The 115,343-nt window shown below is 45.9% G+C and carries 103 protein-coding genes (1 of these 103 running past the window's edge); 50 read left to right on the top strand and 53 right to left on the bottom strand.

Annotation, left to right across the window (positions count from 1 at the left end; translation table 11 throughout):
- Positions 1–167 precede the first annotated feature (167 nt).
- The 8 genes from fusA to fkpA all read right to left on the bottom strand — a co-directional run bounded on the left by fusA (position 168) and on the right by fkpA (position 6,293).
- Positions 168–2,264 carry an elongation factor G gene (gene fusA / locus AB4323_RS00845; RefSeq protein ID WP_017061101.1) on the bottom strand — a complete coding sequence of 699 codons (2,097 nt, stop codon included), beginning with the start codon at positions 2,262–2,264 and terminating at the stop codon, positions 168–170.
- Between the two features lie 166 nt (positions 2,265–2,430).
- Positions 2,431–2,901 carry a 30S ribosomal protein S7 gene (gene rpsG, locus AB4323_RS00850; RefSeq protein WP_010435163.1) on the bottom strand — a complete coding sequence of 157 codons (471 nt, stop codon included), beginning with the start codon at positions 2,899–2,901 and terminating at the stop codon, positions 2,431–2,433.
- Positions 2,902–3,008: 107 nt separating this feature from the next.
- Complete coding sequence (rpsL, locus tag AB4323_RS00855; protein WP_004737194.1) at positions 3,009–3,383, bottom strand: 30S ribosomal protein S12; 375 nt, start codon at positions 3,381–3,383, stop codon at positions 3,009–3,011.
- 182 nt (positions 3,384–3,565) lie between these two features.
- Entirely contained in the window at positions 3,566–3,841 is a 276-nt protein-coding gene (gene tusB / locus AB4323_RS00860; RefSeq protein ID WP_017063711.1) for a sulfurtransferase complex subunit TusB, read from the bottom strand.
- Positions 3,842–3,849: 8 nt separating this feature from the next.
- Positions 3,850–4,206, bottom strand: coding sequence for a sulfurtransferase complex subunit TusC (gene tusC / locus AB4323_RS00865; RefSeq protein ID WP_017063710.1), 357 nt, complete (start codon positions 4,204–4,206; stop codon positions 3,850–3,852).
- A complete protein-coding gene (tusD, locus tag AB4323_RS00870; protein ID WP_017063709.1) occupies positions 4,203–4,592 on the bottom strand; it encodes a sulfurtransferase complex subunit TusD in 390 nt (129 codons plus the stop codon). The genes tusC and tusD overlap by 4 nt, the downstream gene beginning before the upstream one ends.
- Entirely contained in the window at positions 4,586–5,311 is a 726-nt protein-coding gene (locus AB4323_RS00875) for a transcriptional regulator (protein ID WP_004729851.1), read from the bottom strand. The genes tusD and AB4323_RS00875 overlap by 7 nt, the downstream gene beginning before the upstream one ends.
- A gap of 205 nt (positions 5,312–5,516) precedes the next feature.
- A complete protein-coding gene (gene fkpA / locus AB4323_RS00880) occupies positions 5,517–6,293 on the bottom strand; it encodes an FKBP-type peptidyl-prolyl cis-trans isomerase (RefSeq protein WP_061023554.1) in 777 nt (258 codons plus the stop codon).
- A gap of 131 nt (positions 6,294–6,424) precedes the next feature.
- Between fkpA and AB4323_RS00885 the strand changes: the two genes are divergently transcribed.
- Together AB4323_RS00885 and AB4323_RS00890 are read left to right on the top strand one after the other, a co-directional pair.
- On the top strand, positions 6,425–7,402 hold the full coding sequence (locus tag AB4323_RS00885; RefSeq protein WP_017063707.1) for a WD40 repeat domain-containing protein: 978 nt from the start codon (positions 6,425–6,427) through the stop codon (positions 7,400–7,402).
- A 5-nt stretch (positions 7,403–7,407) separates the two neighbouring features.
- Positions 7,408–7,635: a SlyX family protein gene (locus AB4323_RS00890; protein WP_009848930.1), complete on the top strand. Its 228-nt coding sequence runs from the start codon at positions 7,408–7,410 to the stop codon at positions 7,633–7,635.
- A 180-nt stretch (positions 7,636–7,815) separates the two neighbouring features.
- Here AB4323_RS00890 and AB4323_RS00895 read toward each other — a convergent pair whose 3' ends face one another.
- The 5 genes from AB4323_RS00895 to kefG all read right to left on the bottom strand — a co-directional run bounded on the left by AB4323_RS00895 (position 7,816) and on the right by kefG (position 12,408).
- A complete protein-coding gene (locus tag AB4323_RS00895; protein WP_017061107.1) occupies positions 7,816–8,781 on the bottom strand; it encodes an isoaspartyl peptidase/L-asparaginase family protein in 966 nt (321 codons plus the stop codon).
- A gap of 217 nt (positions 8,782–8,998) precedes the next feature.
- A complete protein-coding gene (gene slyD, locus AB4323_RS00900; protein WP_017061108.1) occupies positions 8,999–9,589 on the bottom strand; it encodes a peptidylprolyl isomerase in 591 nt (196 codons plus the stop codon).
- Positions 9,590–9,683: 94 nt separating this feature from the next.
- Positions 9,684–9,884: a YheV family putative zinc ribbon protein gene (locus AB4323_RS00905; protein ID WP_029235422.1), complete on the bottom strand. Its 201-nt coding sequence runs from the start codon at positions 9,882–9,884 to the stop codon at positions 9,684–9,686.
- Between the two features lie 156 nt (positions 9,885–10,040).
- On the bottom strand, positions 10,041–11,837 hold the full coding sequence (kefB, locus tag AB4323_RS00910) for a glutathione-regulated potassium-efflux system protein KefB (RefSeq protein ID WP_372151413.1): 1,797 nt from the start codon (positions 11,835–11,837) through the stop codon (positions 10,041–10,043).
- The gene (kefG, locus tag AB4323_RS00915) at positions 11,824–12,408 is read right to left on the bottom strand and encodes a glutathione-regulated potassium-efflux system ancillary protein KefG (protein ID WP_050711690.1); all 585 of its coding nucleotides are present in this window, start codon (positions 12,406–12,408) and stop codon (positions 11,824–11,826) included. The genes kefB and kefG overlap by 14 nt, the downstream gene beginning before the upstream one ends.
- 174 nt (positions 12,409–12,582) lie before the next feature.
- On the opposite strand from kefG, the gene AB4323_RS00920 reads away from it, so the two are divergent.
- The 6 genes from AB4323_RS00920 (at position 12,583) to crp (ending at position 18,299) form a co-directional block, all read left to right on the top strand.
- On the top strand, positions 12,583–14,505 hold the full coding sequence (locus tag AB4323_RS00920) for an ABC transporter ATP-binding protein (RefSeq protein ID WP_372129664.1): 1,923 nt from the start codon (positions 12,583–12,585) through the stop codon (positions 14,503–14,505).
- Positions 14,502–14,972, top strand: a complete 471-nt coding sequence (locus AB4323_RS00925) for a TIGR02444 family protein (protein ID WP_372100745.1) — start codon at positions 14,502–14,504, stop codon at positions 14,970–14,972. The genes AB4323_RS00920 and AB4323_RS00925 overlap by 4 nt, the downstream gene beginning before the upstream one ends.
- A gap of 207 nt (positions 14,973–15,179) precedes the next feature.
- The gene (locus AB4323_RS00930; RefSeq protein WP_019825349.1) at positions 15,180–16,172 is read left to right on the top strand and encodes a hydrolase; all 993 of its coding nucleotides are present in this window, start codon (positions 15,180–15,182) and stop codon (positions 16,170–16,172) included.
- Between the two features lie 95 nt (positions 16,173–16,267).
- Positions 16,268–16,480 carry a YheU family protein gene (locus tag AB4323_RS00935; RefSeq protein WP_010435208.1) on the top strand — a complete coding sequence of 71 codons (213 nt, stop codon included), beginning with the start codon at positions 16,268–16,270 and terminating at the stop codon, positions 16,478–16,480.
- Between the two features lie 77 nt (positions 16,481–16,557).
- Positions 16,558–17,427: a phosphoribulokinase gene (locus AB4323_RS00940; RefSeq protein WP_004729650.1), complete on the top strand. Its 870-nt coding sequence runs from the start codon at positions 16,558–16,560 to the stop codon at positions 17,425–17,427.
- Between the two features lie 239 nt (positions 17,428–17,666).
- Positions 17,667–18,299 (top strand): cAMP-activated global transcriptional regulator CRP, encoded by a 633-nt coding sequence (gene crp / locus AB4323_RS00945; RefSeq protein WP_004729651.1) that lies wholly within the window; start codon positions 17,667–17,669, stop codon positions 18,297–18,299.
- A 177-nt stretch (positions 18,300–18,476) separates the two neighbouring features.
- On the opposite strand, the gene AB4323_RS00950 is transcribed toward crp, so the two are convergent.
- The 18 genes from AB4323_RS00950 to pilM all read right to left on the bottom strand — a co-directional run bounded on the left by AB4323_RS00950 (position 18,477) and on the right by pilM (position 39,269).
- Positions 18,477–19,268, bottom strand: a complete 792-nt coding sequence (locus tag AB4323_RS00950; RefSeq protein ID WP_372151415.1) for a DUF1338 domain-containing protein — start codon at positions 19,266–19,268, stop codon at positions 18,477–18,479.
- Positions 19,269–19,565: 297 nt separating this feature from the next.
- A complete protein-coding gene (gene astD, locus AB4323_RS00955; protein WP_372151417.1) occupies positions 19,566–21,023 on the bottom strand; it encodes a succinylglutamate-semialdehyde dehydrogenase in 1,458 nt (485 codons plus the stop codon).
- A gap of 39 nt (positions 21,024–21,062) precedes the next feature.
- Positions 21,063–22,082: an arginine N-succinyltransferase gene (gene astA, locus AB4323_RS00960; protein WP_017061116.1), complete on the bottom strand. Its 1,020-nt coding sequence runs from the start codon at positions 22,080–22,082 to the stop codon at positions 21,063–21,065.
- 107 nt (positions 22,083–22,189) lie between these two features.
- Complete coding sequence (locus AB4323_RS00965; protein WP_017066202.1) at positions 22,190–23,401, bottom strand: aspartate aminotransferase family protein; 1,212 nt, start codon at positions 23,399–23,401, stop codon at positions 22,190–22,192.
- Between the two features lie 464 nt (positions 23,402–23,865).
- Entirely contained in the window at positions 23,866–24,444 is a 579-nt protein-coding gene (locus tag AB4323_RS00970; RefSeq protein WP_009848915.1) for an aminodeoxychorismate/anthranilate synthase component II, read from the bottom strand.
- Positions 24,445–24,644: 200 nt separating this feature from the next.
- Positions 24,645–27,239 carry an ExeM/NucH family extracellular endonuclease gene (locus AB4323_RS00975; RefSeq protein WP_102319997.1) on the bottom strand — a complete coding sequence of 865 codons (2,595 nt, stop codon included), beginning with the start codon at positions 27,237–27,239 and terminating at the stop codon, positions 24,645–24,647.
- A 385-nt stretch (positions 27,240–27,624) separates the two neighbouring features.
- Positions 27,625–28,641: a tryptophan--tRNA ligase gene (gene trpS / locus AB4323_RS00980; protein WP_016796005.1), complete on the bottom strand. Its 1,017-nt coding sequence runs from the start codon at positions 28,639–28,641 to the stop codon at positions 27,625–27,627.
- A 150-nt stretch (positions 28,642–28,791) separates the two neighbouring features.
- Positions 28,792–29,478 (bottom strand): phosphoglycolate phosphatase, encoded by a 687-nt coding sequence (locus AB4323_RS00985; RefSeq protein ID WP_017061120.1) that lies wholly within the window; start codon positions 29,476–29,478, stop codon positions 28,792–28,794.
- Between the two features lie 102 nt (positions 29,479–29,580).
- Positions 29,581–30,255, bottom strand: coding sequence for a ribulose-phosphate 3-epimerase (gene rpe / locus AB4323_RS00990; protein ID WP_010435263.1), 675 nt, complete (start codon positions 30,253–30,255; stop codon positions 29,581–29,583).
- Between the two features lie 200 nt (positions 30,256–30,455).
- Positions 30,456–31,304: a Dam family site-specific DNA-(adenine-N6)-methyltransferase gene (locus AB4323_RS00995; protein ID WP_017061122.1), complete on the bottom strand. Its 849-nt coding sequence runs from the start codon at positions 31,302–31,304 to the stop codon at positions 30,456–30,458.
- Between the two features lie 69 nt (positions 31,305–31,373).
- Complete coding sequence (locus AB4323_RS01000) at positions 31,374–32,891, bottom strand: AAA family ATPase (protein WP_017068836.1); 1,518 nt, start codon at positions 32,889–32,891, stop codon at positions 31,374–31,376.
- A gap of 79 nt (positions 32,892–32,970) precedes the next feature.
- Positions 32,971–34,059, bottom strand: coding sequence for a 3-dehydroquinate synthase (aroB, locus tag AB4323_RS01005; protein WP_017061124.1), 1,089 nt, complete (start codon positions 34,057–34,059; stop codon positions 32,971–32,973).
- 25 nt (positions 34,060–34,084) lie between these two features.
- Positions 34,085–34,603 carry a shikimate kinase AroK gene (gene aroK, locus AB4323_RS01010; protein WP_017061125.1) on the bottom strand — a complete coding sequence of 173 codons (519 nt, stop codon included), beginning with the start codon at positions 34,601–34,603 and terminating at the stop codon, positions 34,085–34,087.
- Positions 34,604–34,779: 176 nt separating this feature from the next.
- Entirely contained in the window at positions 34,780–36,498 is a 1,719-nt protein-coding gene (locus tag AB4323_RS01015; RefSeq protein ID WP_032545762.1) for a type IV pilus secretin PilQ, read from the bottom strand.
- Positions 36,499–36,533: 35 nt separating this feature from the next.
- On the bottom strand, positions 36,534–37,052 hold the full coding sequence (locus tag AB4323_RS01020) for a pilus assembly protein PilP (protein WP_017063694.1): 519 nt from the start codon (positions 37,050–37,052) through the stop codon (positions 36,534–36,536).
- Positions 37,039–37,668, bottom strand: a complete 630-nt coding sequence (locus tag AB4323_RS01025) for a type 4a pilus biogenesis protein PilO (protein WP_017061128.1) — start codon at positions 37,666–37,668, stop codon at positions 37,039–37,041. The genes AB4323_RS01020 and AB4323_RS01025 overlap by 14 nt, the downstream gene beginning before the upstream one ends.
- The gene (locus AB4323_RS01030; RefSeq protein ID WP_017061129.1) at positions 37,661–38,260 is read right to left on the bottom strand and encodes a PilN domain-containing protein; all 600 of its coding nucleotides are present in this window, start codon (positions 38,258–38,260) and stop codon (positions 37,661–37,663) included. The genes AB4323_RS01025 and AB4323_RS01030 overlap by 8 nt, the downstream gene beginning before the upstream one ends.
- Positions 38,244–39,269: a type IV pilus assembly protein PilM gene (gene pilM, locus AB4323_RS01035; protein WP_017061130.1), complete on the bottom strand. Its 1,026-nt coding sequence runs from the start codon at positions 39,267–39,269 to the stop codon at positions 38,244–38,246. Before pilM ends, AB4323_RS01030 begins: the two co-directional genes overlap by 17 nt.
- Before the next feature lie 151 nt (positions 39,270–39,420).
- On the opposite strand from pilM, the gene AB4323_RS01040 reads away from it, so the two are divergent.
- Positions 39,421–41,982 (top strand): penicillin-binding protein 1A, encoded by a 2,562-nt coding sequence (locus AB4323_RS01040; protein ID WP_032546261.1) that lies wholly within the window; start codon positions 39,421–39,423, stop codon positions 41,980–41,982.
- A gap of 111 nt (positions 41,983–42,093) precedes the next feature.
- Here the strand turns inward: AB4323_RS01040 and oxyR are convergent, their stop codons facing one another.
- Positions 42,094–42,987: a DNA-binding transcriptional regulator OxyR gene (oxyR, locus tag AB4323_RS01045; RefSeq protein ID WP_017061132.1), complete on the bottom strand. Its 894-nt coding sequence runs from the start codon at positions 42,985–42,987 to the stop codon at positions 42,094–42,096.
- On the opposite strand from oxyR, the gene AB4323_RS01050 reads away from it, so the two are divergent.
- The 3 genes from AB4323_RS01050 to AB4323_RS01060 all read left to right on the top strand — a co-directional run bounded on the left by AB4323_RS01050 (position 42,986) and on the right by AB4323_RS01060 (position 45,680).
- Positions 42,986–43,165 carry a hypothetical protein gene (locus tag AB4323_RS01050; protein ID WP_229647423.1) on the top strand — a complete coding sequence of 60 codons (180 nt, stop codon included), beginning with the start codon at positions 42,986–42,988 and terminating at the stop codon, positions 43,163–43,165. The two genes, oxyR and AB4323_RS01050, sit on opposite strands and share 2 nt — an antisense overlap.
- A gap of 44 nt (positions 43,166–43,209) precedes the next feature.
- Positions 43,210–43,938 (top strand): glutathione peroxidase, encoded by a 729-nt coding sequence (locus tag AB4323_RS01055; RefSeq protein WP_017061133.1) that lies wholly within the window; start codon positions 43,210–43,212, stop codon positions 43,936–43,938.
- A gap of 275 nt (positions 43,939–44,213) precedes the next feature.
- Positions 44,214–45,680: a dihydrolipoyl dehydrogenase gene (locus AB4323_RS01060; protein WP_229647422.1), complete on the top strand. Its 1,467-nt coding sequence runs from the start codon at positions 44,214–44,216 to the stop codon at positions 45,678–45,680.
- A 323-nt stretch (positions 45,681–46,003) separates the two neighbouring features.
- Here the strand turns inward: AB4323_RS01060 and AB4323_RS01065 are convergent, their stop codons facing one another.
- Positions 46,004–46,351 (bottom strand): RidA family protein, encoded by a 348-nt coding sequence (locus tag AB4323_RS01065; protein ID WP_004729674.1) that lies wholly within the window; start codon positions 46,349–46,351, stop codon positions 46,004–46,006.
- 92 nt (positions 46,352–46,443) lie between these two features.
- Here AB4323_RS01065 and AB4323_RS01070 point away from each other — a divergent pair, with 92 nt between their 5' ends.
- Positions 46,444–46,692: a DUF3624 domain-containing protein gene (locus tag AB4323_RS01070; protein WP_372151419.1), complete on the top strand. Its 249-nt coding sequence runs from the start codon at positions 46,444–46,446 to the stop codon at positions 46,690–46,692.
- Positions 46,693–46,947: 255 nt separating this feature from the next.
- On the opposite strand, the gene argH is transcribed toward AB4323_RS01070, so the two are convergent.
- The 4 genes from argH to argC form a co-directional block, all read right to left on the bottom strand.
- The gene (gene argH / locus AB4323_RS01075) at positions 46,948–48,822 is read right to left on the bottom strand and encodes an argininosuccinate lyase (RefSeq protein ID WP_017061136.1); all 1,875 of its coding nucleotides are present in this window, start codon (positions 48,820–48,822) and stop codon (positions 46,948–46,950) included.
- A gap of 347 nt (positions 48,823–49,169) precedes the next feature.
- Positions 49,170–50,381, bottom strand: coding sequence for an argininosuccinate synthase (locus AB4323_RS01080; protein ID WP_017061137.1), 1,212 nt, complete (start codon positions 50,379–50,381; stop codon positions 49,170–49,172).
- A gap of 113 nt (positions 50,382–50,494) precedes the next feature.
- Complete coding sequence (argB, locus tag AB4323_RS01085; protein ID WP_017061138.1) at positions 50,495–51,283, bottom strand: acetylglutamate kinase; 789 nt, start codon at positions 51,281–51,283, stop codon at positions 50,495–50,497.
- Between the two features lie 12 nt (positions 51,284–51,295).
- Positions 51,296–52,300: an N-acetyl-gamma-glutamyl-phosphate reductase gene (argC, locus tag AB4323_RS01090; protein ID WP_017061139.1), complete on the bottom strand. Its 1,005-nt coding sequence runs from the start codon at positions 52,298–52,300 to the stop codon at positions 51,296–51,298.
- A gap of 153 nt (positions 52,301–52,453) precedes the next feature.
- On the opposite strand from argC, the gene argE reads away from it, so the two are divergent.
- From argE to AB4323_RS01105, 3 genes are all read left to right on the top strand, one after another.
- A complete protein-coding gene (gene argE / locus AB4323_RS01095) occupies positions 52,454–53,590 on the top strand; it encodes an acetylornithine deacetylase (RefSeq protein WP_009848891.1) in 1,137 nt (378 codons plus the stop codon).
- 251 nt (positions 53,591–53,841) lie between these two features.
- A complete protein-coding gene (gene ppc, locus AB4323_RS01100) occupies positions 53,842–56,478 on the top strand; it encodes a phosphoenolpyruvate carboxylase (protein WP_170791819.1) in 2,637 nt (878 codons plus the stop codon).
- 348 nt (positions 56,479–56,826) lie between these two features.
- Complete coding sequence (locus AB4323_RS01105) at positions 56,827–57,366, top strand: PadR family transcriptional regulator (protein WP_017061141.1); 540 nt, start codon at positions 56,827–56,829, stop codon at positions 57,364–57,366.
- A gap of 124 nt (positions 57,367–57,490) precedes the next feature.
- Here AB4323_RS01105 and metF read toward each other — a convergent pair whose 3' ends face one another.
- The 3 genes from metF to AB4323_RS01120 all read right to left on the bottom strand — a co-directional run bounded on the left by metF (position 57,491) and on the right by AB4323_RS01120 (position 62,262).
- A complete protein-coding gene (gene metF / locus AB4323_RS01110) occupies positions 57,491–58,390 on the bottom strand; it encodes a methylenetetrahydrofolate reductase (RefSeq protein ID WP_372151421.1) in 900 nt (299 codons plus the stop codon).
- A 276-nt stretch (positions 58,391–58,666) separates the two neighbouring features.
- Positions 58,667–61,078, bottom strand: coding sequence for a bifunctional aspartate kinase/homoserine dehydrogenase II (locus AB4323_RS01115; RefSeq protein WP_372151423.1), 2,412 nt, complete (start codon positions 61,076–61,078; stop codon positions 58,667–58,669).
- Positions 61,079–61,080: 2 nt separating this feature from the next.
- A complete protein-coding gene (locus AB4323_RS01120) occupies positions 61,081–62,262 on the bottom strand; it encodes an O-succinylhomoserine (thiol)-lyase (protein ID WP_372151425.1) in 1,182 nt (393 codons plus the stop codon).
- Positions 62,263–62,470: 208 nt separating this feature from the next.
- Here AB4323_RS01120 and metJ point away from each other — a divergent pair, with 208 nt between their 5' ends.
- Entirely contained in the window at positions 62,471–62,791 is a 321-nt protein-coding gene (gene metJ, locus AB4323_RS01125; RefSeq protein WP_004415993.1) for a met regulon transcriptional regulator MetJ, read from the top strand.
- A 166-nt stretch (positions 62,792–62,957) separates the two neighbouring features.
- Here metJ and AB4323_RS01130 read toward each other — a convergent pair whose 3' ends face one another.
- Together AB4323_RS01130 and rpmE are read right to left on the bottom strand one after the other, a co-directional pair.
- Positions 62,958–64,265, bottom strand: coding sequence for a malic enzyme-like NAD(P)-binding protein (locus AB4323_RS01130; protein ID WP_017063680.1), 1,308 nt, complete (start codon positions 64,263–64,265; stop codon positions 62,958–62,960).
- 334 nt (positions 64,266–64,599) lie between these two features.
- Positions 64,600–64,818, bottom strand: a complete 219-nt coding sequence (rpmE, locus tag AB4323_RS01135) for a 50S ribosomal protein L31 (protein WP_004737142.1) — start codon at positions 64,816–64,818, stop codon at positions 64,600–64,602.
- A 332-nt stretch (positions 64,819–65,150) separates the two neighbouring features.
- On the opposite strand from rpmE, the gene priA reads away from it, so the two are divergent.
- From priA to AB4323_RS01150, 3 genes are all read left to right on the top strand, one after another.
- Complete coding sequence (priA, locus tag AB4323_RS01140; protein ID WP_102429021.1) at positions 65,151–67,352, top strand: primosomal protein N'; 2,202 nt, start codon at positions 65,151–65,153, stop codon at positions 67,350–67,352.
- Positions 67,353–67,592: 240 nt separating this feature from the next.
- Positions 67,593–68,597: a DNA-binding transcriptional regulator CytR gene (gene cytR, locus AB4323_RS01145; protein ID WP_372151427.1), complete on the top strand. Its 1,005-nt coding sequence runs from the start codon at positions 67,593–67,595 to the stop codon at positions 68,595–68,597.
- 122 nt (positions 68,598–68,719) lie between these two features.
- Positions 68,720–69,259 carry an SPOR domain-containing protein gene (locus tag AB4323_RS01150; RefSeq protein ID WP_017061148.1) on the top strand — a complete coding sequence of 180 codons (540 nt, stop codon included), beginning with the start codon at positions 68,720–68,722 and terminating at the stop codon, positions 69,257–69,259.
- Between the two features lie 108 nt (positions 69,260–69,367).
- On the opposite strand, the gene AB4323_RS01155 is transcribed toward AB4323_RS01150, so the two are convergent.
- A complete protein-coding gene (locus tag AB4323_RS01155) occupies positions 69,368–69,628 on the bottom strand; it encodes a hypothetical protein (protein ID WP_017061149.1) in 261 nt (86 codons plus the stop codon).
- 298 nt (positions 69,629–69,926) lie between these two features.
- Between AB4323_RS01155 and hslV the strand changes: the two genes are divergently transcribed.
- The 4 genes from hslV (at position 69,927) to rraA (ending at position 73,539) form a co-directional block, all read left to right on the top strand.
- Positions 69,927–70,475: an ATP-dependent protease subunit HslV gene (gene hslV, locus AB4323_RS01160; RefSeq protein WP_004729692.1), complete on the top strand. Its 549-nt coding sequence runs from the start codon at positions 69,927–69,929 to the stop codon at positions 70,473–70,475.
- A 58-nt stretch (positions 70,476–70,533) separates the two neighbouring features.
- Positions 70,534–71,874, top strand: a complete 1,341-nt coding sequence (gene hslU / locus AB4323_RS01165; RefSeq protein ID WP_017061150.1) for an HslU--HslV peptidase ATPase subunit — start codon at positions 70,534–70,536, stop codon at positions 71,872–71,874.
- A 155-nt stretch (positions 71,875–72,029) separates the two neighbouring features.
- The gene (locus AB4323_RS01170) at positions 72,030–72,947 is read left to right on the top strand and encodes a 1,4-dihydroxy-2-naphthoate polyprenyltransferase (RefSeq protein WP_372151429.1); all 918 of its coding nucleotides are present in this window, start codon (positions 72,030–72,032) and stop codon (positions 72,945–72,947) included.
- Positions 72,948–73,020: 73 nt separating this feature from the next.
- A complete protein-coding gene (rraA, locus tag AB4323_RS01175; RefSeq protein ID WP_102333889.1) occupies positions 73,021–73,539 on the top strand; it encodes a ribonuclease E activity regulator RraA in 519 nt (172 codons plus the stop codon).
- Between the two features lie 97 nt (positions 73,540–73,636).
- On the opposite strand, the gene zapB is transcribed toward rraA, so the two are convergent.
- On the bottom strand, positions 73,637–73,879 hold the full coding sequence (gene zapB, locus AB4323_RS01180) for a cell division protein ZapB (RefSeq protein ID WP_008219652.1): 243 nt from the start codon (positions 73,877–73,879) through the stop codon (positions 73,637–73,639).
- Between the two features lie 324 nt (positions 73,880–74,203).
- On the opposite strand from zapB, the gene glpX reads away from it, so the two are divergent.
- The 3 genes from glpX to AB4323_RS01195 all read left to right on the top strand — a co-directional run bounded on the left by glpX (position 74,204) and on the right by AB4323_RS01195 (position 76,500).
- Positions 74,204–75,211 (top strand): class II fructose-bisphosphatase, encoded by a 1,008-nt coding sequence (gene glpX, locus AB4323_RS01185; RefSeq protein WP_017061153.1) that lies wholly within the window; start codon positions 74,204–74,206, stop codon positions 75,209–75,211.
- 198 nt (positions 75,212–75,409) lie between these two features.
- Positions 75,410–76,030, top strand: coding sequence for a metalloregulator ArsR/SmtB family transcription factor (locus AB4323_RS01190; RefSeq protein WP_017063674.1), 621 nt, complete (start codon positions 75,410–75,412; stop codon positions 76,028–76,030).
- A gap of 122 nt (positions 76,031–76,152) precedes the next feature.
- Positions 76,153–76,500, top strand: a complete 348-nt coding sequence (locus tag AB4323_RS01195) for a DUF3135 domain-containing protein (RefSeq protein ID WP_017061155.1) — start codon at positions 76,153–76,155, stop codon at positions 76,498–76,500.
- Positions 76,501–76,561: 61 nt separating this feature from the next.
- Here AB4323_RS01195 and AB4323_RS01200 read toward each other — a convergent pair whose 3' ends face one another.
- Positions 76,562–76,990: a DUF805 domain-containing protein gene (locus AB4323_RS01200; RefSeq protein WP_017063673.1), complete on the bottom strand. Its 429-nt coding sequence runs from the start codon at positions 76,988–76,990 to the stop codon at positions 76,562–76,564.
- A 45-nt stretch (positions 76,991–77,035) separates the two neighbouring features.
- On the bottom strand, positions 77,036–77,383 hold the full coding sequence (locus AB4323_RS01205) for a 5-carboxymethyl-2-hydroxymuconate Delta-isomerase (RefSeq protein WP_017061157.1): 348 nt from the start codon (positions 77,381–77,383) through the stop codon (positions 77,036–77,038).
- A 249-nt stretch (positions 77,384–77,632) separates the two neighbouring features.
- On the opposite strand from AB4323_RS01205, the gene tpiA reads away from it, so the two are divergent.
- Complete coding sequence (gene tpiA, locus AB4323_RS01210; protein ID WP_017061158.1) at positions 77,633–78,403, top strand: triose-phosphate isomerase; 771 nt, start codon at positions 77,633–77,635, stop codon at positions 78,401–78,403.
- 149 nt (positions 78,404–78,552) lie between these two features.
- Here tpiA and pfkA read toward each other — a convergent pair whose 3' ends face one another.
- The 3 genes from pfkA to AB4323_RS01225 form a co-directional block, all read right to left on the bottom strand.
- Positions 78,553–79,515, bottom strand: a complete 963-nt coding sequence (gene pfkA, locus AB4323_RS01215; RefSeq protein WP_017061160.1) for a 6-phosphofructokinase — start codon at positions 79,513–79,515, stop codon at positions 78,553–78,555.
- Positions 79,516–79,832: 317 nt separating this feature from the next.
- Positions 79,833–80,741, bottom strand: coding sequence for a CDF family cation-efflux transporter FieF (gene fieF, locus AB4323_RS01220; RefSeq protein WP_017066567.1), 909 nt, complete (start codon positions 80,739–80,741; stop codon positions 79,833–79,835).
- Between the two features lie 164 nt (positions 80,742–80,905).
- Positions 80,906–81,415 (bottom strand): CpxP family protein, encoded by a 510-nt coding sequence (locus AB4323_RS01225; RefSeq protein WP_017063671.1) that lies wholly within the window; start codon positions 81,413–81,415, stop codon positions 80,906–80,908.
- A 178-nt stretch (positions 81,416–81,593) separates the two neighbouring features.
- Here AB4323_RS01225 and AB4323_RS01230 point away from each other — a divergent pair, with 178 nt between their 5' ends.
- The 4 genes from AB4323_RS01230 (at position 81,594) to trmL (ending at position 84,919) form a co-directional block, all read left to right on the top strand.
- Entirely contained in the window at positions 81,594–82,283 is a 690-nt protein-coding gene (locus AB4323_RS01230) for a response regulator (protein WP_017061163.1), read from the top strand.
- Positions 82,283–83,662, top strand: a complete 1,380-nt coding sequence (cpxA, locus tag AB4323_RS01235) for an envelope stress sensor histidine kinase CpxA (RefSeq protein ID WP_372130147.1) — start codon at positions 82,283–82,285, stop codon at positions 83,660–83,662. The genes AB4323_RS01230 and cpxA overlap by 1 nt, the downstream gene beginning before the upstream one ends.
- Before the next feature lie 76 nt (positions 83,663–83,738).
- Entirely contained in the window at positions 83,739–84,356 is a 618-nt protein-coding gene (locus AB4323_RS01240; RefSeq protein WP_102320305.1) for a superoxide dismutase, read from the top strand.
- A gap of 83 nt (positions 84,357–84,439) precedes the next feature.
- Entirely contained in the window at positions 84,440–84,919 is a 480-nt protein-coding gene (gene trmL, locus AB4323_RS01245) for a tRNA (uridine(34)/cytosine(34)/5-carboxymethylaminomethyluridine(34)-2'-O)-methyltransferase TrmL (protein WP_009844716.1), read from the top strand.
- 175 nt (positions 84,920–85,094) lie between these two features.
- On the opposite strand, the gene AB4323_RS01250 is transcribed toward trmL, so the two are convergent.
- Positions 85,095–85,619: an FxsA family protein gene (locus AB4323_RS01250; protein WP_012604974.1), complete on the bottom strand. Its 525-nt coding sequence runs from the start codon at positions 85,617–85,619 to the stop codon at positions 85,095–85,097.
- Positions 85,620–85,903: 284 nt separating this feature from the next.
- Between AB4323_RS01250 and aspA the strand changes: the two genes are divergently transcribed.
- The 11 genes from aspA (at position 85,904) to AB4323_RS01305 (ending at position 100,560) form a co-directional block, all read left to right on the top strand.
- Positions 85,904–87,355 carry an aspartate ammonia-lyase gene (gene aspA, locus AB4323_RS01255; protein WP_372151430.1) on the top strand — a complete coding sequence of 484 codons (1,452 nt, stop codon included), beginning with the start codon at positions 85,904–85,906 and terminating at the stop codon, positions 87,353–87,355.
- 181 nt (positions 87,356–87,536) lie between these two features.
- On the top strand, positions 87,537–88,844 hold the full coding sequence (locus tag AB4323_RS01260) for an anaerobic C4-dicarboxylate transporter (RefSeq protein ID WP_004729714.1): 1,308 nt from the start codon (positions 87,537–87,539) through the stop codon (positions 88,842–88,844).
- A gap of 542 nt (positions 88,845–89,386) precedes the next feature.
- Positions 89,387–90,835: a YfcC family protein gene (locus AB4323_RS01265; RefSeq protein WP_017062726.1), complete on the top strand. Its 1,449-nt coding sequence runs from the start codon at positions 89,387–89,389 to the stop codon at positions 90,833–90,835.
- Between the two features lie 805 nt (positions 90,836–91,640).
- On the top strand, positions 91,641–92,864 hold the full coding sequence (arcA, locus tag AB4323_RS01270) for an arginine deiminase (protein WP_017062724.1): 1,224 nt from the start codon (positions 91,641–91,643) through the stop codon (positions 92,862–92,864).
- A gap of 73 nt (positions 92,865–92,937) precedes the next feature.
- Positions 92,938–93,849 carry a carbamate kinase gene (gene arcC / locus AB4323_RS01275; protein ID WP_017062723.1) on the top strand — a complete coding sequence of 304 codons (912 nt, stop codon included), beginning with the start codon at positions 92,938–92,940 and terminating at the stop codon, positions 93,847–93,849.
- Positions 93,850–93,990: 141 nt separating this feature from the next.
- Positions 93,991–95,001: an ornithine carbamoyltransferase gene (locus AB4323_RS01280; RefSeq protein ID WP_017062722.1), complete on the top strand. Its 1,011-nt coding sequence runs from the start codon at positions 93,991–93,993 to the stop codon at positions 94,999–95,001.
- 468 nt (positions 95,002–95,469) lie between these two features.
- Complete coding sequence (pyrB, locus tag AB4323_RS01285; protein ID WP_017063665.1) at positions 95,470–96,399, top strand: aspartate carbamoyltransferase; 930 nt, start codon at positions 95,470–95,472, stop codon at positions 96,397–96,399.
- A gap of 15 nt (positions 96,400–96,414) precedes the next feature.
- A complete protein-coding gene (gene pyrI, locus AB4323_RS01290; protein ID WP_017062720.1) occupies positions 96,415–96,879 on the top strand; it encodes an aspartate carbamoyltransferase regulatory subunit in 465 nt (154 codons plus the stop codon).
- Between the two features lie 327 nt (positions 96,880–97,206).
- Positions 97,207–97,695 carry an arginine repressor gene (locus tag AB4323_RS01295; RefSeq protein WP_017063664.1) on the top strand — a complete coding sequence of 163 codons (489 nt, stop codon included), beginning with the start codon at positions 97,207–97,209 and terminating at the stop codon, positions 97,693–97,695.
- A gap of 175 nt (positions 97,696–97,870) precedes the next feature.
- A complete protein-coding gene (locus AB4323_RS01300; RefSeq protein ID WP_102333892.1) occupies positions 97,871–99,718 on the top strand; it encodes a protein-disulfide reductase DsbD in 1,848 nt (615 codons plus the stop codon).
- 212 nt (positions 99,719–99,930) lie between these two features.
- Positions 99,931–100,560 (top strand): response regulator transcription factor, encoded by a 630-nt coding sequence (locus AB4323_RS01305; RefSeq protein ID WP_102333893.1) that lies wholly within the window; start codon positions 99,931–99,933, stop codon positions 100,558–100,560.
- On the opposite strand, the gene AB4323_RS01310 is transcribed toward AB4323_RS01305, so the two are convergent.
- Positions 100,557–102,308, bottom strand: coding sequence for a potassium/proton antiporter (locus AB4323_RS01310; RefSeq protein WP_102333894.1), 1,752 nt, complete (start codon positions 102,306–102,308; stop codon positions 100,557–100,559). The genes AB4323_RS01305 and AB4323_RS01310 overlap by 4 nt on opposite strands.
- Positions 102,309–102,756: 448 nt before the next feature.
- Here AB4323_RS01310 and AB4323_RS01315 point away from each other — a divergent pair, with 448 nt between their 5' ends.
- The 4 genes from AB4323_RS01315 (at position 102,757) to AB4323_RS01330 (ending at position 106,722) form a co-directional block, all read left to right on the top strand.
- Positions 102,757–103,023, top strand: a complete 267-nt coding sequence (locus AB4323_RS01315; RefSeq protein ID WP_010435433.1) for a DUF4212 domain-containing protein — start codon at positions 102,757–102,759, stop codon at positions 103,021–103,023.
- A 10-nt stretch (positions 103,024–103,033) separates the two neighbouring features.
- Positions 103,034–104,737 (top strand): sodium:solute symporter family protein, encoded by a 1,704-nt coding sequence (locus tag AB4323_RS01320; RefSeq protein WP_017062715.1) that lies wholly within the window; start codon positions 103,034–103,036, stop codon positions 104,735–104,737.
- Positions 104,738–104,937: 200 nt separating this feature from the next.
- Positions 104,938–105,324 carry a hypothetical protein gene (locus AB4323_RS01325; protein WP_017068852.1) on the top strand — a complete coding sequence of 129 codons (387 nt, stop codon included), beginning with the start codon at positions 104,938–104,940 and terminating at the stop codon, positions 105,322–105,324.
- 12 nt (positions 105,325–105,336) lie between these two features.
- A complete protein-coding gene (locus AB4323_RS01330; protein WP_372151432.1) occupies positions 105,337–106,722 on the top strand; it encodes a class II fumarate hydratase in 1,386 nt (461 codons plus the stop codon).
- Between the two features lie 117 nt (positions 106,723–106,839).
- Here AB4323_RS01330 and AB4323_RS01335 read toward each other — a convergent pair whose 3' ends face one another.
- Both AB4323_RS01335 and AB4323_RS01340 read right to left on the bottom strand, forming a co-directional pair.
- Entirely contained in the window at positions 106,840–110,271 is a 3,432-nt protein-coding gene (locus AB4323_RS01335) for a PAS-domain containing protein (protein ID WP_372132782.1), read from the bottom strand.
- A gap of 118 nt (positions 110,272–110,389) precedes the next feature.
- A complete protein-coding gene (locus AB4323_RS01340) occupies positions 110,390–111,586 on the bottom strand; it encodes a 3-phenylpropionate MFS transporter (RefSeq protein WP_017062710.1) in 1,197 nt (398 codons plus the stop codon).
- A 232-nt stretch (positions 111,587–111,818) separates the two neighbouring features.
- Between AB4323_RS01340 and AB4323_RS01345 the strand changes: the two genes are divergently transcribed.
- From AB4323_RS01345 to acs, 3 genes are all read left to right on the top strand, one after another.
- Positions 111,819–113,651, top strand: a complete 1,833-nt coding sequence (locus AB4323_RS01345) for a DUF294 nucleotidyltransferase-like domain-containing protein (protein ID WP_372151440.1) — start codon at positions 111,819–111,821, stop codon at positions 113,649–113,651.
- A gap of 10 nt (positions 113,652–113,661) precedes the next feature.
- The gene (locus AB4323_RS01350; RefSeq protein ID WP_108086621.1) at positions 113,662–114,294 is read left to right on the top strand and encodes a 3'-5' exonuclease; all 633 of its coding nucleotides are present in this window, start codon (positions 113,662–113,664) and stop codon (positions 114,292–114,294) included.
- 218 nt (positions 114,295–114,512) lie between these two features.
- Positions 114,513–115,343, top strand: partial view of an acetate--CoA ligase gene (gene acs / locus AB4323_RS01355; protein ID WP_009844693.1) — the start only. It continues 1,119 nt past the right edge of the window; only the first 831 of its 1,950 coding nucleotides appear in the window; the start codon lies at positions 114,513–114,515; its stop codon lies beyond the right edge, outside the window.

Below are 115,343 nucleotides of genomic sequence, written 5' to 3' on the forward strand. Positions count from 1 at the left end.
TCAAATTTTTCTTTAGACACAATCGTGTTCCTTCCTAGTTATGATTCGCCACGTTCATTATTGAGCGAGACGCGCCAGAAATTGCTATTTTATGCGCCAACTCTCGTTAGCGCAATATTTGGACGCATTGTTCTTTCAAAAAATGAAAAAAAATGCCTTCCTTTTGTTTAACCACGCTCTGCAATGATTGCTTTTGCAACATTGTTAGGCACTTCAGCGTACTCACTAAACTCCATAGAGTAAGAAGCACGACCTTGTGTCGCAGAACGTAAATCAGTTGCGTAACCGAACATGACAGACAACGGAACTTGTGCACGAATTATCTTCAGGCCAGCTGTCCCCTCGTCCATACCTTCGATGATGCCGCGACGACGGTTAATATCGCCAACAACGTCACCCATCCAGTCTTCTGGAGTAGTTACTTCAACTTTCATCATAGGCTCAAGCAGAACCGGTTGCGCTTCAAGTGCACCCGTTCTGAAAGCCATAGAGGCAGCGATTGTAAACGCCATCTCACTTGAATCTGTTTCATGGTAAGAACCATCATATAGTGTAGCTTTGATATCCAAAACTGGATAGCCAGCAAGCACACCATTGTTCATCTGCTCTTCAACGCCTTTAGCAACTGAAGCGATAAACTCTTTCGGTACGATACCATTGGCAATTTCATCCACAAAGACAAAGCCTTCGCCAGCTTCTGATGGTTCTAGTTTCAGCCATACGTGACCGTACTGACCTTTACCACCATGTTCACGGATAAATTTACCTTCCGCTTTCGCTGTACCACGAATAGTCTCACGGTAAGCCACTTGCGGGTTACCAACGTTGCAGTTCACGCTAAATTCGCGCTTCATACGGTCAACGATGATATCTAAGTGTAGTTCACCCATACCAGAAATCAGAGTCTGGCCAGTTTCCGCATCCATATCAACGCGGAACGATGGGTCTTCCGCTGCTAGTTTACCTAGAGCGATAGTCATTTTATCTTGATCAGCTTGAGAGCTTGGCTCTACAACGATCTGAATAACTGGGTCTGGGAACTCCATGCGCTCAAGAACAATCTTATGGTTCTGGTCACAAAGGGTTTCACCAGTAGTCACATCTTTCAGGCCAATGATGGCTGCGATGTCACCTGCTCGTACTTCTTTTACTTCTTCTCGCTTGTTTGAGTGCATTTGAACAATGCGACCTAAGCGTTCACGTTGTTTCTTCACAGAGTTATAAGCTGTTTTACCGCTTTCAACAACACCAGAGTAAACACGGATGAAAGTTAAAGTACCAACGAATGGGTCTGTTGCAATCTTAAATGCTAGCGCTGAGAACGGTTCTTTGTCGTCTGCGTGACGCTCTGCTTCGTTCTCATCTTCATCGATACCTTTAATTGCAGGTACATCGACTGGAGAAGGAAGGAAATCAACAACTGCATCTAGAACAGCTTGTACACCTTTGTTTTTGAATGCACTACCACAAGTAGCAAGTACGATTTCATTATTAAGGGTACGAGTACGAAGACCTTGTTTGATTTCAGCTTCTGTTAGTTCACCTTCTTCAAGGTACTTATCCATCAGCTCTTCATTTGCTTCTGCAGCAGCTTCAACAAGTTCTGTACGATATTCTTCAGCCATTTCTTGCATGTCTGCAGGAATATCTTCGTACGTGAAAGTCATGCCTTGGTCAGCTTCATTCCAGTTAATTGCCTTCATCTTGATAAGATCGACAACGCCTTGGAAGTTTTCTTCAGCACCAATGTTCAGTTGAATTGGAACAGGAGTTGCGCCTAAGCGGTCCTTGATCTGTTCAACTACGCGCAAGAAGTCAGCGCCGGTACGGTCCATTTTATTAACGAAAACCATACGTGGAACTTGGTACTTATCAGCTTGACGCCATACTGTCTCTGACTGAGGTTCAACACCAGATGAGCCACAGAACACAACAACTGCACCATCAAGCACACGCAGAGAACGTTCTACTTCGATTGTGAAGTCAACGTGTCCAGGAGTGTCGATGATGTTAATACGGTGGTCCGAGAACTGAGCTTCCATACCACGCCAAAACGTAGTGGTTGCTGCTGAAGTGATCGTAATACCGCGCTCTTGCTCTTGCTCCATCCAGTCCATGGTTGCTGCACCATCGTGAACTTCGCCGATTTTGTGAGAAAGACCGGTATAGAACAGAATACGTTCACTTGTGGTTGTTTTACCTGCATCTACGTGAGCAACGATACCGATATTACGGTATTGCTCTATAGGAGTTTTACGAGCCACGGTTGAATCCTCTTATTAGAGACTTAGGGACTATTGCTATGTCTAGATTAGGCGTTAAAAGCGATGCTTCGCTAAAAATTGCTTGCCCTAGAAATAGCAATAGTTCCTAGCATAAGCATAGGAACTAAAGAATTGCTGCAAGGAACCTTGCAGCACTAAAAAGGTATTACCAACGGTAATGTGCGAACGCTTTGTTTGCGTCAGCCATGCGGTGAACGTCTTCACGTTTCTTAACCGCAGTACCTTTGTTCTCAGACGCGTCTAGCATTTCAGCAGCTAGGCGTTGAGCCATAGATTTTTCACCACGCTTACGCGCAGCTTCAACTACCCAACGCATAGCAAGAGCGTTACGGCGAACCGGACGAACTTCTACAGGTACTTGGTAAGTTGAACCACCTACACGGCGAGATTTAACTTCTACCGCTGGGCGAACATTTTCAAGAGCTTCTTCAAATACAGCTAAGTGGTCTTTACCAGACTTCTCAGCCATTGAATCTAGTGCAGTGTAAACGATTTTTTCTGCAGTAGATTTCTTTCCGTCAACCATAAGGATGTTAACGAATTTTGCCAGCAATTCAGATTTGAACTTAGGATCTGGAAGGATCTTACGCTGACCTATTACGCGACGACGTGGCATGGATATTCTCCGTTGTCTTCTTCAGGTTTTTTCCAAAACTTTTCAGAATAATAAATAAAATAGTGTTTGGCCTTACTTAACGATTTCTTTTTAAAAAAGAGAATCAATTAAGACTTAGGACGTTTCACACCGTACTTAGAACGACCTTGTTTACGGTCGTTAACGCCAGCACAGTCAAGTGCGCCGCGAACAGTGTGGTAACGAACACCCGGAAGGTCTTTTACACGACCGCCACGGATTAGTACAACACTGTGCTCTTGTAGGTTGTGGCCTTCACCGCCGATGTACGAAGTTACTTCGAAACCGTTAGTTAGACGTACACGACATACTTTACGTAGTGCCGAGTTAGGTTTTTTAGGTGTAGTAGTGTAAACACGAGTACATACACCACGTTTTTGTGGGCACGCTTCTAGTGCAGGCACGTTGCTTTTAACAACTTGCTTTACACGAGGTTTGCGAACCAACTGGTTAATAGTTGCCATTAACTAGCTCCTGAAATTTACTTGAAAGTAAGCTTTGTGAAAAATCTATCCCTAATCACAAGTCGTAATTAGGGACGCAAAATTCTATTCAGCAGTGGGAGGTGTGTCAAGAAATATACAGATCTTTTTTAGCCGTCTAGAGCTCAGGATGGTCTACTTTTAACCAAACTGATAAAACACAGCTACCAAGTGACTGATTTGTCGTTCAAAACCGTCAGTTTAACGAAGCCATCGAAGTCAACTTGATCAATGGTACTTGAGACAAGTAGTTGTAAACCTCGGCTATCGAGATCTGGTTTTAACACCGACACCTGCTCTACTGCGCAGATTTGAGTGAATAACTCATGATTGGGAAGGCAAACATACACCGCATCTTCCACCAAAAGATACTGATCTTGTGGCTGAGAATAGGTCAATGCGAGTTTAAGTTTGTCGACTGATTTTACAATATGAAGCATAGCGTCCCCTAGAAAGTCAGTATCTGTTGGCACTGAGCTAACTTCTGCGTTAACTCGTCGGCTTCAACGGTGGTCACATCGATCAGCAGGTTGTCTGCTGAAAGACCAAACTGACTCAGACTACGCTGACACACATACACCTGTTCGATGTCGTACAGGTCCATAAGTTTGAATGCAGAGATGTAGTCACGCGATAGTGTTTCGTCGGGCTGCTGCGCTTTGAGAAGCTGTGTCACGCCATCGCCAACAAAGAACACGGCAATGTCTTCACTATATGCGGACGCAGCAAGCAAGGCGTCTAACCCTTCTCTACCCGCAGCGGTCGTATGAGGGAAACTGTTAAATATAAAGGCTAACTTTCTCAAAACTGCACAACCCTATCTTGCGTTAGTAGCGCTTCCGATAAGCTCCCTAATCCGGCTTGAGTAAATCCAGTGGCTAGGTTAGAGGCACTTAGTTGATGTTGCTCTGCTTCTTCAGAGCTAATCACTCCGCGTCTTAGCGCAGCTGCCACACAGGTTTCAAGGCTAACATCGTGTTCATCAGCCAGCTTTTGCCAAGCAGAAGCTAAATCAAATTCATCGTTAGCCGGTACGGTAAGGTCTGAGCCGTTACTGACGCCATCTTGATAGAAGAACACACTGTGAAGTTTGTGGCCCTGTTTAATCAGAGCCACGGCAAACTGGTAGGCACTTCTTGCTGACTGTGAGCCATAGACTGGCCCATTCACTAGGAGTGTATAGCTTAGCAACCCTCTTCATCCTCTGTTTTACGTTGGCGGATGTATAGGTACACGGTGTGCTTAGAGATGTTCAGTCGCTCAGCAACGCGGTTGATCGCGTCTTTAATATCGAAAATACCTTTGTCGTACAACTCCATCACGATCTGACGGTTCTTAGTATTGTTCGATACCGATTTGTCAGCGTTAATTTCTTCAATGGTGCGTTCAACCGTTTGGTCGACAAGTTCTTCAACGTCACTAGCGAAGTTAACCGATGATGCGGCTTCGTCTGCGTCTTGTGTAGGCATGAACGATTGCAGCACTTGTGAGAATGGCGCGTCTAGATTCACGTTAATACACAGTAGGCCAATCACTCGGTCTTCACCGTTGCGGATAGCAACCGTGATCGACTTCATCAACACTCCGCCTTTAGCGCGAGTGAAGTATGAACGTGAGAAGTTACGCTTAGAACCTTCAATATCTTTTAGCATCTTCAATGCAAGATCGGTGATCGGCGAGCCAACCTGACGACCTGTATTTTCGCCGTTGGCAATTTTAATCGCAGAAGTATTGAGGTCTTCTAAAGAGTGCAAAACGATTTCACAAAACGGACCAATAAGGCTCGCAATACCGTCAACAACGGCCTCATAAGATCTTAGAATGATTTTATCGTGTTCACTGAATGGCATAACGTGGACTGATTCCATTTCAAGTAACACATCTGCATTGACTGTTTCTGTAGTAGTCACTTATTCCTTACCTTCGTGTGAAAAATCAACAAATTTATGTAAGTTTATCAGAAAATTTTAATTGCACACCTAGCTAACATTGCAACTAGTGATTTAGAACAAGTTTAAAAATCAAATACTCATCTTCAAATCATAAAAAAAGCCTAACTCAAAGTTAGGCTTTTTATTCAATCAACGTATTTTAGTACGAGGCTTTTAACCGATATTACTGTGCAGGAGCTGCTTCAGCGTTATCGATGTTTAGTAGTTCTACTTCGAATACTAGCGTTGAGTTAGCAGGGATAGTCGGTGTGTCTTGCTCACCGTATGCTAGCTCTGGCGGGATAACGAACTTGTACTTAGAACCAACTTGCATCAGTTGTACGCCTTCAGTCCAGCCTGGGATTACGCGGTTTAGTGGGAATGTTGCTGGTTCGCCACGATCGTAAGAGCTGTCGAACTGAGTACCGTCTGTTAGCGTACCTTTGTAGTGTACTTGAACGGTATCAGTGTCTTTTGGAGAAGCGCCTTCACCAGCAGTCATTACTTGGTAAAGTAGACCAGATTCAGTTTGCTTAACGCCTTCAGTTTTAGCGAACTCAGCGCGGAAGTCATCACCGGCTTTCTTCACTTCTGCAGATTTTTCTGCCGCTTGTGCTTGCATCGTTTCAGCAACACGCTTGTCTAGAGCTTCAAGAGCTGCGCGAGTTTCTTCTTCGTTAAGTGCTGTTTTCTCTGCGAATACGTCTTCGATACCTTGAAGAACCATATCTTTGTCTAGGTTGATACCTAGCTCGCTTGGCTTATCAATGCTTGTGCTTAGGTAGTTAGCGAAAGATACACCGATTGCGTATGCCGCTTTGTCGTCTTCTGTTTTAAAGTTTACTGCTGCAACTTTAGCTTCTTCTACCTGTGGAGCTTCTGCCTTTGGTTCTTCTTTCTGACAACCAACTGCTAGCATAACCGTTGCGGCAAGCAGTGATACTTTTAAAACTGATTTCATTGAATTCTCCAATTAATGGCCAAGCCATTGGTTATTGTGCACAAATCTAATGATTAGATTGGTGTGAATACGTTAGTTATAACAATATACTAGTCATATGTCTTTCGACACAAACCGGATTATTAGATGTGATGCGAATATTTTTCCACTCATTGCTATGTACAATTGTCATCACCTTGTTAAATGGTTGCTTTTTCTTCCAAGATGATGAGCAGCGTTGGGAAATTGAGCCCAATGGTGCCACCAGCTTTGCACTCAGCAGAGATGGACGCTTCGCCCTGCTCTACTCTCAGCAAAAGCAACTGCTCCTTTGGGACCTCGCCGAAGACCAAGAGTTGGCTCAGCTTGGTCCACAAGACCAGTTAGAAAACCAAGTATCGCGTATCCGTATCTCGGACAATGGCCGTTTTGCCATTACCGCTAGCCAGATGAACTTCGCCGTTTGGGACTTATCTTGGACTCAAGCACAAGGGCTCTGGTCTATCTCCGACGGCTTGATTCGCGATGTCGATATCTCTAGCAATGGTGAAAAAGTACTGCTTGGCCTTTCTAATGGAAAAGCCATCTATGTGGACTTAGTCACCGGACGCCGTCTGGAGTTCCTTGCTCACCGAGAAAAAGTGAATTCAGTCTCCCTCTCTTCTAATGGCCGCTACGCATTATCAGGCGGCAACGACTACAAAGCTTACCTTTGGGATACCGAGTCGGGCTTGGTGTTGCGCACCTTTGAGCATGAACAAAGAGTAGTACGAGTCGCGCTACAACGCGATGGTGAACTGGCTTTTACCTCTGATGGCGGCAATCAAGCGATGATTTGGGATCTTGAAACGGGCGAACCTCAAGCGCAATTGCAAAGCTGGTCTCGACAGTTGATTTTTTCGAGTGCTCGTTTTTCTGATGACGGCAGCATGTTGGTGACGGGCACGCCATCCAGCCAAGTGAGTGTGTGGAATACTCAGGATGGCAAACGAATTTCTCGCCACGATGCTGAGCCACTAAAAGATGCTCGCCCTCCTCGTGCGGTAGTGTATGATGCAGCCTTTGATGATAAGAACCGTGTGATATCGGGCACCTCTGCGGGCATTGCCCAAGCTTGGAATGTGGATTAAGAACGATGACAGAAAAGCGAGTTGAACAACTAGAAAGCCGCGTAAATGACCTAGAGTGTCAGCTAGCTTTCCAAGAACAGACCATTGAAGAACTCAATGAAGCGCTTAGCCAACAACAAATGTTAATCACGAGAATGCAAGATCAGATGAAGTTCGTGGTTGGCAAAGTAAAAAATATGGATGGCTCTAATCTAGCTGACGCATCAGAAGAGACGCCACCTCCACACTATTAAGTGCGGTTCAAAATAACCAATTAAATCTAACGACGCATATCGTTAGTTTCTCGTCCTCAATGTGTAAACACATTTCAGGACGGGACATAGAAAACTAAAAGGGCGACAGATACTTATCTGTCGCCCTTTTGTTTATTTCATCTCAGTGAATAAGCTAAAGCCAATTAAGCCGATACCAACTTAGTCGTCGGCATAAATCTTCACTTCAACACGACCTTGAGTATCAACGCTTGCACGATACATTCCTGAGCTGTTCATACCAAAATGTATATCGCCTTGGCCATCGATAGCGATCAAGCCACCTTCTCCACCCATGGTTTTCAATTCACCTTGAATGATCGTTTCACAAGCGGTGTGCACATCTTCTTTCAGATAACGCATTCGTGCTGCGACATCACTGGCGACCATTTTACGTAGGAAGAACTCACCCATCCCGGTTGTTGAGACGGCAACATTGCCATTTTCAGCGATGGTTCCTGCACCAATGATCGGAGAGTCACCCACACGACCGTATTTCTTATTGGTCACGCCACCGGTACTGGTTGCTGCCGCTAAGTTACCCGCTTGGTCTAATGCGACCGCACCAACCGTGCCGTACTTTTTATCGTCAGGGTATTTCTCAGCTTGCTGTTCATCATATTTCGCTTCAGACAGAGCAAAGATGCCTTTCTCTTTCATCGACTGAAGTTGGTCATAGCGGCGCTCAGTAAAGAAGTAGTCTTGCTCGGTAAAGGTGTAGTCATGCTCAAACGCAAACTTCTCGGCACCTTCACCAATCAGCAACACATGGTCGCTTTTCCGCATCACATCACGTGCAAGCTCAATTGGGTTTTTGATATGGCGAACGCCTGCAATAGCACCTGCATCCATTTCGCGGCCATGCATCACAGAAGCGTCCATCTCAACAAATTCATCATGCGTTAAAACAGAGCCCCTACCGGCATTAAAGTGCGGGCTGTCTTCCATCACCTTAACCGATGCCACTACCGCATCCAGAGCATCACCACCCGATTGCAATATTTGATAACCAGCCAAAACCGATTTTTCCAAAGCCTCGGTAATACCCGCTTTTAATTCATAGCTCATTTGCTCGCGCAAGATGGTTCCTGCACCACCATGAATGGCAATTGAAAAAGGCTGTGACATACAAACTCTCCACTGACGTCGTCTTATAATGTTGTGCTATCAATACCACATCCATGGTTCGATGTCTGATAACGAAAACCAAACTTTTACGAATGCTTAGATTTTCGGACACTTAGTTTGGTAGAGAAAAGCGAGGTCAAAAAGCGAGACTCCTAAACGCAAAAAGCCTCCACAAGGGAGGCTTTCAAGATTCTTAAACTAAACCGTTAATTCGGTATTAGTGAGAACCACAGCTACCGCCGCCGCAGCAGCCGTCTTTTTTCTCTTCACCGTGGTCATGGCCTTCGCCACCACAGCAACCGCCTTCGTGGTCATGATCGTGGTCGTGACCGCCACAGCCGCCTTCTTGGTGTACGTGACCGTGTTGAACTTCTTCTTCAGTCGCTTCACGAACCGCTACAACTTCAACGTCAAACGTTAGAGTTTGGCCAGCTAGCATGTGGTTACCATCAACAACAACTTCGTCGCCATCTACTTCAGTAACTTCAACTGGGATTGGACCTTGGTCAGTATCCGCTAGGAAACGCATGCCAACTTCGATTTGCTCAACACCTTGGAATACGTCAGCAGGAACACGTTGAACTAGTGCGTCGTTGTGTTCGCCGTATGCGTCTTCTGGAGTAACAGTTGCAGAGAACTTGTCGCCAGCTACTTTGCCTTCAAGCTCTTTTTCAAGACCTGTAATTAGGTTGTTGTGACCGTGAAGGTAATCTAGTGGAGCTTCTGCAGTTGATTGGTCAACTACTACGCCATCTTCAAGTTTCACTTGATATGCAACACTAACTACTACGTTCTTTTCAATTTTCATGAGAGCTCCAAGGAGGTTTGGACTAAGCTCGAACAGTTGAGCTTAGGAAAAATTCTGTACCGGGATATTATGGGGATCAATTAACGAAACTCAATCATTCTGGCTTAAAAATACCGATCATTTCTTGATTCGCGTGTTCAGATTTCTCTACAGTTTTCGGTTTACGCTGTTCTGTGAAGTCACAATCGACACATTCCACCAGCTCGATATTATTTTCAATCCACCAACGGAGTGTGTCTTGAGTGTTGCAACTTGGGCAGCTTGCCCCTGCGATAAAGCGTTTTTTCTGTTTCACGTTCATATCCTTTACTGCTCTGGATTCGCGGTTCTTCCCACTCACTTTATTGATAAGTTAAGCAGAGACCGCGTTTATTATTAGGTTAGTTCTATAGTCTGTTATTTCTATGCCCAAGCTCTATTTCTAAGCTCAAGCATGAGTTATCACTTCAAGCTACTGCCAATAGTTTCGAGATTGGTGATCGTTTTCCATCTCGTGTCCAAAGATCTCTTCAAGTTCTTTACGAGCCTCTTTCGCTCTTTGGGCTAACTCGGCATCTTCGTTATGCTGAGGCAGCAACTCTTTCAGCATACCATTATCCAACTTTCTAAAGTGTGCTTCTGCTCGCTTCGCTTTATATGGATGCATGCCAAGTTCAGTCAATGTTTGACGACCTAAATCCAATGCTCCAAGGAAGGTTTCACGCGAATAGTTACTCACACCGTGGTTAAGTAGTTGATACGCTTCAACACGGCTTCGTGCACGCGCCAAGATCTTTAAGCGTGGGAAGTGCTGCTTACATAAATCGACGGTTTTCATGATTTCATCAGGGGAGTCAGTACACAACACAATCGCCTCTGCTTTATCAGCACCGGCTGCGCGTAATAGCTCTAGGTGAGTCGAGTCTCCGTAAAAGACTTTGTAGCCAAACTTTCTAAGGATATGGATTTGGCTGGCATCACTCTCAAGAACGGTAATACGAATCTTATTAGCGTACATCAAGCGACCGATGATCTGACCGAAGCGACCAAAGCCAGCAATGATCACTCGAGGGCTGCGATCAACCACATCCGAAGACATCGCACTTTCGCTGATTTGGTTCAGTTGACGAGCAAAGAACTTATCTTGCAGCTTAAGCATTAGTGGCGTGGTCACCATAGACAGGCTCACAACCACCAGTAAGAACGACACTTGTTCGCCACTTAAGATGCCTTGAGCACTCGCCGCAGTAAAAATAACGAAAGCGAACTCACCACCTTGGCTAAGGATCATCGCCATTCGGCTGCGTGCTTTAGCTTGAGTGCCGAAGATACGAGCCAGCGCATACAGCACCAAACCTTTCAATACGACTAGCGACGACACTGCAATAAGTATTGCGAATGGGCTTTCTGCCAGTAGACCTAGGTTTACGGCCATACCCACAGAGATAAAGAACAGACCAAGCAGTAAACCTTTGAATGGATCAATCGCGATCTCAAGCTCGTGTCGATATTCACTTTCAGCCAGAAGGACGCCCGCCAAGAAAGTACCTAATGCCATCGATAAGCCAATCTGCTGCATGATGACGGCAATACCAATCACCAATAACAACGCTGCAACCGTGAAAAGCTCACGGACACCGCTCATCACTACGTATCGGAACAGTGGCCTCAACAAGAAGTGACCACCGACCAGCAGACCAATCACACCGCCTAGCATCCACAGCATGTCAGCCCAACTGCCGCCCGTATTGCCAGCGAGCAAAGGCAGCATCGCCAACATAGGGATAACAGCTATATCTTGGAAAAGCAGTACTGCAAAGCCTGACTGCCCGGCTTCTTTACCACCAAGTTCTCGCTCTTCAATAACGCGTAAAGCAATGGCTGTCGAAGACAACGCTAAACCCATACCTATTACCAGGCTGGTTTGCCAAGTTAATCCAAATAGACAGGCGATGGCGGTAATAATCAGAGTGGTGATCAGCACTTGTGCGCCACCGAGTCCTAGAATCGGCGCTCGCATCTGCCACAGTTTTTTCGGATTAAGTTCGAGACCAATCAAGAAGAGCAGCAGTACCACCCCGAATTCGGAGAAGTGTAGAATCGCTTCGACATCACTGATTAAGCCAAGCCCCCATGGGCCAATTGCCACGCCCGCTAATAAGTAACCAAGTACTGAACCCAAACCGGCGCGCTGTGCGATAGGAACCGCAACCACAGCAGCCGCTAAAAATATAACGCTACTTTGTAGAAAATCATTAGTCAGAGCCATCATCTGCTCCTATATCTTGTAGCGGGTCTCGCAACCAATTTCGATACGCTTCGGCGTGTTGGTAACGCGTCATATCGGAGACATTTCGTGCCCAGTGTAAAACCAAAGGGGATATCCAATTCATCTGACACAAAGCAGCGGTAAGCTCGAATGGTTGCAAGATCTCTTGTAATGGATATTTATTATAGCCTGCGGCACCAAACGCCTCTTCTTTACCACCGGTAGTAATCACACTGCGCCAGTGTTTGCCTTTAAGTGCGCTCTGCTCACCAAACGCAAAACCCTTGCCTAACACGCGATCAAACCACTCTTTTAACAATGAAGGGCAGGAATACATAAACAGAGGATGCTGAAACACGATCACATCGTATTGAAGGAGCAATTCATGCTCATAAGGCACATCGATAAAGAAGTCTGGGTAGATGGCGTAGAGATCATGAACTTTGACATGACCGAGCGACTCTACCTTCTTAACCATCATCTGATTAGCAATAGAGGTTTGCGGCTCTGGGTGCGCGTAGATGATCAACACCTTTGGCACGACTTTGTCTGTCGAGGGAGTATTACTCATTCCTTTGAAACATTCCTTTGAGGGCTAAACGGTGGCAAGGCCACAAGAATTTAAGCAAAAGTTATTAATATGTTATTGGCATCATAACGCAAATTGCATTGTGATCGACTTTTATCTGGTTTCAGCCTACTATGCAGGCGTCTGTTCACCTCTAATTTCTATGCTATTTCAATTATGATTACTTTCTCTGATATTCAATTGCTACGCGGCGGTAAGCCACTCCTCGACCAAGCATCTGCGACTTTTCACCCTGGCGACAAGATCGGTTTGGTTGGTAAAAACGGCTGTGGTAAATCTACGCTATTCGCCTTAATTAAGGACGAACTGTCTATTGATGCGGGCTCATTCAGCAAACCTGCCCATTGGGAAATGGCTTGGGTTGCTCAAGAAACCCCTGCATTAGAAAGAACAGCAATTGAATACGTGATTGATGGTGACCGTGAATACCGCGGCCTTGAAGATCAACTAGAGAAAGCTGAACAAGCCGACAATGGCACATTGGTAGCAGAGATCCACGGCAAGATTGAAACCATTGGTGGTTACAGCATAAAGGCACGTGCTGCCGAGTTACTGGATGGCCTAGGCTTTAGCCAAGAACAAATGACATGGAACCTGACTCAATTCTCAGGTGGTTGGCGTATGCGTTTGAACCTAGCGCAAGCCCTACTGTGTCGCAGTGACCTACTGCTACTCGATGAGCCTACCAACCACTTGGATTTAGACGCAGTAATGTGGCTCGAGCGTTGGTTACAAAGCTACCCTGGCACGCTAGTGCTTATCTCGCACGATAGAGACTTCTTAGACCCTATCGTCAACCGCATCGTGCACGTTGAAAACCAACAGCTCAATGAGTACACGGGTAACTACTCATCGTTCGAAACCCAACGAGCGCAAAAACTGATTCTGCAACAAGCGATGTACCAAAAGCAGCAGAAACAGATGTCTCACATGCAGAGCTACATTGACCGTTTCCGTTACAAAGCTTCAAAGGCTCGCCAAGCGCAAAGCCGTATTAAAGCGCTAGAGAAAATGGAACAAGTGCTGCCTGCTCAGTTTGATAATCCATTCAGCTTTGAATTTAGAGAACCAGACGCACTACCAAACCCAATCATGATGATGGATGAAGTATCAGCGGGCTATGATGACAATCTGATTCTAGAAAAGATTCGCTTGAACCTAGTACCGGGCAGTCGTATTGGTTTGCTTGGCCGAAATGGCGCTGGTAAATCAACACTGATTAAACTGCTTTCTGGCGAACTGAAACAGCAAGGCGGTGAACTGAGTTATTCGCAAGGCGTTAAGATTGGTTACTTTGCACAGCACCAGTTAGAAACGTTGCACCCAGAAGAAACACCGCTGCAGCACATGATGCAGATTGCCCCTAAACACACCGAGCAACAATTGCGTGATTACCTAGGTAGCTTCGGTTTCCAAGGTGAAAAAGCACTTGATAAAGTAGCACCCTTCTCAGGTGGTGAAAAAGCGCGTTTAGTTCTGGCGCTACTGGTATGGCAAAAACCAAACCTGTTGCTACTCGATGAACCAACCAACCACTTGGATCTCGACATGCGTCAAGCGCTGACTTTTGCCCTGCAGACATTTGAAGGCGCAATGGTTATCGTATCGCACGACCGTTACCTACTGCGTGCGACTACCGATGATTTATACCTTGTACACGACCGCCAAGTAGCACCGTTTGATGGTGACTTAAGCGATTACTACAAGTGGCTAACCGAACAGCAGAAAGTTGAGCGCAAAGAAGCACAAGCATTGGCACCAGCAAAAGACGGCGCCAACAGTGCAGCAGCGAAAAAAGAGCAGAAACGAAAAGAAGCCGAGTTCCGTAAACTGACGGCACCACTTCGTAAAAAGCTCACTCAATTTGAAAAGCAGATGGATAAATTAACGCAGGCTCTTGAAGAAGCCGAACAAGAATTATCCGACACTTCACTGTATGAAGCTGAAAATAAGGCTAAACTGAATAAAGTACTCGCTCTCCAAGCGAGCAGTAAGTCACAGCTAGAAGAAGTTGAAATGGATTGGATGTCCACTCAAGAAGAGCTTGAGCAGATGGAACAGAATATGGATAGCTTATGAGCCCAGAGCACGCCCCAATATCACTAACACTGGAACGACTATGGCAATTTAGCCTTCAGTATTACAGTGTGCGCGGTGTAAAGGATGCGTGCTTAGCTTTGCAAAACCAGTTCCACGGCAACGTCAATCTACTGCTGCTTCTCAAATGGCTTGATGAGCAGCAATTGTCTTTTGCTGAAGAAGAGTGGCATAAAGTTCAACAGTGTTTAAGCCGCTCTGAAACCCTGCTTCATAGCTATCGAGAGCTACGTAAACATCTCAAAGCACACGTTGTCGACTCTCTATACCGTGAAGCGCTAAAGTTTGAGTTACAGCTTGAAAAGCAACAACAGTCCGATCTGGTCGACTGTATAAACTCCCTACAACTGTACGCTAACCAGCAATCACCGCTCATTTTTCAGTACTGTCGTTTATTAGGGGCTGAAAACCTCTGCGACGCTTTTTCTGAACCAGCACCACAGCCCTAGCTCGTTCTCTTTCCCTTTTATTCAATCAAGATCCAAGCTTAACCTTGATATTATTCAAACGGTTACCCATAGTCTGTTTTTGTATCTCGTATAAGTGAAGCCTTGCGCTTATGCCGAGAATCAACCAAGCTCAAATAAAAACGTGGGCGTTTCGTTACAAACTCAACACGTTATCAAAACCCGTATAAAGAAGCATGGATCGTTTTTATGACAATATTTACCGCAGCTGCTGGTCTCTCTAATCCGCACTTACAAACCTTAGTACCACGGTTTATTAGGAAGCAGGCGCTGTTTCATCCTCATTGGCAAACCTTAGAAACACCCGATGGTGACTTTCTTGATCTTGCTTGGAGCGAATCACCAGACGGTGACACCTCAAATAAAAATGATCGCAGTAGCAAGCCGATATTCGTTCTATTCCACGGTTTAGAAGGTAGCTTTGAGAGCCCTTATGCCAATGGATTAATGAATGCGTTTGCTAAAGATGGTTGGTTGTCCGTGATGATGCACTTCAGAGGCTGCAGCGGAAAACCCAATCGCCTGGCTCGCGCTTACCATTCAGGTGAAGTCGAAGATGCGCGCTTTTTTCTAAGACACCTGCACGCCCAGTTTCCGAATAACCCTAAGGTTGCGGTTGGCATATCTTTAGGTGGAAACATGCTGGCGAACTATTTGGCTGAGTACGCAGACGACCCATTGCTGTCGGCGGCGACCATCGTATCTGCTCCTTTTGACTTAGCGTGTTGCTCTAGTCGTATTGAGCGTGGTTTCTCCAAGCTCTATAAGAAGTACCTGCTCAACTCTCTAAAATCGAATGCGCTAAAAAAGGTTAACCTGCTGCAGGAAAAACTTGGCATCACCGCTGAAGCCATCAAGAACATCACCAAACTGTATGAGTTTGATGAACGAATCACTGCGCCTCTGCACGGCTTCAAAAATGCCCAAGATTATTATGCGCAATGTTCTGCTCTGCCTAAGCTCAATAAGATCAAACTACCGACTCAGATCATTCATGCCAAAGACGACCCTTTCATGACCGATGATGTGATCCCAAAATTTGTTCTGCCCGATAACATCGATTATCGACTGTTTCAAAAAGGCGGCCATGTTGGGTTTATTACTGGCAGTACACTCAAGCCAAGGTTTTGGTTAGAAGAAGCCTTGCCTGCCTACTATGAAAGTATCCAAGATTCGGCATAATGACCGAGCCTTAGTAAATAGAAGTAAAACAATACTAAGCACACGCATTTCTACATCAATAAACCTATTTATGAACATAAAAGAGAGAAGTATTTATGATCATCCCATGGCAAGACATTGCGCCAGAGACACTGGAAAACCTCATCAAAGAGTTCGTGCTGCGTGAAGGCACAGACTACGGCGACGTAGAGGTTTCACTGCAAAACAAGATTGATCAAGTGAAACATCAATTAGCTTCAGGAGAAGTCAGCATTGTGTTTTCTGAGCTCCATGAAACCGTTGATATTCAAGTCACAAAACGCTTCTAAGCTGCGCTCATAAAGGAGCCGTGTTATAGTGGTAAACGATTGCTAACAAGTAAGTTACTCAAAAGACAAGGGTTGTCATGTCCGCTAAACATCCAATTATTGCGGTGACGGGTTCATCAGGAGCCGGCACCACCACTACCTCAGAAGCCTTCCGAAAAATGTTCAATATGATGGACGTGAAGGCCGCTTGGGTTGAAGGGGATAGTTTCCATCGCTTCACTCGACCAGAGATGGATGTCGAGATCCGTAAGGCTCGCGAACAAGGTAAGCACATCAGCTACTTTGGTCCACAAGCCAACGATTTTGGCGCATTAGAAGAGTTCTTCCGTCAATACGGTAATGAAGGCACGGGTAAAGTCCGTAGTTACCTACATACCTTCGATGAAGCCGTGCCTTACAATCAAATGCCGGGCACCTTTACGCCATGGCAAGAGATCCCAGAAAATTCCGATGTGATGTTCTACGAAGGTCTTCATGGTGGCGTGGTAGATGGCGACATCAATGTCTCACAACACGTCGACTTGCTGATCGGTATGGTGCCAATCGTCAACCTTGAGTGGATCCAAAAATTCGTTCGTGACACACGCGATCGTGGGCACTCACGCGAAGCAGTAATGGATTCCATTGTTCGCTCAATGGATGATTACCTTAACTACATTACTCCTCAGTTTTCGCGTACTCACATCAACTTTCAGCGTGTTCCAACGGTAGACACATCAAACCCTCTCAACGCTAAAGGGATCCCAAGTTTAGACGAAAGCTTCGTTGTTATACGTTTGCGCGGCATCAAAAACGTCGATTTCCCTTACCTTTTAGCTATGATTGATGGCTCATTTATGTCTCGCCACAACACGCTTGTGGTACCAGGAGGGAAGATGAGTTTTGCTATGGAGCTCATTGTAAGGCCGATCCTACAACAACTCATCGAAACCGGAAAAATTGGTTAACAGAGCACCATTCTGGTTGATTACTTTTCATACCGTGATCATGTGCACAATTTTGCGTAAAAAATCGTAGCTTGGTCACGATTAAAATCAAGAAATAGTACCTGAAAAAGGATACTATTCTTAAACGAAACACAAGATAGCTTGCAGCGCTCAACGAGTGCTCTTATCCTACAAGTCAATCCAGGCTTAGCTAAAATACGGAAAGCGGCAAGCATACCCTGCAGAGGAAGTGAGATATTATGGTTCTAGGTAAACCTCAAACCGATCCAACATTAGAGTGGTTCCTTTCACACTGTCATATTCATAAGTACCCATCAAAAAGTACTTTGATTCATGCTGGTGAAAAGGCAGAAACCTTGTACTACATTGTTAAAGGTTCTGTGGCAGTTCTTATCAAAGACGAAGAAGGTAAGGAAATGATTCTTTCTTACCTAAACCAAGGCGACTTCATCGGTGAGCTAGGCTTATTCGAAGAAGACCAAGAGCGTACAGCTTGGGTTCGTGCAAAATCTCCTTGTGAAGTAGCTGAAATTTCTTTCAAGAAATTCCGTCAACTTATCCAAGTGAACCCAGACATCCTAATGCGTCTATCAGCGCAAATGGCAAACCGTCTACAAGTAACTAGCCAAAAAGTTGGTGACTTAGCGTTCCTTGACGTAACTGGTCGTATCGCACAAACGCTACTAAACCTAGCAAAACAACCAGATGCAATGACTCACCCTGACGGCATGCAAATCAAGATCACTCGCCAAGAGATTGGCCAGATTGTTGGTTGTTCTCGTGAAACAGTTGGTCGTATCTTGAAGATGCTAGAAGAGCAGAACCTAATTTCTGCACACGGTAAAACTATCGTGGTATATGGCACTCGTTAATCTCGATTAACTGAGCCTAAAATTTGAAAGCCACCAAATGCAAATTTGGTGGCTTTTTTGTTTTCTAAAGATCTACAAAGAAAATACGAATGAAACACCTACAGCTTCGAAGCGTAAACACTCTCGAAGCGAAGCCTATCTGCATCTTTAGGGTAAAGTCCGTACTCGTATCTTTCTTTAACCGTTAGTGCTTTCGAAGATCTTGTCAGCCGATGCTGCCACAAAACCGGTATAAAGCTCACCATTAGCCATCGCATAACGCTTAGCGAACTCATAGAAGCCTCCAGGAATCATCTCATTGCCCTCAACAAATGAAACTGGGACTTTATCTGCCATTGTTGATGATTGCTCTAATAAGACCTCTGGAGAGCCTTTAACCTGACCGCCAGATGCATTGATCGTGAAGCCTGACTCGCTCAGGTAGTCATTCACCGCCTGCACTTCATCAAATTCATTTAGCTGGTTCACACTCACCGTAAAGTGGTTTGCACCATATCCATGAGCCGCGAGCCAAGACGCGTATTCGCTCTCTTTCGCTAGTACTTGGAAGTCAGCGAAGCTCAAATCCCAAAGACGACCACCAAACAAGAACTCATGACCTTGAAGCTTACTTGAGTCCACTTGCTCAACCAATTTAGCAACGATCTGTTGTAAGTCACTTGAACACTCTTCGACCTTCAACTCACTAATGAACACTTTAGGTTGATTTGGATCTGGGTGCTCGTAATGCTTCGCGACTAGCTTCTTACTCTCAAACAAGTAATCGCCACACGCTTTATAACCTAGCTCAAGGAAAGGCTTAGCCAATGTTTCAATACCTAGCGGAGCAACATTGAAAGTACGCAGTGCAATGTGATCATTAATCAGAGCTTCGTCTTCTTTCAGCAAGTGATGTACTTTCTCAGCCGATGGACAAAGCCTGTGAATGTAATCGTCCCAAAGTGATTTAAAGAGTAGATCGGGCGTCATGGTGACTCCTTGTCAGAGGTTCTAGCAAGCTAGTAATTTGGATTAGAGAGGGAGAGGCTGGACACAGAGTCAGCAGCCATCAGCCTGTGACATACTTGTTCTATTATTATCTACCGCCCAATCTAGGTGTCGGACGTGATGGAAAAAGGAAGCGATAACACCACTTCCTTATTTCAAAGTTAACGAATGAGCCTAGTACCTTATAAGCCTAAGTCAAAAAAGCATTAAGCTTATAAAACCACGGTCCATAAACCTGTGCTTCATAAATCTATGGTTCATAAACCTGTAGTTCAGAAATTAAAGCTCAATACCCGGGCTAAACGTTGCTGGAAGTTGAGTTTCACCACCTTCCATTGAAGCCATAGGGTAAGCACAGTAGTCCGCGGCGTAGTAAGCACTTGGGCGTAGATTGCCCGAAGCCCCCGGGCCACCAAATGGTGCATCACCACTTGCGCCTGTTAGCTGGCGGTTACGGTTAACAATACCCGCACGGATATGGTCAACGAAGTATTCCCACTCTGAATCGTCTGTTGAAACTAAGCCTGCAGACAAACCAAAACGTGTGTCATTAGCCAGTTCAACCGCTTGCTCTAGTGACTGGTAACGAACCACTTGCAGTAATGGACCGAAGTACTCTTCATCTGGCAGTTCGGCAATGTTAGTTGCATCGATAATGCCCGGAGAAACAAACGCCGCTTGACCCGCTTTTGCTTCTACTAGGCTGACACCGCCTAACGATTGCAGATTAGCTTGCGCGTCCAGAATGAACTTAGCCGCAGCTTCAGAGATCTGAGGGCCCATGAAAGGAGCTGGTTCCGCGAAAGGCTGATCGACACGAATCTTTTGCGTAGCTGCGACCAGTTTATCGAGTAGCAGATCGCCCTTCTCGCCAACAGGCACATACAAGCGACGTGCACATGTACAACGTTGGCCCGCACTGATGAAGGCCGACTGGATAATGGTATAAACCGTCGCGTCAGCATCACCAAATTGGTCAGTGATCACCATAGGGTTGTTGCCGCCCATCTCTAGCGCCAACATCTTGCCCGGTTGACCTGCGAATTGACGGTGAAGGATATGACCAGTATTAGCACTGCCCGTGAATAGCACGCCATCAAGACCTTTAGCATCAGCCAGTGCGATACCGGTTTCTTTAGCGCCTTGCACTAGATTAATCACGCCAGCAGGAAGGCCTGCTTCTTGCCACAGTTTCATCGCAAACTCACCCGTCCAAGGTGTCTGCTCTGACGGCTTAAATACCACGGTATTACCCGATAGCAGTGCCGGAACAATATGACCGTTAGGTAGGTGACCAGGGAAGTTATAAGGACCAAATACTGCCATTACGCCTAATGGGCGATGACGCAATACGATTTGGTTGCCTGCGGCTTCACGTGAAGCTTCACCCGTACGTTCGTGGTAAGCGCGAATAGAGATAGCGATTTTACCCGCCATCGCACCCGCTTCAGTGCGAGTTTCCCAAATCGGTTTACCCGTCTCTTTTGCAATAATCTGTGCAATTTCTTCGCTGTTCTCTTTTACTTTCTCAGCAAAGTTCAACACGATCGCTTCACGCTCTGCAAAGCTCAATTTTTTCCAAACCAAGAAAGCGTCACGCGCCGCTGCTACTGCAGATTCAACCTGTGCTGGTGTCGCGCTATCACCCTGCCACACTACTTCATTGTTGTATGGGCTTACTGATGTCATGGCGTCACCTTGACCTGCCACCCACTGTCCTGCTATCCACTGAGTCATACTTCTATCCTTAAAATCTTCGACAGATAATCGCCGCTCTTATTGAGCCAACATACGAACGAATTCGCCTTCTTTTACTTCAAGAGCGCTTGCTACTTCAGATGATAAAATCACTGTGTCGCTTGCTTGGTCATACGCACCTTTCGCGGCTACTGCGCGGAAGTTCTCAAACGAGGTATTACCAATTAGGAAGTCTTTAGAGCTAGAGTGCTCTGCAATTTGAACCTGTGCTCGAATTGAGTGACGCACAGATTCGATGTTTCTTAGATCACACTCAACCGTTGGGCCTGCATCAAAGATGTCGACATAACCACGGTTGGTGAAACCTTCACGTTCCAGCAACTTAAGTGCAGGGCGCGTATTGTCATGTACCTCTCCGATCACCGCTTGAGCTTCTTTGCTCAGTAGGTTCACGTAGATAGGTAGCTTAGGCATTAGGTCAGCAATGAAGCCTTTCTTACCAATACCGGTTAGGTAATCGGCAAGCGTGAAGTCAATCGAGAAGAAATGTTCTTGCAGCCATTGCCAGAAAGGAGAATTGCCTTCCGCATCTGATACACCACGCATCTCAGCAAAGATCGTTTTTGAGAAACGCTCTGGGTGCTCAGCCATCAGTAGGAAACGACACTTAGACATCAGTCGACCGTTTAAGCCTTTGCGGTAATCAGGACGTAAGAACAGCGTACAAATTTCGCTGCAGCCTGTGTAGTTATTACCAAACGTCAACAGCTTAACCACGTTATTCACTTTAAGGCGCTGTGAAGAGTGAACCACTTTACTGATGTGGTACGAGTAAAAAGGCACATCCCAGCCAATGGAAGCTTCGATACCCGTTGTACCAGCAACTTCGCCAGTTTCAGCGTCGAAACCCACCATTAGATAGCCTTCATCACCGGGTTCGGTCACGTCTGCTTTCGCAAAGCTGTATTCAGAATGGGTAATTCGGTTAGTTAACAATTCTTCGTTAACCGGAAGAGATGTGAATCCATGACCTGATTCAACTGCACAGGTGTGCAGCGCATCGTAATCAGACAGTTTTATTGGGCGAACAACTAGCATCAATATTCCCTCCAGATGCAAAATAGGCCCAAAACCAGAAGCTTGGGCCTTTAGCAGAACGTCATGGGATCGCTCTATTGGCGATCATTCCTATGACGCCGCTCAGGCTAAACTAGCGTAGCGATTGCTTTGTCTAGTTTTGATAAACCTTCTTCAATTTCTTGTTTAGTGATAACCAGTGATGGAGTAAAACGAACCACGTTTGCACCCGCAACCAGTACCATTAGGCCTTGCTCGCCTGCTGCTACTAATACGTCACGCGCACGCCCTTGCCATTCGTCATTCAGTGCAGCACCTAACAATAGGCCTTTACCACGAATCTCACTGAAAATTTGGTATTTGTCGTTAATCTTAGTTAGACCATCACGGAATAGCGCTTCACGCTCTTTTACGCCTTCTAGAGTCTCAGGTTGGCTAACTACGTCAACCACTGCTTCAGCTACCGCACACGCCAGTGGGTTACCACCGTATGTAGAACCGTGCGTACCAACCTTAAGGTGTGTAGCCAGTTCAGACGTCGTCAGCATTGCGCCGATAGGGAAACCGCCACCTAGAGACTTCGCTGTGCTTAGAATGTCTGGTGTCACGCCCAGACCTTGGTAAGCATAGAAGTTACCAGTACGACCATTACCTGTTTGTACTTCATCAAAAATCAACAATGCATTGTGCTTGTCACACAGTTCACGAACCGTATTCACGAACTCAGCCGTTGGAGAGATGATACCGCCCTCGCCTTGCAGAGGTTCCATCATGATGGCACAAGTGCGATCAGAGATATGCGCTTCTAGAGCGGCAATATCGTTGTAAGGTAGGTGAGTTACATCGCCAGGTTTTGGACCGAAGCCATCTGAGTAAGCTTCTTGACCACCAACGGTTACAGTAAAGAAAGTACGACCGTGGAAACCTTGTTTGAATGCAATGATTTCAGATTTCTCAGGACCGTGAACATCCGCAGCCCAACGACGAGCTAGCTTAAGTGCTGCTTCGTTCGCTTCTGCACCAGAGTTCGCAAAGAATACTTTTTCTGCAAAACATACGTCAGTTAGCTTCTTCGCTAGACGCAGTGCAGGTTCGTTAGTCATTACATTACTTAGGTGCCAAATCTTGTTTGCTTGCTCGGTAACAGCATTAACCATTGCTGGGTGACAGTGACCCAAACAGCTCACAGCGATACCACCAGCAAAGTCGATATACTCTCGGCCTTGTTGGTCCCAAACGCGTGCGCCTTCCCCTTTTACTGGGATCATTTCCATTGGGTTATAACAAGGCACCATCACCTCATTAAACAGACTACGTTCTACTTTATTTTCCACTGTCATCGTACATTCCTTCTCGATACCGCAAGCTTCGCAAATAAGCGTAATGGTTCATAAGTGAGACAAAGATATTTTGTCTCGCCATAATCCCGCTGCAGCATTATATTTACATTTAATTAACCTTTTCAATAGTAGATTATTCTTTAGCCATCCCTTACAACCAGCTAAACGTCACTACCTATGACTATTTATGCATCAATTAATCTGTTTTATGAAGCTTTTTTTACCTAAACGTATAACCAGCAACAGCAAAGCCTTACTGGCATTGCGGTATATTGGGTTCGAGACGAAATAACGCGAATAATTTTGCATAGGCTAAAAACTTAGCCTGACGAGGGAGAAATGTTATAAAAAGTGATCGGCGTCAGAGGGATGAAGACGCGTAGCGCCCGAATTTAAACGCTTAACGGGTAATGGAATACGTTAAACTGGCTTATTTAGACGGAGAAAGAGTCAAATTTAAACACTCAGCGTGCTAGGAAGTTAGCGAGAAGCTGGTGTCCTTGCTCTGTTTTAATCGATTCAGGGTGAAATTGGACGGCATCAATCGGCAAGGTTTTGTGTTGATAACCCATGATCTCATCCATGCTACCATCTTCAAATTCCGTCCAAGACGTCAGCTCAAAACAGTCTGGTAATGTGCCGTTTTTCACCACTAAAGAGTGGTAACGAGTCACAGTCAGAGGGTTATTGAGACCTTGAAAAACACTCTTCCCGTTATGACGAATAGGCGAGGTTTTACCGTGCATCACTTGTCTGGCTCTCACCACTTCACCACCAAAGACTTGAGCAATGGCTTGATGACCAAGACACACACCTAAGATCGGCAGCTTACCAACGAAGTGTTCAATCACCTGCAGCGAAATTCCCGCATCATCGGGCGTACATGGGCCAGGCGAGATAACAAGATGGCTAGGATTTAGCGCTTCGATGCCCGCAATATCAATCTCATCGTTGCGAACAACTTTTACAGTTACCCCTAACTCACAGAAATACTGATACAAGTTATAGGTAAAAGAGTCGTAGTTATCGATGATAAGTAACATGGGTCGAAATCGTTTGCTAAATACTAAAGGATTGGGAGATATAGGGGCGGTATTGTGCAATACCCATAGCGAAAGGCAAGTGGAAACTGCATTTCGCCAATAATTAAGGCCAACCTAAGTTGACCTTAATTGTTTACAGATAGCGTTAAGTTATCTGAATTGGCTTACTTGTATGGCAAGCCAATCTATTTGTGATTGAGCTACTTACGACGACGCCACATTGCTAAACCAAATAGTGACATAAGAGCACCGAAGCCAAATGAACCGCCTACTCTTAGCTCAAGAACGGCAGGATCATGATCCGATGAACGGAAGTGATCTTGGTACTTAGGTAGGTCACCTTTGTACTCTTCGTTGTAGTCAAACAACGTCGACTCACCACCATTGATGTGCCAATCGGTAGCATCGACAACCCTATCTTTCAGGCTTTCGCTGATCAGCAGGTGGTCTAGAGCGCCAACTTCATCATTGTATGAGTAGCTCCAGCTGTCTGGGTGCTTTTGAGCCACAGCATTGATATAACCGTAGTTCTTCGTAATCACCGCACCGCTATCACCAAACTGCTCAACACCATCAATGTAGGTATTACGAGCTGCTTTGATCTGCTTGCCGTATTTCTCTTCCGAGTAATCGGTTAGCACCAGCATTGGATCTTCCATGCCGTACGAGTTCATATCACCCAGGATCACTTTGTGACCTTTGATGCCATCGAGCGCTTCACCTAATGCAACCGCCGCAGCAACACGGAAGTTCTCACATGAACCTTGCTTATCGGCATCAACGCCGCCTTGGCCGCCCTGCTCAATCGGAGCAGCATCTTCCCAACACTTAGAGCCTTTCGATTTAAAGTGGTTGATCGCTACGGTGAGTTTCTCTTTGGTGCCTTTAACTTTAAAGGTTGGCGCCAATGAGTCACGTTGGTAGTTCTTACCGTCTTCAATCACCTTGCCTGAATCGTCTAACACCTCTGGTGCTTGTTGGCTTGGCATCGCGATAACACGGCTGTCTTTAAGCTTAACCACCTTCTTACGGTAGATAACACCCGTTGTGATAACGTCAGTACCAATAGAGTCCATCTCGTCGGTTACGCCGTCTTCGTTCGAGTCGACAGCCACAAAGGTATAACGGTCTTTCTTACGCTCAATGCGATCATTCAGTTGGTTTACAAGTTGCTGAATGGCAGAGCCTTCACCAAAGCCATTGTTCTCAATTTCCATCAAGCCAATGATGTCTGCATCTAAGCGAAGAATCGCGTTCACAATCTTCTCTTGCTGCATCTCAAACTCAGTGATGGTGTTCGCGCCACGGTTATTGCCGTGCTGATTCGCGTCGCCACCAAATGGAGAGTTGAAGTAGTTCAATACGTTGAAGGTCGCAATACGTAGGTCGCCTTCATCCATGTCTGGTTTGTCGGTACGCGGATCGTTACGCACATAGTTTTCAGCCGAGATCTGGTTAGTCGCAATTAAACGGTACTCACCGTAGCTGTAAGTCAGCACGCCTTCTAGGCCAACAATGGTGTCATCAATGCGGATGTAATCTTCTGTTGAACCATCTTGGTCGATATCAGTGCGGCCAAAATCTGGGTAGAAAGGGACTTGTCCATCAGCCGCTTTTTGATCGGTTTCAACGAAAAGACGGCGGTCTGCGTTGTCTTCAGTTTGCTGCTTCGCTTCGTCAGATCCCGCGGCGAAAAGCTGGTTCGGCTGCATGTTAATACGCTCATGCGCCAGTACCATGTTGTTACGACGACCTGCGTAGTCATAACCAAAGGCACGCGTCACACGCATATCAAGCGCTTCGGTTGTTTTCACCAACATGCCTTCGTAGCGTTCAAGCGTTGCAGCGAAGTTCTCGTCACTGTCTAGCACTTCAATCGCCGTAGCTTCAGGTGCCTGCTGCTCGCCCTGTTTTAGCCATTGGTTGTTTTCTACTTTCAGCTGAGTGTGGCTGTAGTATTCTTGAACCTTGCCTTTCACACACACTACATCACCGGCTACTAGCTCTGAGCTCGACTGGTTGGTATGAATAAATAGACCCTCAGAAGTGCTTGAGTTGAAATCATCCTCAAGTGCTTGCAGGTAGAAGCCTTTGGTTAGGCCTGTTGTTACCGCACTTACCACACCTTTTACGAAATATTCATCGTCGGTGATGTATGGGTAGCCATCGATGAATGGCGATGTAGCGCCCTCACCTTGGATTTCTTGAATGGTGGTGAATACTGGGTCAGAGCCATCTTGTGTACAAGTGAACGCTTCTGGCAGTTCAACGCTGTCTAGTGAACCTAGGCCTTCAATGCTGTCTTTTGGTAGCGATACCCATTGTGAAGCATCAAACGTCGCAGAAGGTGTTTGTGTCGCACGAACCAAAGTAACATCTTTGCCCCAGTCCACATCGCCCATCAAACCAACAACATCATGTACCGAGCCGTCTGAATTCAAGATAGCCAGCGGGTCGTCACCATTATGATTGGCGATAGAGGCATTAATGATGTCAGCTTGAGCTTTAATCTCATCACTCGCACTAGAATGTGCGACCACGAGTACTTCACCGGGTGCTAAAACGTGTCCATCTAAAGGTAAAGTGGCACCCCATGATCCGTTGCCATTGGCAGATTTCGCCAATGAGTAACCATCTAAACTAATGCTGCTATCGCCACTATTGGCAATCTCAACCGCTTTGTTATAGCTGCCGCCTTCCACATATTGTGAAATAAACAAATCAGCGTGTGCGCTTGTAGTTAACAAGCTACCAATTGCCACTGCTAGCAATGAAGGTTTGTGTAAAAGAGCCATCCGTTTCACCTGAGTTCATCGAGTTATAGTCACTGCCATCTATGGGCAGTCATGTATTTTGTGGTAACTATCAGGTTTATTTATGAAAGGAATAAGTCAGTTGGCAAGAAAATGAGGAACTTATCACTTTGGAATCATCAATTGTTTGGCACGTTATATATTTCCAACATATATAGAAACGAGTGTAATTTTATAAAGCTTGAGGGTACCAAATAAGATCATCTGCACAGCATTACAGCGATGGATATGCTAGCTAAATACTGGGTAAATTATCAATTCAAACAAGGGGGTTTCGAGGAAGACAAATGGAATGGGCATGAAAAAGCCCAAAGTAAACAACAGCTACTTTGGGCTCAAATTCTCAAGCGAGTTGTGTTAGTTCACCCTATGGGCGAGTAACAAAACCTACTGCTTCGTATGCTTTTTTCAGTGTCACTGCAGCACGTTCAGAGGCTTTTTCAGCACCGGCTTTCATTACTGCGTCCATGTAGGCACGGTCAGCACGGATACGGTGATATTCAGCTTGAATCGGCTCAAGCATCTCAACCAATGCTGCGCCTACGTCTTTCTTGAACGGACCGTACATTTCAACGCCTTGGTACTGCGCTTCGATCTCTTCGAACGTTTTACCCGTCGCTGCAGAGTACAGACCCATTAGGTTAGAGATACCCGCTTTGTTTTCCCAATCGTGAGCAATGCGTGGTGGTGTTTCTGCATCGGTTTGCGCTTTGTTGATCTTCTTGATGATCGACTTAGGCTCTTCTAGCAGAGTAATCACGTTCTTACGGTTGTCGTCCGACTTAGACATCTTCTTCGTCGCGTCTTGCAGGCTCATTACACGTGCATTCACTGTTGGAATGTAAGGTTCTGGTACTTGGAAGATTGGCGTTTCAGGACCGTAGATGTTATTGAAGCGAGTTGCGATATCACGCGCTAGCTCTAGGTGTTGTTTCTGGTCGCTACCTACAGGTACTTGGTGAGCACCGTAAAGCAGGATGTCTGCAGCCATCAACACTGGGTAGTCGTATAGGCCTACGTTTACGTCGTTTGAGTGACGTGCAGACTTATCTTTAAACTGAGTCATACGGCTCAGTTCACCCATTTGTGTGTAACAGTTAAGAAGCCAACCAAGTTGAGCATGCTCTGGTACGTGTGACTGAACAAATAGCGTGCTCTTCTTTGGATCAACACCGACAGCAAGACAGATTGCTAGTGCGTCTAGAGTCGCTTCATGCAGTGCTTTCGGATCTTGGCGAACCGTAATTGCGTGAAGGTCTACAACACAGTATTGGCAATCGTAATCATCTTGCATCTGTTGCCATTGACGTAGAGCACCCAAGTAGTTACCGATACTTAGTTCACCAGATGGTTGAACACCACTCAATACGATGGGCTTGCTCATGGTTTTAATTCCTTTGCTTATTCGCTAAGTTTATTGAACGCTTAGCTTCTTAACTTAAATATAGAAAAGCCGCACAGCTCTTCTGTACGGCTCATCCAGTGTACTCATTGATAAGTATTTTGCTAGTAGGTTAGCTAACTTTTGTCCGCTTTATGCTGAAACTAGAACGACATCTAGTAATTGCGCGACGTTATCCGCGACATAGTCAGGGTTTGATGCTGAAATCGGCTCGCCGTGGTTATAACCGTAAGTCAGACCAAACGAGTGACAACCTGCATTCTTAGCCGCTTTAATGTCGTTGCTTGAATCGCCAACCATCAACATCTCTTCCGCTTTTACATTGTGCTTTTCTAGCAACCAGTTCAGAGCGACTGGGTTCGGTTTTTTCTCTGGGAAAGAGTCGCCACCCAACACATCAACAAAGTACTTATCAATACCGTGTTGCGCCAGTACGTCTGGTACAAACTTCGATGGCTTGTTGGTAACCAGCGCCATAGTGAAGCCGGCTTTATCCAGCTCAGCCAGCGTCTCTTTAACCGATGGGTAAAGGTGACTTAGCTTGTGACCGCCCTGCTCATAGAAATCATCAAACAGGATGCGCGCTTTTTTCAGGAGCTCTGGCTCAAGGCTTGGGTCAACCGTCAGGTTGCGGCTGAGTGAACGTCCGATAAGAACATCAGCACCATTACCTACGTAGTCGCGAACTTGTTCTTCGCTCACTGAAGGGAAGCCCAACTCCTGACAAGCTTGGTCAGCAGCAACGGCCAAATCAGGCACGCTGTCTAACAAGGTTCCATCCAAATCAAAGGCGATCAGTTTTATTGAGCTTAATGACATCTTACTTTCCTATTTATTATATTCGTCTTATGAGTTGAGCGATAAGACGTAAAAAAGGGGCAAATTAGCCCCTTAATATTCAATCTATCTGTAGTTTTACGATTATGCGTTTACTTTTGCAAGCTCTGCACGCATCTCATCAATCACTTCTTTGTAATCCGGTTGATTGAAGATAGCTGAACCCGCAACGAACATATCTGCGCCCGCTTCTGCGATTTCACGGATGTTATCAACCTTCACGCCGCCATCAATCTCAAGGCGAATGTCACGGCCTGACTCATCAATCAGCTTACGAACAGCACGTAGTTTATCTAGCGTGTGAGGAATGAAAGATTGACCGCCGAAGCCTGGGTTCACAGACATCAGTAGAATCATGTCTACTTTGTCTAGGATGTAATCTAAGCAAGAAAGCGGCGTTGCAGGGTTAAGAACCACACCCGCTTTACAGCCGTGCTCTTTGATTAGCTGTAGAGTGCGATCGATGTGCTCTGAAGCTTCAACGTGGAAGGTAATCATTGATGCGCCGGCTTTAGCAAACTCAGGCACGATGCTGTCTACTGGCTTAACCATAAGGTGAACATCGATAGGAGCCGTAATACCGTAGTCGCGCAGCGCTTTACAGATAGGCGCGCCAAAAGTCAGGTTAGGTACGTAGTGGTTGTCCATCACATCGAAGTGCACAACATCAGCACCAGCTGCGAGTACTTTTTCTACGTCTTCACCAAGACGAGCAAAATCTGCAGACAAAATCGATGGAGCGATTAGAAAATCTTTCATACCAAACCTCTTAAGAGTGAGTAAATTGCGAATATCACCGCCTTGTGACATCTCATATACAAATACAAGACTCAATTCCAAGACTATTTGGTGTGCAATTCTACCTAAGCAACTAAGCAGATCCTAGCAGTTCGAAAGATTAGTTTATGAAAGTACCCGTTGGTCACTCAATTTAATGAGTTCGAGGGTTATGTTGGCCGCTACAATTCTTCTGAAGCGTGTTGCTGGTTTTTCTCTTTATGAAAAAGTGCCAGTAACTCATCGACTTTATTGCGCCCTGCGCCATTACGGCTAATGGTGCGCTTAACCTTGACCACGTTCAGTTCTGCACCATGGTATAAACGGCGCGTTAAGGTGGTGTCATGGTTTGAGATCAAGACAGGGATGCCTCGTTCCATCGCTGCTTTTTCAGCAACATCCGCCAGTGCAGCTTGGTCATCTAAGCTAAAGCCATTACCTGCGTAAGAGGTAAAGTTTGCCGTGTTCGACAGTGGTGCGTATGGAGGATCGCAGTAAACCACACAGCCTTTGCGCGCGCGGCTAAAGGTTTCATGGTATCCCTCACAGACGAAAGTGGCTTTTTTCGCTTTCTCGGCAAAAAATTCCAGCTCAGCTTCTGGGAAGTAAGGTTTTTTATAAGAACCAAATGGAACGTTAAAACCGCCCTTCTTGTTGTAACGACATAGGCCATTGAAGCCAAATCGGTTCATATACAAGAAAGCCAATGAACGATACATGACGTTATCTGTACCATTGAACTCAGCGCGAATATCTAAGAAGGCTTCTTTACGGTTGTTCTCAGGACAGAACCAGCGCTTCGCTTCCGTGATATAAGTTTCAGGATCGGTTTTAAGCAGGTTGTACAGGTTGATAAGATCGGGATTGATATCTGCAAGCAGGTACTGTTCAAAGTCAGTATTCAGAAATACTGAGCCGGCACCGACAAACGGTTCTACCAATTTACGAGCAGGTGGCAGGTGACGTTGGATGTCTTCAACTAGGCCATATTTACCACCAGCCCATTTTAGAAAGGCACGCTGCTTTTTCATTTACTGCTCTATCTATCAACTCAAAAATAAGGCTGCGGAATGTAACATATTTTGAGGCTAAGCTCAGGGTTATTTCGCACGTTCTATCTCTCGATGTACTTGATTCATCGATTTTGCCCAAGGTTCCAACTGTTGAAGGGGTTTTGATAACGCACTTACCGCGTCTCTCGCCACTTGAATCGTTGGGTAATCTTGATAAGTGATAATAAACCACTTGGTGTCGTTGCGAAGTGTTGGGTAAATACGAACCTTGTTCTCAAGGTCATACTCTTCAATGAAAGACTGTACGTCGTCCAATGAGGTCATCGCACTCAACTGCAAAGTATAAGCTCGCGGAGAGATAGCTTGTAACTCTTCGCGAGAAAATGAGAATGTAATTTTCTTAGTCGGTGGCGTGGACTGTGTTAGGTCTGTTGCTTCATCGGCTGAAGGCTGTGACTCCACTTTGTCTGCATCTGATTGCGAACTCACCGCGGCACCTGTGTTTTCTTCAACAGCAGCATCAATCGCACTGGTATCGGCACTTTCAGGTTTATCATCAAGCAAGGCATCAACCACATCAGAGGTGATTACGACACGCTGCTGATCTTGTTCGACTTCTCCAACACTCGCGGTATCTTCAACGACAGTAGGTGGCAAAGATGAGCTGTCGTCATCAGCACCTTGATAACTCATGTCAGCTTCGGCTTCAGAATCGTCCATTCCGTCGATTCCAGCTTGCTCGGTACCACTTTCCACTTCAAAAGTTGGGATAGCTGTCTGTTCAATCGGAGCGATAAGAGATTGCGCTTTATCGTCAGGGGTTGGTTGACTGAACATCCACCAATAACCACCACCAATTAAAATCAACAGCAAGGCCACCACAATCGCGATATTGATGGGTGAGCCAATAATTGAGCGAATAATAATCCTTTTTTCCACTTTCAATTCTCCTAAAGCCATTAACTCACCGGGCAGAGGTTGCGCTTTATTAAACGCACGTCGCACGCAAGTTTCAGACTCATCATCAACATATCGAATCACCAGTGATTCAAAGAAATGTTCAGCTTCTGGTTGCGAAAGGTCATCGATCTCAAGATCGATAGGTTTGTGTTGTTGACCGTAGCTCAAACGCGTTAATAACGTATCTAAGTGGCCAGGTTCCGAGAAGAGAACGATATTGATCGTCCATTGAGGGTTTGATTGAGCTTCCAGTACCAACATCCATAATTCGGATACCAATAGCTCAGAAAGTCGTTGGGCATCATCAACGACGATAACCACATTACACGGTTCTCCATCCAGTAACCTTGTTAGGCTATCCGATAAAGAATCATGTTGATTAAACAGGGGATCAGAAACAATTTGGCTAAGAATGAGCGCACGGCGTTGTTGATCGTCTTGGCTTGGATGACAAAGCAGTAAACACTGATTTTTTTCTGTCGACCATGCTTCAAGATAACGCTGAGCCAACCAAGATCGGCCAGAGCCAGCTTTGCCCGCCACCGTCACAAGGTTTGAACCAAAGTTAGTCAAAAGCTGTAAGCGCTCTAGCAGCTCAACTTGAGATTCTAACTCTAATACTCTTAATTCATGAGCCAAACTCATTGGGGATCCCTACTGATAAGATCGATCAGTAAAACGCTTCAGTTGCCTAGAGTTTAGCTAGGCAACCTCACAACCAAATTTAAAGAGTACGGCAGAAATCGATCGCTTGTTTAATGATGTCTTGAGGCACATCAGCAACCACTTCAGCAGTACCAATACTTGTTGGTAATACCAAACGCAACTGACCAGACAGCACTTTTTTATCGCGCATCATGTGCTTCATAAAGTCTTCAAAAGACATGCTTTCTGGCGTATGGATTGGTAGTTTCGCATTCTTGAGTATAGAAATAATTCGCTCAAGTTGCTGCTGAGAGATCAGTCCCTGTAATTGAGCTGTTTTAGCTGCCATTACAGTGCCTGACGACACAGCTTCACCATGTAGCCAATTACCATAGCCTAGTTCTGCTTCAATCGCATGACCAAATGTATGACCTAGGTTCAATAACGCTCTGATTCCTGACTCTTTTTCATCTAGAGCCACCACTTCAGCCTTAATTGCACAACAACGAGCAATCGCGGTAATCAGTGCTTCTTCATCAAGTTGATAAAGTTTCTCTAGATTCTGCTCCAACCAATCAAAGAAGGCTTCATCGTAAATGATGCCGTATTTGATCACCTCAGCAATGCCCGCTGCAAACTCACGCTCTGGAAGCGTTGATAAACAGTTGGTATCGATGATCACAGATTTCGGTTGGTAAAAAGCGCCGATCATATTCTTACCAAGAGGATGGTTTACTGCGGTTTTACCACCAACAGAAGAGTCCACTTGAGAAAGAAGGGTCGTCGGGATTTGAATGAAATCAATACCGCGCTGGTAACAAGAGGCAGCAAAACCGACCAAGTCACCGATAACACCACCTCCTAAAGCAATCACCACCACATCGCGGCTGTAATTTCCTTCAAGCATGTAGCTCATCACTGAATTGAACGTTTCAAGGGTTTTGTACTGTTCACCGTCTGGCAGTTCGAGAAGAGATGTCTGACAGCCGACTTGATCCAATAGCGATAAAATTTTATCAGCATAAAGAGGCGCTACTGTCACATTACTGATAACAACAACTTTCTGCTTACCTGATAAAAAAGAAAGGTACGCCGGGTCTTCAAATAACCCGGCGCCAATAGAGATAGGGTAGCTACGCTCAGCTAGATTGACCGTAATCCGTTCCATGGGTTTGCTCTCCGAAAAAATGAACTTAACGTTCTTCTAGCATTTTTACGATCTGGTTGGCTACCACTTTTGCACTTTGGTCGTCAGTACGAACTGTGTAGTCCGCCACTTCTTCGTATAGTGCGTTGCGAGATACAGCTAGATCTTCTAGCACATCACGCGGGTTGTCTGTTTGAAGTAGAGGGCGTTTCTTGTCGCGGTTAGTGCGAGCAAGTTGCTTTTCAATTGTTGTCTCTAGGTATACAACAATGCCTCGTGCAGATAGACGGTTACGGTTTTCTTTGCTCAACACTGAACCACCACCTGTCGCAAGAACAATACCTTGTTCTTCTGTCAGATCATTGATTACAGATTCTTCGCGCTTACGGAAACCTTCTTCGCCCTCAACATCAAAAACCCATGCGATGTCTGCGCCAGTGCGCTCTTCGATCACAGTGTCAGAGTCTAGAAACTCCATATGAAGTTGGGAAGCTAGGTGTCTACCAATTGTACTTTTGCCGGCGCCCATTGGGCCAACAAGAAAAATATTGCGTTTCTCAGCCATGTTTTTAGCAGTAATTTACAACGTTAATTCAATGACATCGCCACAAGGTAGGTCAGTACAAGTACTGAAATTAAAAGGCCCGTGGCACCGATTCCTCACAGATAATTCGTGATAAGACCCGAAATTATCAAGGTTAGGTGCCACTAATGCAACTTTATTTTTAATCTAATTGTTCATTACTGAATCACAACTTTGGGTGTGACAAAAATAAGTAGTTCACTTTTACCCACATTTTCATAGCTGCGACGGAACAATGCGCCCAAAACTGGCAGGTCCCCCAACAGAGGAACTTTATCCACTGTACTGCTCACGCTGTGCTGAAATATCCCGCCAAGCACGACAGTTTCACCATTATTAACAAGCACTTGCGTACCTATTCTTTGCGTATCAATGGCGACCGCTTCACCGGTTCCAGTTTTTACCACTTGCCCTGGCCTATCTTGAGTCACGCTCAAATCCAATACCAAACGATTATCGGGCGTGATCTGCGGTGTCACCTTAAGACTCAACACGGCTTTCTTAAATGCAACCGACGTAGCGCCACTTGAAGATGACTCTAAGTAAGGAATTTCAGTACCTTGCTCAATATAAGCCGGCTTTTTATTGGTGGTGATTAAGCGTGGACTAGAAATGATTTCAGCTTTTGACTCTTGTTGCAGTGCCGACAGTTCAAGATCGAGTAAGGTATCTGAACCCAGTTTGGCCACCTGAAACGCAATACTCGAGGCGTTCGGCGATGTTGCCCCTAAATTGACGTTGAGATAGTCATCAATCACGCTGCTGCCGCTATCGTCGTCATACGGCGTAATCGCTGATGGGTGGTTACCTTCGATTGAGCCACCAACGGTGAAGCTTCCGTTGGTTGAGGAAACGCCCCAGCGCACGCCAAGCTCATCAAGATTACCCTCAGTAACCGTGACAATACGTGCCTCTATCTGTACCTGCTTCACGGGAATGTCTAACGATTCAATGATGCCTCGGATCACGGCAATGTTTTCTTCCAATTCACGAATGAGCAGTGAGTTGGTGCGCTCATCAATGGTAATCGAACCACGATCGGACAACATGCTGACCGCACCTTCACCTCCAATCATGTCAGCGATATCGGTGGCTTTAGCAAAGTTAATCTTGATGATTTCCGATTTAAGCTCCCCTAACTCCTCTTCTAAGCGCGATTTCTCTAACGCTTGTTGCTCTCGAAGGTCGAGCTCCGCTTTCGGCGCGACCAAGATAACATTGCCATCAACACGCTTATCCAAGCCTTTAACTTGCAAGATAATGTCGAGAACTTGCTGCCAAGGTACGCCATCTAAGCGTAACGTCAGGTTTCCGGCTACCGAATCAGACACCACGAGATTGAAGTCGTTGTAATCGGCAATCAGTTGCAGGACATTTCGTACCGGGATATCCTGGAAGTTAATCGATATCAGCTTGCCCTCTTTCTCTAGAACGCTTTTTTCTTTGGTCGCTTCATCGAGCACCGGTTTGCTGATCACCACCTCAATAAAGCGCCCCTTTAGGTTGTATTCATACTGATAGTCATTGCTAATCGTCGCTAGAAGCCGAGTGCTTGGTGTCTCTTTATAGACTTCAATGCCTTCAACCAAGGTAGCGAAATCCTTCACATCCAGCAGGTAGAGCTTGTCATCATCAACTTGAGTATTGATTAGCTCGATACTTAACCCTTCCTGAGCTCGTTGAACATCCACCACTGCTGTGCTGGTCGCCAGCTCAATAATGATGACGGCGTCTTTATCCTTATTGACCCTAAAATCAATATTCTCCAATTTGTTAGGTAAGCTCTCGGCATGGCTGAGCACGCTAACAACCAACATCACAGACACAGCAAAACCTTGTAGAGCCTTGCTCACTAATCCACTTATTCCTTTAATCATATTTACATCTCATATCCACATCATGTGACATTGGTTTACTTCAGAGCCAGCCTAACGTTGCGCTTATGCCAACAACCTAAGCCATCTGGAAGAGTTTCATTAATCTGAACGTATTGGCTCGTCACCTTAGTAACTCGGCCATTGTTTAAGCCGATAAACTGGCCTTTCTTGACGTTTACCACGTTGCCTTTGGGTGTTTGCACTAAGCCAAACACGCTTGAGCCACTGCCCATCACGCCTCTTAAACGAAGCTTACTCAGCGGGTACTTCTCTAACTTGCCATTACGAGAACGGGCGCTGGGTTGCCAACAGTCTTTCTTAACCAAGGGTTGGTTTTGCACAATGGCTTCTTTAGGCAGTTCAAAGGGAGGACGCAAAGATCGGCGCTGATAAGTCGCCGCCGTGAATTCAGTTGCTGGGACAAGTTGCTCGACATCTTTTCTCGCCTTGGCTTCAACCTGCGCCACAAAATCTTGCAGTGAGTCTTGATTAGCTTTGCAGCCTGACAACGCAAGCATCAATACGATTGAGTAAAACGCGCTATTGGGTTTCATCATTAACCTCCGATTTAAACTGGTAGGTATAAGCTCGAACCCTAAAGTGCAGCGTGCTACTTTCTTGACTGACTCGCTGCCAATTCACATCATCAAAGCTAATAATACGCGGCAGCTTGGCGATGGCAGCAGAGAAGTCACCAATCTCGTGATAGTCACCTGTCAGCTCTATATTGAGAGGCAATCGATAGAGAAACTCCTTATTCTGCTTTTGCCCCCAATCGATTCGTGTGAAGGTCAGCGAGTTATCCAAGCCGAGCTCATTCACGGAGGCCAACATGCTCGCTAACTCCTTTTGAACGGGCAGCTGCTCTAATAGATAATCGTAGCGACTAGTTAGCTCATCCAACTGGCTCTGCAACTTAGGCAAGGCTGCAACCTTATTCGCCTTTATCCTCAAGGTCGTTTTTAAGGTCTGCTCCTGTTGCTTCATCTGTTTCAGTTCCTCGTCGAGCGGCAGCAGATACAGCCAAGTGCCAACACCTTGGATTAACACCATCAACACCAGAATCACGAGAAGCTGAGGCAACAATGGCCATTCGGTGATCTCATCAACATCGAGATCTTGCAAGCTCATCCTGTTTTGCCTACTAATCCTATTTTGAAGGTTAGCCATGATGCGCCCCCTTATCTTTTCTGCTCGCGGTTGTGTTTTCTAAAGACACAGGGCTAAACACAAAAGAGACCTTGAAGGTCTGAAACTCTTTATTGAAGCGCTTGCGGTTATGAACGATAGAGTGCATCTCGACCCCTTTCAAAGAATCTGAACGTTCGAGGTTGTCCAACATGGTGGCGAGACGAGCAGTGCTGTCGCTGATGCCCGACATTTCAATCTCCTGACCATTCATCTTTATCTTGTCGACATAGACACCCTCTGGAATCAGCTCCGGCATCAAGTTCATGAAGTCGGTGGTCTTATTACGGCCAAGCTGCAGCGACTCAACCACATCAAGTCGAGTCAGAATGGCTTTGTGTTCTTGCTCTGCGACTTTTAACGACTGAATTTGTCGGTCGAGCTCAGCAATGTACTGATTGAGGTAATTGAGGCGAGCTTGCTGCTTGGCTTGTTGATCGTGAAAATAGTGACCAACCGCCCATTGCCCTATAAGCGCAATGATGACGCCAAGAATGACCAGATGGATAAAACGCTTCTTGTGCTGAGCACGAATCTCATCACGCCACGGCAGCAGGTTAATTTGATGCAACATGCTTCTCTCCCTGCCACTTGAGCCCACTCATCGCCATACCCGCCGCGATACCAAAGTGTTGCCAGTCAATCGGCAGTCGGCGTCTCTTGGCGACCTTATTCTCAAATAAAGACAAAGGATTCAATGACTCGCAGCTCAACTGAAAATGGCGTTCTAGCTCTTCGGTTACCATTGGGATGCTGGCGCCCTCGCCCATCAACCAAATCCCTGAGATAGGTTGCTGCGCATTTCCCGATGAATAGAGCTGCAATTGACGCTTGAGCTTCTCAATCAGGTTAACAATGAATTGATGTGTCTCTTCCATAGTACCGAACACGCTCTCGATATCACTCGGGTCATCTGAGCTGCGAAGATCTTGAGTGCCAAAGGCGATGTCTTTATAGAAAGGCGCCGAATTCTGCGGGATAACCCCTAGCGAGGTTTGGTCGATTCCAACATCCACTAGCAACCAGTTTTTCTTATCGGGATACAGGCGCGAGGCCAATTGCCAGATATTAAGTAGCCCATGCGCCTGTGTATCCACCACCACAGGTTTGAAGCCAGCCTTGGTTAATGCATCCGCTCGGCTATCCACAACTTCTTTACGAGTGGCGTATACCTGATAACTGCTTGTCGAACCTTTACCAAATCGTTTGTCTTCCAGCTTTACAAAATCTAAACTCAGCTCCTCGATAGGAAAGGGAGATTGATGGGCGAAGGTTTGATAGATAGAAAACTCTTTTTCTCTGTCTTCTAACTCACTCTCTATTTGCAGTACTTTGCTGATCACCGTGTTATCAGGTACCGAAATGGCGACGTTGCGACAGCCAAAAGGCAGTCCTTTCCTAAGTTCTTTAAGTTTCTTAACAGTTTTCTGATACTCCAAAGTATGGTTAGCTGTAAAAATGTCGTCCGAAATCGGCAGCTCTTTGTATCCCACTAGGGCATACAACTCCCCCACGGGTTTTAGTACCACGGCTTTGATGCTGTGATGATTTATATCTATACCTGTAATTAATGATGAACCCATGTGACCTAGCTCCTGAAGTGCCAAGCATTTCGTTGATTATCTAGGGGTTGTGATTATTAGTTAAATAAGCGTTAATAAACGAAAGCTAAGTTTTTAGCCTAGAGTACAAGGGTTTGCTGCTTATCAGCCTTAACTAATCAGGGATTATCCGGTGAAGTTCATAAAGCGATTATTCATATTTACATTGATTTGCATGATTCTTGGAGTCAGTACAATTTTCGGGTTTTATTTTTACGTAAAACCAGAGTTGCCTGATGTTGCCACTTTGCGCGACGTAGAACTCCAAACGCCGATGCAAGTCTTCAGTCAAGACGGTAAGCTGATCTCTCAATTTGGTGAAAAGCGTCGTAATCCAGTCACTTATGACGAGATTCCTCGCCACTTAGTTGAGGCTCTGATTGCCACCGAAGATAGCCGTTTCTATGAACACCCAGGTATTGACCCAATCGGTATCACACGTGCAGCACTCGTGGTTGCAATGTCGGGTTCAGCCAAACAAGGTGCTAGTACCATTACTCAGCAGCTTGCGCGTAACTTCTTCTTATCTAATGAGAAAAAGATTATGCGTAAGATCAAAGAGATCTTCATTGCGATCCACATTGAGCAACTTCTTAGTAAAGAAGAGATCATGGAGCTTTACGTCAACAAGATCTTCCTTGGTCACCGTTCGTATGGTTTTGGCGCGGCAGCACGTGTTTACTTCGGTAAAGATCTTCCTGATCTCACGCTGAGTGAAATTGCGACCCTTGCGGGTATGCCAAAAGCACCTTCGACAATGAACCCTATTTACTCTGTTGAGCGCGCGACTAACCGTCGTAACGTTGTATTGCGTCGTATGTTAGACGAGAAATACATCACTCAAGCAGAGTTCGATGACGCTCGTAGCGAAGAGCTTATCTCGAAATACCACGGTGCAGAGATCGAACTGAGCGCGCCATATGTTGCTGAAGTTGCACGTGCTTGGATGGTGGAACGCTATGGTGAAGAAGCTTATACATCAGGCATGAAGGTCTACACGACCGTTGATTCGAAACTGCAAAAAGCAGCGAACCAAGCCGCAATTAAGAACCTACTTGGCTACGATGAGCGTCACGGCTACCGTGGTGCTGAAAAAGTATTGTGGCAGACTGCGCAATCAGCGTGGGATCAAGAACAAATCGTTAAACACCTTAAGTCTCAACCAACCTATGGTGACCTAGTCCCTGCTGTTGTTACCGCGGTTGATTCGAAAAGTGCTCAAATTTGGGTTAAGAACCAAGGTGAAGGCACTATCGAATGGCAAGGCATGAACTGGGCGCGTAAATTCCTAACGGATAACCGCCAAGGACCAGCGCCTTCTCAAGCGAAAGAAATTCTGGCGGTTGGTGAACAAATCTGGGTTCGCCATGAAGCCGTTACCGGCGATGAAGTCTCTGAAGAGCCGACAGAAGAGTCAGCGACTGCAGAATCAGAAACACCGATTGTATGGCGACTAAGCCAAGTACCGAATGCGAACACAGCATTTGTTGCAATGAACCCGAACAACGGCGCGGTATTGTCGATGGTCGGTGGCTTTAACTTTGTCCACAACAAGTTCAACCGTGCAACGCAATCTATTCGTCAGGTGGGTTCTGGTATCAAACCCTTTATCTACTCAGCAGCGATTGAGAAAGGCTTAACGCTAGCCTCACTGATCAACGATGCACCGATTAACCAATGGGATAAGAGCCAAGGTACCGCATGGCGACCAAAGAACTCGCCACCGACTTACGTGGGTCCAACTCGTTTACGTATTGGCTTAGCTCAGTCTAAAAACGTAATGGCGGTACGTGTACTGCGCGAAGTAGGTCTAGATGATACTCGTAACTACCTAACTCGATTTGGCTTTGATATTGATGAAGTTCCGCGCTCTGAAACCATTGCTCTGGGTGCGGGTAGCTTAACGCCAATGAAAGTAGCTCAAGGTTACTCAGTATTCGCTAATGGCGGCTACTACGTTGAACCTTTCTACATCAGCCGCATTGAGACACCATTTGGTGAGACTGAATTTGAAGCGACACCAAAAGTGGTTTGTAAAGACGATTGCCAACAGCAAATGACCTCAGACCCAATGGCTGATGAGTTTGCAGAGCAAGATGTGGATGCCAAAGTACAATACGCACCTCAAGTTATCTCTGAACAGAACGCATTCCTTGTTCGTGAAATGATGTACAGCAACATCTGGGGTGGCGGTGATTGGAGCGCAGGTACGGGTTGGAACGGTACAGGTTGGCGTGCACAGCCGTTGAAGCGTCGTGACATTGGCGGAAAAACGGGTACCACCAACGATTCGAAAGATACTTGGTACAGCGGTTACGGCCCTGGCATGGTTGCAACGGTATGGGTTGGTTTTGATAACCACAACCGCAACCTAGGCAGAACCAAAGCGAACTCAAATCTTGGTAAGAACCAAATTACGGGTGCAGAAGCTGGCGCGAAAACAGCAGAACCTGCATGGGTTGATTTCATGGGTACGGCGTTAGCGGGTGTTCCTGCTGAGCGTAAAGAGATTCCTGAGAACATCGTCCGTGTTCGTATCGACCGTGAAACTGGCTTACTGACCAACAAGTTCGATAGCTCATCAATGTTCGAGTACTTCGAGAAAGGCACAGAGCCAACCGAGTACATCACTGAACGTTTCAATGATGACATCTACTCAACCTCATCAGGTGAAGCAGTAGAAGAACTGTTCTAACTAGGGTTTGTAGAACCTAGTAACATGAACCAACAAAAAGGGTTGATATGAATTCATATCAACCCTTTTTATATATCTATATCTGACCAGACTAGGCTCTAAATTCAAGCGCTAAGCCGTCTTCTCCAGTTGAGTTCGGATAGTCTCAGCCAATTGCTCGAAACGTCCCTTCAATGGAGAACCCGGACGGTAAGCCACGACAATTCTACGTGAAGGCGTTGGATTCACCGCAGGTACGTAACACACACCGTCTTTCTGCTTCTCTTTCGGCACCGATAACTGAGGAAGCAAGGTAATACCCGCCCCCGCCGCAACCATGTTACGCAGCGTTTCTAAGCTAGTCGCCTTAAAGCGCTCATCATCTTTGGCGCCCGCAGCAAAACAGAAACCCAAGGCTTGGTCTCTTAAACAGTGACCGTCACCTAGCGCCAGTACGGTTTGTCCATTTAGCTGCAGCATATCGACAGTGTCTTGCTGAGCCCACTCGTGGTCACATGGAACGGCAACACTTAACGGCTCGTCATACACATCGATCTCTTTGAACACCGCCGTTTCATCAACCGCAGCCAGTACTAAGCAATCAAGCTTGCCATCTTCAAGTTGGCTCACTAACTGATGGGTCTGAGCTTCATGCAGGTAAAGCTCAAGATCTGGGAAGCTCTCTTTTAGATGAGGAACAATCTTAGGCAAGATGTAAGGACCCACGGTTGGAATAAAACCAATGTGCATTGGCCCCGTCATCGCTTCACCGTGTCCACTCGCCATATCTTTAAAAGTTTTCACTTCATTGAGAATACGCTTGGCTTGTTCAACAAGTTGTAACCCTGATTCTGTAAATATCACCTTCCTTGGACTACGCTCGGTTAACTGAAGTCCAATTTCATCTTCGAGTTTGCGTATTTGACCGCTTAGTGTCGGCTGACTGACAAAGCACGCTTCTGCCGCTTTTCGGAAGTGTTTATGCTCTGCGAGCGCCACCAAGTATTCAAAGTCACGAATGTTCATGCTCAGTCTCTTACCTCAGGTTTTAATAAGAACAAGGGTTCTAATAGAAACATTTAAAAGAAAAATGCTCTTGATAGAATTTACCTATCAAAACCATAACATCAAACGATTAGAGCTATCAAAGGATTTATCTAATAATGGGCTCAACGAAACGAAACAGAGCGAAGAAAAACGTTAAGCTCTGATAGAACAAAATTAAAAATACTATTTAAGGAAATCAATATGTTTGCATCTAAAGAAGGTCAATCAATCCCTCAAGTAACATTCCCAACTCGCCAAGGTGATGCATGGGTTAACGTAACTACTGAAGAGCTATTCAAAGACAAGACAGTTATCGTATTCAGCCTACCAGGTGCGTTTACGCCAACATGTTCGTCAAGCCACCTACCTCGTTACAACGAGCTACACTCTGTATTCAAAGAAAACGGTGTTGATGACATTCTGTGTGTTTCAGTAAACGACACATTCGTAATGAACGCTTGGAAAGCAGACCAAGAAGCGGAAAACATCACATTCATCCCAGATGGTAACGGTGATTTCACAGACGGCATGGGTATGCTAGTTGAGAAAAACGACATCGGCTTCGGCAAACGTTCATGGCGTTACAGCATGCTGGTTAAAAACGGCGTGGTAGAAAAAATGTTCATCGAAGAAGACGTACCAGGCGACCCGTTCAAGGTTTCTGATGCAGATACTATGCTTAACTACCTTGCTCCTGAGCACAAAGAGCAAGAGTCAATCACAGTATTCACTAAGCCAGGCTGTCCTTTCTGTATGAAAGCAAAACAGAACCTAATCGACAAAGGTCTGAACTACGAAGAAGTGGTTCTAGGTAAAGATGCAACAACAGTAAGCCTACGTGCAATCTCTGGTCGCACTACCGTTCCTCAAGTATTCATCGGTGGCAAACACATCGGTGGTAGTGAAGAACTAGAAACTTTCCTAGGCTAATCGCTTCATCGCCGATATAGGCTTAGAAGTATCAGCTAACCCACCCTCTTGTGGGTTAGCTATTCCAAACACTCTTATCTGAGTTTTGGGAAAAAGAATATAGCTGGTGACTCGCCTGTCTTTTACTAACCTATAGTTAGCAACAAAAGCAGAGTCACAAGCTAAACCTAATAAAACAGAATCACAAAACTGACCCGTTATCCTGACTCTCAAAAAAATCACCAGAGTTGGAGGGGTTCGTTCAAACTAAATTCAGCAATTGCGAGAAAATTATTATGAAACAAGTCAATGTAGATGTAGCAGTTATCGGGGGCGGTACGGCAGGTCTAGGTTCTTACCGCGCTGCAAAAGCACACACTGACAGTGTCGTGATGATTGAAGGCGGCCCTTACGGTACTACCTGTGCTCGCGTTGGTTGTATGCCATCTAAACTGCTTATTGCAGCTGCAGAAAGCGTACACCAAATCGAGAAAGCTCCGGCTTTTGGCGTTCACCCACAAGGCGATATCGTGATTAACGGTCGTGAAGTGATGGAGCGAGTGAAGTTTGAGCGTGACCGTTTTGTTGGTTTTGTTTTAGAAGGCGTTGATGAAATCCCAGAGCAAGACAAGATCTCTGGTTACGCAAAATTCTTAGACGATAACACGCTACAAATTGATGACCACACGGTTGTCACCGCTAAGCGTATTGTTATCGCGACCGGTTCTCGCCCTGCATACCCTGCCGTTTGGAATGAACTTGGCGATCGCCTGATCATTAACGACGACGTGTTCAGCTGGGATGATTTACCAGAATCGGTTGCGGTATTTGGCCCTGGTGTTATTGGTCTTGAGCTTGGTCAGTCACTGCACCGCTTAGGTGTGAAGACCAAACTGTTCGGTTTGGGTGGTCAAGTTGGCCCAGTAACTGATCCAGAGATCATGGCTTATGCAGATAAAGCTTTCAATGAAGAGTTCTATCTCGATGCCGACGTGAAAATCGAAAGCATGAAGCGCATTACCACTGAATCGGGTGAGCCACGTGTCGAAATCCAGTTCATCAATAAACAAGGTGAATTAGAAACTAACGTCGTTGAATACGTACTAGCAGCAACAGGTCGTCGCCCTAACACTGACAAGCTTGGCTTAGAAAATACCTCTCTAGAACTTGATGAGCGTGGTGTGCCAATCGCTGACCACTACACGCTTCAAACATCGCTTCCATCAGTATTCATTGCGGGTGATGCAAGCAACCAACTGCCTCTACTACATGAAGCAGCTGACCAAGCACGCATTGCAGGTGACAACGCTGGTCGCTTCCCTGAGATTCGTGCAGGCCTACGCCGCTCTAAAATCTCAGCGGTATTCTCTGACCCACAAATCGCGATGGTTGGTGAAACGTACAAAGAGATCACTACCCGCTTAGGCACATGTGGCTGTTTCGCAACGGGTGAGGTGTCTTTCGAGAACCAAGGTCGTTCACGAGTGATGCTACGCAACAAAGGTATTCTGCACGTTTACGGCGAGCAAGGTACAGGCCGCTTCCTTGGTGCTGAGATGATGGGACCAAACGCAGAACACTTGGCTCACTTGTTAGCTTGGGCACACCAGAACAAGATGACGGTTTCTGAAATGCTAGACATGCCGTTCTACCACCCAGTAATCGAAGAAGGTGTACGAACAGCGCTACGTGACCTGAATGCGAAACTGCACCTAGGTCCAGAGATGGTGAAACACTGTCTGGATTGTGGCCCGGGCTGTTAATCTCAGACTAGCGCCAGTCAATTAGCAGTTAACAAACGTTAGATACTAAAAAGGAAAGCCATTGGCTTTCCTTTTTGTTTTTGGCAACGAGTAAACTATAGATTCCCGATTACGCTCCTTCGTCGCTCTCGGGAATGACAGCAATTTTTATACACGTCTAGGCGAAGCTAACCAGAATAACGGTGCTTTTCAAAACGCGTCTAAACTGAAGCAAATCAAAGTGACGCATCAGCTAAACCAAAACTAAACTCGTCATTCCAGAACCGAGGGACGAGGTATCTGGAATCTCTTGAAGCCATTGCGTCACTAAAAGCTTTAAGCAATTACTTCTCAGCAGCAATCACAGAGATCTCAACAAGTAGCGCTTCGCGAGCCATGTCGCCTGTCACACATGCGCGAGCTGGAGCGTGGCCTTCTGGAACCCATGCATCCCAAACTGCGTTCATTTCTTGGAAGTCTTTCATGTCTTTCAAGTAAATCGTTGCTGACAGCATGTGCTCTTTGTCGCTGCCTGCTTGCTCAAGTAGCGCTTCTACTTTATCTAACATGGTTTGAGTTTGTTCAGTGATGTCTTTAGTTGCATCAGCACAAACTTGGCCACATAGGTAGATAGTACCGTTGTGTTTAACAATACGGCTCATACGTTGCTTGGTTTCTTGGCGCTCAATCATCGACTTTCTCTCTCTGTGTCACCGTGATCCAATATCTTGTGACGTGTTATGTTATTATCAGGGCAACAAGCATAACGCGAATCAAACCCAAGATGACATGCATTCATTGCAATAAAAGTGAAAAAATCCGTAACAAACTCGGTCGCTGCCAGCGTTGCATGAATCAGCTGATGGTGTTGTCGATTTTGAGTTGGGGAGTATGGTGGCTGTTTTTCAGAGAAGACCCAAAAACCATCAATGCCATCGCGTTGATGATGACCGCTTTCGCGTTCAGTGGCTTGCTGTCGTTGCATTGGGTCATGAAGTTTGTGGTGCTACCGTTAAAGGGCAAAAAACGTTAGCTGGAAGTCTTTATTGGATAAAGAGTAGTGATTAGAGACAGGGCTAAACAATCCGATAATTCATCATAATTTTCGAGCTATTGTCATTTCCCGAACAGCAGATAGAAAAAAGCCCCAGAACCAATCGATTCTAGGGCTTTCTTAGAAAATTCTAAGAAAAAGCAGTGGTACTTTAATAGACCGGGCTTTTCTTAGTTTGTTCCCAAAAAAGATCAGATTTTTGATCTTTTTTTTAGGAGCTATAAAATCAATGCCTTATGCAACATTAACCTTAGCAATTATCTGCTCTACCAAGTTCACTTCCAATGCCACTTCATCACACGCATGTTGACGAGGACACTGGTCACAATCTTTCAGTACCTTCTCAGGCAGCAGAGATTTCGATGTTGGTAAGAAATCATGCTTCATAAAGAACTCTGGAGTACGAGTCAGCACAAACACCTTCTTGATGGCCATTTGTCGCGCTTTCTCAACCAAGTGCTGCACAATTGCGGTACCCTGCCCTTGACCTTGCCAGCCAGCTTCGACACCCAGTGAACGGATTTCCGCTAGGCCAGAGTCATACACATAGAGTGATGCACAACCTGTCACCTCACCATGATGCTCTGCGACCGCAAACGAGCCAATATCACGCACCAGTTCATTACGAGAACGAGGTAGGTTTTCACCCATGTTCGCCCAGTAAGCGACCATACCTTCCAACGCTTCAATATCGGTCAGACGAGCAGGACGAACCTTGACGATGGACGTATCACGCTGTGATAAACGTTTCTCAGCTTGGTCAACCGCGTAAGCCACTTGCTGTGGAGATACACCGCCTAGCGCGCTACGTTTTTCAAGACACGATTCAATGGTCAGGATGTCATACACATCTTCCTCAATCACCTCAGAGAACTCTTTCATCTCTGCGATGGTTAATTCTTCTAATGCACAGCCTTTAGCAATCGCCGCCACTACCGTCACACCAACAATATGGTGAGCTTCACGGAAAGGAATCCCTTTCGCTACTAGGTAATCAGCCAATTCAGTTGAGTTCGCGTAGCCTTGTTTCGCGGCTTCAAGTGTACGTTCGCCGTTCACTTTAATGCCGTCAAAACAGAGTGCTGCCATTTCCATACAATCATTCCAAGTATCTAAAGCGTCGAACAGACCTTCTTTATCTTCTTGCATGTCTTTGTTGTACGCCAAAGGCAGAGCTTTTACTGTCATCATCATTGCCGCTAATGAACCGTAAACACGGCCAGTTTTGCCACGGATAAGCTCTAGCGCATCTGGGTTTTTCTTTTGTGGCATCAGAGATGAACCTGACGTCACGGTATCCGCTAACTCGATGAAGTTTGATTCACCTGAGTTGTAGAAAATCATATCTTCTGCAAGACGCGAAAGGTGAAGCATAGAGATAGAAGCAATCGACATTAGCTCCATCACATGGTCGCGGTCAGAAACTGAATCTAGAGAGTTGCGCGTTGCACGACGGAAACCTAAGTTGTGAGCTAACTCTTCACGGTCCATCGGGTAAGCTGTTCCAGCAAGGGCACCAGAACCCAGCGGACATGTGTCTAGACGCTTAATCGCATCATTCAAACGTGAATAATCACGCTCAAGCATTTCAACGTAAGCCAAGCACCAGTGAGCAAAAGTTACCGGCTGAGCACGTTGTAAGTGAGTGTAGCCAGGAAGCACGGTTTCTTGATGCTGAGAAGCAACGTTCACCATTTGGCTTTGTAGGCGATCCAATGCCAGTAGCAGTTGGTTACCTTGCTGACGACACCATAGTTTCAGGTCTGTCGCCACTTGGTCGTTACGAGAACGGCCAGTGTGAAGTTTTTTGCCCAAGTCACCGACTTTGCCGATAAGTTGCTGCTCAACCCAGCTGTGAATATCTTCTGCATCAGAACGTAGAATCTGTTCAGGATCTTCCATCACCTCAAGTTTTAGCTCATTCAGCGCTAACTCAAGCTTCTGTTGCTCTTCTTCTGTTAATACGTTGACCGACAGTAGAGCTTTAGACCAGGCAATTGAGCCCACAATGTCTTGCTCAGCCAATCGGTAATCAAAACGAAGAGAATCGTTAAAATCTTTGAACCGGGTGTCTGCTGCTTGGGTAAATCTACCGCCCCATAATGCCATTGTGTATCTCCTAATTGCACAGTGCTCACTGTTTTTGCAAATGATAATTCTGATTAAGATTCAGTATTTTTCTGATGGTTTAAACTTACGGCAATTCAAAATGAAAATAAAGTATTAATTCATTATTTTCACATATTTATTCACCAACAGTTCAATCCATTGATTATTTTTAGCGTGGAGCGCGAATTATATGCCATCCGATAGGAAAAACCGAAGCTGATTTATTAGGCAAATAGAAAGTAAAAAGCCCACTCACTAATCAATAGTGAATGGGCTTTGCATAATAATGTCTGTTTACTAACCTTCAATCTTTCATCAAAGGCTAGCTCACTAACTCATTGTTAGGATTACTTTTGGCTATTCAAAGCACGGATACGGCTTGATAGCGAGTAAAGGCGGATGAAGCCTTCAGCATGGCTTTGGTCGTAAACTTCATCTTCACCAAAGGTTGCAAACTCTTCTGAGTACAGGCTGTTGTCAGAACGCTTCTGAGTCACCGTTGCATGGCCTTTGTAAAGCTTGATAACCACTTCACCATTCACGTCTTGTGCTAGCTCTTCTGTCGCGGCAAGGATTGACTTACATAGTGGAGTGAACCAACGACCATCGTATACAAGGTGAGAAGCCTTAACACCGAGCTCTTCACGGAATTCGAATGCCGCTTTATCAAGAACCAGTTGCTCTACTGCACGCAGTGCTTCCATCATGATTGTGCCACCCGGAGTTTCGTAACAACCACGAGACTTCATGCCAACAAGACGGTTCTCTACGATATCGATACGACCAACACCGTGCTTAGCACCTTTCTCGTTTAGGTAAACCAGTGCGTTGTATGGCGTCATTGTTTCGCCATCAACCGCAACCACTTCGCCTTTTTCAACTTTAAGCGTCACTGTTTCAGATTCGTTTGGCGCTTGCTCAGGGTCTACAGTCCAAGCCCAGCAATCTTCGTTAGGTGCATTCCATGTGTTTTCTAGAACGCCGCCTTCTGTTGAGATGTGCCATGCGTTTGCATCACGCGAGTAAATCTTAGTAAGAGAAGCCGTACAAGGGATGTTACGCTCAGCCAGGTAATCTAGACACTCTTCACGACTCACTAGATCCCATTCACGCCATGGTGCAATTACGTGTAGATCAGGTGCTAGTGCAGCAAATGCGCCTTCAAAACGAACTTGGTCATTACCTTTACCAGTACAGCCGTGACACAGTGCGTCTGCACCTACTTTACGTGCGACTTCAACCTGTGCTTTCGCGATGATTGGACGCGCCATCGACGTACCTAGTAGGTATTTACCTTCGTAGTAAGCGCCCGTTTTCAGCGTTGGGTAGATGTAGTCAGCAACCATCTCTTCTTTAAGGTCTGCGATGTAACACTCAGATGCACCAGAAGCTTTTGCTTTCTCTTCGATACCAATCAACTCTTCGTCGCCTTGACCAACATCCGCAACAAACGCAACCACTTCACAGTCATAGTTCTCTTTCAACCATGGAATGATTACTGATGTGTCTAGACCGCCAGAGTAGGCTACTACAACTTTCTTTACGTTAACTTTGCTCATTTTCTTTCTCCTAGTTTCCATACTGCACATGGCGGTCAGCGTTGGAAATGACTTCATAATTATATGTTTATTTAATTTGTCTAAATTCTTTAAGTAGTGACTCGTTGTGAAACCTACTGAGGTAAAAACTGTGTTCCTATGCTTTTACCTGAAAACAGTTGTGTTAGCTTTTCTGGGTATCGCCAAGTGGCAACTTCGATTGGTCGTCCAAGGTCGTTAGCGGCTTCTAGTGCGGCTTGAACCTTAACGATCATGCCGTCGGTAATCACTTTGCCTGTAATAAGGTCATCAGCTTGTTGTTGATTAAGGCTTGGAATGAGGTGACCTTTGCCATCCAACACACCACTTACATCAGAAAGCAGTACCAGTTCAGCATCAAGTGCGCCTGCAACGGCAACCGCAGCTTGGTCGGCATTGACGTTCATCAGTTGGCCTTGCTCAGTCAGACCAATCGAGCTAATGATAGGCAGTGCGCCCGCATTAAGAATCGCTTGCAGAACGGTTGAGTCGCCCGGCTCCGCTTTTCCTACCGCCCCCAGTTCAGGGTTCAGTTCGCTCACTTTGCATAAACCACCGTCTGCTAGGCTTAAACCAACGGCATTGATACCGTCTTTAATCGCCTGACCTTGAAGTAATTTATTCGCCGTGCCCGCTAATGCACCAGCGATCACTGGGATCTGATCATAAGGAGTAACACGTAGCCCTTCTTTCTTAACGGTTTCGAGGTTCAACTTATTCATCAAATCATCAACAAGGTAACCGCCGCCGTGAACAATCACGATTGGTCGTTGTGCCTGTTGTTGGTAAGCAGAGATAGCACCAAATAACTTGCTAAGTGTTTCACCACAAGATAGCGCAGCGCCACCTAACTTTATGATTAATGGTTGATTATTAAGGCTCATATCTAGATTTCCTTACACTAACGCAGTTAATGGCGCAAAACCATAACGTAAATTCAAACACTGCATCGCTTGGCTAGATGCACCCTTTAATAAGTTATCAATCGCTGAAACAACGATGATGTGATGACCTTGAACCTTCCAACCTAAGTCGCAGAAAGGCGTCTGCTCTACATCTTGAATTCTTGGCAATGTCTCTTCGAGTAATCTCACCGCAGGTTTACCTTGGTAAGCTTGCTCGAAGGCATCTTGTATCTGTTGTTCTGTCACGCCTTCAGCCAATTTCATGGTAATGGTTGCCAAAATGCCACGCTTAAAGTTGCCGAGGTGCGGGGTAAAAATCACATCACATCCTAAATGTGCAGCCATTTCAGGTTGATGACGGTGATTGAATACACCATAAGCTTGCAAGCTCACTTCGCAGAAGCTGTTGACCATCGTCGCCTTGCGGCCTGCACCAGTCACACCGCTGGTTGCGTTAATCACTGGCCATTGGTTTTCATCCAGTAACTTGGCTTCAACCAAAGGCTTAATCGCCAGTTGTGATGCGGTTGGGTAACAACCCGCGACAGCGACAAGCTGAGCTTCTTTAATTTCTTGTTCGTTCCACTCAGCTAAACCGTAAGCCGCTTTGTCTAGCCATTGTTCGTGTTGATGTTCAAAACCGTAAAACTCTTGATAGAAGTTTTCGCCTTTAACTCTGAATGCACCCGATAGGTCGAAGACTTGGCAATCGTTCTCTAGAAAAATTGGCGCTAGGTCGTGACTAACCTCGTGTGCCGTTGCTAAGAAAATCACATCAGATTGTTTAGCTACTTCTTCCGGATTTGTTAAAGGTTGTACTGGCATATCAATCAAGCCAGCTAACTTACCGTGCAGTGCCGCAATAGGTTTACCTGCGTCTACACTATTGGCTGAGACATATAAACCTGATAGCGTGAGCTCAGGGTGTCTGTTTATCATTAGAGCCAGTTCTGCTCCTGTGTAGCCGCTTGCGCCAATGATCGTGGTTTTCAACATCTCAACACATCCATTTTTGAGGTAAGTTACATTTCAAATTTGACTATTCATACTTAATTTTTAGCTTTATTTGATTTCTTATGCATTAAATATGATTTAATATGTGTTTTACCGACTTATGGTTTTCCTGTCAATAGTAGAAGTGAAGTTATTATGCAATTACCGAGTTTTCTTGAGGTCTACAAAGGCCTAATTTCCACAGACTCTATTAGCTCGACCGATCCAAGCTGGGATCATGGCAACGAGAAAGTGATCGAAAAAATGGCTCAATGGTTTAAAGACGTAGGCTTTAGCGTTGAAGTCGTGGAAGTCGAACCCGGCAAGCATAATATGGTCGCTAAGATGGGATCGGGCGAAGGTGGCTTGCTACTCGCAGGACACAGCGACACAGTGCCATTTGATGAAGGACGTTGGAACTTTGACCCTCACGCACTAACAGAACACAACAATCGCTTCTATGGATTAGGCACAGCCGATATGAAAGGCTTTTTCGCTTTCGTTTATGAAGCGGCAAAGAAGATGGATTGGAGCAAACAGACCAAGCCGCTATATGTATTGGCAACCTGTGACGAAGAGACCACCATGCTGGGTGCGCGTCATTTCACTGAAAATGCACCGTTTAAACCGGATTACTGCATTATTGGTGAGCCAACCAGCCTTGTGCCGATTCGTGGCCATAAAGGCCATGTTGCTAACGCTGTGCGAGTAACGGGTAAATCAGGTCACTCTTCTGATCCTGCATTAGGTGTCAACGCCATCGAGATCATGCATGAAGTGTTGTTCGCTTTAATGCAACTGCGTGACAAGCTAGTCAAAGAGTATCACCACCCGGGTTTCGCAATTCCAAGCCCCACTCTAAACCTTGGCCATATCCACGGTGGCGACAGTGCCAACCGTATCTGTGGTTGCTGTGAGCTGCACTATGATGTGCGTCCTTTGCCAGGTATCAGCCTAGATGGCTTGGATAACATGCTGCGCAGCGCACTTAAAGAAGTGGAAGCAAAATGGCCGGGCAGAATCGAGATTACGCCACTGCACGAACCTATCCCAGGTTATGAGTGCCAACACGACCATCCATTTATTGGTGGCATGGAATCAGTTTGCGAAACTGAATCACAAACCGTGAACTACTGTACAGAAGCACCTTTCCTTCAAGAACTTTGCCCAACCTTAGTGCTGGGGCCGGGCTCTATCGACCAAGCTCACCAACCAGATGAGTTCCTAAGCTTCGATTTTATCGATCCAACGATTGATGTTCTGAGTAAATCTATTCGTAAATATTGTTTCTAGCTATTGCTACCCTTGCGATACTTTTTTATAAAAGCTGCCCTAAAAGGTGGCTTTTATTCTGTTATCCCAGCCAAAGCCTGATCTTGTAATTAAATTTCACTTTATTCCGAAGTCTTGGAAAATTTACTTCTCCCGCATTTCGAAAACTAATAATTGCAAACTTAGAATGCTTTATTTGACTAGATACAGCACTTTTCGCTAGATTGTGTACTTAACAAGGAACAATGGATGTAATTTTTTTACGAGGCAGGATGACAATGAACGAGAAATACGCCGCTCTCAAGAGTAACGTAAGCATGCTGGGACGCTTGCTAGGTAACACAATCCAAGATGCACATGGTGACGTTATCTTAGAGAAAGTGGAGACTATCCGTAAACTTTCCAAATCCGCCCGCGCAGGCAACAAAGCTGACCGTGACAGCCTAGTTGAAGAAATCAAAAACCTGCCGAACGAACAACTCACTCCTGTTGCTCGTGCATTTAACCAATTTCTCAACCTCACCAACATGGCAGAGCAGTACCACACCATCTCTCGCCACTGTGAGGAGCATGTTTGTGAACCAGACGTGCTGCAATCTCTATTTTCCAAATTAAACCAGAATGACATCAGCAAGCTAGACGCGGCTCAAGCCGTTCGCGACCTGAACATTGAACTCGTTCTGACTGCACACCCAACAGAAATCACTCGTCGCACCATGATCAACAAGCTAGTTAAGATCAACGAGTGTCTGTCTAAATTAGAATTAAGCGACCTATCACACAAAGAGCGCGTGAAAACCGAACGCCGCCTAGAGCAACTGATCGCTCAAGGTTGGCACTCAGATGTGATTCGTCAACAACGCCCAACGCCACTTGATGAAGCTAAGTGGGGCTTTGCGGTTGTAGAAAACTCTCTATGGGAAGCCGTTCCTGACTTCCTACGTGAAATGGATGGCCGACTAAAAGGTTATCTTGGTGAAGGCCTGCCGATCGATGCACGCCCAGTACACTTCTCATCTTGGATGGGCGGTGACCGCGATGGCAACCCATTCGTAACGCACACCATCACTAAGGAAGTTCTGCGCCTATCTCGTTGGAAAGCTGCCGATCTTTACTTAGGCGACGTAAACGAGCTGATTACCGAACTGTCGATGACTAAGTGTAATGATGCCGTTCGTGAGCTAGCAGGTGATGAACACGAAGCTTACCGTGCAATCCTGAAGAACCTACGCACTCTACTGAACAACACGCTAGAAGTGCTGGATGCAAAATTGCATGACACAGAGGTTCCGAAGAAAGAAACACTACAGAACATCGAGCAACTTTGGACACCGCTTTACGCATGTTACCAATCGCTGCACGAATGTGGCATGGGCGTAATCGCAGACGGTTCTCTGCTTGATACTCTGCGCCGCCTAAAAGCGTTCGGTGTACACCTAGTTCGTCTCGATGTTCGTCAAGAAAGTACTCGTCACTCAGATGTACTGTCTGAACTGACTCGCTACCTAGGCATTGGCGACTACGACCAATGGAACGAGCAAGACAAGATTGCTTTCTTAACCAATGAATTAAGCTCTAAGCGTCCGCTTCTTCCTCGCGATTGGGAGCCATCTGAACAGGTTAAAGAGGTTTTAGACACCTGCAAGGTTATTGCTGCTCAACCTCGTGAAGCCTTCGGTGCTTACGTAATTTCTATGGCTCGTACTGCATCAGATGTACTGGCTGTTCACTTACTACTGCAAGAATGTGGCTGCCCATACCGCATGGACGTATGTCCGCTGTTCGAAACGCTAGACGACTTGAACAACTCAGAAGCAGTAATGAAACAGCTAATGAGCATCGACTTGTACCGTGGCTTTATCCAGAACCACCAAATGGTGATGATCGGATACTCTGACTCAGCGAAAGATGCGGGCGTAATGTCTGCAGGTTGGGCTCAATATGATGCAATGGACAAACTGGTTAAGGTTTGTGATGAAGAAGGCATTGAACTGACTCTATTCCACGGTCGTGGCGGTACGGTTGGTCGTGGTGGTGCTCCGGCGCACGCTGCTCTTCTTTCTCAGCCACCTAAGAGCTTGAAAGGCGGTTTACGTGTAACAGAGCAAGGCGAAATGATCCGCTTTAAACTTGGCTTACCAGACGTTGCTGTAAACAGCTTCAACCTTTACGCAAGCGCGATTCTAGAGGCGAACCTTCTGCCACCACCTGAGCCAAAACAAGAGTGGCGCGACCTAATGGAAGTGCTATCTCAAGTATCTTGTGAGGCTTACCGCAACGTGGTTCGTGGCGAAGAGAAATTCGTACCTTACTTCCGTCAAGCGACACCTGAACTGGAGCTAGGTAAACTGCCTCTTGGCTCTCGCCCTGCGAAACGTAACCCGAACGGCGGCGTAGAAAGCCTACGTGCGATTCCATGGATCTTCTCTTGGAGCCAAAACCGTTTGGTACTGCCTGCATGGTTAGGCGCTGGTGAAGCGATTCAGTACTCTGTAGATCAAGGCCATCAAGCCCTGCTCGAAGAGATGTGTCGCGAGTGGCCGTTCTTCTCTACCCGTCTCGGTATGTTGGAAATGGTGTACTCGAAGTGCAACATGGAAATCGCTAAGTACTACGACCAACGCCTTGTTGACGAAGAGCTATTACCATTAGGTGAGTTACTGCGTGAACAGCTGCAAAAAGACATCAAAGCCGTGCTAAATGTTGAGAACAACGAGAACCTAATGCAGAGCGACCCTTGGGGACTTGAGTCAATCCGCCTACGTAACATCTACGTTGAGCCACTAAACATGCTTCAAGCTGAACTGCTTTACCGTACTCGTAAGTGTGAAACACCACCAGCAGAGCTTGAAGAAGCGCTAATGGTGACGATTGCAGGCATTGCAGCAGGCATGCGAAACACTGGTTAATTAGTGATTCCTACCATTCAACAGACAAAAGGTCGCCTAGTGCGACCTTTTTATTTCACAAAATAAGCAATAGTGAGTTTTTTGTCAGTTTTTTGGGTTATTTTGTCCATGTATTCTACTTTATGCTTATTATTTAGATATACTACTGCTCCGCTGCGGAAACACTCCAAAAAATAATCTGCAGCATCTTGACCAATAAACTGGTCAACCTAGGTGATAAACGGCTTTGTAAGGTGACATAACCAACCGATGAGTTGGTGCTACTTAGACATAACCAATATAACGTGCCATTAGAAGCACACTTGTTGTTTAAGTATTTGTTTACTGTTTACCATTTGGATTTCAGACATGTCATTACCACACGTAATTCTAACCGTTTTAAGTACACGCGATGCTACTGGTTACGATATCACAAAAGAATTCTCCGCAAGCATTGGTTACTTCTGGAAAGCTAGCCATCAACAAGTTTACCGCGAGCTAAATAAAATGGCTCAGAACGACCAGGTAACTTGCGTGCTTGAGCCTCAAGAAGGCAAACCTGATCGTAAAGTTTACTCTATCACTGATGCTGGCCGTGGCGCGCTAGGTGAATGGTTTGAACAACCAACTGCACACCCAACCGTTCGTGACGAGTTCTCAGCTAAGCTAATGGCTTGTGCTGTACAACCTTCTGACGCTTACCGTGTACAACTTGCTGAGCTAGTAGAAGAGTCTCGCAAACTGGTTTCTCACTACCGTGAAATCGAAGCAGCTTACTACGCAACGCCATCGACACTAGACAAGCAAGCACGCCTTGAGCGTCTAACACTTCGTCGTAACCTACTTATCCGTGAAGCATGGATTGTATGGGCTGAAGAAGTACTGCTTGAACTTGGCGCTCTAGCTTAAGTTAAGCTAGAAAAGCAAAAGGCTTGAACTCTATGAGTCCAAGCCTTTTTTGTATCTATAGGATTTGAAATGTTACTGCCAGAGGCTTTTTACAAGTGCTTAGGCTTTACTTCTTAGACTTTTCTTACAGCGCAGCGACTTGCGGACGAACACCTAGCGTATGGCAAAGTGCATAAGTCATTTCTGCACGGTTTAGCGTGTAGAAGTGGAAATCTTTCACACCTTCACGGCTCAGTGTACGAACCATATCAATTGCTTGGCTAGCACCAACAAGCTGACGAGTCGTTGGATCATCATCCAAACCTTCAAACTGCTTCGCCATCCAGCCCGGTACTTTTACGTTGTTCATCGCAGCAAAGCGAGATGCTTGCTTGAAGTTAGAAACAGGTAAGATGCCCGGTACGATTTCAACATCGATACCTGCCGCCACACAGCGATCACGGAAACGTAAGTAACTTTCTACATCAAAAAAGAATTGCGTGATGGCACGGTTAGCGCCAGCATCCACTTTACGCTTCAGGTTAATAAGGTCTGATTGAGCACTTTTTGCTTCAGGGTGAACCTCAGGGAAAGCTGCAACAGAGATATCAAAATCGTGGCGAGATTTAAGTAGCTCGACTAGGTCAGATGCGTACATCTCTGGCGCGCCGCCGCCTGCTGGAATATCACCACGTAGCGCAACAATACTCTCGATACCATTTGCCCAGTAATCGTCGGCAATTTGAATCAGCTCTTCACGGCTTGCATCAATACACGTTAGGTGCGGTGCAGCCACTAGGCCGGTTTGGTTTTTAATTTCTTTAATGATTGAGTGGGTACGGTCACGTTCACCCGAGTTTGCACCGTAAGTTACCGATACAAATTTTGGTTGAAGTGTTTTAAGGCGGTGAACAGAGTTCCACAGGGTCTCTTCCATCTTCTCACTGCTCGGTGGAAAAAACTCAAATGACACATTGATGTTGTCAGAAAGCTCAGCGATATTCTGATTTAAAGCGTCGATATGACTAGCGTGTGTGTATCCCATCTTACTCTCCCTGTGGCAAAAGCAACCACTAAAAACTCAAATCCTTAAACGACGTTTAGACGTCTATATGTCTGTAGAATGTATTGAATACGATTTAATGTCAACAGATCCATTATGAATTTTTCTCAAGTAGATCGTGAGTAAAACTCAAGTCGTTAGATGGGTCGCAAAGCAGAAATAATGTAGAAAAAAGGCTGAAAAACACATCGTGCTTTCAGCCTTATTTATCTTAGTGAATAGTATGCCATTTAGACACTAAACCAACCGATCTGAAAATCAGAACAGGCTAGACATTCTGTTTAAATCAGATTGAATTGCACCTGCCGTTACTTCACGACCGGCACCTGGGCCACGAATAACCAATGGATTATCTTTGTACCATTTGCTCTCAATCGCAAAGATGTTGTCGCAAGGCAACAAGTTCGCCAGAGCATGTTCTTTAGACAGTGCTTCAACGCCTACGGTTGCCTTACCGTTCTTCTCCAAACGCGCTACGTAACGCAGAACTTTCTGTTGAGAGTGCGCTTTCTCTAAACGCTCAGCCAGCTCTTCGCTCAGTACAGAAGCTTTGTCGAAGAAGTCATCCACAGATAGATCTTGCAGCTCTGCAGGTACGAGCGATTCCACTTTTACGTTTTCAGGTTCGATATCCAAACCAGATTCACGCGCCAGAATCACCAGCTTACGCATCACGTCTGAGCCATCTAGGTCAGCACGAGGGTCAGGTTCCGTAAGGCCTTGTTGCCATGCTAAGTCAACCAACTCGCTGAACGGCACGGTGCCATCAAACTGTTGGAACAACCAAGACAACGTGCCCGAGAAAATGCCAGACAACGCAATGATGTCATCGCCACTTTCACGTAGGTCACGTACCGTGTGGTTAATCGGCAATCCAGCACCCACTGTCGCGTTGTACAACCAATGACGGCTGATCTTAGCGAAAGCATCTTGTACTTGATGGTAATACTCGCTCGATGCAGAACCTGCCACCTTGTTCGCCGAGATTAGGTGAATACCTTGTTGTGCGATTTGCAGATACTTTGCTGCAAGCACTGGGCTCGCAGTCACATCCAGAACCACTGCTTCGTCATAACCTTGAATAGAGCCCAAACGCTCTAACCAGTCGTTACCATTGTTAGCAATAGCTTCGTCGTCAAAGCGCTTACCTACCGAAGTCGCATCAATGCCTTGATCGTCGAACCAATAGGTTTGGCTATCAACCACGGCAACCAATTCAAAGTTCATTCCACGGCGCTTTTCAAGTTCCGCTTTTTGCTCAGCAAACAGGCTTAACCAGCTTGAACCAATATTGCCCTTACCACACAAGGCAATCGCAACACGCTTCTGCGCTTGGAACAGTTGAGAATGAATGCCTTTCACTAGACTTGATGTTTCACTCTTACGAATCACAGCCACCAAGCTTAAGCCTGAGTTCGCTTCTGAGATGAACTCAACCGGCGAGCTCTTAAGCTGCTGGTAGAAACCGTAGCAATGGTTAGGGTTCTTAGTCACACCCGCACCCACTGCAGCAATCAGAGAGAAACCTTCTTTTAGCTTAATTTCCGCTTCAATCGCATGGTCTTGGAGATATTCTAATGCACCACCAGCGATCTCTTCTGTGTAGGCAAGACGCAAACAGTGTTGATCCGGTTCAAGCTCATAAGCAAGCGGCTCAAGTTGAGCACGCTTAAGCCCTTCAAGCACTTCACTCTCTAGACGGTCGAAATCATGGCCGTGACCAAAGGTCAGTTGCACGATAAGCACTTCATCCAAAGAGGTAATGATTTTTGCGCCACGACCCGATGCCAGTACACGCTCGATCTGTGTAGAGCCCGCCTCCGGCTGATAGCTGCAGCGTAAGCTGAGATCCATAGCACTTTGAGCCACAGGCTGTAGCGTTCGGCTGTGAAGCACTGGAGCGGCAAGACGAGCCAATTCGCTGGCTTCATCAAGGCGAAGTAGAGGCAATAGACACGCATCTGAAACCAGACGAGGGTCAGCGCTGTAAACGCCTGCCACATCACTCCAAATCGTCACGCGTTCAACTTCAGCCAAAGCACCAATCACGGTTGCTGAGTAATCCGAACCGTTACGGCCAAGCAATACCGTTTCACCCTCGCAGTTCTGAGCCATAAAGCCCGTAATCACCACGCGGCAATGTGCATGCTGCGCCAAGGCTTCTTTGATCAGAAGGTAAGAACGTGCGCGGTCGACTTCAGGCTGAGCGCCCACTTCTGCACGTAAAAAAGCACGCGCATCTTGAGCAACGGCTTGTAAATCATGCTGGCACAACAAAGCCGCGAGTAGACGTGAAGACCAAACCTCACCGTGTCCAAGCACTTTTGCTTTTTGTGCTTCGCTCAAGGGAGCCGTTAGCTCACCCAAAGCGGTAAATTCTTGTTGAATGGTTGAAGTAAGTTGTGCGGCTGATTCCCCCTCAAGCAGTGCTTCAATCAGATCGAGTTGGAACTGACGAAGTGCTTGTAGGCATTCATGGGCAATACGACCATCTTTGTCGAGCGCTTCAACAAATTCAATCAAACGGTTGGTTGTTTTGCCTGCTGCCGATACCACCACCAAATCAGATGCTGATGAGTATTCTCTAAGAATGTTGACCACGCGTTGGTAACATTCAGGATTCGCTAAACTGCTGCCACCAAATTTATGTAGCTGGCGAAAGGTTGCCATTATTAACCCTCCCCTTCAGCGATAAAGCGCTGTGTTCTTTCAAACGCTTGCTTGAGGTCATCGATTAGGTCTTCTGCATCTTCAAGGCCAACAGATAGACGCAGTAGTTGCTGAGAAACACCCGCTTCTGCTAAGGCTTCTTCACCCATCGCGCGGTGAGTCATCGACGCAGGGTGACAAATCAGGCTTTCAACACCGCCCAATGATTCTGCCAAAGAAAACAGCTCTAACTTATCAACAAAGTATTTAAGCGCCTCGAATGAGCCCGCAAACTCAAAACTGAGCATGGAACCAAAGCCCGATTGCTGTTTCTTCGCGATATCATGACCCGGATGTTCAGGAAGGCTTGGGTGGTAAATAGTGCCAACAAGATCTTGTTGCTGCAGAGACGCTAGAATTTCACGTGAGCTTTCTTCGTGAACTCGCATACGCGCACCTAGCGTACGAATACCACGTAAAGTCATGTAGCTATCAAATGGTGTGCCGGTCGCACCAATACAGTTGCCCCACCATGCTAACTCTTCAGCGTGTTCTTCTGTCTTAGTGACCACAACGCCACCAATAACATCTGAGTGTCCATTGATGTACTTAGTGGTTGAGTGGATAACAAAATCAGCACCCAGCTCTAAAGGCTTTTGGAACACAGGTGTCAAAAACGTGTTGTCGACAGCAACCAGAGCACCAACCTCTTTCGCTTTACGGCAAGTTTCTGCAATATCAACCACGCGAACCAGTGGATTCGATGGGGTTTCAATTAAGATCAACTTTGGCTTAAGCGCGAGCGCCGCATCCAGCGCTGCTTGATCCGATTGATCAACGAACAGAACTTTGAAGTCACCTTTTAGCGAGCGAGTGTTAAACAGACGGTAAGTACCGCCGTAGCAATCGTGCGGTGCAATAATAAGATCATCGCCGCCTAAGAAAGCCGAAACCCATAAGTTAAGCGCCGAAGTACCACAGTTAGTCACAACCGCGCCTTTGCCTGATTCAAGCTCAAACAGTGCCGTCTCTAATAAACCGCGGTTTGGGTTACCAGAACGGGTGTAATCGTACTTTGGCACTTCACCAAAAGCGGGAAACCCATAGTTAGTCGAAAGATAAATGGGTGGGACAACGGCATGGTGTTGCGTGTCTGACTCGATACCAGTACGTACTGCGATTGTTGCTAGCTTCCGGCTGCTCATAGGTGCTTCCTTACAAGTTTTGCGTCTGAGAATCACAGCGGCTTGTCGGCATTTTGCGGCTGTGTTAGATATATGTTATTCACTTTACTGTCATAAACGTGAGACGTCAACACTTCTAGACGTCTATATGTCTTTGCTTATGGCAGTAAATCCCGCTAAAATCACCACTATTAATTTATTCTAACAACTAAAGTGATGAAGGTACGCAATGGCCGACTGGAATGGTGAATACATAAGCCCATATGCTGAGCATGGAAAGAAAAGCGAACAAGTAAAGAAAATTACAGTTTCTATCCCTCTAAAAGTGTTAAAGGTTCTTACTGACGAGCGCACTCGCCGCCAGATTAATAACCTACGCCATGCAACAAACAGTGAGCTACTGTGCGAAGCCTTTCTACATGCGTACACAGGCCAACCACTACCAACGGATGAAGACCTTCGTAAAGACCGCCCAGACGATATTCCTGCTGAAGTGAAAAAGCTGATGACAGAGATGGGTATCGAGTTCGAAGCGTTTGACGAAGAATAAAAACAACTCAGTCACTGCCTTCATTATTGATTCGCTCTAGCTGAACCTTATTTATCACATCGCGCATAGCTTTTTATGATTGCGCTGTGAATGATAGACATAAAAAAACCGACTCCAGATGAGTCGGTTTTTTATTATTCTTTTTGGCTCAATAGAGCAACAGCTATTAAGCCATATAGTTAGCAGGCATCTCGATACGAGCTACGCCAGATTCAACAGCCGCTTCCGCAACTGCTCGTGCTACGCGAGGAAGTAGACGTGGGTCCATTGGCTTAGGAATGATGTAACCCTTACCGAACTCCAGTGCAGTCTCGCCCGCAGCTGCTAGTACTTCAGCTGGAACTTCTTCTTTCGCCAGTTCACGAATCGCTTTAACCGCCGCTAGCTTCATTTCGTCATTAATTTCGCTCGCACGCACGTCTAGTGCACCACGGAAAATGAATGGGAAACAAAGTACGTTGTTTACTTGGTTAGGGTAATCACTGCGGCCTGTACCCATGATTAGGTCAGAACGAACTTCGTGTGCAAGCTCAGGCTTGATCTCTGGATCTGGGTTTGAACATGCAAACACAACAGGCTTATCAGCCATCAGCGTTAGTGCTTCAGCAGGCAGTAGATTCGGCCCCGATACACCCAAGAACAGGTCAGCACCTTCGATAACATCTTCAAGCGTACGCTTATCAGTGTTATTTGCGAACAGCTCTTTGTATTCGTTTAGGTCATCACGACGAGTATGGATCACACCTTTACGGTCAAGCATGTAGATTTTTTCACGCTGAGCGCCACACTTAATCAGTAGTTCCATACAAGCAACCGCCGCTGCGCCAGCACCTAAACAAACGATCTTACACTCTTCAAGTTTCTTACCTTGAAGCTCGATCGCATTCAGCATACCCGCTGCCGTTACAATCGCAGTACCGTGTTGGTCATCGTGGAATACCGGAACATCACAACGTTCAATCAGGCGACGTTCAATCTCAAAACAGTCTGGTGCTTTGATGTCTTCCAGGTTAATACCGCCGAATGTATCTGCGATATTCGCAACTGTATCAACGAACTCATCGATTGTGCGGTGTTTTACTTCAATATCGATAGAATCTAAACCAGCAAAACGCTTAAACAGGAGCGCTTTGCCTTCCATAACAGGTTTAGAAGCAATAGGGCCAAGGTTACCTAGGCCAAGAATCGCTGTACCGTTAGAGATAACTGCAACCATGTTGCCTTTACCTGTGTACTTATAAACGTTATCAACGTTCTGTGCGATCTCGCGAACAGGCTCAGCCACGCCTGGGCTGTATGCAAGTGCTAGGTCTTCTGCAGAGTTTGCAGGCTTCGTCAGTTCTACGGCAATTTTGCCTGGAATTGGGAACTCATGGTAATCAAGAGCTTGCTGACGGAATTGTTCTTGAGGCGATAACGATTTTTCAGATGATAACGCTTGAGAGGATTGAGCTTGGCTGCTGTCTTCAGACATAGGTGTAGGTTCCTAGGATATTATTATTTGGGGGATCTGGTTCATGTTAATGGATGTACTTCAAAGTTCCTAGGTGGTTGAAGCCTCTGTCTCATTAAAAAACGAGATTTCACTACTAATAAGACCAGTGAGCAGTTGAAATTACTATCGCTTGTTGAAGTTTCGTGCTGAATTTTGGTGAAGAGAGATACGCAAGGAATTGCCCTGAAATAGAATAGAGAGGCAACTTATCGTTGGGTGAGAGTGATGCTTGAATAGAAGTCAGTGCTTTCTCAAATTACAGGCAACAAAAAAGGACACCGAAGTGTCCTTTTTCATGTCTAAATAGCGAGAATTACTTCTTGCTAGAAAGAGCACCGAAACGCTTGTTGAAGCGATCAACACGGCCGCCAGTATCTACGATACGTTGCTTACCAGTGTAGAACGGGTGACATTTGTCACATACGTCTAGGTGGATTGATTCTTTTGCTAGCGTTGAGTTGAACTCAAATGTGTTGCCGCAAGAACAAGTTGCAGTAACTGCTTTGTATTCTGGGTGGATTCCAGCTTTCATGGGATAACCTCAAGTAGGCCGTGTCGCTATACGATTCTAAGCCGCACACCACACGTAGTTTAAAAAAAGAAATAAAGACACCGCATCGACACAAAAGAGTGATGAAGCCATACCTTTAAGGCGCAGTATAGTAATGAATCTATAAAGCAGGATCAACCGATTTGATACATTTTTCACCAATTCTCTCTTTATTTCCTTTATCGGCCTGAGATTTCGGGCTGTCGTTGTCGGTATACGCTAACTCGCCACCTTCATCCAAACTGCTTCTCGAATTTAACCGCCTTATCCTTTAGACTGTTCGCTCTCGTCAATTCAGATAAAGCCGTCCCTTTATGCGTCCAATGATTGCCCGTGTGGCGCTGCCTGTTCCACTCGACAAGCAGTTCGATTACAAGATTCCAAATCACCTATTCCCGATTATTGGTGGTCGCGTCTCTGTGCCTTTTGGACGACAAACCTTAACTGGGATTGTCACGGCTCTGGTTAACGAATCAGAATTCGAGCTAGATAAGCTCAAGCCAATAAAAGCGCTATTGGATAACCAACCTGTTTGGCCGGAATCTGTCTATTCACTATTAATGTGGTGCAGTCAGTTTTATCAGTACCCTCTTGGCGAAACCTTTGCTAACGCCCTTCCGAGCGCTCTAAGAAAAGGCAAAGCCGCCGACTTCGCGACGCTGGTTGAGTGGCAGTTAACGCCATCAGGCAAAGACCAACTGATGCAAGGTTTTGGTCGCGCGGTCAAGCAAGCCAAAGTGATGCACATGCTTGAACACGGCCCGGTTCCTCATCAAGAGTTCATTGATGAAGAAGTTGGCAGCGCCGTACTCAAAACGCTAGAAGAGAAAGGCTGGATTGAATCGGTAGAGAAAAAGCCGAAGCGCCAACCTTGGCCAGTTGAACTTGAGAATGACCAAGACAAACCTAAGCTCAATGCCGAACAAGCCATCGCGATTGCGACCGTAAATAGCCAAACCGACTTTGGTTGTTTCCTGTTAGAGGGCGTTACTGGCTCAGGTAAGACCGAGGTTTACCTGAATATGATTAAGCCGATTCTCGATCAAGGTAAACAAGCGTTAGTGCTCGTGCCCGAGATTGGTCTCACTCCTCAAACGATTAACCGCTTTAAGCGACGCTTTAATGTGCCTGTTGAGGTTATCCACTCAGGTTTAAACGATTCAGAACGCCTGAATGCGTGGTTATCGGCGCGCGATAAAATAGCAGGCATCGTGATTGGTACCCGTTCGGCTCTGTTCACGCCGTTTGCTGACCTAGGTATTATCATTGTCGATGAAGAACACGATGCGTCTTATAAACAGCAAGATAGCCTGCGCTACCACGCTCGTGATGTGGCGATCATGCGTGCGCACAAAGCGCAGATTCCAGTTGTGTTAGGCTCGGCGACTCCGGCCTTTGAGACGCTGCACAACGCTCAGATCGGCAAATACAGTTATCTCACCCTGACTTCACGTGCGGGTGTCGCACTGCCGACCACCAATAAGGTGTTGGATGTTAAAGGTGAATATCTAGAAAGTGGTTTGTCTGCGTCGTTAATTGCAGAGATGCAAAGACACCTCAAAGCTGGCAACCAAGTGATGCTGTTCCTCAATCGTCGAGGGTTTTCTCCGGCATTAATGTGTCACGATTGTGGTTGGACAGCCGAGTGTAAACGTTGTGATGCTTACTACACCTATCACCAATACAGCAATGAGATGCGCTGCCACCACTGTGGTTCTCAGCAGCATATCGTGCACAATTGCCAAGGCTGTGGATCTGCAAACTTAGTGACAGTGGGTGTAGGGACCGAGCAGTTAGAAGCTCAACTTGGTCAACTATTCCCTGAATACAAAACCATTCGTATTGACCGCGACAGCACCCGCCGTAAAGGCAGCTTAGAAAGCGCACTCGAGTCGATTCGTAAGGGTGAATTCCAAATTCTTATCGGCACGCAGATGCTCGCTAAGGGTCACCATTTCCCTGACGTGACACTTGTGGCGTTATTAGATGTGGATGGCTCTTTATATAGCAGTGACTTCCGAGCGTCTGAACGTCTTGCCCAGCTATTCATCCAAGTAGCGGGACGCGCAGGACGAGCAAGCAAACCCGGTGAAGTGATCTTACAGACTCACCACCCAGAACATGGGTTGTTGCAAGCCTTGCTACACAAAGACTATAACCACTTTGCTCAGACGGCACTGGCAGAGCGTAAGCAAGCAATGTTACCGCCCTATACCTTTATGACGCTGTTTAGAGCAGAAGCCAATGACACTCGCTTGGTGGAAGAGTTCTTGCGTCAGGTTCGTCACACATTGGAATCGCACCCTCTGTTTGACCAATATTGCATGGTGTTAGGGCCAACCCCGGCTCCGTTAGCAAAACGAGCGGGCAAATCGCGCTGGCAGTTAATCTTACAAACTCAGACGCGCTCGTTAATGCAGAAGCTATTGATGAGTGCCAAGCCGGCCATCAATATGTTACCTGCTGCGAAAAAAGTTCGCTGGTCACTCGATATTGAGCCGCAAGATTTGAGTTAAACCCACTTGGGTTAAAACTAATGATAAGTTTGTTCACAAATATTTCATATTTCTCGTGAGCAACTTCACACTAGTCATGTGATTTTTGTTAATCTAGCCGTAACTTTACACGGATTAAACGAATAAAATATTGCAATAAAAAAAGTGTTAGCAACACTTTCATAATATCTATTCGATTACATTTATTATTCACGCCTTAAATACTTAGGCGACAAAGGAACTTAAAAGAGGGTTTAATTTATGGCGACAATGAAGGATGTTGCCCAGCTAGCAGGCGTCTCAACGGCAACGGTATCACGTGCATTGATGAACCCTGAAAAAGTCTCGGTTTCTACTCGTAAACGAGTTGAGACAGCAGTACTTGAAGCTGGATACTCACCCAATACATTAGCTAGAAATTTACGTCGCAACGAATCAAAAACCATCATCACTATCGTTCCTGATATCTGTGACCCTTACTTCGCCGAAATCATTCGTGGTATCGAAGATGCCGCTGTAGAGAATGACTACCTCGTTCTACTGGGTGACAGTGGTCAACAAAAGAAGCGTGAGTCTTCATTTGTTAACTTGGTCTTCACAAAGCAAGCAGACGGTATGCTACTGCTTGGCACTGATCATCCGTTTGATGTCAGTAAGCCTGAGCAAAAGAATTTACCGCCAATGGTTATGGCGTGTGAATTCGCACCTGAGCTTGAACTGCCAACGGTTCACATCGACAACCTAACCTCTGCATTTGAAGCCGTGAATTACCTCGCTCAGTTAGGTCATAAGCGCATCGCTCAGATCTCTGGGCCAACGACTGCAACCCTGTGTAAGTTCCGCCAACAAGGCTACCAGCAAGCGCTGCGTCGCGCCGGAGTCTCAATGAATCCAGCCTATAGCACGGTCGGTGACTTCACCTTTGAAGCGGGCGCTCAAGCGGTTCGTCAATTACTGGCACTTCCTGAACAACCTACAGCTATCTTCTGTCACAACGATGCGATGGCGATTGGTGCGATTCAAGAAACGAAGAAGCTGGGCTTGCGCGTTCCTCAAGACCTATCGATTGTCGGCTTCGATGACATCCAATTCGCTCAATACTGCGATCCACCGCTAACCACCATTTCTCAGCCTCGTTATGAGATTGGACGCCAAGCGATGTTGATGATGCTTGATCTATTAAAAGGCAACGATGTGCAAGCAGGTTCGCGTCTGCTTGAAGCTAAATTAGTGGTTCGAGGCAGTACAGCGCCACCTCGAATATAACCCTTAGAAATACCCTTATAAATCTGCGGCACATTTTGATGTGCCGCTTCCATTTCTGCACTATTATCCTCGCGCAATCTGGATTACCATGAGGGTAGAATCAGCAACTATTGAATTGTCTTGTGGCTAATAGAGATTATGTAAAGCGCGGTCGTGGCACGAAAAAACCGACCAAAAAACAAGCCCCTCGCCGTAAACCTTGGCGCAGTGGTCTTTTGGCGATCCTCCTTGCCGGTGGTTTTGGTTACGGACTTTACCTATTGAGTAATGATCCTGAGCCGCCTGCACCAACGCCTGTGGCAACCAAACCAAAACCTAAGCCAAAACCAGCGAAAGTGATTCCGCCGCCTCCTGAAGAGAAGTGGGACTACGTTGAAACGCTGCCAAGCCGCGAGATTGAAGTAAAAGCCAAAGAGCAACAGATCTCTAAGATCCCTTACATCATGCAGTGTGGCGCTTACAAAACCTCGTCGCAGGCAGAAGCACGTAAGTTGGATATTGCCTTCCAAGGTATCTCAAGTGAGATCCGCAAGAAAGATGGCAGTAGCTGGTACCGTGTGGTTTTAGGGCCATACAAGTTGAAGCGTGACGCAGAACGCGATCGCCATAAGCTGCAACGAGCGAAAATTGAACCTTGCGCTATTTGGAAAGACGGGTCTTAATCAACTCAATATATAATAGGGGGAAGAGGATTCCCCCTATTGCTGTTTGAAAGCGTTCAATAGTTCATCGCACAAGCAATACCAGTATGTTAATCAAAAGAGTGCGTTTTAACGAAACTGAGGTACTTGTTCGTAGTACTCAAGCCCAAAGTCAGTCAGGTAGACCTGCTCCTTATTTATCTCGATGTAACCAAAAAAATCCAAGTGCGCTAAAACGTTAGGAAATGGACGTTTAAGAAAAACGTTGACCGAGTTTTTTAGATGTTCTGTTGAACACTCGCCCGCCTCCTGATACATCAGATGATGCAGTATAGACAGCTCATCCAGATCCATATCTCTATTAAAAAAACTGATATTGTCACTATTCATCACACTACTCCTTATGCAGTGAATACCACTGATTAGTGAACATCATTCCTTATAAATCAAACAAAAAGTGTTAACCATTTCACGTTAGAAATTTGTTTTATCTTTTTTTATATTTATCACAAACTATTAACCCACCAACCCTTACCACACATAGGCTCAACAGGTAATGGATGTTTGAAACAACTGGTAACATTTAGTTTTTTTGATATGACATACCATTAAAAGTGGCACTTGAATTCATGATAGTGGAGCCACATATAAGTAGTAACCATAAATAATAATCAAAAGAGGTCGACTCGTGACTACCATTGTATCTGTACGTCGTAATAATAAAGTCGTCATCGCGGGTGATGGACAAGTATCTCTGGGCAATACAGTAATGAAGGGCAACGCCCGTAAAGTACGTCGCCTATACAACAACAAAGTACTGGCCGGTTTTGCTGGCGGTACGGCTGATGCTTTCACGCTATTCGAAAAATTTGAAAGCAAGCTGCAAATGCACCAAGGCCATCTCACCAAAGCGGCAGTTGAGCTAGCGAAGGATTGGCGTAGCGACCGTGCTCTACGTAAGTTAGAAGCACTGTTAGCAGTAGCGGATGAGACCGCTTCACTGATCATCACAGGTAACGGTGACGTAGTTCAACCTGAGAACGACCTGATTGCGATCGGTTCGGGCGGAAACTTCGCTCAAGCAGCCGCTACTGCACTATTAGAAAATACTGATTTAGATGCGCGTGAAATCGCAGAAAAGTCGCTGAACATTGCAGGCGACATCTGTGTCTTCACCAACCATCACCACACTATTGAAGAACTAGAAAGCACCGTTGAGCTGCCAAAGCCAGAGTAACGACCGCTTCCATCAATAACGTTGTATTCAACAGTGATTAAAGAATTAAGGAAAAACCATGTCTGAGATGACTCCTCGCGAAATTGTTCACGAACTCAATCGCCACATTATCGGCCAAGACAACGCTAAGCGCTCAGTGGCTATCGCTCTTCGTAACCGCTGGCGGCGTATGCAGCTTGAAGAAAGCCTACGTGTTGAAGTATCGCCAAAAAACATCCTGATGATTGGCCCAACGGGTGTAGGTAAAACTGAAATCGCTCGCCGCCTAGCGAAATTAGCAAACGCGCCTTTCATCAAGGTAGAAGCGACTAAGTTCACCGAAGTGGGTTACGTTGGTAAAGAAGTTGAAACCATCATCCGTGATCTAACGGACGTTGCGATCAAGATGACGCACCAACAAGCGATGGAAAAAGTACAATACCGCGCTGAAGAACAAGCTGAAGAACGCATTCTTGATGCCCTTCTACCACCAGCGCGTGATGCTTGGGGTCAGAACGAGCAATCAACTGAAGACACAACCTCTTCAAACACTCGTCAGATTTTCCGCAAGAAACTGCGTGAAGGTAAGCTAGATGACAAAGAGATTGAAGTTGATGTAGCCGCACCGCAAATGGGCGTTGAAATCATGTCACCTCCAGGCATGGAAGAGATGACAAACCAGCTGCAAGGCATGTTCCAAAACCTAGCGGGCGACACCAAGAAAAAGCGTAAGATGAAAATCAAAGACGCATTCAAAGCACTGACGGAAGAAGAAGCTGCGAAGCTTGTGAACCAAGAAGAGCTGAAAGAGAACGCGATCTTCAACGCTGAAAACAACGGCATCGTATTCATCGATGAGATCGACAAAATCTGTAAGCGTGGCGACAGTTCAGGCCCAGATGTATCTCGCGAAGGTGTTCAGCGTGACCTACTGCCTCTTATCGAAGGCAGCACAGTATCAACCAAGCACGGTATGGTTAAAACTGACCACATCTTGTTTATCACATCAGGCGCATTCCAAGTGGCTAAGCCATCTGACCTGATCCCTGAGCTACAAGGTCGTCTACCAATCCGCGTAGAACTTGAAGCACTATCAGCACATGACTTCAAACGCATCCTAACTGAGCCAAAAGCATCTCTAACAGAGCAATACATTGCCCTAATGAAAACAGAAGATGTCAACATTGAGTTCACTGAAGATGGCATCAACCAGATTGCGGACGCAGCATGGCGCGTAAACGAAACCACTGAGAACATCGGTGCGCGTCGTCTACACACAGTGATGGAGCGTCTAATGGATGAGATTTCATTCGAAGCAACAGACAAAGCTGGCAGCAAGCTAGTGATTGATGAAGCTTACGTAACATCGAAACTTGGCGAATTCGTTGAAGACGAAGACCTAAGCCGCTTCATCCTGTAGCACACCAAACTCTAACTTATTGCTCTATCTCAAAGAAATAGCAGCTAATAAGCGAATTCAAGGCCCACTTTCGAGTGGGCTTTTTATTACCCGAAAAATGGGCGTATACTCAAATCACAGTATGAAACGAAGACTTACAAAGAATTAGACCTACGATGAAACAATCTCTACTGATCTGGCTTGATGCCGCACGACCAAAAACTCTGCCTCTCGCACTTGTCTCTATTCTTACAGGAAGTAGTTTAGCGTTCGCCGGTGGTCAGTTTTCTTTATCGATAGCCCTACTGGCATTTTTAACCGCCACCCTATTACAGATTTTATCGAACCTAGCCAATGACTATGGCGACGCCGTAAAAGGCACAGACAACGAAAATCGTCTGGGGCCAACACGTGCCATGCAATCTGGCGCGGTAACAGCGAAAACCATGAAGCAAGCGATCATCCTCAACATCGTGTTTACTATGGTCGCTGGGCTGATTCTTATTTTTCATGCCTTAACCTCGATTGAAAGTATCTTATCTTTCATTGCGTTAGGCATATTAGCCATTGTTGCTGCCATCGCTTATACCGTCGGTAATAAGCCTTATGGCTATATTGGCCTTGGCGACTTATCGGTATTTATCTTCTTCGGTTTATTAGGTGTTTCAGGGACTTACTTCTTGCACACTGGCCATGTTGAACCAAGCCTATTCCTTCCGGCATTGGGCTGTGGCTTGATGGCGGTTGCGGTACTCAATATCAACAACATGCGTGATATCGAAAACGACAGCGAATGTGGTAAGCGCACCATGGCGGTTCGCCTAGGACAACGCAAAGCCAAACACTATCATTTTGCTCTGCTTGGCCTCGCCCTTGCGTCTTTCGCTATCTACCTGCTTATTCAAGAAAAACCGGTCTGGATCAGCCTGCCGTTTTTGCTGAGCATTATTATTGTTTACAAGCATGGCAAAGCCGTTTGGGAAACCGAAAAGCCAGCGCAAATTGCACCAATGATGCACGTGATTGTGAAATGCTCACTGGTCACTAACCTATTGTTTGCAGGGGTTGTCGTAGCTCAAACTCTATTGAGTTAAATGAGACTAATCATTGCAAAGGGATCAAGCGCCGATATACTCAAAGTAAGCTCATTGTTCAAAAGGTATACTAATGGAATACAACACTTCAGCACTGTGCGACATATATTTGGATCAAGTTGATGTCGTGGAGCCAATGTTCAGCAACTTCGGTGGACGTGCATCCTTCGCAGGACAGATCACGACATTAAAGTGTTTTGAAGACAACGCTTTGATTCGCTCTGTACTAGAGCAAGACGGTCTGGGGCGTGTGTTGTTAATCGATGGGGGCGGCTCACTACGTAAAGCGCTGATCGATGCTGAGATAGCCCTACTTGCCGAAGACAATGAGTGGGAAGGGATTGTGGTTTACGGGTGCGTTCGTGAAGTCGATGAGCTTGAAGACATGAACCTAGGTATCCAAGCCTTGGCTTCTATCCCTGTTGGTGCGAGCCAAGAAGGTGTCGGTGAATTAGACGTTCCAGTGAACTTTGGCAGCGTGACCTTCTTACCTGAAGATTACCTCTACGCAGACAACACTGGCATCATTCTTTCTGCCGAACCTCTAGATGTAGAACTCAATTTGGATGTCGAGGAAGAAGACGTCGAGTAACTCTCACTCAGCTTCAAATAATAAAACAAATCATAAGAACACAAACAAAAACGCCCGCTACTGAGTAGCGGGCGTTTTTTTAAATCTGAAGAGTCGATTACTCTACTTCATCCATTTTACCAAGAAGGTTACGGATGCGATCTTGCCATGCTGAATGCTCTTCCTGCATTTGCTGAGTTTTTTGCTCTAGCTCGTGACGGCTTGCTTTAAGCTCACCAGCTTCTGTTGCTAGTGCTTGTTTCTCTTCTTTAAGCTCTTCCACTTCCATTTGAAGAAGTGCAATTGTATCTACTGCTGTTTGAATTTTTGCTTCTAGCTGCTCTAGTACTTCAAAAGACATTCTGGCCTACCTTTAAGTTATCCGTTTGATGGTGAAGGTTCACTCCACTTATTTCCCCATTCTACTCAGCAGAGCAAGGATAAACACTCAATATATTCGATATTTTGCGCCATTCGATGAAAAAAACAGCGCTTTTTACCGAATATTGACGTGAACGATTACCGCCACAACGGCAAACCGATTATTTTGATGAATAATAACTGTTTTCCACTGCGAATTGATCGAGAGCAATCTCCAAAAAACAAAAAGGCAAACGTTTCCTTTTGGATATGGTAAAATTCGCCGCGAAATTTCTATTCCCCCTTTGAAAATTTTGGAGTCCGCATGAAACGCGATTTAGCAATGTCATTCTCTCGTGTCACAGAAGGTGCAGCACTAGCTGGTTACAAGTGGCTTGGCCGTGGCGATAAAAACGCTGCAGATGGCGCTGCTGTAGAAGTAATGCGTAGCCTATTAAACAAAACCGAAATTAGCGGTGAGATTGTTATCGGCGAAGGTGAAATCGATGATGCACCTATGCTATACATCGGCGAAAACGTAGGTGTGGGCGGCGACGCTGTCGACATCGCAGTTGACCCAATTGAAGGGACACGCATGACAGCAATGGGCCAATCAAATGCATTGGCTGTATTGGCTGCGGGCGAAAAAGGCAGCTTCCTTAAAGCGCCTGATATGTACATGGAAAAGTTGGTTGTTGGCCCTGGCGCTAAAGGCGTGATTGACCTAGAACTGCCACTAACAGAAAACCTAGAAAACATCGCTAAAGCACTAGGTAAAACACTTGATACTCTAGTCGTAACCACGCTTGCTAAGCCTCGTCATGATCAAGTCATCGCCGACATGCAAGCAATGGGCGTTCGTGTATTTGCTGTGCCAGACGGTGATGTTGCGGCTTCTATCTTAACCTGTATGCCAGACAGTGAAGTAGACGTCATGTACTGCATCGGCGGCGCACCTGAAGGTGTGGTCTCGGCGGCGGTAATTCGCGCACTCGACGGCGACATGCACGGTCGTCTTCTACCTCGCCACGAAGTGAAAGGCGACACAGAAGAGAACCGCAAGCACGGTGAACTTGAACTTGAGCGCTGCGCAGAAATGGGCGTAACGGCGGGTATCGTATTGAAGATGGAAGACATGGCACGCAGCGACAACGTTGTATTCTCAGCAACAGGCATCACTAAGGGTGACTTGCTAGAAGGTATTTCTCGTCAAGGTAATATCGCAACCACAGAAACCCTGCTTATCCGTGGCCGCTGCCGTACAATTCGCCGCATCAAATCTATCCACTACCTAGAGCGTAAAGATCCAGAAGTAGTAGGTCATATCCTGTAAGCCTAAATTCGGTGAAACAGAATATTCCAAGGCTGATACCTAGTATCAGCCTTTTGTTTTATTAGCGCACCAGAATCTGACCATGGCAGCCAATAGAGTAAAACGCTATCTATAGAGTAAATTATCATCAATATAGTAAATGGTTTGCTTTATAAACACCTTGCCTCATAATAGTAAGGTTCATTAGGTAGGGATAGTATGAAAACAAGCGACAGAATCTTACAGACCATTAAGCGTCAAGGCGCGGTAACCGCGAAACAACTGTCAGAAGAATTTGGCATGACGACAATGGGGGCAAGGCAACATCTGCAAAGCCTGGAAGATGACGGTATTCTTGCGTTTCATGATGTGAAAGTGAAAGTGGGTCGCCCGACTCGCCACTGGTCCCTGACTCAACAAGGTCATAACCAATTTTCAGACCGACATGGTGAACTCACCATTCAAGTGATTGATGCTGTCGAGAATCTATTTGGTAAAGAAGGGCTGGCTAAGGTTGCTGCCGAGCGTGAACAACACACTCTTAAGCAGTATCAAACTGCGCTGTCTGGCTGTGATTCACTCATCAGCAAGCTTAAAAAACTCACCCAGCTTCGTGAAGACGAAGGCTACATGGCTGAGCTTCAAGAGCATGATGATCACTACATCTTGATTGAGAACCACTGCCCTATCTGTAAGGCTGCAACTCGCTGCCCTAGCCTGTGCCAATCTGAGCTCAACGTGTTTACTGAGTTACTAAAAGATGAGTGTCACGTGAGCCGTACAGAGCACATCATTGCTGGCGAACGACGCTGCACTTACACCTTAACACCCGCCCTTTGATTGCAAAGGTAATCGGCTAATACCGTCTCAATATTGAGAAAATACAAATAGATTAAAATTTGTACAGATTTCTTTCTTAAGCTTAGAGCATATGAAACACGCTTAATGCTAAGGAAGGAATGATGGCGCATCCACAACCCGCTCAAAAACTGCCACCCTTTGATGAACTTGTCCAACTCGCGAAAAGCGACCCGAAAGCATTCAATCAATTCAAACACGAGATGTGCGAACAGATGATTTGTTCGGCTTCAGACGTGATGCAAGACCGACTTCGTGCGCAGCAAAGTCACATCGACTTAGTGGTTAGCCGTTGTAAAAACCCACACCACGCCAATGTCGTACTCATGCAAGAGCTGCGCTGTCAGGTCTGTAAGTTCCAAGATGCACTCGAAGGGCGCTGCGGCTTTGAAGAATCTCTGCCTGAAAATGTCGTGCCTTTTAAGCCGAATACCGAACCTAAAATGTACTGAAATTAGCAAAGCACTAAAAAGAAAAAGGGAGCGTAATGCCCCCTTCTTATTGGTTCGCTGTTCAATATTTACATGGGTCTTCGCCGTAGTCATTACGGCCTTCTGTACCTTTCAACAAACCACACTCAATCAGAATCCAGAAACCACACACTAATGCCGCGACGGTTGCCGCCATATGAATTGGCGATACCGGCTCTGTCGTCGTTGCAACCATTGGCGAAGCTAAACGACCCAATACTAATGGCACATTCAATAGTAGCCAGTAATTAGACTTATTGCGGTCGTGCCAGCGCTTAGCGGTTACCGCAAGGTCTGGGATCACAAGCATCAATAGGATGATTGGTAGCAGGATATAAGAGTAAGCAGGGAACAACACAGAGATACCTGAAGCAAAACCGGTAATCGCTATGTAGTAGAAAACATTCCAAATCCAGTAAGTCTTACGACCAATTCTCCCCTTGAAAGAGAGCAGTAATTCTTTCATCGACATCTTAAATACTCAAATTTATACGCCGCTAAAAGTCAGCAGCAATGGTTAGTTTATTACTTTTTGAAAGCAACTTTTATCCATATCACGAATATTCACCGTTAAGCTTCTTACATGACTCGCTTGTTCTTGCAGGATCTGCATTAACGATCGTGACAATTCTCGCTTTTGCTCTTCCGTTCGTCCCGAAAGTAACTCAAAGCTGATATGAATAAAGTCTACACTATCTTCCTCATCACCGACCAACCAATTATGGCAACGCAGTGAACGAGATTTCACTGATGGCACATCAAACAAGCCACATGTGAGAGCGACTTGGTGGAGATCTTCCAGTAAGCCTTGGATATTTACTCGCTCATCCACTGAATTGGAGTACTCTAGAACTAGATTCGGCATTGTTACTTCCTGTTGTTAACGCAATCGTTTGTCCCTTAATAACAACTAACGATGAAAAATCCGAGAAGTTAGCTATTATTCTGTCTGCCGGATCACTGATATATGCTCAAAATCTACTCTGACCATTGAGTAAGATCCAAGAAAGTCATGACCACAGTCATGATCTGTTGATATTAATCTGTTATATTATTTCGTAATAAAGTTTACTTTTTTACATTCGATTTATTTAAATACTTTGGAGATATTCCTATGCGTCATCCTGTAGTTATGGGTAACTGGAAACTAAACGGCAGCAAAGAAATGGTTGTTGATCTACTAAACGGTCTTAACGCTGAACTTGAAGGCGTAACAGGCGTAGACGTAGCAGTTGCTCCACCAGCACTTTTCGTTGATCTAGCAGAGCGTACGCTTACTGAAGCGGGCAGCGCGATCATCCTAGGTGCTCAAAACTCTGACCTAAACAACAGCGGTGCATTCACTGGCGACATGTCTCCAGCAATGCTTAAAGAGTTCGGCGCATCTCACATCATCATCGGTCACTCTGAGCGTCGTGAATACCACAACGAATCAGATGAGTTCGTAGCTAAGAAATTCGCATTCCTAAAAGAGAACGGCCTAACTCCAGTTCTTTGTATCGGTGAATCTGAAGCACAAAACGAAGCAGGCGAAACTGTTGCAGTATGTGCTCGTCAACTTGACGCTGTTATCAACACTCAAGGTGTTGAAGCTCTTGAAGGCGCTATCATCGCTTACGAACCAATCTGGGCTATCGGTACTGGTAAAGCAGCTACAGCTGAAGATGCACAACGCATCCACGCTCAAATCCGTGCACACATCGCAGAGAAATCTGAAGAAGTTGCTAAGAAAGTTGTTATCCAATACGGCGGTTCTGTTAAGCCAGAAAACGCAGCAGCTTACTTCGCACAACCAGACATCGACGGTGCTCTAGTTGGCGGCGCAGCTCTAGACGCGAAAAGCTTCGCAGCTATCGCTAAAGCAGCAGCTGAAGCAAAAGCTTAATTTAAACCTCACCGTTTAGATTAGATGAAAGGTCAACTTAGGTTGGCCTTTTTTATTACCTGTCGTTTCTGAAACCCAAACGGCAGGCACAAAAAAACCGCTGAATAATCAGCGGTTTTTAAATTCTTTAAGAGAACGCTAAGCGTGGCTTAGAACAACTCTTCTGCAACGCGGAACAGCTCAGAACGGTCTGGGTTCTGCATGTTCTCGATACAATCGATGATGTCGTGGTGAACAAGTTCTTCTTTCTCGATACCAACACAACGACCACCGTGACCTTCTTGAAGAAGGTGAACAGCGTAGTTACCCATACGAGAAGCCAATACACGGTCAAATGCAGTAGGACGACCACCACGTTGGATGTGACCAAGAACCGTTGCACGAGTTTCACGACCTGTTGAAGATTCGATCTCTTTAGCCAGTTCGTTAGCATCCATCATTAGCTCAGTTAGAGCGATGATTGCGTGCTTCTTACCTTTCGCAATACCATCTTGGATGTTGCTGATAAGCTGTTCTTTATCTAGGCCAGTCTCTGGAGTAATGATGTACTCACAACCACCCGCGATTGCTGACATAAGCGTAAGGTCACCACAGTGACGGCCCATGATTTCAACAATAGAAATACGTTGGTGAGAAGAAGACGTGTCACGTAGACGGTCAATTGAATCAATAACAGTGTTAAGCGCTGTTAGGTAACCGATTGTGTAGTCAGTACCCGCGATATCGTTATCGATTGTGCCTGGAAGACCGATACATGGGTAACCCATTTCAGTCAGCTTCTTAGCACCCATGTAAGAACCGTCACCACCGATAACAACAAGTGCTTCGATACCGTGCTTCTTAAGGTTCTCAATGCCTTTCTCACGAACAGCAACGTCTTTAAATTCAGGGAAACGTGCAGAACCTAAGAAAGTACCACCACGGTTGATCACGTCAGATACGCTTGAACGGTCAAGCTTTTCGATACGGTCTTCAACAAGGCCTTGGTAGCCATCGTAAATACCGTAAACTTCAATGCCAACTGATAACGCAGTACGAACAACGCCGCGAACTGCTGCGTTCATACCTGGAGCGTCACCACCACTGGTCAAAACACCGATCTTCTTAATCATGCTCACCCTCGATTTTTGGGAATCTATTATTCAATTCTTGTTCTTGCTGATTGTATATCAACAAGATTTTAAATCTATATTTGTGCGTTATGTTACATTTCCTCAACAGGAATAGCACTCAAATCGCGTAAAATTATGTAACATTTCTACTTCTGTAAGAGTATTACAGTTTTACTCAATAACTTTGTTGATTCACATCAGAATCAACATTAATTGTTACTAAGGTGGTTTTTGAATCACCTAACAGTTAATAATTTTTACTCACTTTAGTTCAAAAGCCACTCACTTACCATTTGCCCGCTGATTTTTAGCACGCATTACCACGAGTGGAATTTCTGCTGCTTCTCTGGTCCAAATACGACCGAATACGGGTCTTGGTGAATTAATACATCAGCATCAGGGAACACGGAGATAAGCTTAGCCTCTACTTCGTCAGAAATGCGATGCGCTTCAATAAGTGGGATATTATCTTCCAATTCTAGATGCAGTTGGATGAAGCGTATTGGCCCCGAGCGACGCGTTCGTAATTGATGCACACCCAACACGCCTTCCACGCTCAATGATGTCTCTTTAATCTGTTTCAGCTCATCATCTGGCAGCTTATGATCAAGCAGAGACTGAACCGCTTCCATCGCCATTTGATAAGCGCTGTACAGAATGTAGATACCTATACCCACCGCAAATACAGAGTCCGCTTGGCCAAGCCCAAACCAACTCAATGCCAGTGCCAGCATAATCGCGGCGTTCATATAAAGGTCTGATTGATAGTGCAATGAATCGGCTGCAATAGCTTGGCTACCCGTTTTGTTTACGACATGTTTTTGGAAGCGAACCAGACCAAAGGTCATCACTATCGCGAACAGGCTGACGTAGATACCAATTTCTGGAGAGTTCAGTTCATGAGGTCGGAAGAAGCGCTCAATACCATTGAGAATAAGGAAACATGCAGAGCCTGAAATAAACATTGCCTGCGCTAATGCAGCGAGAGATTCAGCCTTACCATGACCAAAGGTGTGCTCTTTGTCGGCAGGCTGCAGAGAGTAACGAACCACGATAAGGTTAACGACAGAGGCCGCGATATCCAGCATTGAATCCACGACGGAAGCCAACAGACTCACGGAACCTGTCACCCACCAAGCTGCGACTTTCACTATCAATAAAATAGTGGCGATGGTGGTGGCTGCCCAAGCGGCGAGCGTAACTAAACGTGCGTATTCTTGTTTCATGACTTGGCTATAAAGTGACTGATAGCACAAAGTATAACCTGCAAACCACCAATTGAATATGACAGCCATGATGTAAAACATTCATTTTTAAGGATCAAAAAAAGCGACACTCGGCCGCTTCTTTCTAAACACTTTCATTCAACGCTGATTTTTCAAGCAATGAATTACTTGTCTTTGTTCATGCGTTTTCCCATTTTGTCAGCACACTTAGTCATGCGCTCTTGTTGGATTTCTTTCAGTTGAGTCTTTTGCTCAGCCGTTAGTACGCTCATCATTTGGTGTTGCTTCTTAAGCATTGCTACGCGACGCTCAGTTTGCTTCTCAACCATTTGGCTTGCTAGGTCGTTTGCTGCTGCTTCGTCAAAGTTGTCAGCAAGTACCAATGCTTGAACCTTTTCGTGATGCGCTTTCATTTGCGCCATTTTTGCCGTTTTGTTTGCACCGCGCTTTGCTTTCATCTCAGCACGGTCTGCTTCACGCATCTCTTTTAACTGTTCTTTTTGAGCGTCGGTTAGGTCTAGTTGGCGCATTACTTTTTTATCGAAACCGCCACACTTGTCGTGCATACCTTTGTGGTCACCTTTATCACCACCACCGTAAGCATACGCGCTTGCTGTACCAAAAATAAGTGGAAGTGCCGCAGCTGCTAGTACAAGTTTCTTAGTCATTTTCATAATTGTTGCCTCAATTCGGTATAATAAGTCATGTGTTGCGTCTGTTTCTCAGCGCTTGAATATAGATTAGTCTTTCCCTCGTAAAGTGACGTTTAGAAAGCGTAAAGAATCGTAAAGAGTGAAAGTTGACGAATAATTAGCAGTATTATTAACCTAACTAAATGATTAAGGCTTCCCAATGGCGAACATTCTTCTTATTGATGACGACACCGAGTTAACCAGCTTACTCAAAGACATTCTGAGCTTTGAGGGCTTCACTGTTTCCGAAGCCAATGATGGCTATGCAGGGCTGGAAGCTATCAATGATGAGATTGACCTGATTCTTTTGGATGTGATGATGCCGCGTCTTAATGGCATGGAAACACTAAAGAAACTGAGAGAAAATTGGGAAACACCAGTGCTGATGCTGACCGCAAAAGGCGAAGAGATCGACCGAGTGATTGGTCTTGAACTTGGCGCGGATGATTACCTGCCTAAACCTTTCAGTGACCGAGAGTTGTTAGCGCGTATTCGAGCTATCTTGCGTCGTACTCAAACCAACACCGCACCTAAGGCGGCCAGTGATAGAGTTCAATATCAAGACATCGAAGTCTTCCCTGGCAAACAAGAAGCCTACTGCAATGGGGAGCTCATCGACCTCACCACAACCGAGTTCGCCCTACTGAGTCACCTTATCCAAAACCCAGGGCAAGTGATCACCAAAGAAGCATTGAGTTTGGATGTGCTGGGTAAAAGGCTCGCAGCGTTTGACCGCGCGATAGACATGCACATCTCTAATCTACGTAAGAAGATTCCTGAGCGCACTGACGGCAAATCACGTATCAAAACCTTACGAGGCCGTGGCTACTTATTGGTAGAGGAAGATTAATGCGTATACCTAAAATCACCAGCTTATATGGACGTATCTTTGCTATCTTTTGGTTCACCATGTTACTGGTGCTTTTGTCGGTGCTGTCACTTCCCCATTTAGACCCTCGAGTCGCGCGAGATGTGCCCGCAGATCACCTCGATAAACTCGAGCGTATCGCTAAAATCACAGAGAAACGCTACGCCAAAGAACCTAATCTGGGCAAGATTGTCTTCCAACTGGAGGCGCCACGCAGCCGCAAGGATTCTAGAGCTCGCATCTACCTGACCGATCTTGAGGGCGCAGTCCTTACCTCGAAAAGGCATTCAGACTATAAGCTAAAGGCGATTCGTAACTTTGTTACCTCGATTGATAACCCTGAGATACCGAAGCAAAAACTCTACGGACACTACATGGTCGCAGGGCCAGTGCCAATTACTCTCGCTGGTGAAGAGTTGCTGATGTATGCCGGAGTGAAGTGGAACCAACCACCGCCATTCTTACTGCGCCTGTTTGATAGACCTCTGCAGCTATTGCTTGCCGTGATGTTGGCGAGTACCCCGCTATTACTTTGGTTAGCTTGGGCACTGAGTCAACCCGCTCGCAGGCTAGAACGCGCGGCACAACGCGTGGCGAAAGGTCAATTCGAGGTCGATCCAACACTCGAAAAAGGTACTTCAGAGTTCAGACAAGCTGGTGAAAGCTTTAACCAGATGGTAGAAGCGGTAAACCAGATGATTTCGGGGCAACAACGCCTGCTCTCTGATATCTCACACGAGCTCCGCTCGCCACTGACACGTCTTCGCATGGCCAATGCACTGGCGATTCGTAAACAAGGCGAGAGCCAAGAGTTAGAACGCATTGATACCGAAGCACAGCGTTTGGAACAGATGATCAGTGAGCTGCTGACGCTATCTCGTATGCAGGTCGACAGCCATATTACTCGTGAGGTTCAGCCTATCTCGAGCCTATGGGAAGAGATCTTAAAAGACGCAGAGTTTGAAGCCGAACAGATGGGCAAACAACTGACGTTCTCGGAGATCCCAGAACGCTCTATTTCGGGGAACCCTAAACTGCTGATGAGTGCGCTAGACAACATTACACGCAATGCCATCTACTACGGTAAAGACCAAGTGGATGTGCAATTCCATGTGGTTCAAGATCAGCTGACGATTTGTGTGAACGATAATGGCGATGGTGTACCAGAGGATGAGCTGGATTCTATCTTCAGACCTTTCTATCGCGTTTCCACTGCCCGTGATCGTAATACCGGCGGCACAGGTCTTGGATTAACCATTACTGAAAGTGCGATTCGCCAACACAGCGGAACCATCACGGCGACCCGCAGCCAGCTCGGTGGATTACAACTCGAAATCACCCTGCCTATCTTACCGGTGTAATACCCCCACAAAGATCGCAGTTGATAATGATTGTCATTATCATTATGGTAAATCCTCTAATTAAGGAGGATTTACCATGTCGCACACTTTCCCTGCTTTACCCTACGCTTACGATGCCCTAGAGCCTTACATTGACGCTAAGACAATGGAAGTGCATTACAGCAAGCACCATAGAACCTACTACGATAAGTTTGTTGCGGCGGTGTCTGGCAGCGAGCTAGAACAGCAATCTCTGACCGAGATCTTTGCCAACATATCTCAGCACAGCCCTGACGTGCGTAACAATGGTGGTGGCTACTACAATCACATCTTGTATTGGAATTGCATGTCGCAAGACGGTGGTGGTGAACCTACGGGCGAGCTTGGTGAGGCTATCAAGAGTACCTTCGGTGATTTCGAGACATTCCAAGATCAGTTCGCCCAAGCGGCGATCAATACCTTTGGCTCCGGCTTTGCTTGGCTAGTGGTAGAGCAAGGGCAACTGAAGATCATCTCAACCTCGAACCAAGATAATCCGTGGATGGATACCGTGGCGAGTGATGGCGAACCGATTCTCGCGCTCGATGTTTGGGAACACGCCTACTACATCAGCTACCAAAACCGTCGTCCTGATTACATCAATGCATGGTGGAACGTGGTGAATTGGAATGCCGTATCTGAAAACTACGCGCAAGCACTAACGAACCAAGCGTAAGCGAATGGTCACGGTGGCGAACTGTACTCACTCAGCTTGCCACCGTATACTCGGGCTATCTTTGATTACTCTTGTGAACCAACATGTTTGATATCGCTCTATACGAACCAGAAATTGCACCCAATACGGGTAACATCATCCGCCTATGTGCTAACTGCGGCGCAAACCTGCACCTGATTGAACCGCTTGGCTTTGATTTTGAAGAGAAGAAGGTTCGTCGTGCTGGATTGGATTACCACGACCTTGCGCGAGTTAAGCGTCACAAGAACCTAGAAGCTTTCCTTGAGTATCTAGAGAATGAACGTGAGGGTGATTTCCGCATCTTTGCTTGCACCACAAAAACGACAGGCCACCACGTTGATGCGAAATTCCAACAAGGCGATGTGCTGATGTTTGGCCCTGAGACTCGCGGCCTGCCTGCTGAGTTCATTGAAAGCATGCCAATGGAGCAACGTATTCGTATTCCAATGATGCCAGACGCACGCAGCCTCAACCTGTCTAACGCAGTGGCAATCATTGCTTTTGAAGCATGGCGACAAATGGGCTTTGAAGGCGCGGTATAACCGAACACTCAAGCTTATCTTTTATCTGTTATCTGTTATCTGTTATCGATAGTAAACAGTAAGTAACAGCTAGCGACAGACAATAAAAAAGGCTCTTACCATTATCACTTTCTTGCGAAGGATAAAGGTAAGAGCCTTTTCTGTTTTCCCTCTATATAAAGAGAGAAAAAATTAATTAGTTTAAGCGGTTACGATCGTTGTCGTCGTCTTTCTTCTCAAACTCACCTTCAAAGGTGTTGCCGTCTTTTGATTGGTCAGATGGATCGCGATTGAATGGGTCTTGTCCAAATGGGCTCTGGCCAAAACCAGCTTGTCCACCGGCATGGAAACCACCAGACATGTTGGTCACCACCATTTTTTCCATCATTTTCTTGGCAATCATCGCTCTTGGTGCTGGCAATAATACCAACATACCGAGTGCGTCCGTCATAAAACCCGGAGTCAGCAGCAATACACCGGCAACTGCAAGCATCACGCCTTCAAGAATCTGTTGTGCTGGCATTTCGCCTTGTTGCAAACGACCTTGCACAGACATAAGTGTCTGAATGCCTTGGCTACGAACCAGCGATGCACCCACAAATGCAGTGATCAAAACCAACGCAATAGTTGGCCACAATCCTAAGAAGCCACCAACTTGAATAAATAGCCCAATCTCAATGATGGGTACGAAGATAAATAGTAATAATAAGATAGGAAACACACGCCCTCCTTTGTTACTTGCAGTTTACGCTGAAAGCCCTAACAATCTCAAATTTATCCTGTAAATAAGCGTGTTTATTGACCAAGAATAACTTTGCAAAATATTGACGAAACAAAACCGAAAAAGGTGATCCACTTAATATTTTTATGCGCTAAGTACAGTATCATGTGCCACATAAGTCAGGACGGATTTATCAGCCCAATATTCTAGCGAACGGAGTATTTGCACACAGAATAGGCTAATAACTAACTATATAATCAGAATAATTCTCTAAGGATCCTGTTATGGCTACTCAATCAGAAGCTCAAGTTGAAGCTCCTCAAGCTACTCGTCTCGAAGAAGATCTATTAGGTCAACGTCATGTTCCGGCTGATGCTTACTACGGCATCCACACTCTACGCGCAGTTGAAAACTTCAACATCTCAAATGTAACGATCTCAGATGTACCTGAATTCGTTCGCGGTATGGTGATGACTAAGAAAGCAGCGGCTTTAGCAAACAAAGAGTTAGGTGTAATTCCTAGCGAAGTGGCTAAATACATCATCCAAGCTTGTGACCTCATTCTAGACACTGGTAAGTGTATGGATCAGTTCCCATCGGACGTTTTCCAAGGTGGTGCTGGTACTTCTGTAAACATGAACGCGAATGAAGTGGTTGCGAACGTGGCACTTGAGCTTATGGGCAAAGAAAAAGGCCAATATGAGTTCATCAACCCGAACGACCATGTAAACCGCAGCCAATCAACTAACTGTGCTTACCCAACTGGCTTCCGTATCTCTGTTTACAACAGCGTACTAAAACTGATCGATGCGATTGAATACCTAAAAGGTGCATTCGAGCTTAAGAGCCAAGAATTCAACAACATTTTGAAGATGGGTCGTACTCAACTTCAAGATGCAGTTCCAATGACGGTTGGCCAAGAGTTCCACGCTTGGGCAGTAACCATCAATGAAGAAATCAAAAACCTAGAATACACTTCAAAACTACTGCTTGAAGTAAACCTAGGCGCAACGGCTATCGGTACAGGTCTGAACGCAGCACCGGGTTACCAAGGCCTAGCAGTGAAACACCTAGCAGAAGTAACAGGCCTAGAGTGTGTAGCGGCTGAAGATTTAATCGAAGCAACGTCTGACTGTGGCGCATACGTAATGACGCACGGCGCACTTAAGCGTCTAGCAGTTAAGCTATCTAAGATCTGTAACGACTTGCGTCTACTTTCTTCAGGTCCACGTACTGGTTTGAACGAGCTAAACCTACCTGAACTGCAAGCAGGTTCTTCAATCATGCCTGCTAAAGTAAACCCAGTTGTACCTGAAGTAGTAAACCAAGTTTGCTTCAAAGTTCTAGGTAACGACAACACGGTTTCTTTCGCTGCGGAAGGTGGTCAACTTCAACTGAACGTAATGGAACCTGTTATTGCACAAAGCATGTTTGAGTCTCTAGACATTCTGACAAACGCTTGTGTGAACCTGCGCGACAAGTGTGTAGACGGCATTACGGTAAACAAAGAAGTATGTGAAGCGCACGTATTTAACTCTATCGGTATCGTCACTTACCTAAACCCATACATTGGCCACCACGAAGGTGACATTGTTGGTAAGATCTGTGCAGAAACAGGTAAGAGTGTTCGTGATGTAGTTCTAGAACGCGGTTTATTGACCGAAGAAGAACTTGATGACATTTTCTCTGTTGAAAATCTAATGCATCCTCAGTATAAAGCTAAACGCTACGAATAACGGTAGCGAGAAAGGGCTCCAAACGGAGCCCTTTTTTAGGCTCCAATACGGTTAACCCTGCTGATCTTGTGGATTTCCGTTAGTTGCGTTTTTGCTTAATTAAACCTAAACCATAGAACTATTATGTGAACATTCCAGTGGCGAATGTTCACATAATAAAATCTAAAATGAGGTGTTACTTATGATTGCAGTAGAACTATTTGTCGTCCTGCTCTTTATCTTTTTGGGGGCCAGAATTGGCGGTATCGGTATTGGTTTTGCCGGTGGTGCTGGTGTTATTGCCCTTTCATTAATTCTTGGTGTTCCAACAAGCCAATCTTTTATCCCGGTCGATGTAATTTTGATCATCATGTCGGTTATCACCGCAATTGCAGCAATGCAGGTTGCTGGCGGTATGGACTGGTTGGTACAAATTGCAGAAAACTTTTTGCGTAAACACCCTGAACGTATCACCTTTTACGCGCCGATTGTGACCTTTGTAATGACACTAATGGCGGGTACTGGTCACACAGCATTCTCTACGTTGCCTGTTATTGCAGAAGTAGCAAAAGGCCAAGGTGTTCGTCCTTCTCGTCCACTGTCTATCGCAGTTGTAGCCTCTCAAATTGCGATCACAGCTTCGCCTATTTCGGCAGCAGTTGTGGCTTTCGCAGCGATGCTGGCACCCTTTGGTGTCGATTACCTAACGCTATTGATGGTTTGTATTCCAACAACCTTCATCGCTTGTATGGTTGGTGCGGTTGTCGCGAACTACATGGGCAGCGAACTGAAAGACGATCCTATTTACCAAGAACGTCTAGAGAAAGGTCTAATCAAGCTAGCAACAGAAGAGAAACGCGAAATTCTACCAACAGCGAAGAAGGCGACTTACATCTTCCTTGCAGCGATTGGTTTTGTTGTTTGCTACGCAGCCGCTATCTCTAGCTCTGTTGGCCTAATTGAAAACCCAGCACTGGGCCGTAACGAAGCGATCATGTCTGTGATGCTGGCAGCAGCAGCGGCAATCGTGATGTTCACTAAGATTGATGCAGCGAAGATTTCTTCGGCTCCAACATTCCGCTCTGGTATGACAGCATGTGTTTGTGTACTGGGTGTGGCTTGGTTAGGTTCAACGTTTGTGAATGCACACGTTGCTGAAATCAAAGACGTTGCTGGTGCTCTACTTGCTGACTACCCTTGGATGCTGGCTCTTGTTCTGTTCTTCGCTTCTATGCTGCTTTACTCTCAAGGCGCGACAACGGTTGCACTGATGCCTGCAGCTCTAGCGATTGGCGTAGCACCACTAACAGCCGTGGCTTCTTTTGCTGCGGTAAGTGCACTGTTCGTACTTCCAACTTACCCTACGCTACTGGCAGCGGTTGAGATGGATGACACAGGTTCAACTCGTATTGGTAAGTACGTATTTAACCACCCATTCTTCATTCCTGGTGTTGCAACAATCAGTACAGCGGTAGCACTCGGCTTCGCATTCGGCGGTCTGTTTATCTAACACTCGCTGAAAAACCAAACCTAAAAGGAAGCTTCGGCTTCCTTTTTTCTTTTCTGCACAATGTGTTTATTTGATACGTATCAAATAAACATTATAAACCTAAAAACCCGAACAAAAATAAAGTTTGAATAAAATTCCAATAATATTCACGCCATTAATTAACAATGCCTGCCAACGCAACCACCCCTTGTTTCTATCTAATTCACATCGAATATTAATCCAAGCTAACTAACCAAAAAACCTTGCTCTTTTTCTAACGTTTTTCATCCTATTCATTGGTCACTATTTTTGTGAACAATACCAAACTTAAATGGCGACGTAAGGAATAAAATAACCGCAGTTAAATTAAATCTTAATTCATTTGGATATATAAATATAAAGATACTTATATTTAAAGTCGGCAACGTCATATAGATGTTCGCTCTATAAGGGCAAGAATTTTATATCGTTGAATGCTTTATAAATATCACTGTATTTACAATCTATAAACATTAGTCGCTAATTCACGTCAATTCTATTTAAGATGATGTAAGGAGATAGCCATGACAACTCAAACGATACCAAGCGAGAAAAAAAAGGGCGGCTTCTTTGCCAACTTTAAATTCCCTTCTGCCTACACCATTCTATTTATTCTGATTGCGTTCGTCGCACTGCTTACCTGGATTGTTCCAGCAGGCCAATACGACCGTGCAATGAATGAAGAGCTAGGCCGAGAAGTACCCGTAACCGGAACCTATCAAGCGGTAGAAGGTAACCCTCAAGGCGTGATTGATGTACTGCTCGCGCCTATTGACGGCTTCTATGACCACAATAGCTATGAAGCGGCGGCTATCGACGTTTCGCTGTTCATCTTAATCATTGGTGGCTTCTTAGGGCTAGTAACCAAAACGGGTGCCATTGATGCCGGTATCGAGCGCGTCACCGCCCGCTTAGAAGGGCGAGAAGAGTTGATGATACCAATACTGATGGCGCTATTTGCCGCAGGTGGTACCGTCTACGGCATGGCGGAAGAATCACTGCCCTTCTATACATTGCTAGTGCCGGTAATGATGGCAGCTCGCTTTGACCCTCTTGTTGCCGCTGCGACCGTACTGCTTGGTGCAGGTATTGGGGTGCTGGGTTCAACGATTAACCCATTCGCAACCGTGATCGCTGCCAACGCCTCTGGTATTCCATTTACAGACGGTATCGTGTTGCGCATTGCGATGTTGATTATTGGTTGGGGTATTTGTGTTGCCTACGTAATGCGTTACGCAAGAATGGTTCAAGCCGATCCAACAACATCAATTGTCTACGACAAATACGAAGAGAACAAAGCGCACTTCTTAGGTAATGCGAGCGGCGAAAAACTTGAATTCACCGCGACTCGCAAACTGATTCTGACCATTTTTGGTGGCTCGTTCGCTGTAATGATTTATGGTGTATCCGTTGCTGGATGGTGGATGGCTGAGATCTCAGCGATGTTCTTAGCAGCAACCATCATCGTTGGTATTGTGGCTCGCATGAGCGAAGAAGAGTTTACCACCAGCTTCATTGATGGTGCCCGCGACCTACTTGGTGTAGCGCTCATCATAGGTATTGCACGTGGTATCGTAGTGGTGATGGACCGCGGTATGATCACCGATACCATTCTCTTCTCAGCAGAACAGATGGTAACGGGGCTTTCTTCGGTTATCTTCATTAACGTGATGTTCTTCTTAGAGATTCTACTGTCGTTCTTAGTGCCATCGACCTCTGGCTTAGCGGTACTGACCATGCCAATCATGGCACCACTGGCCGACTTTGCTGGCGTAGGTCGTGACTTGGTTATCACTGCGTACCAATCTGCATCTGGCTTGGTGAACCTAATCACCCCAACCTCCGCGGTGGTGATGGGTGGTTTGGCGATTGCTCGTGTCCCTTACGTGCGCTGGGTTAAATGGGTGATGCCACTAGTCGGTATATTGATGGTGTTCTGCATTGTTGTACTGAGTATTGGTGCGCTGATCTAACTAACAGCACTTCACTCCTTTCTCATCCAAAGCCGCTTCTCACAGCGGCTTTTTTATTGTTCCCTCTCAATGTAACCCTCTGCCACTGAAACAGCTCCTCAAAGCCATACACGCGATATTCAAGGTTCTTCTGTTCGTAGCCAAGCTCAACTAAACTCAAAGCACTCGCAATAGAAGAATCAATCCTACTTTTAAACATCTAATTTTCTTGATGAAATAACACTCTATTTTCAACCATGATGTTTAAACAAATAGTTAGTCACTTATTAGCGTTAATTATATTTAAAGTAATTAATAGCCTAATAAACAGACGAGGATTAATGCCCTTTTCTATCAAAAAACACACTTAAACAGCCGATTTTAAAATGTGATCGCAACAGCTTTATTCGCATTTACTTTGTTAATAAACAATTAATTCCACATCCAAAATTAAATATCTAAATAAAAACACTGCATACTTCCAAGCTAAGTACACTCTTATCAATAAAACTATTCTGCATATAATCCCTCGTAAATTAGATTCTAGTAAGTTTCGTCAAAAAAGCGTGCATAAAGTTCCCTAACTGCTAACTATTTAGAATGTATTATTCATAACTGAAAGTGCATAAAGTTTGTTAAAACCCTTAATTTTAAAGGGCTGCGGGATAAAAAACGATTTGTGATAGATCTCTAAGAATACCTGACTAGCAGGCGTAATATTAATTCCAGACAAGAGATATGAATAAATAATTCATTCTTCTCAACTGAAAATAAATAATTACTCTTAGCGATAAAAGTAATTCAAATATATAAGAGAGAGACGATCATGAGTAAGTTCTATGTAGGTTCTGAAATAGGTCAATTACGCCGCGTTCTAGTTCACCGTCCAAGACGCGCACTGACTCACCTAACACCCTCTAACTGTCACGATTTACTATTTGATGACGTACTGGCTGTTGAACGTGCTGGTAAAGAGCATGACGCATTTACTCAAACGCTGCGTGATCAAGGTGTTGAAGTTCTTCTTCTTACAGACCTACTAGCAGACACGCTAGCAGTGCCAGAAGCGAAAGATTGGCTTTTGAATCATCAAGTTTCTGATTACCGCTTAGGCAAAACCTTTGCTAACGATGTGCGCTGCTACTTGGGCGACTTACCAAACCTAGAACTAGCAAAAATCCTAACGGGTGGTCTGTCTTACGCTGAGATGCCAATGAAATCATCTTCAATGATGCAAGGCATGCACGCACCAACCGACTTCATTATCGAACCGCTACCAAACCACCTATTTACTCGTGACACATCTTGCTGGGTATACGGTGGCGTATCCATCAACCCGATGGCGAAACCTGCTCGTCAACGTGAAACCAACCACGTTCGCGCTATTTACCGCTGGCACCCAACATTTGCTGGCCAAGACTTCATTAAGTACTTCGGCGATGAAGAAAACATCAGCTACGACAACTCAACCATTGAAGGCGGTGACGTTCTTGTAATCGGTCGCGGTACGGTTCTTATCGGTATGTCTGAGCGTACAACAGCACAAGGTGTTGAGCACTTAGCATCTAGCCTATTCAAACACGGTCAAGCGAAACAAGTTATCGCAATGCAGCTACCAAAACACCGCTCTTGCATGCACTTAGACACCGTTATGACGCACATGAACGAAGATACGTTCTCTGTTTACCCTGAAGTGGTGAGTAAAGACGTACAGTGCTGGAACCTAACTGGTGATGAGTCTGGCGCAGTGAAAGTGAAAGAAGAAGGCTACTTCGTAACAGCTATCGAAAAAGCACTTGGCGTAGACAAGCTAAACCTAATCACGACCGGTGGTGACAACTTCCATGCAGAACGTGAGCAGTGGAACGATGCAAACAACGTTCTAACGGTTAAACCTGGCGTTGTGATTGGCTACGAAGGCAACACCTACACCAATGAAAAATACGATAAAGCAGGCATCACAGTTCTTCCTATCCCTGGAGATGAACTTGGCCGCGGTCGCGGTGGCGCACGCTGCATGAGCTGCCCAATTGAGCGTGATGGTATCTAATCACTAAGACGAAAACGGCCAAGTTGAATGATCTTAAATAATCTCAGCTTGGCCAAAATGAGAGAACACAATTATGACTAAGCAAACTGTTGTTGTTGCACTCGGCGGTAATGCCTTACTTCGTCGCGGTGAGCCGTTAGAAGCCGATGTTCAACGCCGTAATATTGAAACAGCGGTTAAAACCATCTCTGAAATCGCGAAAGTGTACAACGTGGTTCTAGTACATGGTAATGGCCCACAAGTTGGTTTACTGGCTCTGCAAGGTTTGGAATACAAAAAAGTAAACCCGTATCCGCTAGATGTATTGGGCAGTGAGACTCAAGGCATGATCGGCTACATGCTGATGCAAGAGTTCAAGAACTATCTACCTAACCGCAACATCTCGTGCATGTTGACGCAAATGACCGTTGATCCAAACGATCCTGCATTCGCCGATCCAACGAAGCCGATTGGCCCGATCTACGAAGAAGCGGAAGCGCGTGAATTGGCGGAGAAATTCCACTGGATCGTCAAACCAGACGGCCAACACTTCCGTCGCGTTGTGCCAAGCCCACGCCCTACTGGCATTGTTGAGCACGAAGCGATCACCCAACTTATCGATGCAGGCCACCTAGTGATTTGTACTGGCGGCGGTGGCATCCCAGTGAAAAAAGAGAACGGCAAATTAGTGGGTGTTGAAGCGGTTATCGACAAAGACATGTCAGCGGCTTTCTTAGCGAAACAACTGGATGCGGATGCACTGCTTATTTTGACCGACGCGGACGCTGTTTACCTTGATTGGGGCAAACCGACTCAACACGCACTGCGCAGCACCACACCAAGTGAACTGGCGAAATTCGAATTTGATGCAGGCTCTATGGGACCAAAAATTGAAGCATCGTGCGAATTCATTCAGCAAGGCGGCAAAGTCGTCGGTATTGGTGCACTCGAAGATGGTTTGCAAATCCTGCAAGGCTTGGCAGGCACCAACATCACCAAAGATTAATCTACTCGCGAGCTTTTCAAACCTTGCGAGAAAACTGAATCACCGTTTGAACTGAAATTAATACACAAAAATTGAATCGCGCTTTCTTGAATTTTCTTTCCCTGTAACAAGAAAGCGCCTAAATCTAAGAAGGAATACATCATGGCTTTTAACCTACGCAATCGTAACTTCCTAAAACTACTAGATTTCACTCCACGCGAAATTCAACACTTGTTAGATCTTTCTATGGAGCTAAAAAAAGCGAAGTACAACGGTTACGAACAGCCAACACTAACTGGCAAAAACATTGCGCTTATCTTTGAGAAAACCTCAACTCGTACTCGCTGTGCATTCGAAGTAGCGGCATTCGACCAAGGCGCTCGCGTGTCTTACTTAGGCCCATCTGGCTCTCAAATTGGCCACAAAGAATCAATGAAAGATACCGCTCGCGTTCTTGGCCGTATGTACGATGGCATTGAATACCGCGGCTTCGGTCAAGAAATCGTTGAAGAGCTCGGCGCTTACGCTGGAGTTCCAGTATGGAATGGTCTGACTGACGAATTCCACCCTACACAAATTCTTGCTGACTTCCTAACCATGACGGAATACGGCCGTGGTAAACAACTGCATGAAATCAGCTTTGCTTACCTAGGTGATGCTCGCAACAACATGGGTAACTCTCTAATGGTTGGCGCTGCGAAAATGGGTATGGACATTCGCCTTGTTGCTCCAAAACAATTCTGGCCACAAGAAGAGCTACTGGCTCAATGTCGTGAAATCGCAGAACACACTGGCGGCAAAATCACGCTAACAGAAGATGTTCAAGAAGGCGTGCAAGGTTGTGACTTCCTATACACCGACGTTTGGGTATCAATGGGCGAAGCAAAAGAAGCATGGGCTGAGCGTATTAACCTAATGATGCCTTACCAAGTGAACATGGAAATGCTCAAAGCAACAGGCAACCCACATGTGAAATTCATGCACTGCCTACCGGCTTTCCACGGCGAAGATACAACCGTCGGCAAACAACTTGCTGCTGAATATCCGCAGCTTAAAGATGGCGTAGAAGTGACGGACGAAGTGGTCGAGTCTGAATACTCAATCGTGTTCGATGAAGCAGAAAACCGCATGCACACCATCAAAGCAGTAATGGTTGCGACACTAGGCAGTTAAGAAGTTAAGAAGTTAAGCACGCACTTGTTCGCAATAAATTGACAAGCTAAGTGCAATAACAGGGAAATGCGGGTGGCGTTCTTGGGATTTTGACCTTGGATAAAACCCGCATTTTTTTTCATGTACTAGAAAAGATTATTACCTGAAAAAGCCTGAGATTCTCAGTTCCAACAAAGGCTTAAATGGAAACTAGAAACGGACGTAATTTCGCATAAAAATCCATTAAATGAATACTTTACGGAAAGTATTGCATGGCATTTTTATCTGAGTATAATCCTCCGCAATTTGTCTAAAGAGAGCAAAAAATGAACCGCAATTCTGTCGCACATAATTGTCAAACTACACGCCAAAGAGTGGCGGTGGTGTCATTTTTATTTTGCTCTATTGATCGTTTCAAAGCCTCCTATTTTTAGGGGGCTTTTTTTTGTCCGCAATTTGACTGTATGCATAGAAAAAGGAAGACCCGTTATGGCGCATTCGTTATTTAACAAGCACATCATCTCCATTCCAGAGCTCTCTCGTGATGAACTGGAGCTTATCGTCGATACTGCAGCAAGACTCAAAGCAGAGCCAAACCCAGAGTTGCTGAAAAATAAAGTCGTTGCGAGCTGCTTCTTTGAGCCTTCAACTCGAACTCGCCTTTCATTTGAGACCGCCGTCCAGCGCCTTGGTGGCACGGTCATTGGCTTTGATAATGGCGGTAACACCTCACTGGCGAAGAAAGGCGAAACACTTGCCGATTCAGTGCAGGTTATTTCATCCTACGTCGATGCCTTTGTAATGCGTCACCCACAAGAAGGGGCAGCACGTTTAGCGTCTGAATTTTCTAACGGTGTGCCGGTAGTAAACGGCGGCGACGGTGCTAACCAGCACCCGACGCAAACCTTATTGGACCTATTCTCAATTTATGAAACGCAAGGCACGCTCGACAACCTCAATGTGGCGTTCGTCGGCGACCTAAAATATGGCCGTACCGTGCACTCATTGACGCAAGCACTATCGAAATTCAATAACGTGCGTTTCTTCTTTATCGCGCCAGAAGTCTTAGAGATGCCAGATTACATCTGTGAAGAATTGGAAGAGATGGGCATCCAATACAGCACTCACAGCAGCATTGAAGAAGTCGTGCCGGAACTGGATGTTCTGTACATGACTCGCGTGCAGAAAGAGCGCTTTGATGCGTCGGAATACGCACACATGAAATCGGCTTACATCCTCACCGCCGATACATTGAAAGACGCTCGTCAAAACATGAAGGTACTTCACCCGCTGCCACGCGTCGACGAAATCACCACCGACGTTGATAAAACGCCACACGCTTACTACTTCGAACAAGCTGAAAACGGTGTATACGCTCGCGAAGCCCTATTGGCCCTAGTTCTTAACGACACTTTATAAGCAGGAGAAACAGTCATGGTTAAACAAACTCAGCTACAAGTAGAAGCGATCCGTAACGGCAGCGTGATTGACCACATCCCTGCTCACCTTGGTATCAAAATCCTTAAACTGTTTAAGCTACACAAGACAGAACAGCGCATCACTATGGGCTTAAACCTGCCATCATCGGCACTTGGCCATAAAGATCTAATCAAGATTGAGAACATCTTCCTGACCAAGGAACAAGCCAACCAATTGGCTCTTTATGCTCCGCAGGCAACGGTCAATCAGATTGAAGAGTATAAAGTGGTTAATAAGCTAACCCTTGTGCTGCCAGAGCAAATCCACAGTGTCTACTCTTGCCCGAATAGCAACTGTATTTCGCACGGTGAACCTGTCGAAAGCAGCTTTAAAGTGCAGCTAAAACAGGAAAACGTGCAGCTAAAATGTCACTACTGTGAAAAAGTATTCTCTCGCGAGATCATGAGTGAAATTCGCTAACCCTTAGCGCCATTATCACGGTCTCCAAAGCACCCTAATACCGATGGATATTTATGCCAAACTTGGAATAAATATCCATTTAACAAAAGAATAAAACTCCAAAATAAAAGCAATTAACTAGAATTTTATTTGGTGATCCCCTTCAAAAAGATAACTATCCTTTAGTGGTAGACTCAATGGGTAGACGATCATACATTACGCATACCTTCCCTCTTTATTTCGGGATTCATCGGTAAGCCCTATTTAACAATCGTACTCTACGGCTTTGGGAGTACGCTCGGCGCTATGGACAAGCGATAACCACATGTTGACCTTAAGGAGTTGTTCATGAACCCAATCACTGAGCACGGTTGCTTGTATTCAGCTGAAGATAAAACACTGACTGCAGCGTGCAAACGCTTACTACAACAACAAAGCTTCTCGACCCAAAATCAACTGCGAGAGAAACTCGTCGATATTGGCTATACCGGTATCAGCCAATCGACCGTATCTCGTATTTTGTCACAGCTTGGTGTTGTCAAAATTCAGAATGCTTGCGGTAAAAAGGTTTACTGCATCACGGTTGAAAGTGCACCGGTTCGTGTCGATGCATCCATCTCATCGCAAATCGAATTCATCACTCATAACCAAGCGATGGTCATCGTAAAAACTCATCCAGGTTGTGCTCAATTAGTCGCAAGATTAGTCGATATCGACCCACATACTGAGATTATCGGCACCGTTGGCGGTAATGATACCGTGCTTATTATTCCAAAAGATACGATGAATATTGATGCTTGCGAACAAGTAGTAAAAGCACGCTTGGGTGTAGCTTAAATGTCTCTTTTACAAAGGCAAGTCACTCAAGTTGAATTGCAGCTCCCCACTCGATTACCCAATAAAATCGCTATCCCGCCTTAGGGGATATTTGTTTGCCGATGAAACTAATAGCAAACTATTACGGTCTGATTGAGTTAAGATACCTTCAACTCCATTTTGATGACTAAATAGTATGCGACGACTTGCCACATTACTTTTTGTTTGTGTTTCCCTATTCACCCAGCCTGCGTGGGCGCTATTTGGGAACGACAACGCCGAGCCAAGCTTCGGAGGCAATAACAATGGTTTTGTCCCTGTAGACCAAGCTTTCCCTTTCAATTACTACCAGCAAGACGACAAAGTCCTTCTCGACTGGCAAGTAAAAGAGGGCTACTACCTCTATCAACATAGCCTCTCGTTCACCGGGCAAAATCTCGCTATCGGTAATGTTGAATTAGAAGATGGTAAGCCGCACCAAGATGAATTCTTCGGTGAGGTGAGCATTTATACTCAGCCGTTATTCGTGCAAGTTCCTCTGCAGAGTTACCAAGATGGCTCACAGCTGATCGTTAAGTATCAAGGCTGTGCGGACGCAGGGTTCTGCTACCCACCAGAGACTCGTATCATCGACATTGAACCTTTCACAGCAACAGGTTCTGCTAATTCGCAAGGTAGTGACTCACAAGCTTCATCTTCTGCTGGCAACGAAACCGATGTTTCTACGCAACCAACATCTCCGAAAGCAGACGTTGTAAGTAACACGACTCAACAGCCAAATGCCCCTGTTTCAAAAGAAGCAGGCTTAGCCGATAAGCTCGGTGACAGTTGGTGGACCCCTCTATTATTCTTAGCACTCGGTGTTGGTTTAGCCTTTACGCCGTGTGTGCTGCCTATGTATCCGATTCTAACGGGTATCGTTTTAGGTGGTGGCAAACTCAGCCAAGGTCGCGCGCTGATGCTGTCCTTTATTTACGTGCAAGGCATGGCGTTAACCTACACCTTATTAGGTTTAGTGGTTGCTTCAGCAGGCATGCAATTCCAAGCCGCTATGCAGCACCCTTACGTGCTGATCGCGCTGAGTGTTCTGTTCGTGGCGTTAGCAATGTCGATGTTTGGCGTTTATAACCTGCAACTGCCAAGCAGCATCCAAACTTGGCTCAACAACCAAAGCAACAAGCAGCAAGGTGGCAATACCTTGGGCGTATTCGCAATGGGCGCTATCTCTGGCTTGGTGTGTTCACCTTGTACCACGGCGCCATTGTCAGGCGCACTGCTGTATGTGGCTCAGAGTGGTGACCTATTTACCGGTGCAATTGCTCTGTACGCGTTGGCTATGGGTATGGGTATCCCACTGATTTTAGTGGCAGTGTTTGGTAATAAGCTATTGCCTAAAGCGGGCAGCTGGATGAACAAGGTGAAGATCGTATTCGGCTTTATCTTGCTTGCCGCGCCTATCTTCCTGCTAGAGCGCATCATTCCTGAATTGTGGGCAACCGTGCTTTGGTCTGGCCTTGGCTTCATCGCCTTTGGTTGGCTTTACCACAGTAAGAATGCACTGCCATTTGGTGGCTGGAAGCAAAGCGCTGTGGGCATCATTGCGATGCTTGGCCTGTTCGCATCAGCTCAACCTGCGCTCAATTACTGGTTTGCAGAAAAGAGCGTGACGGTAGAACAACACATCCAATTTGCACGCATCAACACGGTTGAAGAACTAGAAATCCAGCTCATCGAAGCGAAGAAACTCGGTAAGCCTGTGATGCTCGACTTCTACGCCGATTGGTGTGTGGCATGTAAAGAATTCGAGAAGTACACCTTCCATCAAGCTGATGTGGAAAACAAGCTTTCTGACTTCGTACTGCTACAAGCCGATGTAACGAGAAACATGCCTCAAGACATTGAACTGCTTAAACAATTACAGGTACTTGGCTTACCTACGATTGAGTTCTGGGATGGTGAGGGTAACCATGTTCCAAATGCTCGTGTAACCGGTTTTATGCCTGCCGATGTATTCTTAAAACACATGCAAAACCACCAGCTATAACGGCAATATTCACTAAAATATAAGCCGAATCGAAAGCCGCACCGCCCCTCCGTAACGAGATGGCAGTGCGGCTTTTTTGCTATTCAGAGTAACGCTTTCTTATTCCGGGGATAAAAGTCGATATGGTTCAGACTTTTAATGCATAGATATTGTCCACATACTCAATCAGGATGATAATAAATATTAACTAAATTGTTAAAAGTATGAACGTCATGGACTCGACCTATACCATCATCATTGCTGATGACCACCCTCTCTTTCGCAACGCCCTGTTTCAGTCAGTTCATATGGCGATCAGTGGTGCGAACCTGCTTGAGGCCGATTCTCTCGATGCCTTACTGACTCTGCTAAAGAAAGAAGGCGAGCCGGATCTATTACTGCTCGATCTGAAAATGCCGGGCGCCAATGGCATGTCAGGCTTAATTCAACTGCGCGCTGAATACCCAGATCTACCGATTGTGGTGGTTTCTGCCAGTGAAGATGCCAGCGTGGTCACTCAGGTGAAGAGCCACGGTGCGTTTGGCTTTATTCCTAAGTCGAGTGATATGCGTGAGTTGGTGAGTGCACTGAATCAAGTGCTGAATGGCGACCCGTTCTTCCCTGAAGGGCTTATCACCAATAATGCAGCGTGTAGCGACCTTGCAGAAAAGATTTCCACACTGACGCCTCAGCAATACAAGGTATTAGGGATGCTTTCTGACGGCTTGCTTAACAAGCAAATCGCGTATGAATTAAATGTTTCGGAAGCGACCATCAAGGCGCATATGACAGCCATCTTCCGTAAACTGGATGTGAAAAACCGAACTCAAGCAGTTATCTTGCTACAAGAAATCCACAATTAAGCTTCGTTTACATCCTCTTCTAAAGTCGTCTTAGGCAAACATAAACCCAGCTTGACGACTTTATGATCATCTATATCTGCAACCACCCAAGTGATGTCATGCCACTCGAAGCTGTCGCCTAATACCGGGTGTGCACCAAGCTCCTGATCAACCAATTGTTTTAGGGTCATTTCTCGCTCTTCTTCCGAGCCAAGTTCAATACCATAACAATCGCTTACCGCAGCGACCGACAACCCAACATCTAAGAAGAAGTCACCAAAGAATCGAGCGGCTTCTTCTGCCAAAGGTGCCTCACTGAAGAGCTCACTTAGGCTATCTAGATCTTTATCTTGACCAAGCACACATAAGATATCGTTCGCCTCTAACACGGTGCTGCCTGATGGGTGAAGCAAGGCATCCTTTCTAAACAGTGCAGTAATTCGCGTTCCTTCCGGCATAGACAAACGCTTTAGTGGTTCGCCCACACACCACTTCTCTTCTTTCAGCTTGTAGACAAACATCTCCCACTCACTAGCAGGGTAAATTTCAATGCCAGTACGAGAAATCGGTGTCGGCGTTGGAGGTAGCGTCACTTGAGCCAATCTCGCGACTTTCATCAAGCTGCCGCCTTGAACAATCAGCGACACCATAACCACGAAGAACGCGATGTTGAAGTAAAGCTGAGCATTAGGCAGGCCAGCCATCATCGGGAACACCGCCAGAATGATCGGTACCGCGCCGCGTAGACCGACCCAAGAAACAAACCAACGTTCCTTGGTGGTAAAGCTTCTGAACGGCAGCAAACCCAACCAAACCGACAGCGGACGAGCAAACAAAATCATACCGAAGGCCAGTGCCAGCGCAGGCAGAGCAATGTCCATCAACGTTGATGGCGTCACCAATAAACCCAATACCAAGAACATCACGATCTGGCTTAGCCACGTCATGCCATCAAGAACATTAAGAATCGAGTGTCGCGAGCGCGTCGGACGATTACCAATGAACAAGCCCACTAGGTAAATCGATAAGATGCCGCTGCCGCCAAGCATGTTAGAGAACGCAAACAGAGCCACGCCCCCACTGAGTACCAGAATGGAATAAAGGCCATCAGCCAATTGTACTCGATTGATTAAGCTCCATAGAACCCAGCCGCCGCCAATACCAACAAGAGTACCGATACCAAACTGCATCGCAAAACTTTGCAGTAGGAAGTTCATTTCCATCTCAGCGTCAGGGTTACCTAACAGCGCAATTAAGGTCACCGTCAGGAAGACCGCCATTGGGTCGTTAGTGCCCGATTCGATCTCTAGGGTTGAGCCAACACGCTCATTGAGACTCTGTCCTTTCAGCAAAGAGAATACCGCTGCCGCATCGGTTGAACCAACAATCGCCCCGACCAAGATGCCCTGCATTAATGACAAGTCAAACAGCCAAGCCGCCATTAATCCGGTTAAGGTTGCTGTACATGCGACACCTATCGTCGCCAGCGAGAGCGAAGGCCAGAAAGCGACCTTGAAGCTCGCCACCTTGGTTCGCATACCGCCATCCAACAGAATCACGGCAAGCGCAAGGTTACTCACCAAGTAGGTCAGTGAGTAATCATCGAAATGAATATTACCGGGTCCATCTTCACCCGCTAACATACCAACGAATAAAAAGATCAAAAGAATCGGAACGCCCAATCGAGAGGACACTTGTGAGAAAAGCACGCTGATGGCGATGAGTACGGCACCAGTCAAGAATAAGTGGTTAATGGTTATTGCGTCCAATTCGTTCCCCCAAAGAATAAAATCCGAGCTTTAAGCCTGTTGATCTTTTGCCACTAGCTTGTTGATCTTCTGCCGTTTAGCAAGGCACGGTCGGTGAAAGTGCCGTTGTTACTATAACAAACTTATGTTTCGCTTCGTGTCATAAGCAGGGCTAAATACCGTTTCTCGGTCATTTAGTTGTTAAATTTTATGACTCGCAGTCTAATTCATCCCTTTTTGTTAGACCTTTGGCTAATTTAACAACATTTTAACATCACATTTTTCTATGATTATGTCTCCTAGCTCCCATATTTCAGTACATTAGCGCTAATACCATCCCGACTAAAGTTGCACAGATCCCTTGACTTATCCTTGCTACATTCTAAATCGTAACATTACGTTAACACGCTATTTTACAAAACGGTTTCACAAAAACAGTTTCTACGAAAACGGAATAAAGGAGAAGGCAATGGCGTTCGAATCTACGGAACATGCTCAAGCCTACTGGAAGGAAAACTTGGGAATTATGGGAACACTGCTCGCGGTCTGGTTTGCGGTGTCTTACGGCGCTGGCATCTTATTTGTGGATGCCCTCAATACCGTTCAGTTTGGCGGGTTCAAGCTAGGATTTTGGTTCGCTCAGCAAGGTTCGATATACACCTTCGTGGCGCTGATATTTATTTACGTTGTCCGCATGAATGCGCTCGACAAAAAATACAACGTACAGGAAGACTAGAGGCTAGAACATGGATATTCAAACTTGGACGTTTATTCTCGTCGGTATTACTTTCGCGGTATATATCGGCATCGCAATCTGGGCTCGTGCAGGGTCTACTAGTGAGTTCTACGTTGCTGGCGGTGGTGTACACCCAGTAGCAAACGGCATGGCGACCGCCGCTGACTGGATGTCGGCAGCATCATTCATCTCAATGGCAGGTATCATCTCATTCGTTGGTTACGACGGTGCGGTTTACCTAATGGGTTGGACAGGTGGTTATGTACTACTTGCGCTATGTTTAGCACCTTACCTACGTAAGTTCGGTCAGTTTACGGTTCCTGATTTCATCGGTGAGCGTTACTACTCGAAAACGGCACGTATGGTAGCGGTATTCTGTGCAATCTTCGTATCGTTTACGTACGTTGCAGGCCAGATGCGTGGTGTGGGCGTTGTATTCTCTCGTTTCCTAGAAGTTGATATTAACCTAGGCATCATCATTGGTATGGGTATTGTGTTCTTCTACGCAGTACTAGGTGGCATGAAAGGCATCACTTATACGCAGGTAGCTCAATTCTGTGTCCTCATTTTCGCCTTCCTTGTTCCAGCAATCTTTACCTCAATCATGATGACAGGTAACCCACTTCCACAAGTTGGTATGGGCTCTACGCTATCAGGCACAGATGTTTACCTTCTTGATAAACTGGATGGACTGACCGAAGAACTCGGATTTACCGCCTATACCGAAGGTAACAAGAGCATGGTAGATGTATTCTTCATCTGTGCGGCTCTAATGGTCGGTACTGCGGGTCTTCCACACGTAATCATTCGTTTCTTCACGGTACCAAAAGTACGTGATGCTCGTATCTCAGCGGGTTGGGCACTACTGTTCATCTCATTGCTATACACAACAGCACCAGGCGTTGCAGCATTCGCTCGTGTAAACATGATCGAAACAATCAACGGCCCTGACATGCAAGGTGTCGCTGCAGCGGACGCACCAAGCTGGTACAAAAACTGGGAAAGCACTGGCCTAGTAGGTTGGGAAGATAAGAACGGCGATGGCAAAATGTTCTACTCGGGCGATGAGCGCAACGAGATGAAGATTAACCGTGACATCATCGTACTGGCTTCTCCAGAGCTAGCGAAACTACCAAACTGGGTTGTAGCACTGCTTGCAGCCGGTGGCCTAGCAGCCGCACTATCAACAGCCGCGGGTCTACTATTGGTCATCTCAACGTCGATTTCACATGACTTGTTGAAGAAAGGCTTCAGACCAAACATGACCGACAAGCAGGAGCTGTTAGCCGCTCGTCTGGCAGCCATGGTCGCGATTGTCGGTGCCGGTTACTTAGGTATTAACCCACCAGGCTTTGTAGCACAGGTAGTAGCGTTTGCCTTCGGCTTAGCCGCAGCATCCTTCTTCCCAGCGATTATCCTAGGTATCTTCTACAAGAAGATGAACAAGGAAGGCGCAATTGCAGGTATGTTGTCAGGTATTGCCTTCACAGCAAGCTACATCATCTACTTCAAGTTCATTAACCCAGCAGCAAGCACACCTGAAAACTGGTGGTTTGGTATCAGCCCAGAAGGCATCGGTACGCTAGGTATGTGTCTAAACTTCGTAGTATCGATTGCTGTAAACAAAGTAACTGCTGAAGTACCACAAGATGTACAAGATATGGTTGAGAACATCCGTTACCCGAAAGGTGCAGGTGAAGCTCACGACCACTAAGCACGACCATTAAACAAAGATGTTTAGCAAAAAATGAATCAGTACTTACATTGTAGGGATTAGGTACTGACTCCAGAAAGCCGATACTTCGTGTATCGGCTTTTTCTTTTTCTGCTCACTTTATAAAAAGATAAACAAAGGGTTGTTTTTAAAATTTTATTTGATAATAATTATCATTAACATCCAATAAAGAGATGCAGATGATGATGAAAGAGCAGCAGGTTCTCTATTCGAGATTTTACAAAGCACAGGATCGCTTTGCTTCATTAGAACAAGTTCAAGGCCATGAGCCGTTTGTAATTCGAGAGTATATCGAGTGTGCACTGACGCTTTCGGCTTACTATGAAAAGCATGCCGCTCAAGAAAACATCTTGTTGTGCGAGCTGTATCTACGCCAAGTTTTCTTTCATTTGATTGAAGCGATTGAGTCTCCTCAGCGCAGTTTCGCCTTTCGTCATATCTGCCTAGACTCTATTCACTCACCACTATTTTATTTGAAGCGCCACTACTGCCAGCAACCTCAAGGCCAAGCGCGTTTTTTGAATCTCAGCCAAACACTAAAACAAGTCCAAGCCCCACTTGGCTAACAAGGATAGAACATGACCCTACAATTTCGGAATGAAAAAGACAGCATGGGCGAAGTGAAAGTCCCTGCCGATGCGCTATACCAAGCACAAACTCAGCGTGCAGCGGATAACTTCGCGTTTAGCTCTCACAAGATGCCGACCAGTTTTATTCAAGCACTGGCGTTAATTAAACAGGCAGCGGCAGATACCAATGCTCAGTTAGGTCTACTGGAAGGTGATATTGCCAACGCGATAGCCGAAGCCAGCCAAGAGATCATTGAGGGTAAACACCTCGATCAATTCCCTATCGATGTCTACCAAACCGGTTCAGGTACCAGTTCCAACATGAATGCCAATGAAGTGATTGCTACGCTTGCCTCAAGAAGCTTGCAAGGCGACGTGAACCCCAATGATCACGTCAACATGGGCCAAAGCAGTAACGATGTGGTGCCAACCGCAATTCAAGTGAGCGTTGCTTTGATGGCTGAAAATAAGCTATTACCTGCATTAACTCACCTTTCTGAAGCACTCACCATCAAACAACAGGAACTTGCGGAGGTCGTGAAGACCGGCCGCACTCATCTAATGGATGCGATGCCAATGACCTTTGCTCAAGAGCTAGGTGGTTGGAAATTTCAGATAGAACACGCTAAGCAAGCAATAGAGAACACCCTGCCCGCTATCAAGGCTTTAGCACAAGGTGGTACTGCGGTTGGAACAGGGATCAATGCTGACCCACGCTTTGCCGATAAGTTTGCGAGTAACCTGTCTCAATCGACAAAGATCAGTTTTAGCTCGAGTGAAAACTTCTTTTTTAGCCTCAGCAGTCAAGACGCGATCGTTGCGCTGTCAGGTCAGCTCAAAACGGCAGCAGTTGCGATCATGAAGATCTCAAACGATCTTCGCTGGATGAACTCTGGGCCGTTGGCTGGCTTAGGGGAAATTGAATTACAGGCTCTACAACCAGGCTCATCGATCATGCCTGGCAAGGTAAATCCTGTGATTCCAGAAGCTGCAGCTATGGCGGCGGCGCAAGTCATTGGCAACGACACCACCATTACCGTAGCCGGACAATCAGGTAACTTCCAACTTAATGTGATGCTGCCAGTGATTGCTCATAACGTGTTGGAAAGTATTGAGTTATTGGCAAACAGCTCAGTCGCTTTAGCGGACAAAGCCATCGCGACCTTCACGGTACGCCAAGACAATCTCGATTTGGCACTGTCAAAGAACCCAATCCTAGTGACCGCACTTAACCCTGTGATTGGCTACTTGAAGGCGGCTGATATTGCCAAGAAAGCTTACAAAGAAGGCTTACCAATTCTGGATGTCGCAGAAAGAGAAACCGATCTTAGCCGAGAAGAGCTCAGTAAACTGCTTGATCCAACCACACTGACACAAGGTGGCATTGCTGGTTAGTTATTGAATTAACAAGCGAATCGGCGTTCGCAAAAAAAACAGAGACAAAAAAGGCCTCATCTGAGGCCTTTTCACTATCCGCTCACGAACGTACTAATCCGAGCCTGTTAACCCAAACTAGCTCACTCGATTCAAGACCGCTCTTAACTTAAGTGGCTTCACTGGCTTGGCAATAAAGCGAAAGCTGTTGGCCTTTATCGCTGCCAACATGTCATCGGTTCTATCGGCACTAATGATGACCCCTTCAAAAGAGTCTCCGAGGCGCAAGCGACACTGCTGCAGGACTTCGAGACCCGTTCTGCCATTATCTAAACGGTAATCAGAGAAAATCACATCAGGTAGCCAACCCTCATCTAGGCACTGCAAGCTTTCGACCAAATCAACCGCCGTCTTAACCTCACAGCCCCAACGTCCGATCAGGTTTTCCATACCGACTAAGATTTCTCGTTCATTATCGACACACAATATCTTGAGATGTTCGATGTCGCTGGTCGCCATTGGCGTCGAAGCTTGCACAACTGGAGCCACTTTTTCCGCTCTAGCTAAAGTGATGGAAAAGACACTGCCTTGCCCCGGCCATGAGCGCATCGAAATTTGATGGCCAAGCACATGAGCAATACCTTTCGAGATTGCTAACCCTAACCCCAATCCTTGATCGGCTCGTACTTGGCTGCCACGAGTAAACTCTTCAAAGATTTCTTGTTGCTTGTCTTCATCGATACCGGTTCCATTATCCCACACATCAATTCGAACCTGTCCATTGACTCTTCTCGCACCCAGTACCACTTTCCCTTCCGGGTTGTAGCGGAACGCATTGGTCAAAAAGTTCTGAATCACACGCCTCAACAGCTTAGGGTCTGAATGAATGAACAATGACGACGGAATCATCTTAAACTCAATTTTCTGTTGTCTCGCTAGAGCGCTAAATTCCGCGTTCAAATTGGTTAATACGTCATGCACGGCAATCGCGTGAATGTTGGTTTCTAACTTTCCGGACTCCAATCGAGAGATATCTAGCAAGTCACCAATCAAATCTTCTGCGGCGCCAAGTGCACTCTCGATGTGAGATGACAATTGCTTCACCTCTTGCTCTTTTGCCACCTCAGACAGTGACGAAGCAAATAGACGTGCGGCATTGAGCGGCTGCATCAAATCGTGGCTTACCGCGGCTAGAAAACGACTCTTAGATTGTGATTCTTGATCCGAAATCTGCGTGGCTTTTACCAAGCGATGATTCAGTTTTTCGAGCTCTTGAGTTCGCTCATGCACTCTCGATTCCAAGCTTTCATTGGCATCTTTTAGCGCTTGCTCTGCTTGTCGGAATACCGTGATGTCGGTAAAGCTCATCACAAAACCACCACTTGGCATTGGGTTACCTTGCACCTCAATCACTCGGCCATCAGGACGAATACGAGAAGAGGTGTGTCGAGTGCCTTGCTCAAGGTGATAAACACGGCGGCGAACGTGATCTTCCGGGTCACCTGGGCCACACAACCCTTGCTCGGCATTATGACGAATCACGTCTGAAATGGGTCGCCCAACCTGAATCAAACCCGCAGGGAATTCAAACAATTCTAGGTAACGCTGATTCCATGCAACCAGCCTCATTTGTTTGTCGATTACTGCGATGCCTTGGCCAATATGTTCAATCGCGCCTTGCAGTAAACCGCGACTGAAGTCGTACAGTTCCGAAGCTTCATCAACGATGGTCGCGACTTCTTCAAGCTGCATGTTTCTTCCCTGCAAAGCAGAAGTAAGTACTAACTTAGCAGATGAAGCACCGAATACTCCGGCGAGCACGCGCTCTGCGTGTCGAATCAGACTTGCAGGCGCTTGTTGATTAGGAAGCAGCGGCTGACCGTGTTGTTGCCAATAGCTGTGTAAGGCACTTTTGGCACGCTTACGGCCTACAAAACGCGACGCCAGCATCTCTAATTCAGCGACCGTCACTCGGTTCTGGTAAAGGCTGATATTCTCGTTTTCAGGCAGCGGCGTGCCAACAAATGCTGCTGATTGTAAGCGCTCACTTAGGCTTGGGCGAGTCGTCATCGAAACCACGGCATAGCACAAGGTATTAAGTACAATACTCAGCACAATGCCCCAGTTTGAACTGCTGATATTCCAGCTACTGAGCAGTTCTGGCGGCGTGATAATCCACAGTAAAAGGTTACTGTCACTGTCGCCAGCCAACATGCTGGTTTGGCTCATCAAGGTAATCAGCCAAATCAACGAGCCCACCATTAAGCCGACATACACGCCCTTGCGGTTACCCGGGCGCCAGTACAAACCACCAATAAGTGCTGGCGCGAATTGAGCAATCGCAGCAAAGGAAAGAAAGCCAATCGCTGACAGTGAATGGATGGTATCGAGCGCTTGATAAAACAGCCAAGCACCCAGTAACAGCAGTAAAATTAGCCCGCGGCGAATCACCAATAGCAGGCCAGAAAAGTGTCGATGGGTTCTTTGGGTTAGGCGCATACGGCGCAGTAACAGTGGCATCACTAAATCATTCGACACCATGATCGCCAAGGCGATGGTCGACACTATCACCATGCCACTTGCCGCAGACGTACCACCAAGGAAAGCCAGCAAGGCAATGTGATTAGCGCCTTCTGACATTGGCACACTGATCACATAGGTATCCGCTGGCATACCAGTAAGTAGTCCTTGTCCTGCCCAAGCAATTGGCAGCACGAACAGTCCCATCAAAATCAGGTAAAGCGGAAACAACCAGCGAGCGGTATGCAGGTCTTGAGGACGTTCGTTCTCTACCACCATGGTATGGAACTGGCGGGGCAAACAGACAATCGCCAACATGGTTAAAACGGTATGAATAATTAAGGTCGGAATATTGGGTGATTCGTAGGTGGAAGCCGCCACATCAAGCAAGTCGATCTTGTCGCTGCTCATCGCCAGATACATGATGAATAGGCCAACGATCAGGAATGCCGCGAGCTTAACGATGGATTCAAACGCCACCGCCATCATCATGCCACGGTGATGCTCTGTGTTATCAATGTGTCTTGTACCAAACAGCATGGTGAAAATAGCCAAAGCACCGACCACAAACCAAGACACATGATAGTCCTGATAACCGAAGTCAGCCGCTAGGTTGGGTGCAACAATATCCAACCCCATGGTAATACCACGCAGTTGCAGAGCAATATAAGGAAGGATACCAACCACGGCGATAACCGTCACCGCCACCGCTAAGCCCTGAGATTTTCCATAACGAGCCGCGATAAAGTCGGCAATGGAGGTGATATGTTCCCGCTTCGCAATCAGGATCAGCCGCGCCAAGATCCGCCAGCCTAGTGTAAAGACTAGAATCGGGGCGAGGTAAATGGGTAAAAAAGACCAAGGGTTGTTACTCGCCTGCCCGACCGTTCCATAGAAGGTCCAAGAGGTACAATACACGGCAATCGAAAGGCTATAGATCCACGGGCGCCAACGCGATAGCCAACGAACCTGCCTGTCTCCATACCAAGCGATCAGAAATAACACGCCCAAGTAGGCTAAAGAGACTGGAATTACTATCCATCCTTGCATTGAAAACCCTTTTTTCATCCATAAAAAAACCTCTCCATAAGGGAGAGGTTTCATTTAACTAAGGATGGGTGATTAACTCAATCGCATCGCTTAAATTCTGTGCTTTAGACTCTAATTATCAGCATTTGCTGTGAGATTCTGACTGTTCCGAATCTGATTGATTAATCTCAACCACTGAACTTCTTTCATCCAACTTAATGAACAGAGCAAGTGCACCCATTGCAGCCATGCCCCAGAAGATATTTGCGCCCCAAAGCTCATAACCCCAACCACTTAAGGTGGTCATCAGTGCAATAAAGGCACCTAATGGAATCGCGTTATACAGGGCTTGTAGCGCAACCATCTTGTTTTGTTCTTCAGATTGGATGTATTGAATCGCGGCGATGTGTGCCATGGCAAAGGTCACACCGTGCAGCAACTGCACCATCACCAGTGCAAAAATCGCCGTGGTTGATGCGGTTATACCCCAACGCGCCATCACCCCAATAGCCGCGACGACAAACAAAGTACGCAGTGACCAGCCTGAGAATAATCGCTTACTCAGAGCAAATACGGCCACTTCAGCAACAACACCTAAACTCCACAAATAACCGATGATAGCTTCTGAGTGACCCGCTTCTTTCCAATAAATCGCACTAAAACTGTAGTAAGCCGCATGACTACCTTGCAGCAGCGCCATCAAGGCTAAAAACTTTACCACTGACGACTCACGCAGCAGTTCACCTAGTTTTGGTCGCGCCGCTTGTTGCTCAGATTGTGTTACTGGCATCACATTGGGGTTTCTCATCGCAAGAATCAATGACAGCAACACACCGGCAAGCGCAGTATACAAAATCATGTCAGTGCCGAATTGTGCCACCAAATAGCCAACAACCGTTGAACCTGCGATAAAGGCAATTGATCCCCAAAGACGAGTTCGGCCGTAGTCGAGCATTTTCAAACGACTGTAATGGTTAGCCATCGCATCAGAAAGAGGAATGATCGGCCCACAACAGAGGTTAAACAGTACCGTTGCCAACAACATCAGTATAAAGCTGCCACCGGTGAAGAAGTGGAAACCGACAAACAGCAGCGCAGCGAAACTCAAACAGCGTAGCGCTGGCATCAAGTGTTCCACTTTATGGATACGCGGCGTAATCACTAAGTTGGCCACACAACGAGTCGCAAAGCCGATACCAATCAATACGCCAATATCACCAGCAGACACGCCTTGGTCTTCAAACCACAACGCCCAAAATGGCAAATACACGCCATACGCAAAAAAGAAACCAAGAAAATACTGAGAGATCCAGCCATAGGGTGAAGGGCTAAACATAAATGACCTATAAAGTGTGCGGAAAAAGGCAGCACCAATTATGCCTATCTCGCATACGATGAAAAAGGGAATTATTACTGGGATAGTATTCCCATATTCAATGGGTCTGGATATCGCATTTCAACAAGAGATTTCACGCTCATCAATACTCATACTCGCATTTAGACTAAAGTCGTCTGGAGCTTCGCTGGTATTTTGTCAGACTGATTAAAGACTCCCATTTCTTCTTGTGATGCTTATGCCTGACAAATTTAATATGCAGCACCCGCCCTTCGATAGCCTGTCCGACGCCGAACAGTTGAAGCTTCGCTCTTCATTAGACGTGGTGTATTACCGCTCTCAAGAAGTGATACTGGAAGCTGAAAGGCCGAGCCGACACCTGCATATTTTGATCAAAGGAGCTGTTGAAGAGCGCGCGAGCAGTGATGGTGAGATTTACGCACACTATGCCAATGACGATATTTTTGATGTCCGCAGCCAGTTTGAACCCCACACCAAACACCAATATATCGCACTCGAAGATACATTAAGTTATCTGCTGCCCACCGATATTTTTCTTGAGCTTTACCACGCCAATGGCCAATTCGCTGCCTACTTTGATAGCAACCTATCAACACGAAAAGCTTTGATAGAAGCCGCCCAGCAGCAACAGAATCTTGCCGAGTTTATATTAACCAAAGTGGATGACTCTATCTATCACCCACCACTGATACTTGAACCAAACCAACCGATCAACCAAGTCACTCAAACCCTTAAAGAACAAGGGTTAGACTCGGCCCTAGTCCATTTGGAACATAATGATCCAAAAGCTTTTGGATCATCATGTTCCTTGCCGTATGGAATCGTCACTCGAACCAATTTATTGCATGCTGTGATGCTCGATAATTTCACACTGGATGCGCCTGTCGGTGAGATCGCAACGTTTCCGGTGATGCACGTGAACCAAGGCGATTTCTTATTTAACGCCATGATTACCATGACCAGAAATCGAGTAAAAAGGTTGATGGTTTGTGATGGTAAAAATGCGGTCGGCATGGTGGATATGACACAGATTCTCAGTGCATTCTCCACACACTCCCACGTTCTTACTTTGCGTATTGCGCGCGCCACCAGCGTTGAAGAATTGGCAATGGCATCCAACAAACAACGTCAACTGGTCGAGAGCTTGCTCAGTAATGGGATTCGCACACGCTTTATCATGGAGCTGATTTCTGCGGTCAACGAACAGATCATAGAGAAGGCTTTTGAGTTGGTGATCCCACCTGCACTGCATAATCATTGCTGCCTAATCGTGTTGGGTTCCGAAGGCCGTGGGGAACAAATTCTCAAAACCGATCAAGACAACGCGCTAATAATTCAAGATGGCTTGGAGTGGCATCAATGCCAAAGTGCCATGAACGATCTCACCCACACACTGCAGCAATTGGGCTATCCACTGTGCCCGGGCAATGTGATGGTCAACAACCCGAAATGGGTACATTCAGAAAAAGAGTGGAAACAAACGCTCACCCGTTGGGTAAAAAAAGCCACGCCAGACACCGTGATGGATATTGCGATCATGGCAGATGCACACGCAGTAGCGGGTAATAGAGAGTTATTAAAACCTGTAAAGCAGCACCTCAGCGATTTGATGCTCGGACAAGAATTGATTCTGACGGAGTTCTGCCGCCCGGCGTTGAACTTCTCGGTCCCCCTCACCCTATTTGGCAATGTGAAGCAATCCAAGTCAGGGCTCGATATCAAACAAGGCGGTATTTTCCCAATCGTGCATGGTGTGAGAGCGCTTTGCCTAGAGCATGGTGTCACGGTCAACAACACCTTCGAACGCATTGAGCAGTTGGTCAGCAAGAAGGTATTAGAGCAAAGCACCGCAGACAATCTCAGTGAAGCTCTCAAACAATTCTTTAAGTGGCGCTTAGCCCAAAGGCTTTCTCAGCAGCACAGCAGCAACAAGATCAACGTCAAACTGATGGAGCGAGCAGACAGAGATCTGCTTCGTCATAGCCTACATGTGGTGAAGAAATTCAAGCAATGGCTAGGTTACCACTATCAGATAAGAGATTAGGCATTGAACGATGAATAGATTGGTTCGTTATTACTGGCATCACAAGCTCAAAGGCTCTCCTTATCAGCCTCTGTTTGCTACGCCTACACATAATGAATATGTATCGCTCGATTGTGAAACCACCAGCCTCGACCCTAATCAGGCGGAATTAGTCACTATTGCCGCGACCAAGATCATCGGTAACCGAATCATTACCAGCCAACCTTTTGAAGTTCGACTCAGAGCACCTCAGTCACTCGATTGCAATTCCATCAAAATCCACCGCATTCGCCATCAAGATCTAAAGCACGGTATAGAAGAGAAACAAGCCCTAATTGAGCTACTGAACTTCATCGGAAATCGTCCTTTAGTCGGCTATCACATCCGCTATGATAAGAAGATTCTCGACCGTGCCTGTTTAAAACAGCTTGGATTTCCACTGCCTAACCGATTAGTCGAAGTGAGCCAGCTCTACCAAGAGAAACTCGAAAGGCAGCTGCCGAATGCCTATTTTGACCTCAGTATCGATGCCATCTGTCGTCAGCTCGATTTACCTATCCCGGTCAATAAACATGATGCATTACAAGATGCTATCTCCGCTGCGCTGATTTTTGTTCGCCTAAAGCACGGCGACTTACCGCGCTTTAACTCTTCGTATATCTAATTCAACTACTGCCTTTCCACATAGAGAGCAATCTCTCAAAAATGAACTTAACTCGCTATTTTTTAAGTGAAAAGCGGCGTCTCATCCTAAAGTCTAATTGTGGAAATCGCCGTCCTAGCCGAGAGTGATAGCACAACGACGGTTCTGTAATAGACCTAGAAACTGAACACAAAGGAAGTTGCCAGTTCATTAGGAATGTAGGCACAAGGAGAGATGCAATGAGTGAAGCCCACGTTTATCCGGTAAAAGAAAATATTAAATCAACCACACACGCGGATAATGACACTTACCTAGCCATGTACCAGCAATCTGTTTCTGATCCTGAAGGCTTTTGGGGTGAACACGGAAAAATCGTTGATTGGATTAAGCCTTTCACACAGGTAAAAAACACCTCTTTCGACCCTGGCCACATTGATATTCGCTGGTTTGAAGATGGCACGCTTAACGTTTCGGCTAACTGTATCGACCGCCACCTTGCTGAGCGCGGTGATGAAGTCGCTATTATCTGGGAAGGCGATGACCCGGCTGATGACAAAACGCTAACTTTTAATGAACTACACAAAGAAGTGTGCCTGTTTTCAAATGCTTTAAAAGAGCAAGGCGTACGCAAAGGTGATGTGGTTTGTTTATACATGCCAATGGTTCCAGAAGCTGCTGTTGCCATGCTGGCATGTACCCGTATCGGTGCAGTCCACACAGTCGTATTTGGTGGTTTCTCACCAGAAGCTCTGTCTGGTCGTATTATCGATTCAAATTCTAAAGTCGTTATCACTGCCGATGAAGGCGTGCGTGGCGGCCGTGCTGTTCCACTGAAGAAAAACGTCGATGAAGCACTGACTAACCCTGAAGTGAAGAACATCGAGAAGGTTGTCGTATTCAAACGCACTGGCGGCGATGTTGCTTGGCACGAACATCGCGATGTGTGGTGGCACGATGCTATTGCTAATGTATCTGCAGATTGCCCACCAGAAGAGATGAACGCAGAAGATCCACTATTCATCCTTTATACGTCAGGCTCAACAGGTAAACCTAAAGGCGTTATGCACACC

This window comes from Vibrio sp. 10N.261.52.C11, from assembly GCF_041471405.1.
GTDB lineage: Bacteria > Pseudomonadota > Gammaproteobacteria > Enterobacterales > Vibrionaceae > Vibrio > Vibrio crassostreae_C.

What these genes read in the sequence shown, in the direction of transcription:
- AB4323_RS01325 (WP_017068852.1), top strand. Translation starts at nt 104,938, where the DNA reads ATGATGATGAAAGAGCAGCAGGTTCTCTATTCGAGATTTTACAAAGCA.
- AB4323_RS01345 (WP_372151440.1), top strand. Translation starts at nt 111,819, where the DNA reads ATGCTTATGCCTGACAAATTTAATATGCAGCACCCGCCCTTCGATAGC.
- zapB (WP_008219652.1), bottom strand. Translation starts at nt 73,879, where the DNA reads ATGTCTTTTGAAGTACTAGAGCAGCTAGAAGCAAAAATTCAAACAGCA.
- AB4323_RS00985 (WP_017061120.1), bottom strand. Translation starts at nt 29,478, where the DNA reads ATGTCATTAAGCTCAATAAAACTGATCGCCTTTGATTTGGATGGAACC.
- AB4323_RS01130 (WP_017063680.1), bottom strand. Translation starts at nt 64,265, where the DNA reads ATGTCTGAAGACAGCAGCCAAGCTCAATCCTCTCAAGCGTTATCATCT.
- kefB (WP_372151413.1), bottom strand. Translation starts at nt 11,837, where the DNA reads ATGGCTCTGACTAATGATTTTCTACAAAGTAGCGTTATATTTTTAGCG.
- AB4323_RS01050 (WP_229647423.1), top strand. Translation starts at nt 42,986, where the DNA reads ATGCTCAGTCTCTTACCTCAGGTTTTAATAAGAACAAGGGTTCTAATA.
- AB4323_RS01105 (WP_017061141.1), top strand. Translation starts at nt 56,827, where the DNA reads ATGTCATTACCACACGTAATTCTAACCGTTTTAAGTACACGCGATGCT.
- AB4323_RS01170 (WP_372151429.1), top strand. Translation starts at nt 72,030, where the DNA reads ATGAAACAATCTCTACTGATCTGGCTTGATGCCGCACGACCAAAAACT.
- AB4323_RS01230 (WP_017061163.1), top strand. Translation starts at nt 81,594, where the DNA reads ATGGCGAACATTCTTCTTATTGATGACGACACCGAGTTAACCAGCTTA.
- fkpA (WP_061023554.1), bottom strand. Translation starts at nt 6,293, where the DNA reads ATGAAATCAGTTTTAAAAGTATCACTGCTTGCCGCAACGGTTATGCTA.
- AB4323_RS01205 (WP_017061157.1), bottom strand. Translation starts at nt 77,383, where the DNA reads ATGCCGAATCTAGTTCTAGAGTACTCCAATTCAGTGGATGAGCGAGTA.
- trpS (WP_016796005.1), bottom strand. Translation starts at nt 28,641, where the DNA reads ATGAGCAAGCCCATCGTATTGAGTGGTGTTCAACCATCTGGTGAACTA.
- AB4323_RS01300 (WP_102333892.1), top strand. Translation starts at nt 97,871, where the DNA reads ATGCGACGACTTGCCACATTACTTTTTGTTTGTGTTTCCCTATTCACC.
- argB (WP_017061138.1), bottom strand. Translation starts at nt 51,283, where the DNA reads ATGAGCCTTAATAATCAACCATTAATCATAAAGTTAGGTGGCGCTGCG.
- AB4323_RS01020 (WP_017063694.1), bottom strand. Translation starts at nt 37,052, where the DNA reads ATGAAACCCAATAGCGCGTTTTACTCAATCGTATTGATGCTTGCGTTG.
- AB4323_RS00975 (WP_102319997.1), bottom strand. Translation starts at nt 27,239, where the DNA reads ATGGCTCTTTTACACAAACCTTCATTGCTAGCAGTGGCAATTGGTAGC.
- AB4323_RS01055 (WP_017061133.1), top strand. Translation starts at nt 43,210, where the DNA reads ATGTTTGCATCTAAAGAAGGTCAATCAATCCCTCAAGTAACATTCCCA.
- AB4323_RS01080 (WP_017061137.1), bottom strand. Translation starts at nt 50,381, where the DNA reads ATGAGCAAAGTTAACGTAAAGAAAGTTGTAGTAGCCTACTCTGGCGGT.
- AB4323_RS01225 (WP_017063671.1), bottom strand. Translation starts at nt 81,415, where the DNA reads ATGAAAATGACTAAGAAACTTGTACTAGCAGCTGCGGCACTTCCACTT.
- kefG (WP_050711690.1), bottom strand. Translation starts at nt 12,408, where the DNA reads ATGAGTAATACTCCCTCGACAGACAAAGTCGTGCCAAAGGTGTTGATC.
- AB4323_RS01350 (WP_108086621.1), top strand. Translation starts at nt 113,662, where the DNA reads ATGAATAGATTGGTTCGTTATTACTGGCATCACAAGCTCAAAGGCTCT.
- tusB (WP_017063711.1), bottom strand. Translation starts at nt 3,841, where the DNA reads ATGCTTCATATTGTAAAATCAGTCGACAAACTTAAACTCGCATTGACC.
- AB4323_RS00920 (WP_372129664.1), top strand. Translation starts at nt 12,583, where the DNA reads ATGATTACTTTCTCTGATATTCAATTGCTACGCGGCGGTAAGCCACTC.
- AB4323_RS01340 (WP_017062710.1), bottom strand. Translation starts at nt 111,586, where the DNA reads ATGTTTAGCCCTTCACCCTATGGCTGGATCTCTCAGTATTTTCTTGGT.
- AB4323_RS01330 (WP_372151432.1), top strand. Translation starts at nt 105,337, where the DNA reads ATGACCCTACAATTTCGGAATGAAAAAGACAGCATGGGCGAAGTGAAA.
- trmL (WP_009844716.1), top strand. Translation starts at nt 84,440, where the DNA reads ATGTTTGATATCGCTCTATACGAACCAGAAATTGCACCCAATACGGGT.
- pfkA (WP_017061160.1), bottom strand. Translation starts at nt 79,515, where the DNA reads ATGATTAAGAAGATCGGTGTTTTGACCAGTGGTGGTGACGCTCCAGGT.
- pyrI (WP_017062720.1), top strand. Translation starts at nt 96,415, where the DNA reads ATGGTTAAACAAACTCAGCTACAAGTAGAAGCGATCCGTAACGGCAGC.
- glpX (WP_017061153.1), top strand. Translation starts at nt 74,204, where the DNA reads ATGAAACGCGATTTAGCAATGTCATTCTCTCGTGTCACAGAAGGTGCA.
- AB4323_RS00970 (WP_009848915.1), bottom strand. Translation starts at nt 24,444, where the DNA reads ATGTTACTTATCATCGATAACTACGACTCTTTTACCTATAACTTGTAT.
- AB4323_RS01280 (WP_017062722.1), top strand. Translation starts at nt 93,991, where the DNA reads ATGGCTTTTAACCTACGCAATCGTAACTTCCTAAAACTACTAGATTTC.
- AB4323_RS01065 (WP_004729674.1), bottom strand. Translation starts at nt 46,351, where the DNA reads ATGATTGAGCGCCAAGAAACCAAGCAACGTATGAGCCGTATTGTTAAA.
- AB4323_RS00895 (WP_017061107.1), bottom strand. Translation starts at nt 8,781, where the DNA reads ATGTCACAGCCTTTTTCAATTGCCATTCATGGTGGTGCAGGAACCATC.
- AB4323_RS01200 (WP_017063673.1), bottom strand. Translation starts at nt 76,990, where the DNA reads ATGTCGATGAAAGAATTACTGCTCTCTTTCAAGGGGAGAATTGGTCGT.
- astA (WP_017061116.1), bottom strand. Translation starts at nt 22,082, where the DNA reads ATGCTAGTTGTTCGCCCAATAAAACTGTCTGATTACGATGCGCTGCAC.
- AB4323_RS01190 (WP_017063674.1), top strand. Translation starts at nt 75,410, where the DNA reads ATGAAAACAAGCGACAGAATCTTACAGACCATTAAGCGTCAAGGCGCG.
- AB4323_RS01305 (WP_102333893.1), top strand. Translation starts at nt 99,931, where the DNA reads ATGGACTCGACCTATACCATCATCATTGCTGATGACCACCCTCTCTTT.
- AB4323_RS01320 (WP_017062715.1), top strand. Translation starts at nt 103,034, where the DNA reads ATGGATATTCAAACTTGGACGTTTATTCTCGTCGGTATTACTTTCGCG.
- AB4323_RS00925 (WP_372100745.1), top strand. Translation starts at nt 14,502, where the DNA reads ATGAGCCCAGAGCACGCCCCAATATCACTAACACTGGAACGACTATGG.
- oxyR (WP_017061132.1), bottom strand. Translation starts at nt 42,987, where the DNA reads ATGAACATTCGTGACTTTGAATACTTGGTGGCGCTCGCAGAGCATAAA.
- AB4323_RS01195 (WP_017061155.1), top strand. Translation starts at nt 76,153, where the DNA reads ATGGCGCATCCACAACCCGCTCAAAAACTGCCACCCTTTGATGAACTT.
- argC (WP_017061139.1), bottom strand. Translation starts at nt 52,300, where the DNA reads ATGTTGAAAACCACGATCATTGGCGCAAGCGGCTACACAGGAGCAGAA.
- metF (WP_372151421.1), bottom strand. Translation starts at nt 58,390, where the DNA reads ATGGGATACACACACGCTAGTCATATCGACGCTTTAAATCAGAATATC.
- AB4323_RS00885 (WP_017063707.1), top strand. Translation starts at nt 6,425, where the DNA reads ATGCGAATATTTTTCCACTCATTGCTATGTACAATTGTCATCACCTTG.
- AB4323_RS01115 (WP_372151423.1), bottom strand. Translation starts at nt 61,078, where the DNA reads ATGGCAACCTTTCGCCAGCTACATAAATTTGGTGGCAGCAGTTTAGCG.
- AB4323_RS00935 (WP_010435208.1), top strand. Translation starts at nt 16,268, where the DNA reads ATGATCATCCCATGGCAAGACATTGCGCCAGAGACACTGGAAAACCTC.
- AB4323_RS01265 (WP_017062726.1), top strand. Translation starts at nt 89,387, where the DNA reads ATGACAACTCAAACGATACCAAGCGAGAAAAAAAAGGGCGGCTTCTTT.
- astD (WP_372151417.1), bottom strand. Translation starts at nt 21,023, where the DNA reads ATGACTCAGTGGATAGCAGGACAGTGGGTGGCAGGTCAAGGTGACGCC.
- arcC (WP_017062723.1), top strand. Translation starts at nt 92,938, where the DNA reads ATGACTAAGCAAACTGTTGTTGTTGCACTCGGCGGTAATGCCTTACTT.
- aspA (WP_372151430.1), top strand. Translation starts at nt 85,904, where the DNA reads ATGGCTACTCAATCAGAAGCTCAAGTTGAAGCTCCTCAAGCTACTCGT.
- AB4323_RS00950 (WP_372151415.1), bottom strand. Translation starts at nt 19,268, where the DNA reads ATGACGCCCGATCTACTCTTTAAATCACTTTGGGACGATTACATTCAC.
- rpsG (WP_010435163.1), bottom strand. Translation starts at nt 2,901, where the DNA reads ATGCCACGTCGTCGCGTAATAGGTCAGCGTAAGATCCTTCCAGATCCT.
- pilM (WP_017061130.1), bottom strand. Translation starts at nt 39,269, where the DNA reads ATGGGTTCATCATTAATTACAGGTATAGATATAAATCATCACAGCATC.
- AB4323_RS01155 (WP_017061149.1), bottom strand. Translation starts at nt 69,628, where the DNA reads ATGAATAGTGACAATATCAGTTTTTTTAATAGAGATATGGATCTGGAT.
- argH (WP_017061136.1), bottom strand. Translation starts at nt 48,822, where the DNA reads ATGGCATTATGGGGCGGTAGATTTACCCAAGCAGCAGACACCCGGTTC.
- AB4323_RS01260 (WP_004729714.1), top strand. Translation starts at nt 87,537, where the DNA reads ATGATTGCAGTAGAACTATTTGTCGTCCTGCTCTTTATCTTTTTGGGG.
- slyD (WP_017061108.1), bottom strand. Translation starts at nt 9,589, where the DNA reads ATGAAAATTGAAAAGAACGTAGTAGTTAGTGTTGCATATCAAGTGAAA.
- rpsL (WP_004737194.1), bottom strand. Translation starts at nt 3,383, where the DNA reads ATGGCAACTATTAACCAGTTGGTTCGCAAACCTCGTGTAAAGCAAGTT.
- tpiA (WP_017061158.1), top strand. Translation starts at nt 77,633, where the DNA reads ATGCGTCATCCTGTAGTTATGGGTAACTGGAAACTAAACGGCAGCAAA.
- ppc (WP_170791819.1), top strand. Translation starts at nt 53,842, where the DNA reads ATGACAATGAACGAGAAATACGCCGCTCTCAAGAGTAACGTAAGCATG.
- AB4323_RS00965 (WP_017066202.1), bottom strand. Translation starts at nt 23,401, where the DNA reads ATGACAGTGGAAAATAAAGTAGAACGTAGTCTGTTTAATGAGGTGATG.
- AB4323_RS01240 (WP_102320305.1), top strand. Translation starts at nt 83,739, where the DNA reads ATGTCGCACACTTTCCCTGCTTTACCCTACGCTTACGATGCCCTAGAG.
- AB4323_RS01335 (WP_372132782.1), bottom strand. Translation starts at nt 110,271, where the DNA reads ATGCAAGGATGGATAGTAATTCCAGTCTCTTTAGCCTACTTGGGCGTG.
- cpxA (WP_372130147.1), top strand. Translation starts at nt 82,283, where the DNA reads ATGCGTATACCTAAAATCACCAGCTTATATGGACGTATCTTTGCTATC.
- aroK (WP_017061125.1), bottom strand. Translation starts at nt 34,603, where the DNA reads ATGGCTGAGAAACGCAATATTTTTCTTGTTGGCCCAATGGGCGCCGGC.
- metJ (WP_004415993.1), top strand. Translation starts at nt 62,471, where the DNA reads ATGGCCGACTGGAATGGTGAATACATAAGCCCATATGCTGAGCATGGA.
- AB4323_RS00995 (WP_017061122.1), bottom strand. Translation starts at nt 31,304, where the DNA reads ATGAAAAAGCAGCGTGCCTTTCTAAAATGGGCTGGTGGTAAATATGGC.
- arcA (WP_017062724.1), top strand. Translation starts at nt 91,641, where the DNA reads ATGAGTAAGTTCTATGTAGGTTCTGAAATAGGTCAATTACGCCGCGTT.
- AB4323_RS01000 (WP_017068836.1), bottom strand. Translation starts at nt 32,891, where the DNA reads ATGAGTTTGGCTCATGAATTAAGAGTATTAGAGTTAGAATCTCAAGTT.
- rpe (WP_010435263.1), bottom strand. Translation starts at nt 30,255, where the DNA reads ATGAAAGATTTTCTAATCGCTCCATCGATTTTGTCTGCAGATTTTGCT.
- hslU (WP_017061150.1), top strand. Translation starts at nt 70,534, where the DNA reads ATGTCTGAGATGACTCCTCGCGAAATTGTTCACGAACTCAATCGCCAC.
- rpmE (WP_004737142.1), bottom strand. Translation starts at nt 64,818, where the DNA reads ATGAAAGCTGGAATCCACCCAGAATACAAAGCAGTTACTGCAACTTGT.
- AB4323_RS00890 (WP_009848930.1), top strand. Translation starts at nt 7,408, where the DNA reads ATGACAGAAAAGCGAGTTGAACAACTAGAAAGCCGCGTAAATGACCTA.
- AB4323_RS00930 (WP_019825349.1), top strand. Translation starts at nt 15,180, where the DNA reads ATGACAATATTTACCGCAGCTGCTGGTCTCTCTAATCCGCACTTACAA.
- AB4323_RS01295 (WP_017063664.1), top strand. Translation starts at nt 97,207, where the DNA reads ATGAACCCAATCACTGAGCACGGTTGCTTGTATTCAGCTGAAGATAAA.
- rraA (WP_102333889.1), top strand. Translation starts at nt 73,021, where the DNA reads ATGGAATACAACACTTCAGCACTGTGCGACATATATTTGGATCAAGTT.
- AB4323_RS01060 (WP_229647422.1), top strand. Translation starts at nt 44,214, where the DNA reads ATGAAACAAGTCAATGTAGATGTAGCAGTTATCGGGGGCGGTACGGCA.
- AB4323_RS00940 (WP_004729650.1), top strand. Translation starts at nt 16,558, where the DNA reads ATGTCCGCTAAACATCCAATTATTGCGGTGACGGGTTCATCAGGAGCC.
- cytR (WP_372151427.1), top strand. Translation starts at nt 67,593, where the DNA reads ATGGCGACAATGAAGGATGTTGCCCAGCTAGCAGGCGTCTCAACGGCA.
- crp (WP_004729651.1), top strand. Translation starts at nt 17,667, where the DNA reads ATGGTTCTAGGTAAACCTCAAACCGATCCAACATTAGAGTGGTTCCTT.
- AB4323_RS01015 (WP_032545762.1), bottom strand. Translation starts at nt 36,498, where the DNA reads ATGATTAAAGGAATAAGTGGATTAGTGAGCAAGGCTCTACAAGGTTTT.
- priA (WP_102429021.1), top strand. Translation starts at nt 65,151, where the DNA reads ATGCGTCCAATGATTGCCCGTGTGGCGCTGCCTGTTCCACTCGACAAG.
- AB4323_RS01025 (WP_017061128.1), bottom strand. Translation starts at nt 37,668, where the DNA reads ATGGCTAACCTTCAAAATAGGATTAGTAGGCAAAACAGGATGAGCTTG.
- AB4323_RS01120 (WP_372151425.1), bottom strand. Translation starts at nt 62,262, where the DNA reads ATGAGCAGCCGGAAGCTAGCAACAATCGCAGTACGTACTGGTATCGAG.
- AB4323_RS01070 (WP_372151419.1), top strand. Translation starts at nt 46,444, where the DNA reads ATGACATGCATTCATTGCAATAAAAGTGAAAAAATCCGTAACAAACTC.
- argE (WP_009848891.1), top strand. Translation starts at nt 52,454, where the DNA reads ATGCAATTACCGAGTTTTCTTGAGGTCTACAAAGGCCTAATTTCCACA.
- AB4323_RS01315 (WP_010435433.1), top strand. Translation starts at nt 102,757, where the DNA reads ATGGCGTTCGAATCTACGGAACATGCTCAAGCCTACTGGAAGGAAAAC.
- pyrB (WP_017063665.1), top strand. Translation starts at nt 95,470, where the DNA reads ATGGCGCATTCGTTATTTAACAAGCACATCATCTCCATTCCAGAGCTC.
- AB4323_RS01030 (WP_017061129.1), bottom strand. Translation starts at nt 38,260, where the DNA reads ATGTTGCATCAAATTAACCTGCTGCCGTGGCGTGATGAGATTCGTGCT.
- aroB (WP_017061124.1), bottom strand. Translation starts at nt 34,059, where the DNA reads ATGGAACGGATTACGGTCAATCTAGCTGAGCGTAGCTACCCTATCTCT.
- fieF (WP_017066567.1), bottom strand. Translation starts at nt 80,741, where the DNA reads ATGAAACAAGAATACGCACGTTTAGTTACGCTCGCCGCTTGGGCAGCC.